This window comes from Dictyoglomus sp. GBS (genome assembly GCF_055179815.1).
Map to the genome: position 1 here is coordinate 689,596 of NZ_CM143687.1, position 115,343 is coordinate 804,938.

Here is a 115,343-nt window from a genome sequence, read left to right on the forward strand (position 1 = left end):
ACTAATAAAATCTCTTATCTAGAAAACCATTGTGCAAACATTTTTTATGGTATAATTTTTAAAAAAGATAGGGGAGTTAAATAATGAGTAGTGTTAAGCCATATGATATGTGTTGGTTGGATTACAGAACTTTAAAAATAAAAGATTTTGATTTATTTAGAACTATTTGTATTGTAGATAATGACAAATCTCTTGAGGTCCCTATCAAGGAACTTAAACACTTTATAAAATATTCCTTTAAAATTAATCCGAGAGTAATAAAAGGAAGCTTTGATTTTTCTAAGTATATTTTGATTGGCAAAATCGATCAAATGAAAGATATTATAAAAGAAGCTAAAATGTGGGAAAGAAAATTAAATAATGAGGGTTTTATACTTAAGAGGATAAAGGAAAATGATAAAGACATATTAATTATAACTGCTAAAAATGAAAGGGCTTTGGTTTATGCAGTTTTTAAATTAATAGAAAATCTCAGAATAGGTGAGAAATTAGATGATTTAAATCATGTAGATAATCCTGCATCTTATTTTAGGATAATTAATCATTGGGATAATTTGGATGGAACAGTAGAAAGAGGGTATGCAGGAAATTCCATTTTTTTTAAAGATAACAAAATCATTATAAATGAGAGGACAAGGGACTATGCTAGACTTTTATCCTCCATTGGTATAAATGGTGTTGTAATAAATAATGTAAATGTGAAGAAAAAAGAAGTAGAGCTTATAACCCATAAATATTTGAAGATTCTTTCAAGACTTGCCAATATATTCTGGGATTACGGAATAAAAATTTATCTTTCAATTAATTTTGCTTCTCCTATTTATCTTGGCGGTCTTTCTACTGCTGATCCTTTAGACAAAAGAGTTTCCATTTGGTGGAAGACAAAAGCAGAAGAAATTTATGATTATATACCTTATTTTGGAGGCTTTTTAGTGAAAGCTGATTCTGAATTTAACCCTGGTCCCCACATGTATGGGAGAACTCATGCAGATGGGGCGAATATGCTTGCAGAAGCCTTAGAACCATATGGGGGATATGTGATATGGAGAACCTTTGTATATAATTGTATGCAAGACTGGAGAGATTATAAAACAGATAGAGCTAGAGCAGCTTATGATAACTTTAAGCCCTTAGATGGAAATTTTTATGAAAATGTGGTACTTCAGATAAAATATGGACCTATGGATTTTCAAGTTAGGGAACCTGTATCACCGCTTTTTGGGGGGATGGAAAAAACTAATCAAATCTTAGAATTGCAAATAACACAAGAGTATACTGGGCAACAAATTCATCTATGTTATTTAGGTACATTGTGGAAGGAAATTTTAGAATTTGATACTTATGCCAAAGGTGAAGGCTCAAAAGTTAAAGAGATTTTGAAAGGAAAAATTTTTGAGACTAAATATAATGGTTTTGCAGGAGTATCAAATGTGGGAGATAGTTCAAATTGGACTGGACATGATCTTGCTCAGGCGAATCTTTATACTTTTGGAGTATTAGCATGGAATCCAGATAGAGATATAGCTAAGGTGGTAGATGATTGGATAAAATTGACATTTGGGGATGATAGCAAAGTAAGAGAAAATATTTCTTATATGTTGTTAAATTCTCATAGAATTTATGAAAAGTATACAACCCCTTTTGGACTTGGTTGGATGGTGAATCCTGGGTATCATTATGGACCCAATCCTGAAGGTTATGAGTATTCTCGTTGGGGTACATATCATAGGGCAAATTATGAGGCTATAGGAATTGATAGAACTTCAAAAGGAACAGGTTATACTCTTCAATATCATTCTCCTTGGAGAGAGATTTATGATGATATAAATAAATGTCCAGAAGACTTACTTCTTTTCTTCCACAGGGTTCCATATAAATTTATTTTGAAATCTGGAAAAACTCTTATACAGCAAATATATGACCTCCATTTTGAGGGGGTAGAAGAAGTAGAAGTTCTTAAGGAAAAATGGTATGAATTGAAAGAAAGAATTGATGATAAAATATTTGAAAGAGTTTCTAAAAGATTGGAAATGCAGTTGGAACATGCGAAGGAATGGAGAGATGTTATAAATACTTATTTCTTTAGAAAGACTGGAATTCCCGACGATAAGGGAAGGAAAATATATCCATAAGGGGGAGAATGAGATGAAAGAAAAAGATTGGGATATTTTATTAAAAGCGGTTCAGTTTAAGGAACAAGATGATATTCCTATAGCACTGATTGTGGATAGTCCATGGATTCCTGGATATTTGGGAATTTCTCATCTACAGTTTTATGTTGTTCCTGAGATTTGGATTGAGGCTTATAAGGAGATAAAAAAACAGTTTTCCGAAGTTATTTTTATACCCGATTTTTGGGTTGAATATGGTATGGCACAAGAGCCTTCAGGATTTGGATCAAAAATAATTTTCTATGAAAATTCTACACCAAGTATAGAACCAATTATATATTCTGCAGATGATCTTCCAGAATTTTTAAAGAGAGTAAAAAAACCAAATCCTAAAACTGATGGTCTAATGCCTCTTGTACTTGAATTATATAAATATGTAGAACCTAAAATAAATAGTATGGGTGAATCAATAAAAATTGTAGCTGCAAGAGGACCTTTTGCAGTAGCGTCTCATTTAATGGGGGTTACTGAGTTCTTAGTATCTATAAAATTATATCCAGAAGAGGCTAAAAAGCTAATTGATATTACAACAGAACTTGTAATTGATTTTCTTACTGCTCAGATAGAAATATTGCATGAGGTAGAGGGGATATTGGTGTTAGATGATATAGTGGGTTTCTTCTCTGAACGTGATTATTTAGAATTTGTACATCCATCTTTGAAAAAGATATTCTCTACTTTTGATTTCCCAGTTAAGATTTATCATAATGATACAAATAATAATGTTTTTTACAAGTATTTACCAGATTTAGGAATTAATATTTTTAATTTTACTCATCTTCAAAATATAAAAGATGTTTATGAAATGACTCAAGGGAAAATATGTCTTATGGGAAATGTTCCACCTCTTGATATCCTTGTTAAAGGAAAAGAAGAAGATGTAAAAAGAAGTGTTGAAAATATATTAAAAGATTATGGTCAAAAAAAGGGTATTATATTATCAGCTGGAGGAGGTGTGTCTCCAGGGACACCAGGAGAAAATATTAGAGCCTTAATAGAAGCAGTTAAGAAATTCAAATTTTAATTGTTTTTTGACTTTTAAAAATTTATCTTATATAATCCTTTTAAGGAAGATCAGGCCATAAAGCCGGGCCTTGTAATCTAAAGGCAGCAAGCTTTGTTAATATGCTTGCGGGACTTCCTGCGAAATGCAGGAATTTTTGTTTTTAGGAGGATAAACAATGAAGAAATTCAATGCCTGGCTTTTTGAAAAAATATTTTCTAAAAAAGAAGTTGATAGAAGGTATGTAGGATATTTAGAAGGTTGGATAAGTGTGGTAGGTAATTTGATTTTTTTTCTCTTTAAATACTTTTCTGGTGTATATTTAAGAAGTATTGCTCTTATAGCTGATGCTTTTCATTCTCTTTCTGATGTTTTAACTTCTATCATCGTTATCCTTGGCTTTAGATTAGGGAATAAACCTGCTGATAAGGAACATCCTTTTGGCCATGGTAGGATAGAAGAGATAGCCACTCTTGTAATAGCTATTCTTCTTATCATAGTAGCAATTGAGCTTGCTAAAGAATCTTTTGAAAGAATTTTACATTCTCAAAAAGTTAGTTTTAATCTTATGGTTTTTCTATTACTCATAATTTTTGCAATTTTTAAAGAATGGATGGCTAGATTTTCTATTTTTCTTGGAGAAAAGATTGATTCATCAACCCTAATTGCTGATGCATGGCATCACCGAAGTGATGCTATTGCTACTATTCTTGTGGCTCTTAGTCTTGTCTTTGCAATGTTTGAATGGTATATCTTAGATGGTATTTTAGGATTGATTGTTTCGTTATTAATTTTTTTAGTTGGTTTTGATTTGATTAAATCTTCTACTAATTTTCTTATAGGAGAAGCCCCTAAATTGGAGTTTATAAAGAAAATAGAAAGTATTGTATGTTCTATACCAGGTGTTTTAAACTATCACGATATATTAGTGCATGATTATAAAAATCAAAAGGTAATAACTATACATATCGAGGTAGAAAATAATCTTACCGCAAAAGAAGCTCATGAAATTGCTTTGAGGGTTCAAGATTCTATAAAGAAAAATATTGAAAATTCAGATGTTGTGGTTCATATTGACCCAAAAGGAGAAAGGGAGGATTAAATCCTCCCTATTTATACAAAGAAATGAATCTTCTTATAGATCTGTCATAAGTTCTTTCTACTTCGGGAGGAAAATAACATGCTGGAAGCTCTCCATGACTTCTGTGATATGCTAAACACTCACAACAAATACCTTTTCTTGGGCAAGGCTCGTAAGTACAATTACATTTATTTAAATTATTCTGTATTTTACATTCAGCCATCAGAAATCACCTCCTTTTATACATATTATATCAAAATATAGAGATTTATTTATGGGTAAAGAATTTTCTTTCCAATGGCATTTAACAGATCTTTGTAATCTTAGATGTAAGCATTGTTATCAAGATAGTTATGATAATAGAAAAGATAAGTCTTTTGATGATATTAAAAAGATCCTTTATAATTTGGTGAATTACTTTGAGAAGCAAAACTTTGAGACTGTTAGCATCAATTTAACGGGTGGTGAACCTTTTTTATTCCCCCATTTAATTCCTCTTTTAGAAGAAATTGAAAAGATTCAGGTAATTAAGGATGTTAATATAATAACTAATGGTGTAAATTTTAAGGATGAAAATCATCTTAAAAAGTTTAAAAGATTAAAATACTTAAAAGTTTCTTTGGAAGGAGCGACAGAAAAAACTAATGACCTTATAAGAGGAGAAGGGGTTTTTAAAAGAGTTATAAGTAATCTTGAAAATATCTCATATCCTTTTCTGTTAATGTTCACTCTAGCAAAATATAATTACAAAGAATTGGATCTGATGTACAGGCTTGCAGAAAAAGTAGGAGCAAAGGGCTTTATACTTGAAAGATTTATTCCGTTAGGCGAAGGAAATAAGATTAAAGAAATGGTTCTTTCTTATAAGGAATGGTATGATGTAGTAGAAAGAATTTCATTTTGGAGTGATGGTGAAGTTGAAGATCTCTTACCCTATAAAGCTTTTTATGTTGATTTTGAGAAAAATACTATCTGGGGAGCCTTGTGCAATTTAGGAGAGTCATGTGCTATTATGCCGAATGGAGACATTTACCCTTGTAGGAGATTACCTTTGATTTTGGGAAATGCTTTATATGATGATTTCAGTATAATTTATGAAAAGATTGTAAAATTTAGGGATAATTTTAGTAGAAATAAATTAAAGGGAAAGTGCCGTTTATGTTCTGAGGCTGATTGTATAGGTTGTAGGGCCTTGACTTATTCCTTTTTTGATGATATATATGCTGAGGATTTCCAGTGTTGGAAATTACAAATTTAATGGTAGTAATTTTTCCTTCAATATTTTAAGGTTTATCACATCTTCACGATTGTATTCTAATAATAATCTTAAAGCGTAGATGTCTCCATATTCTATATAATGATTCCATAAGATTACAGCCATCTTACTATCTATATTTTTTAATTTTCTTGTGATACCTAATTTTTCCTCAATTCTTTTTAAGCCTCCGTATAAACCCCTTTTCCAGCATGAATACATTAAATCCTGATGGTATATATGTTCTTCAAGATCAAGACCTAATTTTTCCTTTATGAAAGGTAAATCAAAACGAGATCCATTATAAGTATACAATGTATGAGCTTTTTCCAATAAAATTATGATATTATAAGCTGTTATTTCAGGACCTATTAGTTGGTGAAAATATTCTTCATAATCGTTTTCCAAAAGTATACCTACAACTGTAATATAAGATGATGCAGGATTTAGCCCTGTGGTTTCAATATCTAAATAAGCATTATATATTTTAATCATATTTTTTTAGGGGGAGCACATGATTCTCTTATTACTAATTTGGTGGGTAGTATAACCTCTTTTTTCTTTTTTCTGCCTCTTTTAAGCCTTTCAAATAAAAGTTTTACAGCTGTTTCACCAAGTTCATATGCTGGTTGATATACAGCTGTTAGGGGGGGTGAAAAATATGGGAACCATTCCATATCATCAAAAGATATTAATGATAGATCAGAAGGAATTTTTACTCCTATTTCAGTAATCCTTTTTAGTGATCCTAACACCATTAAGTTATTACTTGAGAAAATAGCTGTTGGTGGATTTTTTAAGTTTAAAAGATAGCTTGTTCCTTCATAACCTCCCTTTTCTTTAAAGTCTCCTTCATAAATTAAATTGTTATCTTTTTTAATATTATTATCTTCTAAAGCTTTAAGATATCCCTCCAATCTTTCATACCCTGTTGTAGTGTCTAATGGTCCTGTAATTATACCAATTCTCTTATGTCCTAAACTTATTAAATAATTTATAGCATCATAAGTACCTTTCACATTATCTACTAAAACCACATCTTCATCTAATCCTTCTATTTTCCTATCTACTAAAACAATTGGTATATTTTTTTCCCTAAATAAATCCAGATTTTCTCTTGTTTCACTACTTTTACTTGGAGTAATTATTAATCCATCTACTCTTCTACTAAATAGCACTTCTATATAGTTTTTTTCCTTTTCTACATCTTCATCAGAGTTACATAATATTAGATTATAGTTAAATTTTGTGAGATAATCCTCTACGCCCCTAACAACCTCTGGATAGAATAGGTTTGTAATATTAGATATTATTAATCCTATGGTATTAGTTATTTTTTTTCGTAAACTACTAGCTAAAATGTTAGGTCTATATCCTAAGGTTTTTATAGCTTCATATACTCTTTCTCTTGTTTCTTTTTCTACATATCTTGTTTTATTTATCACATGAGAAACAGTACTAATGGAAACTCCCGCTAATTTAGCCACATCTTTCATTGTTGGAGATTTTTTTTCTTGTCTTCTCATATGCTTCCTTCTCTCCTTTAAATTTTTTATTTTTTTGTAATCAGTTTGTTTTATTCTAAATTTTTTTAAGAATTCTTTCAAGAAGAAATATAAAACTGGAACCATTTATTAGTTTTTTTATGAAACCTTTCTTTAATATTGACATAAAATAAAATTTAATTTATATTATAAGCAAACGATTGCAAAGCGTTTTCTTATAAAGTGGATAATAATTTTTAGGGGACCAAAAAATTATCCTTGGAATAGATTAAAGGGGGGAAAAGAAGTGAAAGAATATATCATCAAAAGACTTCTATATATGATATTAACTTTGTTCTTTATATCTATAATTGTTTTTATAGTGATACAACTTCCTCCAGGGGATTTTCTTACTTCTTATATAGCTCAACTTGCTACAAGTGGTGAGTCTGTAAATCTTGAAACAATTGAAGCTTTAAAAAAACAATATGGTCTTGATAAACCCATATGGGAGCAATATTTATTATGGATATGGAATGTGTTACATGGGGATTTTGGTAGATCTCTTTTATATAATAGACCAGTAAGTGAACTCATAGGAGAAAGGCTTGCAATAACCTTCGTTATTTCTTTATTTACACTTATCTTTATATGGGTTGTAGGATTTTTAATTGGTACCTACTCTGCCACTCACCAATACTCTTTTGGAGATTATTTATTTACCTTTTTAGGATATATTGGTCTTTCTGTACCTGCTTTTATGGTTGCTTTAATATTGCTATGGGTAGCTTATGCTTATTTTGGACAAAATCTTACAGGACTTTTTTCTCCTGAATATTTAGAAGCTCCTTGGAGTTTAGCAAAATTTTTAGATATGTTGAAACATATATGGGTTCCAGTAGTGATTATTGGACTTGCAAACACAGCAGGAATGATAAGAACTCTAAGAGCTAATCTTTTAGATGAATTGAATAAGCCATATGTATTAACAGCAAGAGCAAAAGGACTTCAAGAATGGAAAGTAGTATTTAAATATCCTCTTAGAATAGCTTTAATTCCTTTTATAAGTACTGTTGGTTGGTCACTTCCGTTTTTGGTTTCAGGAGCTGAGATTACAGCTATCGTATTAAATTTACCTACATCAGGACCTTTGCTCTTAGAATCTTTAAGAAATCAGGATATGTATTTAGCTGGTGCATTCCTCCTTATGTTAAGTTGTTTAACCTTATTGGGTACATTGATCTCAGATATTCTTCTTGCATGGGTAGATCCAAGGGTAAGGTATGAATAGGAGGGATAATATGTCAAAGATGGAAAAGAGAGAAGAAATAATAGAAGAAAGTTATATAGAGAAGGAGGAAAAAATTTATGTGGCTTCTCAATGGAAACTTATGTGGTGGAGATTCAAAAGAAACAAATTGGCTATTTTAGGAGGTATAATATTAATAATCTTTTATATAATTGCAGTCTTTTGTGAATTTTTTGCTCCAAGTGATCCCTACAAATACGATGTTCGTTATGTACTTGCACCACCTCAAAAAATTCATTTTATTGATGAAACTGGCTTTCATTTGAGGCCTTTTGTATATGCATATAAAATGGAGGTTGATCCTAATACCTTAAAAAGGATCTATACAGAAGATAAATCCAAAAAGTATCCTATTAAATTTTTTGTTAGGGGCCATGAGTATAAAGTATTAGGTTTATTTAAAAGTAATATTCATCTATTTGGAGTAGAGGGAGATGGACACATATTTTTATTTGGTACTGATAGCTTAGGCAGAGATGTATTTTCTAGGGTAATATATGGTACGAGAATTTCTACCACTGTGGGTCTTGTAGGTATTTTTTTAAGTTTTATTTTTGGAATAGTGATTGGGGGTATTTCAGGATATTTTGGTGGTCCTTTTGACTTGCTTATTCAAAGAGTTATAGAAATTTTAAGAAGTATACCAACATTACCTCTATGGATGGCACTTTCCGCAGCTGTACCTGCTAATTGGTCTCCTGTAAAGGTTTATTTTGCAATATCCATAATACTTTCTTTTATTGGTTGGACGGGTCTTGCTCGTGAGGTAAGAAGTAAGTTTTTGTCTTTAAGAGAGGAAGATTTTGTTACAGCTGCAAAATTAGCTGGAGCCAGTGAAAGAAGAGTTATATTTAGACACTTATTACCATCTTTCTTAAGCCATATTATAGCTTCTTTAACCCTGTCAATACCTAGCATGATTATTGGAGAGACATCTCTTAGTTTCTTGGGCTTAGGTATAAGACCACCTGCTCTTAGTTGGGGGGTTTTAATACAGGATGCTCAAAACTTTAGAACTGTGGCATTGGCTCCTTGGTTACTCCTTCCTGTTTTGTTTGTAATATTAGTTGTTCTTTCTTTTAATTTTGTAGGAGATGGTTTGAGGGATGCGGCAGATCCTTATGCGAGATAAGGAGGAATAAATGATGGATAAATTATTGGAAGTAAAAGATTTAAGAACGTATTTTGTGTTAGAAGAGGGAGTGGTAAAGGCAGTTGATGGAATTAGCTTTGATATTAAGCAAGGAAAAACTCTTGGGATTGTTGGAGAATCGGGTTGTGGTAAAAGCGTTACCGCCCTTTCCATATTAAAGTTAACTGGTCCAAGAAGTAAAATTCAAGGAGAAATCTTTTTATATAGAGATGGAGAAATTATTGATCTGGTAAAGTTAGATCCTAAGGGGAACGAAATTAGAAGTATAAGAGGGAAAGAGATTGCTATGATATTCCAAGAACCTGGAGCCTCTTTTTCTCCTGTACATACTGTGGGGGAACAGATTATAGAGGCTATTATGTTACATCAAAAGCTTGACAAAAAGTCTGCGAGAGAAGCAGCAATTGAGTTAATGAGGATTGCAGGAATTCCAAGACCAGAATTGAGAATAGATGAATATCCTCATCAATTCAGTGGTGGAATGTTACAAAGGGCAATGATTGCTATGGCTTTATCTTGTAGACCAAGATTATTGATAGCGGATGAACCTACAACTAACTTAGATGTGACAATTCAAGCTCAAATATTAGAGCTTATGAAGGAATTACAGAAACAATTTGGCATGGCAGTTATGATGATAACCCATAACTTAGGAGTTATAGCAGAAATGGCAGAAGAGGTTATAGTAATGTATCTTGGAAAGATAGTGGAGAGTGGTTCGGTGGAAGATATATTCTATGACCCCTTACATCCTTACACGAAAGCCTTATTGGAATCTATTCCTAAAATAGGAAAGAAAGTTAGGGGAAGATTAAAAGCTATAAAAGGAATTGTTCCTGATCCTTACAATATGCCAACTGGTTGTACATTTCATCCAAGATGTCCACAATTTGTAAATGGTTTATGTAATGTAAGAGTTCCAGAATTAAAAGAAGTAAAACCAGGACATAAAGTGAGCTGTTTACTTTATGGAGAGGTAGAAAAGTCATGAATGGTATCCTTTTGGAAGTAAAAAATTTGAAGAAATATTTTCCTGTGACAAAAGGCTTCTTTAAAAAACAGATTGCAACGGTTAAAGCTGTAGATGATATTAGCTTTTTTGTAAGGGAGGGAGAAACCTTAGGGCTTGTTGGTGAGTCTGGTTGTGGAAAAACTACGACTGGTAAAGTAATATTGAGGGCATATGACCCAACAGGAGGAGATGTTATTCTTCATGTTGATGGAATATCTATTAATGTGGCTAAGCTACCCAATAATGAATTAAATAAAGTTAGAAAATATATGCAGATGGTCTTTCAGGATCCTTTTAGATCTTTGAACCCAAGAATGACTGTTAAAGAGATTATTGGAGAGCCGCTTCTTGTAAATGGGATTGCAAAGGGTAAGGAGTTAGAGGAACGGGTAGCAGATTTAATGAGGAAAGTTGGATTAAGACCTGAATATATGAGAAGATATCCTCATGCTTTTTCTGGTGGACAGAGACAAAGAATAAGTATTGCAAGGGCTTTGGCTCTTAATCCTAAATTAGTGGTTTGTGATGAACCAGTTTCTGCTCTTGATGTTTCAATTCAGGCCCAAGTGTTGAATCTTCTTAAAGATTTACAAGAAGAATTTCATTTAACCTATCTTTTTATATCTCATGATTTAGGAGTAGTAGAACATATTTGTGATAGGGTGGCTGTTATGTATGTAGGTAAGATTGTAGAATTGGCAAGGACAGAGGAAATCTTTGAAAAACCAAGACATCCATATACAGAAGCTTTACTTTCTGCTGTTCCGAAACCTGATCCGAAGATGCGAACTCGTAGAATTTTATTAAAGGGAGAAGTACCTGATGCTTCAAACCCTCCTTCTGGATGTTATTTTCATCCAAGGTGTAATTATGCTAAGGAAATATGTAAGGAGGTGATGCCAGATTTAATTGATATAGGTAATGAACATTACGTGGCTTGTCATTTTGCTAAAGAACTTGACTTGAAGGGTATTCCAATTGTATAGATGAGAGGGGGTTAAAAGATGAGATCCATAAAAATATTATCTCTCTTGTTAATATTCTTGTTAATCTTCGGAAATACTATTGTAGGACAAAAGAAATACAATGAATCACCTATGCTTTCGGCTCTTGTAAAAGAAGGAAAACTTCCACCAGTAGAGCAAAGATTACCAAAAAATCCAATTGTTGTAAAACCTCTTGAAGAAGTTGGTAGATATGGAGGTACTCTAAGAAGAGCTTGGACAGGACCTGGTGATAGATGGGGTATTGCTAAAATATGCTATGATGCTAACAATTTAATGAGATGGGCTTCTGATAGTAAGACGATTCTTCCATGGCTTGTAGAGAAATATACTATTTCTAAGGATGGTAGGATATTTACTTTTAAGTTAAGAGAAGGATTAAAATGGTCAGATGGCCATCCACTTACAACTGATGATGTAATTTTCTGGTATGAAGATGTAATAGGTAATGAGGAGCTTACTCCTACATTCCCATCTGCTTTTGTACAGGATGGGGTTAGAGCAAAATTTGTTAAGGTTGATGATTATACTTTTAGAATAGAATTTAAAAATCCAAATCCGATGTTTATTTATACCTTCCCAACCCAAGGATGGTTTATTGATAATTCAAAAGGATCTTTTAGCTTTTATGCACCAAAGCATTATCTCTCTCAATTTCATCCTAAATATACACCAAAAGACAAGTTGGAGGCTATGGCCAAACAAAAAGGTTTTAATAAATGGTATGAGCTATTCCAATTTATGATTGATTATATACAGAATCCAGATTTACCTACCATGTCACCTTGGAAGATTGTGAGCAAGAGTCCTAATGAGCCAGTATTCGTTATGGAAAGAAACCCTTATTATCCAGTAGTAGATACCGAAGGGAACCAATTACCATATATTGATAGAGTAGTACACTACCTTGTTAGTGATGCAGAAATGATAAATATGAAGGCTATAGCTGGAGAGATAGACTTTCAAGCAAGACATATGAGGCTTCCCAATTATACTTTATTCATGCAAAATAAAGATAAAGGAAATTACAGGGTACTTGTTTGGAGGACTGGTACAGGGGCAGATCCTGCTATATATCTAAATCAAAATATAAAAGATCCTGTAAAGAGAAAACTATTCCAAGATGTAAGATTTAGACAAGCTTTATCTCTTGCTATTAACAGAGAAGAAATTAATAAGATTCTTTACTTTGGTTTAGGAGTACCAATGCAAGCAGCTATTCCACCTGGAGCTGCATATTATGATGAGACTTGGGCAAAAGCTTATGCTCAATATGATCCTGGGAGAGCTAAAATATTGTTAGATGCAATGGGCTTAAAAGTTGGGAAAGATGGATTTAGATTAGGTCCAGATGGAAAACCAATTGAGCTAATAGTAAGTTTTACTACATATCCAGGAAGTGCTAATATGAGCACAATGGAGCTTATTAAGAGCTATTGGGAGGCTATAGGTATAAAAACTATAGTTAAACAGGTTGATAGAAGTTTATATACCACAAATTGTAATTCAGGTGATATAGAAATTGGTGTTTGGGTTATGGATCGTATGAGTAATGTGGCTATAAATGCAGGAAGATTACTTGGAACATGGACAGATGGTCCTTGGGCACCTCTTTATGCCAGATGGTATTGGACTAAAGGACAAGAAGGAGAAGAACCTTCTGGAGATATTAGAAAAATATATGATCTATGGGATGAATTTAATAGAACTGTGGATGCAAGAAAGAGAGATACAATAATAAAGCAAATCATAGCTTTACATAGAAAAAATATTTGGATTATTGGAACAGTGGGAGGATTGCCTCAGCTTGTAATAGTAAAGAACAATTTAAGAAATGTCCCATCTGGAATACTATGGGATGATCCTTATAGATCTGAACTTAACTCATTCCCAGAACAATTTTTCTTTAAACAATAGAATTTTGAGGGAGAAGGGAATTATATCCCTTCTCCCCCTTTTTATATTTTTCTAAAACGTTTATACAAACTTTTTTAAATAAAGGGGAGGTGCAAAGTAATGTTTAAAAAGTTATTGGTCCTTTGTTTATTATTCTGTATCTTTATTCTAATTGGGGGCTGTACTCCAAAGACATCATTAGAGGGACTACCTGAAGCACCTTCTAATTTAATTGCTGAATTAGTAGATCCCATATTAACTGAGGTAAGAGTTAAACTTGTATGGAAGGATAATTCTAATAATGAAGATGGGTTTATAGTAGAAAGAAAAACAAGTAGTGGTCAATATGAATCAATAGCGCAATTAGAACCTAACACGACCTCTTATATTGATGATAGTGTTTCCCGTAATAGTGTATATTCTTATAGAATAAAAGCTTATAATGATAAGGGTAATAGGATATCGAATGAGTTTCAAATTGAAGTTCCAATTGTTAGCACAAGTTTTGAGGACGAAACCATTCAATCTTGGCAACCAAGGGGATCAGGGGTATCTATAAATATAAATTCTGATGTGGCAAAATATGGAAATTATTCTTTATTCGTATCTGGTAGAAGCAGTAATTGGCATGGAGCTCAAATACCTTTACTTTCTCAAGATGGAGTACAGTATTTGCAACCTGGTAATACTTATAGTATAAAGGTATGGGTTTATCAAAATTCTGGATCAGAGCAAAAAATAACTTTGACTATGCAAAGAACGAATAATGATAGAAGTACAAACTATGATACTATTGTCTGGCAAAAGAATGTACCTAATGAGACATGGGTAGAGCTTTCAGGTTCTTATAATGTACCTACTGATGCAATAGAACTTTTACTTTATGTTGAATCGCCAGATCAATCTTTGTCCTATTACATAGATGGTTTAATGGTAAAGTAGGAGAGAGGAAAAACAATTTCCACCATTTCTAAAAATTTATAAACAAGGGAGGTACCGAGTATGAAAAGGGTCTTTAGTATCTGTTCTTTATTGATAGTATTGTTTTTTATTGCTGGCTGTGCTAAGGCTCCTATGTCTAACACAGAACAAAATCAAATTTTAGAAGAGATTAAGAAAGAGGTTGCTTCAGTACCAAATATTCCTAACGCTTTAATTATCACAACTTTTGAAAGTTCCAAAGAAGAAGGATGGACAGCAAGAGGGGATAATGTGAAGATCTTAGTAACCGATAAAGAGGCACATACAGGTAAGTATAGTTTATATGTCTCTGGAAGAAGTGCAGGATGGCATGGCGCTCAGATTCAGTTGAAGGATATATTAAAGCCAGGTAAGGTTTATAGCATATCTGTATGGGTAATGCAAAAATCTGGATCAAGTCAGTATTTAGGCCTTACTATGCAGAGAAAATATGATACCGATTCTAACACTCAATATGATTGGATAAAGCATGAAAATAACGTACCTAATGGAAAATGGGTAGAGCTTTCTGGTACTTACGAGATTCCTGCTAATGTTTCTATTCTTGATCTTAGCTTATATGTGGAGGCTCCATCAAATACTTCTCTCGATTTTTATATTGATGACCTTGTGATTGTAGAAGGGAAGAGTGCCTTTAGAATTACTCCTAAATTATTCGAATTGGTAGCAAAGGTTATTAAATAATTTATAAAAAGGGAAATTTTAAATTTATCTTAAAACTATGTTATAATATATAGGGGAAAGCTGAGAATGCTTTCCCCTTTAAAAAAATAAGGGAAGAGGAGAGGAATATGAGTTTAAATGGAGATTTGAAAAGCGTTTCATTATGGGAAGTTCTTGAGATTTTATCCTTTAGTAGAAAAACAGGAAGACTACAGTTAACGCATGGTACTAAAAAGACTGATGTCTATTTTGAAGAAGGTAGAATTAAGCATATTAAAGCAGATAACTGTGAAGATAATGATGCTATATTAGGACTTGCTTTATGGAAAGAAGGAAATTTTACTTTCTTTCAAGATGAAAAAGCTCCTAAAGCAAACTTAAGTTTAGATCCTCTCCATATACTTGTAGATGTGTCCAAGGATATTGATCTTATTGAATATTTAGGTGATCTTATCTTTCTACTTATTAATATTACTAACCTCAATGAAGAAGAAAAGTATGTAGGAATGTTATTTGATGGACTTAGACCTGCAAAGGAAATTATTTTGAACTCTCCTTATGGTGAAGCAAGGACTTTAAGAATTATTGAAAAGCTTAGAAAAAATAGAAATCTTTTAAGAATAGACGAAAACTTAAATCTGTTTTGGGTTTATACTTTCTGGAGATATTTTATTTATACTCTTGAAAAGGAAAATGAAAGAGATTTTCGTAAAAAATGGACAGATACATTAAATAGAATGCCATCTGCCTATAAACTTACTTTTGAAATTCTAACTCGTGATAGAAAAGTAGAATGGTTTAATATATTTCCTTTAATTAGGGATATTCCAAATTCTGAATTTTTTTCAGTAATAAAGGATGTTTTCCATTTTATAGAAAGTTATAGAAAGCTTGAGATTAACAATGTTATTGATACGGGAAAAATCTTGTTTCTTAGCCAAGAATTAGAACCTTATATGGAGAAGGTGTATGTACCTATAAAACATAGTGAAATTATTGAAGAAAATATTGTTCTTTGGTCTTTTGATGGTAAGAGAGTTTTAAGAGAAATGCTTGATATTTTACCTTTTGGTGAACTAAGAAAATTACAACTTGTAAAATCAGTAATTGATAAAAAATTAGTTCTACCTTTAGGAGATAATTTAAAACTTGATTTTTTGAATTATTTCTTTAATTTCTGGCAAGATATACTTATAAATTTAGAAAAGAAGGGAAAGGCTGAGGAATTTAAAAAAGATTGGGATAAGTTCATATATGAAAGTCTTTCAGATGTAAAGCATCTTTTCTCTCATCTAACTTTTGAAGCTAAGCCTAATTTCCCCTATTTTTATAAAAATGTAGCCAAATCGCAAGAAGATGAATTAAGAGCGTTTTTAAGAGAAGCTCTTAAGGTAGTGTATGATTTTGCAATTAAAGTACTTTCTAGGGAAGAAATAGAGGAGGTAATTAATAACGTGCTTAAGAACGTTGAGAGATTTTCTTCTCAACAGGTAAAACTTGCTGTTGCTAATTTATTAAATGAGACATATATAAAATAATTTTTTTTAACAGCAAGAAATGGTAAAATTACATTATTGTGAAAATAATAAATGTAGGTTTATTTATAAGGATTATTGCTCTTATTAGCTTGGGAGGTATTAGTTTTTCTTTTTTCCAAGCTTTTAGGAGTTTTTCATTAGTATTTTTTGTAAATAAATTTGTTTCATCAAAGACAGAGATTGGTATTTTGCTTTCTCTTGGAAGCTTTATAGGGATAGTTGTACCCCCATTAATTGGATATTTATCAGATAAACTTAGGAATTTTCTTAAAGGAAGAAAAATTTTAATAATATTTTTTCTAATTTTATTTCTTTTTTCTGTTTGTGGCCTTGAAAAAGTAAAAGACATATCCAGTTTGTATCTTTATATAACTTTCTCTTTTATGTTTTTTTATTCTGGTTTTTCCATTTATCAAGCTCTAATTCCTGATCTGATAGCTAAAGATACATATGCTCGTGCAACAGGTATAATAAATTTTACATCTCAATTTTTTCAAGGTTTATATATATTCATCGTGGTAATTGCCCATGCATCTAATTTAGTATTTAAACTCCTTAAATATGGGACGTTAGTTTCTGCATTTTTTCTATTATTTTTACCTGAAAAACCAGGTGATAGTAAAAAAGAAAATCTAAAATTAGATTTAGAATTCTTTAAAGGAAGATTATGGTTTTTATTATTTTTTCTTCAATTTTCAATTTGGTATGGTGTTTCGTCGGTTAGTTCATTTATTCTTTTATTCTTTCAAGATGCTCTTTCAGCTTCTATTAATGATTATATGGTAGTACTTGCTATTTTTGGAATTTTAACTGCCATTTCTACGTTTGTATCTGGTTTCCTTGCTGATAAGTATTCTAAAGAAAAACTTTCTGTTTTTTCTTTATTTCTTTTTGGATTGAGCAGTTTTATATTTTCTCAAACCTACAGGATTTTTCATGCTTTTATTGCATCTATAATTTATGGCATTAGTTTAGGGTCTTTAATGGTTATTCCTTATAGTCTTGTTCTTGAATATATACCTAAGGGAAAAGCAGGAAGTTTTGTGGGTGTTAATACTCTTATGATTTCTATGGCACAGGTTTTGGCATATTTTACTTCTGGAATGACTATTGATCTGGGTGGATATAGGATTAATTTCTTGCAGGGATTAATTTCTTCTATTCTTGGGCTTTTAATTCTAAAAGAGATTAAAAATAGTAGATTAAAAAATTTATCTTAAATTTCCTTTTGACAATATACTGAGCTCCTTTAAATATTCTTTGGAGTAAGGAGATAGTTTTCTGTAATTATGATCTAAAGTTTTTTCAGGTTTGAAGGTTTGTAAATAGTAAGGCACATCTTCAATAATATTTTTTATCTCTATAATATCTTCTTTTTCTACAATGTTTGGTACTACAGTGGTTCTAATCTCGAAGTTAATGTTACTTTCTTTTAATATTCTTAAAGATTCTTTTATCTTATTTAAATATTTTTGAACTAATTCTTCTGAAAGTCCTATTGCCATAGCATATTTTGAGGGTGATGTTTTAAAGTCCATAGCCACATAATCAACTAATTTGCCTTTGATTAGTTCTATAAGCATTTTAGGATTTGATCCATTTGTATCTAATTTTATGGAATATCTTTTTCTTTTTAATTTAAATAAAAAGGAGGGAAGATCCTCATTTAGTGTAGGCTCCCCTCCTGTTATTACAATCCCCTTTATTATTTTTTTTCTCCTATCAATTTCCTCTATTATAAAATCTTCAGAATAAATACCTTTTTTCCTTGTAGATATAAGCTCAGGATTGTGACAGAAGGGGCAACGAAAGTTACAACCCTGAGTAAATATAACAAAGCTTGGTTTACCAGGATAATCTACGAGACTAAATCCCAGGTAACCTGAGATTTTCATGTTTTCTCCTCTCCTTTAATGTCAACGTGAAGGTTTTTCTTAATTTAAACTCTTCTTGTTTTCCTTTATTCCAACTTTTAACAGGTCTGTAATATCCTACTACTCTTGAATAAATTTCTGTTTCTTTTCCACAAGTAGGGCATTTTTCGTAATTTCCTCTAAGATAACCATGTTCAGGACATATGCTAAAGGTGGGAGTTAATGTGAAATATGGCAATCTATAGTTATTTGTGATAAGTTTTACTGCCTCTTTTACCATTTCTATATCTTCCAATGCTTCACCTAAGAATATATGCAATACAGTACCACCTGTATAGAGACTTTGGAGCTCATCTTGATGTTCCAATACTTCAAAAGGATCTGCTGAATAATCAACAGGAAGTTGAGTAGAATTGGTATAGAAGGGTTCTTTATCTCCCGAGGTATAAATGTCTGGATATTTTGACTTATCTATTCTTGCTAATCTGTAGGATGTACCTTCTCCAGGAGTAGCTTCTAAGTTGTAAAGATTATTAGTTTCTTTTTGATATTCTAAAAGTTTCTCTCTCATAAATTTAAGAACTTTTATGGCAAATTCCCTTCCAGCTGATGTATCTATACCTTCTCCAAGTAAATTTACACATGCCTCATGCATACCTATAAGTCCAATGGTGGCAAAATGATTTCCCCAATATTGTCCTGTTAACTCATAAACTCCAGAAAGATAATATTTGGAATAAGGATATAAATTTTTATGTGTGAGATCTTCTATTACATTCCTTTTTATTTCAAGGCTTTCTTTTGCAAGATCCATTAGATAATATAGTCTTTCAAAAAATTCTTCTTCATTCTTAGATAAATAACCAAGTCTGGGCATATTTATTGTTACCACACCAATACTTCCTGTAAGAGGATTTGCTCCAAATAATCCGCCGCCTCTATGTTTCAACTCATCCACATTTTTATTATTTACATTTAAAGAAAAACTTAAAGCTCTTTGTCTTACCAGAGAATTGTCTAATCTTAATCTACAGCACATAGATCTTACATCTGAAGGATCCATTTCTGAGTTAACAAAGTTTGAGAAGTAAGGAGTACCATATTTAGCTGTCATTTCCCAAATTTTAGTTAAGTTTGACTTTTCCCATGGAAAATCTTTTGTTATGCTATAAGTTGGTATAGGGAAGGTAAAGATTCTTCCATTTGCGTCACCCTCTATCATTACTTCTGCAAAAGCTTCATTTAAAAGGTCCATTTCTCTTTGAAATTCTCCATATGTGGCTTCTTTTCTTTCTCCTCCTATTATTACTTTTTTATCTTTTAAATCATCTGGTACTACTAAATCAAAACTTAAATTAGTAAACGGAGTTTGAAATCCCGTTCGAGTAGGAATATTAAGATTGAAAACAAATTCTTGCATAGCTTGTTTTACTTCTTTATAAGTAAGATTATCGTAAGCTATAAATGGAGCCAGCAGTGTATCGAAATTTGAAAAGGCAATAGCTCCTGCTGCTTCACCTTGTAGTGTAAACATGAAATTTACAATTTGTCCTAAAGCGGTTCTGAAATGTTTGGCTGGTTTACTGGCAACTTTTCCTTCTACCCCTCCAAATCCTTTTAAAAGTAGATCTTCTAAATCCCAACCCACACAATATACTGAAAGAGATCCAAGGTCATGTATATGAAAATCTCCATTTTGATGAGCCCTTGCTATCTCTTGAGGATAGATTTCTTCTAACCAATATCTTGCTATAAGAGAAGAATAAAGATAATAGTTTAAGCCTTGGAGAGAATATCCCATATTTGAATTTTCGTTTACTCTCCAGTCTTCTCTGTTTAAGTATTCTTTTATAAGATCATTCAGATTACTAATCATTTTTCATACCTCCTTGCTTAGTTTATGCTTTTTTCATCTGAGAAAGAAGTTTTGCAAATTCTTCTAAGGAACTAAACTCTTGATATACAGAAGCAAATCTTACATATGCAACTGCATCTAAATCTTTTAATTTTTCTAATACCATTTTTCCTATTTCCTTTGAGGAAATTTCACTTACTCCTTGTTTCTTTATATCCCCTATAATTTCATCAATAATAGCTTCTAATTTTTCGCTATCAATATTTCTTTTAACTACTGCTCTTTGTAAACCTGCTAAAAGCTTATTTCTATCGAAAGGTTCTCTTCTACCATCTTTTTTGATTACCATAATAGGTTTTTCTTCTATTCTTTCGTAGGTGGTGAATCTTCCCTTACATCTTGGACATACTCTTCTTCTTCTTATTACTCTTTGATCTTCTATTTCTCTGGTATCAATAACAGAAGTATTTTCATAATTACAAAATGGACATCTCATTTCTATACCCCCACTAAATATTGTGGTTATATTTATATCACAACTCAATATATAGTTCAAAGGGGAAAAAACTGAGATATGAGGATTTTTTTACCAAAAAATTTTAAATTATGAGTTATTTTATAATTTTTTGACCATAAGTTAAAAAAGGTTAAAAAAGAGAGGGAGATATATTTCTCCCCCTCTTAATGAAGATCTTCTTATTTGTGGTTTTCTGCTAAGATTAACTCTAATTCTCCTCTGTGATTTTCTGGATCAAAATAGCACTCAATGATTCTTTCGTGAGGTAGTCTTTCAATTCTCTCATTCATAATGTTGAGGACTTTTGTATTGATTTCTATTGCTTTTTGTACAGACATTCTTTCAGGATTTATATCAATTCCAAAATATCCTTGATAACCTATCATCTTTAGTGTATAAAGTAATGCTTCTGTAGAATCCCAGTCAACTACTCCCACATTTAGGTCTTGGTCATAGTTTCCGAGAGGTTGGCTGTTCCAGTGAGTGTGGAATAGTCTACCTTCTCTTGCAACTCTGGCATAAGCATAAGGAAGATCCTCAAATCCCATTCTGACATGACCCACCTCTGGATTTAAGCCTACTAATGCATGTCCTTCATTTATTAGTTTGAGATTTTCGGGGTTTTTGAGTCTTGACTCTATGTCTCTCGCAGCTAATATTCCATCAGCAGTAGTTCTGTATATATTGTTTGGTGCTGGTTCATAAGGTTTTGGTTCAATAGCAACTTGTACTCCTGGTACTTCGTCCATAGCTTGGGCTACTAATTCTTCAAAGGTATCCCACATATGATAGTAAAGGTGTCCATAAGAATAAGTATATCCATCAATTCCAGGCCATATTATACAAATATCTGCGTTAGCTTCTTTTACCAATTTTAAACCGTTTACTAATCTTTCATAGGCTACCTTACGATATTTTTCATAAGGATTAGAAAGAGAGCCAAATTCAAATATTTTATCGTAAAAAAGGCTTAAAGGAACAGCAACAAGTCTTATTCCAGCTTCTTTTTCGAGTTTTTTATAAAGATGAAGATTCTCTTCATTGACTTCTGCAGGATAGTGAGCTTCTATTCCCTTCACTCCATATTTAGCCATTTCAGCAGCCATTTCTATTCTTTCTGGAATACTTTTTTGTTCTACGTAAGGTTCATGGAATCTGCCACCTCCAGGAGTGAAGTACCAGATACCCACTGAAAATTTAAGATCTAATTTGAAGGTTTGAAGATGTTTAAGAAGTTCCTCTTTATTCCTCCTAATCTTTTGAGAACGATGATCTACAAAGGGCATAATTTATACCTCCTTATTATTAGTTTTTAAAATATTTTACAATAAGAGATCTATTTAGGCAATCGTTTTAATGGTAATTAAAAAAATATGGCGGAGAGGGTGGGATTCGAACCCACGAGGCTTTGTCAGCCTACTCGCTTTCGAGGCGAGCGCCTTCGTCCACTCGGCCACCTCTCCTTCATGAATATTTTAGCAAAAACTTATGATATAATCTATTCAATATGGAAAAGGAGGTCAAGAAAAGATAAGTCTAAGAACCAAAATAACTTTGATTTTAGTGATTACTAATATTTTTATTTCCTTTGTTTTTATTCTCGGGGGTATACTCCTTGTAAAAAACGTTTTCAGAGAAAATATAAACAAAGAAGTTAGAAATACTCAAAGCTTATTTAGTAAATTATTGGAAAAAGAAAAGAGTATTTTAATTGTTAATCTATCAGATTATATTTATTGGATGGATTTGGGAGAAAAAGGAGTTAAGAGAAGAGACAAGGAGTTTTTAGAGGCAAATATTAATCCATGGGTTAAGAAAACCCTTAAATATGATGTGATTCTTTTTACAAAAGATGGAGAAATTATCACTTCTTCATTCCGTAATATCCCAAAAGATTTTCTAAAAGAGAAAATAAAAGAGGTAGAAGTTTTCTTCTATTCTTATAGAGAAAAGGTATTTCTATGTGCTGTAGGTCCAGTAATGAGCGATGATAAAAGATATTTTTATGATGCCTATTTGTTGTTTGCAAAACCTATAGATGAAGAGATAATTAGAGAATGGGAGAATTTTTTAGATGCTAAAATAACGATTTTAAATATAGGAGATGTTAGAGAAGAAAAGTTAAGAAATTATTATGAGTATCCATCCTATCATATTGAGATTCCTTTAAGTGAAAACATATTGGTTCATATAGAAAAAGAGAGCAAGATTATATATTTAATATATAGATCATCTTTAATAATGCTTATATCATTTACTCTTTTTATATTAATATCATCTCTTTTGATTTCCCAATTTCTAATTTCCTATATAATGAGACCTTTTGAGAAGTTAGTACTAATAGCAAGGGAAATAGAAAGAGGAAATTATGATGTGGATTTTGATATTCATAGAAAAGACGAAATTGGCGATTTTATGAGAGCTTTTAAAAATATGATAGATAAGATCAAGATAAGAGAAGAAAAGTTGTTAATAGAAAGAGATATTATGAAAGAGATAGCTTATTTGGATGTTTTAACTCAAACCTACAACAGAAGATATTTAGATGTTATTTTCAAAGAATTAGTGGATAAAAATATTTATTTTTCTCTTGTCTTTGTTGATATAGACAATTTTAAGGATGTTAATGATAAATTTGGTCATGATGTAGGGGATCAAATACTAAAAGAAGTAGTAGAATTTTTTAAAAAGAATTTTAGATCTGGGGATGTAATTATAAGGTTTGGAGGAGATGAGTTTTGTATTATTCTTATAAATACAACAAGAGAAATGGCAGAGAAAATAATGAAGAGAACCCTTTGTGATTTTAAAGAAAGATTTTCAAATATTGATGGCATTAGTTTAGGGTTTAGCTTTGGTATAGCCTCTTACCCTGAAGATAGCAAGTCCTTAGATGAATTAATAAAGATTGCTGATGAAAGAATGTATAAAGATAAAGAAAAGAAATAAAAATTATTTATTAAGGATTGTGGCTTTTTTGATTCTTGGTCCTTGGGGTGTATCCTCTATTATATAACCTCTTTGTTTTATTTCTTCCCTAATTTTGTCAGCTTTTTCCCAATTTTTTTCCTTTCTCGCTTTTTCTCTTTCTTCTAAAAGTTGCCAAATTTCTTCAGGTACTTCAATTTTAACTTCTGGAGGGTTATCTAAGGATAATCCGAATACTTTATCAAATTGAATAATTGTAGCTCTCTTAACCTCGGATGCTATTTTATCATCTTTCACAAGTTCCCATAAAATGGCAAGTGCTTTTGGCATATCTAAATCATCATTTATGGCTTGATGAAATCTTTCTTCATACTCTTTATCAAAATCAGCTTTTATCTTGGGATATCTTTTCATATTTTCATAAAGTCTATTTAAAGCTCTTTGTGCTCCTTCAATAGCTGACCATGTAAATCTTAATGGACTTCTATAATGAGCGGTAAGACAAAAATATCTATATGCTAATGAATGATAACTCTTTTCTTCCAGATCTGATAATGTAAGAAAATTTCCTTCGGATTTTGCCATTTTCTTTTCTCCCATAATGAGGAATTCTCCGTGCAACCAATATTTAGCCATCGGCTTTTCATATGCAGCTTCAGACTGGGCTATTTCATTTGTATGATGAATAGGAATATGATCCACACCACCACAGTGGATATCAAAGGGTTGTCCTAAATATTTTGTAGACATAACTGAGCATTCAATATGCCATCCAGGAAAACCTACTCCCCATGGAGAATCCCATTCCATCTGCCTTTTTACATCCTTAGGAGAGAATTTCCATAGAGCAAAATCAGTAGGATTTCTTTTTTCAGGGTTAAATTCCACCCTTGCTCCTGGTAGAAGCTCTTCTAAATCTTGTCCTGCTAATTTACCATAGTCAGGCACCTTTGAGGTATCAAAATATATTCCATCAGATGTCCTGTAGGTGTAGCCTTTTTGTTCAAGGATTTTTATAAGTTCTATAAAGTCAGGTATATGATCTGTTGCCTTACACCAGATAGTTGGTTCCAAAATATTTAATTTTTTCAAATCTCTTTTGAAAGCCTCGGTGTAAAACTCTGCAATTTCCCATGCACTTCTTCTTTCCTTTTTTGCTTCCTTTTCAATCTTATCTTCTCCCTCATCAGCATCAGAAGTAAGATGTCCCACATCAGTTATATTCATTACATGAGTAACTATATATCCATTATAAATTAATACTCTTTTTAAAATGTCCTCAAAAATATAGGTTCTTAAGTTTCCTATGTGGGCGTAGTTATAAACTGTAGGGCCACAAGTATACATTCCCACATAGGGTGGATTTATTGGTTCAAACTTTTCTTTTTTCTTTGTTAAAGTATTATAAAGGTATAAGTCCATAGTGGTAAGATTATATCATAAAATGATATTCTTTTTCAAAGGAGGTTTCTATGAAAATTTATGTTAGGTATCCATTAAAAAAAGAGTATATTAATAAAATCTTAGCTCTTAGTCAAAATGTTGAAATAACTGATAATATTGAAGAGGCGGATATATTTTTGGGTTGGGGATTAAACAAAGAAGAGTTCAAGAAAGCTAAAAGTTTAAAGTGGATACAATTAACATCTGCGGGTGTGGATCATATGCTTTATGATGATATTATTAACTCTGATGTAATCTTGACTTCTGCTAGTGGAGTTCATCCGAAATCTATTGCTGAACATGTTTTTGGTTTAATTCTTTCATGGACTCGTAGGATAAATGTGGCAATAAAAGGAAAAATAGAGAAAAGGTGGAATAAAGATGAGATAGAGTGGTGTGATGAACTTACTGGAAAAACTATGGGTATAATAGGTTACGGTAATATAGGACAAGAGATAGGAAGAATTGCTAAATGTTTTGATATAAGGGTTATAGGGCTTAAAAAGAAAAAAGAGAATATAAAAATACAACCTGATGAGTTATTGACTTTTCAAGATTTAGATAAGCTTTTGAACGATTCAGATATTATTGTGATAGTACTGCCTCTTACTAAGGAAACAGAAAATTTTATTTCTGAAGAAGAATTTAATAAAATGAAAAATAATGTTATTTTTGTTAATGTGGGAAGAGGTAGAACAGTAGATGAAAAGGCTTTAATAAAGGCTTTACAGGAAAATAAAATACAATGTGCACTACTTGATGTATTTTATAATGAACCTTTACCTAATGATAGCCCATTATGGGATATGGAGAATGTAATTATAACACCGCATATTGCAGGAATGACTCCTTATTATGATGAAAGGGTAGTGGAGATTTTTTTGAAGAATCTGAAAGAGTATCCTAATGTAGAAAGGATGATCAATGTGGTAGATAAAGAAGCTGGTTATTAGTAAAAAAAAGAGGGGGCATTAAGTCCCCCTCTTTTTAATATATTATTCTTTTTTCTCTCTTTTTTCCGAAAGTATAGTTTTTAATTCTGTATATCCAAAGATAAGCAAAATTATTCCTAAGAAAATTAAAAATATTGGTACCCCAGCCATTAAAGCCTTCAGAAAATAGGACCACCAAACTATGAGCCCCCATAGGCCTAATCCAATACAGATAATACCAAATAGAATGATTAATATCTTGCTTAACAAAATTGTCACCTCCCTTATTTTGTGAGAAAACAAATACAAAAATATTATAAAACAAAAGGCCTTATTTAGAAAGTAGAGGAAGAATCTCTAAAAGATCCTCCATTTTTCCTATAATGTCAGGAGTATACTTTGGTTTATCTCCGTTTAATATTTGTCCATCCTTGGTTAGAAAAGTAATAATACCTAAGGAGCTGGCAGAAAGATCTTCTTGTAAATCATTTCCAACCATTATGGTTTTTTCTGGCTTTTCTCCTATTTTTTCCAAGATTTCCTTATAGTATTCAGGAAATGGTTTGCAAGCATGCATAATTTCCATAGAGGTTATCAAGTCATAATTAAAATTATCTATTTCTGCCCATCTTAATCTCTCCCTTATGGCTATGAGTGGAAAAACTGCATTAGTGGCTATTACTACTTTGAGACCTAAATCAAATGCTTTCTCAATAACTTCTTTTGCGTATGGATTTGGTCTGGCTTTTACCGTATCTTTTAATTTTGGAAATTTTTCAATATAAAAGTTATAAAAGAAATCTTCCATAATATTTCTATCTATGCTTACTAATTTTTCGAATTCTTCCCAAAATACCTCGTTATTAGATTTAGGTCCTCTATTTTGCATCATTTTCGTTACCGCAATATTTAAACTTTTAAATAAAGAATCTGCATCTCCTATTTTCTTAAATTCTTCTCTTAACATAGAGAAATAATGTTTGGTAAATAATTCTAAATCACTATATAGTAAGGTGCCATCAAGATCAAAGAGTATTGCTTTAATCATATTTACTTTCCTCCCCTTTTTCATTTATAATCAGCGTTTGTCCTCTTTTCCATATCCACCTTCCCACTATATATACAATTGGTAGAATAAGGATGGAAAGATACCATATATTTGTCAAAATTAAAAAGTCGTAAAGTGCGTGCCAAAAAACTGGGTAGAATAATGCTTGTGTTAGATGTTTTTCAGGCTTAACACCAAACTTTGCAAGTCCAAATGCATATCCCATAAAAAGAGCCATAACAAAATGGGCAGGTACAGCCAAAAAAGCTCTTGTAAAACCTACCACATATCCTTCCGGTAGGACGTAGAATATGTTTTCTACTGTGGCAAATCCCATACCAACCATTACCGAATAAACAATACCATCAAAGGGTTCATCAAATTCTTCTTTGGGATAGATAAATTTATAAATGACGTAGTACTTTGCTCCTTCTTCTATAAGTGCAATTCCGAAAAATGTATATATAAAAAGGGAGGCTAAATCTCTGTGTGGTTTAAATAAATTAAGTAAATCTATAACAACTTCTAAAAATGCAGATGGAAAAGATACGAGGGCTCCTAATATAAATGCATAAATTATAGTTTTTGATGGTTCTTTATTCCATCTATCTTTATGATACACATACCAAGAGATGGCAATTCCTGGAGCTATAGATATTAGCAGTAAATTCATATTTTTATGGTAAAATTATAGCATAAAACATGATAAAATTAAGATTAATATGAAGTTAAAATTTTTTAGATGTCTTCTTACATTATTAATATTTTGTCTTATTGCACCCCCTATATCTTCTAATAATTCTATAAAAATTATTACAGATAAAGATTATCCTCCCTTTACATACATCGATGAGAAAGGAAATCTAGTAGGAATATCAGTAGAATTTTGGAAGATATGGAGTGAGAAGACAGGAATAAAAATAGAGCTTATTCCAGAAGAATGGAGTAAAGCCCAAAATATACTTTTTGAAGGAAAAGTTGATGCTATAGATACCATATTTAAAACGCCTGAAAGAGAAAAGTATTTAATTTTTTCTAAACCGATTTTTAAGGTTACATCAAGTATTTATTATCATAAAAGTATACCAAAAATAAATTATCCAAAGGATGTTACACCCTTTATTGTGGGGGCAAAAAGAGGCGATGCTTTAATAGAGATTTTTCTCTTACAGAATCCGCAGGTTAATTTTAAGTTTTATAGTAATTATTCTGATATAATACTTTCTGCTAAAAAGGATGAAATAAAAGTATTTATCATGGATGATCCACCTGCTTTCTATTATTTGACCAAATATGATTTGATTTATGAATTTTTTAAAGGGCCTGTAATATATACAAACTATCTTTATGTGGCTTCTCTTAAAAATAAAGCCCATATTGTATCTGTTATTAATGAGGGATTGTCTAAAATACCGCAAGAAGATATGGATAGATTATTAGAAAAATATTCATTTAAAGAAGAAGTTCCTTCAATTCTTCCTAAAATTGTTCTATATATTGTGATTATTGGACTTTCCATATTAATCATTGTTCTTTCGTATAATAGAATTCTCTCTATTAGAGTAAGAGAAGCTACAAAAGAATTGAAAAGAGTTCATGATAAACTCAGAGAACAAATTGACAAATTTGAATTCTTTATAAGAAATGTATCTTATATTTCAAGCATAGATTTGAAGGATTATGACTTTGTGAAGAGAGTATTACAGATTATTGTTAAAATCTTGGGTAAAGATACTTATGGTGTATTTTTTTATAGACATATGGATTCTTTAAGGATTTTAGCCATGAATGGATATGATAATAATTTGGAAGGATTATTAATTTCAAAAGAAGAAAGTAATAACATTTTGAATATACAAAATATTACATTAGTAAGAGAGCCAAGTTTTTTAAAGGATATAAATATGAAAGAGATGCTTTTATACCCTCTTAAATGGCAAGAAAAAATATATGGTTATTTGGCTTGTGTTATTCCAAAGGAAAGTATATATTCCTTTGATGAAAAGGATGTGGAAATACTTGAAAAGTTTGGAAATATTATTTCAGCATTTTATGGTATAAGAGTACATATTAGGGAAAGAGAAGTTTATTTAAGCAAAATGGTAACTCTTCTTATTAAGACTCTTGAATACTATGATAAGTATACTCAGGGGCATTCTGAAAGGGTTGCTAAATATGCTGTAAAGGTTGCAGAAAAGCTTGCTTTATCTCCGGAAAGAATTAAGAAGATATATTGGGCATCATTATTACATGATATAGGTAAAATTTATATTCCTCAAAGTATTTTAAATAAAAATGGAAGATTAACGCAGGAGGAATTTGAAATTGTAAAAATCCATCCTATTAAAAGTGAGGAGATATTAAAACAGGTAGATGAATTTAGAGATTTAGCAGAAATTGTTAGATATCATCATGAGAGGTGGGATGGGTTAGGATATCCTGATGGATTATCCTCATATGAAATTCCATTGGAGTCGAGAATTATTGCAACATCTGATGCTTTTGATGCTATGACCAGTGAAAGACCTTATAAAAGAGCGATGACTTTTGAGGAGGCTATTTTAGAGATAGAGAAAAATAAGGGAAAACAGTTTGATCCTCAAATAGCCGAAATTATGATAGAGGTTATAAAAGAGGAAATGATAGAGGAAAATTATTGACAGATTAAATCGTTATATTTTACACTATTTAAAAGGAAACATAAAATTTGGGGGTTGTAAAATATGAAGACAAAAGAGGAGATTCTTAAAAGTTTTCCCAAAAATCCGGATTATATTATTGAGATTCTCCATGCCCTTCAAGATAGCAACCCTTATAATTATTTAACTCCAGAAGATATAAAACTATGTGCAGAATATTTAGATCTTCCTGTGAGCTATGTGGAAGGTGTGGCATCTTTTTACTCCATGTTTAGTTTAAAACCAAGGGGAAGATATGTGATAAGATTGTGCGATTCACCTCCATGTCATTTAGTTGGATCTGAGTCCCTTTTAGAATATTTAGAAAGAAAATTGAAGATAAAGGTTGGAGAAACTACTCCTGATAGACTTTTTACTTTGGAACTTACAAGCTGTCTTGGGGTATGTGCGGTAGCTCCTGCTATGATGATTAATGATGATGTTTATGGAAATCTTACCTTTGAGAAGATTGATAAAATCTTGGAGGAAAAGAGGGGGAATTTATGAGTATAGTAAGAAGTCATGTTTTGATATCCATAGATGCAAACACTTTGTTGGCAGGAGCAAAAGCTGTAGAAGAAGCTTTGATAAATGAATTAAGAAAAAGGGGTATTGATAAGGAAGTAGGAGTAATTGAAACAGGTCCTCTTGGAATTATTGGGAAAGGTGTAGTAATGGTGGTTTATCCTGAAGGAGTTTATTATGGCAATGTAAAACCGGAAGATATTCCAGAATTGGTAGAGGAACATTTTGTAAAAGGAAGACCTTTAAAAAGACTTATGATAGAAGAAATTACTACCCCATCAGTAGTAGTAAAGGAAGAGGTTGGGTTAACCAAGAGACAAGTAAGGATTGTACTTAAAAATAGTGGAGTGATAAATCCCGAGAGTATAGAAGAATATATAGCTTCTGATGGATTTGATGGCCTAACTAAGGCTATTTTTGAAATGAAACCTGAAGATGTAATAAAAGTGGTTAAAGATTCAGGACTTAGAGGTAGAGGAGGAGCAGGTTTTCCCACAGGTTTGAAATGGGAATTTACTTATAAAATTCCTGCAGATGAAAAATATGTTATATGTAATGCTGATGAAGGAGAGCCGGGAACCTTCAAAGATAGATTAATTTTAGAAGGTGATCCTTATAGAATAGTTGAAGCCATGACTATTGCTGGTTATGCGGTAGGAGCTAAGAAGGGATATATTTATATTAGAGGGGAATATAAATTGTCCATAGATCGTATGCAGAAAGCTATCCAAACAGCAAAAGATTATGGACTTCTTGGAGATAATATTCTTGGTAGTAATTTTTCCTTTGATATAGAGGTGAGGAAGGGAGCAGGTGCTTATATCTGTGGAGAAGAAACAGCTTTAATAGAATCTTTGGAGGGTAAAAGAGGAGTACCAAGAATAAAGCCTCCTTATCCTGTTTCTCAGGGATTGAGAAATAAGCCAACTGTAGTGAACAATGTGGAAACATTGGCTAATATTCCTGATATTGTAAGAAATGGAGCTGAATGGTTTAGGCAATTTGGAACAGAAAAATGTCCAGGCACTAAGGTCTATACCATTTTAGGAGATGTGATAAATGCAGGCCTTATAGAAGTAGAGATGGGTACTCCTTTGAGAGAGATAATTTTCCAATATGGTGGCGGGATAAAGGATGGGAAAAAGTTTAAGTGTGCATTAGTAGGGGGAGCAGCTGGTGCCTTTTTAGGAGAGGAAATGCTTGATGTTAAGATGGATTTTGAAAACTTAAAAGAATATAAAGCAGTCCTTGGATCTGGGGCTATATTAGTTATGAATGAAACAGCATGTATTGTAGATATGTTGAAGAGTATTTTAAGATTTTTTGAGCATGAATCTTGTGGTAGGTGTACTCCTTGTAGAGTTGGTACTAAGAGATTGGTAGAAATAATAAATAGGTTTGCTAATTTAGAGGGTTCTAAAGAGGATATAGATGAAATGGTAAATATTAGTCTTGTAATGAAGGATACATCCTTCTGTCCATTAGGACAATCGGTACATCTTCCTGTGGTTTCTGCAATTAGATATTTTAAGGATGAATTTATAAACCATTTTAAGGAAAAATATTGTGTGGCAAATAGATGTGGGAGAAAAGTAGTGGTTTTATCTTAAGGGGAAGCTTATAGCTTCCCCTTCTTAATCTATATTGATTCCTAAAACCTTTTTGACAAAAACCCCTATTAAGAAACTTATAAAGGATACAGAAAAGATAATAATTGTCATTTCTAAAAATCTTTTATTAAACTCATAGTCCTTTGCAACTGATATATAAAAATTGAAGATTACAACTAAAATGACTGCAAAAAGAAGAGTTAAAATTAAAGCAAGGATATAATTTTGTGTTATTAAGTAGGGAAGGATTAGAATTAAAACTGTCATAATATATGTTATTCCAGTGGTTATTGCAGATTTCAAAGGATTTCTTTCAGAAGATTCTGCTTTCGAAGAGAGATACTCTGATCCTGCCATTGATAATGCAGCTGAGATTCCTGTTATTAATCCAGATATGGATATAAGCTTTGTATTTTGGAAGGCAAAGGTTAAACCTGCTAAGGTACCTGTAAGTTCCACTAAGGCATCTGACAATCCAAGAACCATTGATCCAATATAGTTTAATCTCTCTTCATCTAAGGTATTTAATAATTTCTGTTCATGTTCTTTTTCATCATCAAGGATTTCATTAATTTGTGGATACTTATTAATAATTTTTCTATAGCTTTCTATTGCTTTATCCTCTCCTTTTTCCATAAGTTTGAGTACAAAGGTAAAACCAAAAATCTTTGTAAGAAAGAGATACAAGTAAAGCTTAAATTTATTAGGATTTAAATCTTTTTGGGTTATTTTCCTTAGTACGTTGTAGTGGGCAAACTCATCTTGAGAAATTTTTAAAAGTATTTCCCTATTTTTTTTATCTTTTAACCCTTTTGAAAGAATTTTATATATATTGTGTTCGGTTATTTCGTTTCTCTGAAGTTTCAATAAAATCTTTTCTTCCATTTTTTACCTCCTTTCTTCCTTATATATTATCACAATGGATAATTTTTACGCTTAGGTTAAATAATACAGATGTAAAAAGATATTCTTTTATTATCCTCTTATAATTCTTGAATTGTATTTATTTTATTGACTTTAATTTATAAAAAATAATATAATTTTTTATGGTAAAAAAAATTTTTGATTGGAGGTCAATAGAAGTTGAAACCTGTAAATATAAAAAGTATGAGAATTGCTAATATATCTTTGGTACTTGATACCATAAGAAGAATGGGGCCTATATCTCGTTATGACATTTCTAAGATTACAAAATTAAGTCCTTCTGCAGTATCTAGTATTGTGGAAAATCTAATAAGTGTGGGGATAATAAAGGAAAGTCCTGCCCAGGTAACAAAAGTTGGCAGGCGTCCTATAGAACTTACTCTTAATGAGGTAGGTTATTATCCTATAGGAATAGAGATAGAGAAGGATAAGATTACAGGCATATTAATGGCTCTTTCTGGGAGAGTTTTGAGAAAAGAGAGTATTGTCTTATATAACAATGATGTAGATATGGTTTTGAATGGAGTAGTTAATATATATCGTTCTTTGATTGATGGAGTAAATAAGGAGGATATTATTGGAGTTGGGTTAGCTGTACCTGGTACAATAAATAGAAAGGAAGGAGTGTGTTTGTTTTCGCCGAATCTTGGATGGAGAAATGTAAAAATAAAGGAATATCTTTCTAAATACATAGAGGGAGTACCTATTTTTATTGAACATATAGTAAAAGCTGTCACTTATGGAGAGCTTTGGTATGGTGCTGGTATTGGTAAGGATAATCTCATATGTGTAAGGGTAGGAAGTGGTGTGAGTGCAGGCTTAGTGCTTGATGGTAAAATTTATAGGGGACCTGATGATAGAGCTGGGGAGTTTGGACATACAATTATAGAGAAAAATGGAAATAAATGTAAATGTGGAAGTTATGGATGTTTAGAGAGTTATGTTTCAACGCAGGTGCTCTATGAAAAAATATTAGAAGGTATTCGCAAGAATGCATATACGAAGGTGAATTTGGAAAATAAGAGTAGAGATGAGATTTTAGATGAGATTATTGAGGCTGGGAAATCTGGAGATAGATTTGTTCTTAATATTTTTGAAGAGCTTGGAACTTATTTAGGCATAGGTATTGCTAATCTTATAAATATACTAAATCCTGAAATTGTTATTATTGCTGGAGGACTTTCCAAAGCAGAGGAGCTTCTTTTGGATCCTGTAAAGAGAGTAGTAAATCTTCATGCCTTTCCTCCTATACCAGAGATTATTACTACTAAATTAGGTGGTTTAACAGGACCTATAGGAGCTGCAGCAGAGGTAATAGAAGAGACTTTGCTTAAAAAAATATTTGAGAAGGCGGAAGAAGAAACTTATAGGTAATTTTATTTTTTTGAAAAAAATAGGGAGATAAAGAAAACAAGAGTTCCAAGCATAACGATAGTGGAGCCAGAAGGTGTATCAAAGTGGTAGGAAATTATTAATCCCAATAAGATATTTAAAAAGGTAAATAATATGGTATAGATTGCTAATTTTTTTATGTCTTTTATAAAAGGTATTAAAGTAGCTACAGGAATAATAATTAAAGCTGAAGATAAGATGATGCCAACAAGTTTACTTATAAGTACAATGGCTATACCAGTGAGGATTAATATATAGGTTTCTAAACGGGATGTGTTTATTCCAGAGGCTTTGGCAGATTCTTCATCGAAGATAATAAATAAAATCTTCCAATAATTTTTATAAGAAAAGAACAAAAGAAAAATTGTAAATGTAATTGTTAGAAAAAGATCCTGGTCTCCTATAGAGAGAATACTTCCAAAAAGGAAACTAAAAAGATTAGTTGTGTAACCTTTATGAAAACTTAAAAGCAATGCTCCTAAAGCCATAGAGGAGGAAAAGTAAATACCTATTGGTACGTCTGCTTTTAATTTTGATTTTTTAGTTATATATGGCATACTTAATAATATTATTATAGTAAATATTATAGATGTTAAAGTCATGTTTATATTGAGTAGATAACCAAAAGCTAACCCCCCAAATACCGCATGACTTATTCCTGCCCCCATGAAGGTTATCCCTCTTAAGAGAATATAGATGCCTATAATACTTGAAATTATACTTATAAATATACCAGCTAAAATACTTTTTTGCATAAAAGAATATTGAAAAATATCCAAAATTAATCCTCCTTATGAGTTAAATATATAAATTCTTCACCATATATTTCTCTTAATGCCCCGTGTATTTTAATTTCTTCAGGGCATCCATGAATATACAACTTTCTATTTAGACATGCAAGTTTATCCACCTTATTAGTGATAGCTCCGATATCGTGGGTTACTAAAATAATAGAGATCTTTTGATTTTTTAGCTCTTCAAGAATTCTATAAAAGTTATATTGAGTTTTTATATCCACACCTACTGTTGGTTCATCTAAAAGGAGAATTTTGGGGTTTTGAACTAAGGCTCTTGCAATTAATACTCTTTGTTGTTGTCCACCCGAAAGTTCACTAAATATTTTATCTGCATATTCTTTGATCTCTAACTTTTCCATTATTTTATTAATTATTTCATGGTCTTCTTTGTTAAGTGCTTTCCAATCTCTAACGATTCTTCTTCCAAAGGCAACAATATCTTTTACTTTTAATGGTAGATACTTTTCCATATCAGGTTTTTGAGGTACATATCCAACAAATTTTTTTTCATAAGTGATATTATCTATTTCTTTTCCAAATAAAATTATTTTACCCTGTTGAGGTTTTAATATGCCAACTATTAGTTTTAAAAGGGTAGATTTTCCAGCCCCATTAGGGCCTATAATACCCAAAAATTCTCCTTCATCTACCTCTAAATTTATGTTGTCTAATATCTTATCATTATTGTAATAAAAAGTTAGATTCTTTATTTCAATGATTTTGTTCATAAAATATACTTCTCAAAATATTAGTATTTTCTTTTATTAAGGAAAAATAATCTTTATTGAAACCTATAGGATCCATGTCTACTACTTTTACTCCTGTTTCTTTTTGTATTGTTCTTATCACTGGTGGATTAATAAAAGGTTCTTTTACAATATATTTAATCTTATGTTTTTTAATAATATTTATGATCTCTTGAATCTTCTTCAAGGATGGCTCTTTTCCCTCTCCTTCCTCTATATAGCTCAATACTTTGATATCATATCTTTTATAAAAGTAATACCAAGAAGGATGATATGCTATGATCTCCCTTTTCTTATAGGGAGATAGACTTCTCCTTATATAATTATCAATTTCTTGGATATTCTTCTCCACAATTTTTAAATTATTTTGATAATAAGCTTGATTTTGGGGATCAATGCTTCTTAATTTTTCGTAAATGGCTTGTGCTATCTCTTTTACCATGAGAGGATCAAGCCAATAATGGGGGTTATCGTCTTTGTTTTTAATCCTATCCGCTATTATGAGAAGATCTTTTTGTTTAGTATTAATAAGTTTCATTGCCCATAGATCTACATCTCCCCCATTTATTATTATAAGTTTAGAGTTTTCTATGGCTTTCATGGTGTTTGGGGTTGGCTCAAAAAGATGAGGATTTGTATTTTGGGGTAAAAGTACTTCTATCCTCCATTTTTCACCTGCAATATATCTTAAGATGCTACCTATGGGAGGAATGGATACTGATATGGTTTGAATTCCATAAATGCTGTTTAAAAGAGTTATTATTGATAGTATGATAAAAATAACTATCTTTTTCATTTTAATTGACACCACCTTTTTGGTTTTTAGTAGGATATTATATCACAATTGGAAAAAAAATTTTTTATGTTAAAATTTTAATGAATTTAATATTAAGTTTAACAAAAAGGAGAGAAGTAGTATGAAGAAAGGGAGAACTCCTGAATATATAGGAACATATAACAAAAATCTTATTCTTGAAATATTAATGAGAACAGGACCAAGATCACGAGCTGAACTTGCTCGAATATCTAATCTTACAAAGACTGCTATTTCAGAGATAGTAGATGATCTTATTAAAAAGAAAATAATAATAGAAGTAGGAAAAGTGGAGACAGAGAGAGGAAGAAGGCCTACTAAGTTAATTATTAATCCAGATTTGAAGGTACTTTCAGTAGATCTTAGTGGTATGGAAGGAAGATCTGCTATTTTTAATGCAAAAGGAGAAATTGAGGAGAGTATATCATACAAGATAGATGCTAAAGAAGATTTATTAAAGCTTATAGATCCTCTTTATAGGAAATACAGTGAAAAAATAATTGCTATTTTTCTCTCAGTACCAGGAATAATTGATAGGGAAAATGGAAAGGTTATTCTTTCTGTAAGTTTAAATTGGGAAAATTTCGAGATTATATCATTTTTAGAAAAATATTATAAGAAACCTATATATATAGAAAAGGATACTAATGTGGGATTAATAGCTGAAAATTGGTATGGGGATGCTGGTAGATATAATACATTTTTTTATCTATTATTAGAGAAAGGTATTGGACTTGGAATATTTTATAAAGGAGAGATCTTGGAAGGTTTTCAGGGTATCGAAGGTGAAATTGGTCATACTACTATTAAAGAAAATGGTGAGAAGTGTTGGTGTGGTAATTCTGGTTGTTTGGAAATTTATGCCTCCCTTTCTAAAATAGTTAAGGATTTTGGTTATGAAAACGATTTTGAAAACGTTCTGAAGGAATTTTTGTATAAAAGGGAAAATGAAATTCTGGAGAGAACTTTTAATTATTTAGGGATTTCGTTAGCAAATGCTATACATCTTTTGGCTCCTGAAGCTGTATGTATTTCTGGTAATATGTTTATAAATCAAAATATTCTTGATATGATCACAAAAATTTTAAAAGAAAAAGTAGAAAAACATATATTTAATAATTTGAGGGGTAAGATTTTCTTTTATTCATCAAAATTAGGTAGAGATAGTCTGTTAATAGGAGCTGGTATATTAGGGTTTTTAGGGTATTTTAAAGAGGTTTAAAATAAGTTATAATAATTACAAAAAAGGGGTAGAGAAAAAATGGATTGTAAAATATTAATAGGGGGAGAGGCTGGCCAAGGAATACAAACCATATCTAATATCCTTTCTAAATTTTTTTACCGAATAGGCTATTTTATTTTTACTATTGAAAGTTATCAATCCCGCATAAGAGGTGGCCATAATTATAGCTTAATAAGAATTTCGGATAATCCTATTTATGCTATAGATAGTGAGAAAATAGATATTCTTGTTGCCTTAAATAGTGAAACTATTGAGCTTCATAAGGGACATGTTAAAAAAGGTGGACATATTATTTGTGATGAAAATATAAAAGGAGATTTTAGTTTTGATGGGATGTATAAAGTCCCAGTTAGAAAAATTGCCCAAGAGGTAGCTAAGACGAAGTTAGTAGAAAATACTGTTATTTGTGGGGTTCTTTTGGGATTAGTATCTGGTGACTTAGAAGAGATGAAAAAAGTGATTTCTGAATCCTTTAAAGATGAATACATAGATATGAACATTAAAGCATTAGAGGCAGGATATATTTATGCATTGAATATAAATAGAAGATGTGGAGAATTTCCAAAAAGAGAAAGAGAAGGAAGATTAATAATAAATGGAGGAGAGGCTGTAGGATTTGGTGCTATTGTAGCAGGTTGTAAATTCCTTGCTTCTTATCCTATGACTCCAGGTACTGCAGTAATGAATTTTTTAGCAGAACATGAAATTGATTTTGATATTGTAGTAGAACAAGCTGAAGATGAAATCGCTGCAATAAATATGGCAGTTGGAGGTTTTTTTGCAGGAGCAAGATCTATGGTAACCACCTCTGGAGGAGGATTTGCTTTAATGGTGGAGGGCTTGAGCTTGGCTGGTATGACAGAAACTCCTGTGGTTATTCATGTAGCTCAACGTCCTGGACCAGCTACAGGTCTTCCTACAAGAACAGAACAAGCTGATCTTAATTTTGTTATTCATGCGGGTCATGGAGAATTTCCCAAATATGTCACTGCACCAAGAGATCAGAAGGATGCTTATTATAAAACTATAAAGGCTTTTGAGATAGCTGAAAAATATCAGGTGCCATCTATTATTCTTACTGATCAGTATCTTATTGATTCTAAGGCTGTTATAGATGGTCTTCATGTTCCTGGGATTAAGAATTATAGGATATTGGGAGATAAAAACTATTTAAGGCATAAGATTACTGAGGATGGAATTTCTCCTTTGGCTATCCCAGGAGAATTTGAGGGTTTTGTGATTACTGATAGTGATGAACATGATGAAGAGGGACATATTACAGAAGATTTAAATATAAGAAAAAAGATGGTAGAAAAGAGGTTGAGAAAGAAATTAGCTATTATGAGAGATGTGGAAGAACCTGTTTATTTTGGTGTAGATAAGTCCAAGGTAGTTTTTATCGGTTGGGGATCAACATACGGGGTAATAAGAGAAGCTATTTCTAATTTGTTGAAGGAAGGATATGAGATAGGACATTTACATTTTTCTGATGTCTACCCTTTACCAACAAAAATTCTTAATGATTTTAAAGATAAAAAACTATATACCATAGAAGGAAATTATGAAGGACAATTAGCTGCTTTAATAAGAAAAGAATTATGCATAAAAGTAGATAGAGGTATTGTTAAATATAATGGTATGCCATTTTTTGTAGAAGAAATTATGGAGGGAGTGAGGGAGATAATGGGATGAGAATAGAGGACTTTGATAATAATCAAATACCTGCATGGTGTCCAGGATGTGGAAACTGGTCTATTTTGAATTGTATAAAAAGAGCATTGGCAGAACTTGAGATTCCACCTTATAGATTACTAATGGTTTCTGGTATTGGTCAAGCTGCAAAAGCGCCTCACTATTTTAAATGCAACCTCTTTAATGGACTTCATGGAAGAGATATACCAGTAGCCTGTGGAGCTAAGATAGCTAATAAAGAGCTTCTTGTGATATGTGAATCAGGAGATGGAAATACCTATGGAGAAGGAGGTAATCATTTGATTCATAATATGAGAAGAAATTTAAATATAAAAGTTTTTGTACATAATAACCAAATATACGGTCTAACAAAAGGTCAGGCATCACCCACAAGCGATATGGGAATGAAGACTAAGGTTCAGCCGTTGGGGGTACCTTATCCGTCCTTGAATCCCATATCCTTAGCTATTGCAAGTGGTGCATCTTTTGCAGCAAGGTCCTTTTCTGGAGATCCAGATCATCTTACAGAAATGATGAAACTTGCTATACTTCACAATGGGTTTGCTCTATTAGATATTCTTCAACCATGTGTAACTTTTAATAAGGTAAATACTTTTCAATGGTATAAAGAAAGAGTATATAAACTTGGTCCAGATTATGATCCTTCAGATATACACTTGGCTTTTGAGAAATCTCTTGAATGGAGTGAAAGGATACCTATAGGAGTTATTTATAAAAAAGAGAGACCAACCTTTGAAGAGGTTATTCCTCAATTACAAGGCGAACCTCTATATAAAAAGAAGAGAGATCCTAATGATATGTTTGATAAAATAGTAAAAAAATTTATGTAAAGAATGTAATAAAATAGTAAACATGGTTTACAAAACCATAAAGTATGTTATAATTAGAAGAAACAAAATAATTCTTGGAGGTATTCCAAAATGAAAGTAGTAGTTATTGGTGGAGGTAGTACATATGCTCCAGAATTAATTGAAGGGTTTTTAAATATTTGGCAAGAGGTTCATCCTTTAAAAATTGTTCTTATTGATATTAATACTGAAAGATTAAATATTGTATATGATTTTCTATTAAGGATGGCCAGAAAAGCTGGAGCTGAAATAGAATTTTTAAAAAGTACAAATTTGGAAGAAAATTTAGAGGGAGCTGATTTTATAATAAATCAAATAAGGGTTGGAGGTAATAAATCGCGACTCTTAGATGAAACTATTCCTTTAGAATTTAATCTTTTAGGACAAGAGACTACTGGGGCAGGCGGATTTGCAAATGCTCTTAGAACTATACCAGTGGTTTATGATATAGCAAAAAAGGTAGAAAGATATGCTCCTAATGCTTGGTTTATTAATTTTACTAATCCTTCCGGAATAATCACAGAAATGCTTCTCAGATATACTAAAGTAAAGGCTATAGGTTTATGTAATGTGCCTATAAATTTTCAAAAATTTTTTGCTGATTTATCAGGTGTAAGCTTAGAAGAGGTCTTTTTAGACTATTTTGGTCTTAATCATTTGAGTTTTGTAAGAAGAATATTTATAAAGGGAGAAGATAAAACTCAATATTTATTAGATAAGGCAAAAGAAAAATTGTCGGAAGAGGAAAAAAGAATTATAGACATTTTAGGTTTATTCCCCAATTATTATCTCAGATATTACTTTTTTAGAGAGGAAAAAGTTGAAGAGTTAAAACATAAACCAAAAAGAGCAGAAGAAGTGATGAAAGTAGAAGAAGAGTTATTAAAAATATATAGTGACCCTAAGGTAGATAATAAACCAGTGGAACTTTCCAAAAGAGGGGGAGCATATTATTCAATATCTGCTGTTAATCTGATTATGCATCTTTTAGGTATGAAAGATGGGTTTCAGATAATAAACGTTATGAATAATGGGGCTATAAGAGATCTTCCGGATGATTCAGTGGTGGAGATACCGGTTTACGTAAAACATGATATGTTTCAAAGGTATATTATAGGTAATTTACCTCTCGAAGTAAAAGGAATCATACAGGCTGTAAAAGTATATGAGAGATTGACAATAGAGTCTGCTATGGAAGGTTCGTATAAAAAGGCTGTTTTTGCTCTTGCACAACATCCATTAATCTCTTCATTTACTCTTGCGGAAAAAGTTCTTAATAGATTAATAGAGGAAAATAAAGAATATTTCCCAAAATTAAGTTAAGGAGTAATATATGAGATACTTTCTTGGTTTAGATGCTGGAGGTACAAAAACAGAGGCTATTATTTTAAATGAAAAAGGAGAAATTGTAGGCTTTGGTAGATCTGGCCCTGGAAATTATGAGGGTATAGGTATTGAAAGGGCAAAGAAAAATTGGATGTTAGCTATAGATAAGGCTAAAGAAAAAATAGGGGATATTATATTTGATTTTGCATGTTTTGGGCTTGCAGGTGCAGATTTCCCAGAGGATTTTGAGATGTTGGAGAAAGATGCAAGATCCTTAAACATAGCTAAGGATTTAGTTATTGAAAATGATGCCCCCATTGCTTTAAGGGCTGGGAATATGGAGTTCTGGGGTGTAATCATAATAATGGGTACTGGCAATAATGGATATGGAAGATCAAAGGATGGAAGATCATATAGATATTTTGGGGAAGGCTATGTTTTTGGAGATTGGGGAGGTGCTTCATCTGTAGTACAAGAGATGTTATTCTACGCTTTTAGATCTTATGATGGTAGAGGGGAGAAAACCCTCCTTGAAAGTGAAGTACTGAAGTATTTTTCTGCAAAGGACTATAATGAACTTGCCAAAAGATTATATTATAACTCTGAGGAATATCATAAGGTTTTAGGACTTGCTCCTTTACTTTTTGAGTGTGTGAGAAAGGGAGATAAAGTGGCAAGGAGAATTGTAGAGAAAATAGTAGATGAAACTGTAATTTCTGCTTATAATTTGATGCAAAAATTAGATTTATTAGAAGATGAAACACCAGTTGTTTTAGCCGGAAGTATATATAAGGGAGCAAGTTGGCTTCCTGAGTATATTCATTCCAAGATGAAAATGTTCGCAGAAAAAAGTAAGGTTGTACCTCTTAGAATACCTCCAGCGGTAGGAGCTGCCTTAATTGCTTATGAAAAAGCAGGTTATATGGTAGATAGTAAAATCTGGGAAAAATTATTGAACTTCGATTATGATACTGCTAAAGGGACCTAATATTATTTTATTATCTTTTATGTTAGTGTTTCTTGAATAGAGAATATTCTTAAAAGTAAAGTTTAGACTTATCATCTTTTCTACCCTATTAAGATTATGTATTACTAATATTTCTTCATTATCTATTTCTCTTAGGTATGCCAATAAACTTTTATCATTTAGATTAATTTTTTTCATTTCTCCCAAGGATAAAGCTTTATATTCTTTCCTTAGTTTAAGGAGTAGTTTATAATGGTTTAATATACTATTCTTATCCTCTTTTTCTGTAGTATAGGATATGCCATTGTTAGGAATATTATATTTAGGCTTTATCCAGTAGGTTTGTTCTTTGGAATTCATTTGATCTGTCCATTTAAAAGGTTCTCTTATGTATTCGTCTGGTTTTGCTCCTTCCATCCCTATTTCTTCACCATAATATATAAAGGGAGTTCCAGGAAGAGTTAGGTATATGGAACCTGCAAGTAGACTTTTATCAATACTCCCCCCAAAAGATGTTCTTACTCTAACCTGATCATGATTTCTTAAGAAGGTAGCATCAGTAAAATCGGAATAATTTTCTTTAAACATTTCTCTTTCCATATCTAAAAAATCGCATATTCCTAAATCTCTTTGATTTGCTACTGAACTCATAATTTTGTCTGAAAGGGGAAAGTTAAAAAGCGAAGGAAGTGACTTATAATATTCTGCTATTACATATTCGTTGTCCCAGACTTCTCCCACAAGATATACATCTGGTTTGATTTTTTTTAAATAATCATAAAACTCTTTCCACCATAATATGTTTTTATTATCGTCATCATATATATGCTTTACAGCGTCAAGTCTAAATCCATCTACACCTTTTTCGAGCCAATATTTAGCTATCTTTTTGATTTCTTCTCTAACCTTTGTATTATCAAAGTTTAGATCAGGCATTTCAGACCAAAAGAAGGCATAGTAATAACCCGTATTTTTATAATACCAAAAATTGGAGTTCTGAGTTGGTTTTGTATTGTTCCAAATATAATAATCTCTGTATAGGGAAGTATAAGAGTTTGATGCACTTATGAACCAAGGATGTCGGGATGAGGTGTGATTTACAACTAAATCAAGAATTATTTTTATCTTTTTTCTATGGGCTTCTTTAATTAATTCTTCAAAATCTTCCATATTTCCATATGCTGGATGAATGTCATAAAAGTCAGTTACATCGTATCCATGATAACTTACAGACATAAATATGGGCATTAACCATATGCCATCTATATTAAGTTCTTTTAGATAATCTAATTTATTAGTTAATCCTTTTAAATCTCCCACTTTATCACCATCACTATCTGCAAAAGATCTAACGAAAATCTCATAAAAAGTTGCATTTTTGTACCAAGGTAAATTATATCCATGGGCATAAAATAAAAATAAAAGGGTAATAAATAAAAAGATTATAATAAATTTCAATTTTTTATTCATGTTTTCCTCCTCATTAACATGTGTTAATAAAGATAAATTTTAGAAGCCCGGAGAGCGTATTGTTTACACTCGCCCGGGCTTTTTACCTACCCTACGCTTCTTGGGATAAAGATTATCACAAATTAATTTTCTATGTCAAATGGTCATGGTATTAGTTACATTATTGTTTTCTTAATATTTATTTAAGCTGAGATTTATAGTTCTTTTAAAAATTCATTTTTTAAAAATTGATTCCAATTTTTTGACAAATTTTTTTTAAGATTGTAAACTTTAAATACTCAAAAAATAAAATAATTTAAATCTTAAAAAGGGAGGTTGATATCTTCTTTACTGAAATAATTTGGATTTTAGATATTAAATGTAATTTGAATTGTCCACATTGTTATGTACATGCTAGAAATTGGGAGAAAAAAATATCAAAAGAAAGAGTATTAAAATTAATAGGAGAAGCAAAAAAATTAAATTTTACTCATATTGATTTTACAGGAGGAGAGACTCTCTTAATCCCCGAATTATTTGATTACATTGTTGAGGCTAAGAACTTAGATTTAAATGTCTCCATAAATACAAATCTCCTTCTTTTAGACTATGAAAAAGCGAAATTTATAAAAGAAAATGATGTCTATCTTTATGTGTCTGTTGATGGAAGTGATAAAGAAATTTATGAAAAATTGAGGGGAAAAGGAACCTTTGATATTTTATTAAAAAAATTAGAAATACTTAACAATTTGGATATACCTTATTCCGTAATTTTTTCGGTTTCCACATTTAATTATAAAGATTTACCTAACATGGTAGATTTTGCAAAGAAAAATCTTGCTAAGGAACTCTGTATTATTCCTGTTATCCCTTCAGGTGAGGCTAAGAAATCTCATATTTATCTTGATTCCTCAAGAATATTAGAGAGCATAAAGGAATTATCCGTTAAAGCAATGGAAGAAAACTATAAAATAAATATTTGGTGTGCCCCTTTTCTTAAACTTTTAGACCTTCCTCAAAATATTTATGTGGATAAATGTCATGCTTTTGATTTTATTGATCTTGCACCTACAGGAGATATATTAATTTGTGATGTTATTGATATTCCTATAGCAGAAATTAGGACAAAATCATTGAAAGAGGCAATCAATGATATATTAAAGAATCCTTTATATAAAGAACTTAAGGAGAGAACTAATTATTGTTACAATTGTGAGATATTGGATTTTTGTGGGGGTGGCTGTTATGCGAGATCTTGGATAATTAATGGGGATTTGAGAAAGCCTGATCCTTATTGTCCTAATGTTTTGACTGCAATGGGTAAATAGATGAGAATAATCTTAAAAAAAGATCAGTTAAAGTTTGTAATTAATCATGCTATTGATGAGTATCCAAAAGAAGCTTGTGGTATTTTTGGGGGAAATACAAAGGAGGAAAAATTTATCATTGAGAAGGTTTATAAAGTCAAGAATGCTTCTTTATCACCTTATAATAGCTATTTAATAGATCCCTTAGATGAGCTTTATGTATTTAGAGATATTGAGAAAAATGGCTTAAAAATGTTAGGAGTTTATCATTCCCATCCAGAGAAGGGGGTAGAGCCCTCTCTGGATGATATTAATCATATGTTGAAGGATATTTTTTATTTGATATTAGCTATTAAATTAAAGGATAACTTATCCTTAGATATAAAAGGCTATATTAGGAATAATAGTATACTTAATGAAATAACTATTGTTGTAATTTAATCCTTTTTATGGCATTTTTTATATCTAAGGAATTTAGGTGGGCTTTTTCCATTTGCTTACAGAATACACATATATCCTTAGTTGTAGGTTCTCCACAGATTTGACAATTTTTTAATTCTAATTTTTTTTCTTGGCTTTTGATATATTTAATACCCTTTTCTAAAAATCCATAATAAAAATGTTCTTTTGTCCCAGGAGATTTGTTTTCTAATATATTAAGGACTTCTTTAAACATAAGAGATCTTGCATCATAAGACATAGGGCATTCATCTATTATGTAATCTATCTTTTTTATTAAGCAGTACGAAGATGTTTCCATTTCTGTTAGTCTGTATAGAGGTTTTACTTTTCTTACAAAATATTTCTCCTCTTTATGAATAGGTTCTTGGACCTCTAAATAATCTATTTGCCAGTGTAGGATATTACCAAGAAGTGTAGCAGCCTCATCATCTAAATTATGGCCAGTGGTTATTACACTATAACCTAATTCTCTTGCAGTTAAATTCATTATATATCTTTTAATTACTCCACAAGTAGAGCAGGGGACTTTTTTATTTCTTTTGGCTATTTCTTCAATTCCGATCCCATAAATCTCTTTTAGAGAAATTATATGTAATTTTTGATCTTTGGTATTGGCGTATTTTTTAACCTTTTCTTTAGATTTTTCAGAATATTCGCCGATACCAAGATCTATATACATGCCATCTGCTTTATATCCTAAGGATATAAGAATATCCCATAAAGCTAAACTATCCTTTCCTCCTGAGACGGCAACTAAAATTTTTTCCTCTTGGGTAAACATTTTATATTGCTTTATTGCCTTTTCTGTTTGATGAAATACATATTCAATAAAATGATCTTTACAGAAGGCACTATTATGGCGCCTTATGTATATGTTTGCTTCATTTTTGCATTTTATGCATTTCATTATATACTTCCTCCAGATATAACGGGTATGATTTCTATTTCTTCATCATCTTTTATTAATTTGTCAGGTGTAACAATTTCATCTCCCTTTACTACAATGACGGTTTCTGGATTTATATTTAAAATTTTAAGTATTTCATTTACTTTGTAATTTCCTTTTATTTCTTTTATTTCATTTTCTCTTCTAAATATTACTTTCATATTAGGTTTATCCTCCTTTATTCTTTTGATTTTAGTATGAATGCAAAAGATTCAAAATCTTTCATTGGGGGTATATTAATTCCTATATTCATTAATTCATCACCATAAAATTCTCTATTGGTTCCCTCTATTTTATATATTTTGTTAGGATCAAGTCCGTCCAATTTGAGCTTTAAAAAGGGTGGATTAGGAAAAGCTAAGATATTTACATATATTACAAAGGCCTCTTTTTTATCCGGAGTAACAAACATCCAAGACGCAGCATTTTCTTCGAATGGGCTTATTAATCTATATAGATCTCCTTCAAAAACTATATGCCATATCTTTTTATAGAATTCTATTTGATCTTTTATTATTTCTTCCTCTTCCTTTGTTAATTTAGTAAGGTCCATTTCATATCCAAAAACACCTGACATTGCTACATATCCTCTTGTCTTAAGAGGTGTAATTCTCCCAACTTGGTGATTAGGTACCGCAGACACGTGGGCACCCATAGTGGATGCAGGATACACAATACTTGTTCCCCACTGAATCTTTAATCTTTCTATAGCATCAGTATTATCACTAGTCCATATTTGAGGCATATAATATAGGATTCCAGGATCAAATCTTCCTCCTCCACCTGAACAACCTTCAAAAAGAATATGTGGAAATTCTGCTGTTAACTCTTCCATCATTTCGTATAATGCTAAAACATATCTATGAAATACTTCTTTTTGTTTTTCTGGAGGAAGGGCAAGAGAGCCTACTTCTGTTAGAGGTCTATTCATATCCCATTTTATATATTCAATAGGGGTGTTTCTTATAATTTCCTTCATCATTTTAAGAATTTCCTTTCTTACTTCTTCTCGTGTTATGTCGAGAACATACTGATTTCTACATTGAGATAATGTCCTTCCTTGGACTTGTATGCACCAATCAGGATGTTTTTTATAAAGCTCACTGTTTGGTGAAACCATTTCTGGTTCAAACCATAGTCCAAATTTTAACCCCATTTCATTTAATTTTTTACTAAGACCATCAAGCCCGTTTGGTAATTTTCTTCTATCCACATACCAATCCCCAAGAGAGCTAGTGTCATCATCCCTTTTGCCAAACCATCCATCATCTAAGACAAAAAGTTCTATTCCTAACTCTTTTGCCTTTTGAGCAAGAGCTAAGAGTTTATCTTCATTAATATTGAAATAAACTGCTTCCCATGTATTCACAAGAATAGGTCTTCTTTTGTCTCTATATTCACCTCTACAAAGTCTTTTACGATATAGCCTATGATAGGTTCTTGACATTTCTCCCAAACCTTCAGAAGAATAGACCATTACTACTTCTGGTGTTTGAAAGGTCTCTCCTTTTTTTAATATCCAAGTAAATTCAAATGGATTTATCCCCATGGTTACTCTTGTAGTATTAAATTGATCTACTTCTATATTAGCTGAAAAGTTTCCACTATATACTAGACTAAAGCCATATACGTCTCCGTGTTTTTCATCTGCGTCTTTAGAAAGTAGAGCAATAAATGGATTATGTTGGTGAGAGCTTTCTCCTCGTGAACTTTCAATGGTCTTTATACCCTGCATTAAAGGAGTTCTTTCTATATATCTTTCTCTTGCCCATGATCCCCAAAGATGTAAAAGGTCAAACTTACAGTGATCAAAATCTACACAAGTACTTAAAGCTCTTAATATTTTTAATTTTTGATTCCCATCATTTATAAACTTAGCACTTCTTGTAATAACATTGTAGTCTCTAAATGCTGTATATAGGAGAATAACTCTTAGATTAATAAGATCATCTATGAGCTCTATTTCAAGGGTTTCTGCTTCATTTTCGTCTTCCACATAAGTTGCTGGTAGTCCTTGAAGCTTTGGTTTTCCTTTATAAATCTTGTAATCTTTAAATATAAGGTTTGTAATTCTTGATCCATCTTCTTGTTCTATTTGATATGCAGGATGTCTAAAATCTGAATTTCCATAGGCTGGATATTCTAATAGCATTCTATCTAAAGTGTAAGTTTTATCATTAGGATCAGGATTTGCTCCAAAGGGAGAAGTTATAAAAGCTTCAGAAAAGTCTGAATGATTTAATTTTTTTCCCCAATATAAGTGGACTAAATATTTGTTCTTAAAATTTTTCATTATATAACTGGAATTTCCAGAAATTAGATGAAAGATTTTGTTATTCTCATCGTATATTATAGGCATATTATCACCTCACGATTTTTTTAATAAATATAGCATAAAAAGGATATAAATGATACAAAACATTAGTTGAATTATCCCTAATGGTAGGGGAGGTAAATTCTTTTATGGAAAAAGAGAGTATATTTTAAAAACTGTAGTTCTTAATAAATCTACTAAAGGTATAACAGGAAAAGTTAACGCATGATGTTTATAAAATGAAGTACCAAAATGAAGTCTTATCAAATTGCCTATTCTTTACTATATCGATTTTTAATTTAAATTGAAAAATTATTAGACTGATGTTATAATGTTTTCTGAAAATAATTATATGGGAAGGGGATGAGAGAGGATATAAGAGGGTAGATAAAAATCTAATGTAGGGTAAACGTTTTCCTTTTGTATATTTTGTTCACAAAATATTATTAATAGGGGGTGCTTTATATGAAGAGGTTGTTGATGATTGTGTTTATTGTTTTTGTATTTCTTTTAATGGCTACAACGGCTCAAACTCCTAAAAAACTTGTTTTTGCATGGATTCCAAAGGCATTAAACAATCCGGTTTTTGAACTTGGAAGAGATGGTGCTTTCAAGAGAGCAGAGGAACTTTCAAAGAAGGGGCCATATAAGGTAGAAATTCTTTATGTGGCTTCTGTAGCATCTGATGCTACAGAACAAGCAAGAGTAGTGGAAGATGTTGTAGCAAGGAAAGTGGATGGAATAGCTATTTCTTGTAATGATCCCACAGCATTAATAGATGTCATTAATAAAGCGGTAGAAGCAGGTATACCTGTTATGACCTTTGATGCTGATTCGCCAGAGAGTAAGAGATTTACTTACCTTGGTGTAAACAATTATGAGGGTGGAAAATGGGCAGCAAAATTATTAGTTAAAGCTATGGGAACAAGTGGAGATGTGGCGATGCTTACTGGAGTACCTGGTGCTCTTAATTTGGAAGAGAGAATGAGAGGATTTAGAGATGAAATAAAGAAATATCCTAAGATTAAGATAGTAACTACTGTAGCATGTTATGATGACATTAATAGGGGAGTTCAAGTAGTAGAAGAGACTATGCAGAAATATCCTAAGTTAAAGGGATGGTTCTTTGTAGGACTTTGGCCTCTCTTTGCAGAGAGAGGATCTATGCCACTTTGGGAAAAAGCTGCAAAGGCAAAGAAAGTATTTACTGTTGCTTTTGACACATTACCAGTAGAGTTACAACTTTTGAAAGAGGGATATCTTGTAGGTCTTGTTGGTCAAAAATATTGGGGATGGGGTTATGATGCTATAGATATCCTTTATAGAAAAGTTGTAAATAACGAAAAATTCCCTGAATGGATAGATACTGGTTTTGATATTGTTACTAAAAAGAATGTAGATGCGATGATAAGAGCATGGCTATTGAAAGATTTCAAAACTCCACTTCCACCTGCATTTTAATAAAAAGTGAGTTAGTTTTTTAGATTAATAAAGAGTGGGGGTACAAAGATATTCTTTGTACCCCCTATTGGTTTAGAGGAGGTGACAAAATTTGGAACCAATACTTAGAATGGAAGGAATATCTAAAACATTTCCAGGAGTTCAAGCATTAGATAGGGTAGATTTTGAGGCTTATAGTGGTGAGGTTATGGCTCTTGTTGGGGAAAATGGTGCTGGAAAATCTACATTAATGAAAATCCTTAGTGGTGCTTATAGAAAGGATGCAGGAAGGATTTATGTAGATGGAAAAAGGGTAGAAATTCAGGATCCATATCATGCTCAACTTTTGGGTATCAGTACTATATATCAGGAATTAAATGTCACCCCGAATCAAACTGTAGCTCAGAATATCTTTTTGGGAAGAGAAATTAAAAGAAAAGGAATATTAGGGAAATTAGGTTTTGTAGATAAGAAGGAAATGGAAAAGAGAGCAAAAGAGATTCTTGATAGAGTAGGAGCTAATATTGATCCTAAGGAATTGGTAAAAAATCTTTCGGTGGCTCAAAGACAAATGGTAGAAATAGCTAAGGCTCTATCTCTTGATGCAAAGATAATCATTATGGACGAACCAACCTCTGCTTTAGGTCCTGAGGAAGTTGAAAAACTATTTGAAATTATTAGACAGCTGAAAGAGCACGGTATTGCTATTATATTTATCTCTCACAGGCTAGAAGAAATATTTAAAATAGCAGATAGAATAACAATCCTCAGAGATGGAAAAATGGTTGGATTAATGAGTAGGGATGAGGCTACTTTTGATAAAGTCATATATCTTATGGTAAACAGGCCCCTTGGAGATATGTTTAAAAAGGAAGAGGTTTCTAAAGGTAAACCTCTTCTTGACGTTAAGAACTTAAAAAGTGAGATAATAAAGGATGTAAGTTTTACTCTATATGAGGGTGAAATTCTTGGTATAGCAGGATTGGTGGGTTCTGGTAGAACGGAACTCGTAAGATTAATTTTTGGTGCAGATCCTAAGATTTCAGGTGAAATATACTTAAATGGAGAAAAAGTTGAGATTCAATCACCGGAAGACGCAGTAAAACATGGTATTGGCTTAGTTCCAGAAGATAGACAAAATCAAGGTTTGATATTAAAGATGTCTGTAAGAGAAAATATTGGAGTTACAATCATTAGGAAGATCTTGAAATTTTTGGGTTTTATAGATAAGAATAAACTTACCGAGATAGCAGAAAATTTCGTAAAGAGATTGAATATTAAAACTCCAAGTATTTTTGAAAAAGTTTTATATCTGTCAGGTGGAAATCAACAAAAAGTTGTTCTTGCAAAATGGCTCGCATCAAATCCTAAGGTATTGATATTAGATGAACCAACAAGGGGTATAGATGTAGGTGCAAAAGCTGAAATTCACGCAATAATGAGTCAGCTTGCTAAAACTGGAATAGGAATTATTATGATATCTTCAGAGATTCCAGAGATTCTTGCTATGAGTGATAGAATTCTTGTTATGAGTGAGGGAAAGATTGTAGCAGAGCTACCAAGAAGTGAAGCAACACAGGAAAAAATAATGGCTTATGCATCTGGTAGTTACTAATTTTCTATATCGGAGGGAGGTATTACAATGAAGGAAGCCTCTAAAGATAAAAGAGGGATATTAAAAACGATAAGAATGCAAGAGATTGGCATATTAATCATTCTTTTTGTTTTATGTCTTTTTTTAAGTTTAACTACTGAAACCTTCTTAACTTCAACAAATATTTTTAATATATTGCGTGCCTTTTCATGGATTGCGATAAGTGGTTTTGGAATTTTAATGGTTATTATAACTGGTGGTATTGATTTATCGGTTGGATCGGTTATGGCTATGTCTGGTTTAATAACTGCAATGATGCTAAAGGCTAATTTTGGTGTATTTCTATCGATTATAGGAGGTATATTGATAGGAGCATTTATTGGTTTTATTAATGGTCTCCTTATAAGTAAAACAAATTTGCCTCCATTTATAGCAACCCTGGGTACCATGAATATAGCAAGGGGATTCTGTTATGGGATTACTGGAGGATGGCCTGTTAGAGATTTACCAAGGAGTTTTAATATTTTAGGTCAGTATGATATACCCTTTTTAGGTGTTGGTATTCCTCTTCCTGTTGTTTTTATGATAATTTTAGGTATAATAACCTCAATTTTTCTTAATAGGACCTCATGGGGATACAGAATCTATGCAGTGGGTGGAAATGAGCAAGCAGCAAGGCTTTCTGGTATTAATACAGGAAGAGTGAAAATACTCGTTTATACTCTATGTGGAATTCTAACGGCAATTGGTGGAATATTAATGACTGCAAGGTTAGGTGTGGCAGCACCTACTGCAGCTAGTGGTTATGAGTTAGATGTTATTGCTGCAGCTGTTATAGGAGGAGCTTCTCTTACTGGAGGTGAGGGTACTGTTTTAGGAGTAATTATTGGTGCAGCAATAATGCAAGTTTTGAGAACTGGAATGGTACTTTTAGGTTTTCCAGCCTATTGGCAACCATCAGCTATTGGTGCAATTATAATTGCTGCTATTATATTTGATCAATATAGAAAGAAAAAAATGGGAATAATAAGATAAGAATGTTATAAAAATCTCTGGGAGGGGGGTAGAGGGAGAAAGAAAATTTTAGAAGGAGGGAAAATTTGTGGGACTTAAAGGTAATTTACAAAGTATTCCTTTATGGGAGATTCTACAGACTATATCTATAGGGAAAAAAACGGGTAAATTGGAAATAGATAATGGAATTAAAAAAGCAGAAATCTTTATAGAAAATGGAAAGATTGTAGATGTAAGATCAGGGTTTATTGAAGGATATGATGCCTTGTTAGGTATTGTATTATGGGATAAGGGGGATTTTGTTTTTCATCCTGAAGAAAAAATTTCCCAAAAGCTTTTAAATTTAGATCCTTTAGAAGTGCTTATTAATGTGTCAGTTTATATAGACTTAGTAAATTATCTTGGCGACTTTATGCTATTACCAGTAAGAGTAGATGGTTTAGCTTTAGAAGAAGAAGTGGTGGCTTCATCTTTTGATGGTATCTTAAATGTTAGAGAGGTGCTTTTGAATTCTCCCTTAGGAGAGTATAGGAGCTTAGAGATAATTAAAAAGCTTATAAAAGAGAAAAAGTTAATATATCCTGAAGAGGATAGTAGGGTCTTCCTTCTGTATACTTTTTGGAGACGTTGGAGATATCTCTTAGAAGAAGGAAACAAAATAGGGATAAATGAAAGGACTCTTAGAAAGGTTATTAAAGATTTTATTTCAGATATGCAAGAAGAGCTTGCTTTTATCGTAGAAGATATAACGTCTTCAGAGAAGATTTCTTGGCATTACTTTTTTAGAAATATTGTGAAGTTTCCTGAGAGTAAGATAGAGGTATTTTTTAGGGAGGCTTTTGAAGTTTTAAACAAGCAGATAAAGATGCCATCTGACAGGAAAAAATTGGAACAATTTTCCATTTTATTGGGTGAGAAAGGTGATAATATATATGTTCCTGCTAATAGAAAACTAAATTCTAATGAGTTGATAGTTTCATTATTTTTTAATGGGGAGAGATCCTTAAAACAAGTATTTCATTATTCTTTACTTGATAAAATAGAGACGCAATCTATAATTGTGGACTTAATCACAGATAAACATATAATTGACATATCAGAAGATAAAAAGTTAGATTTAATTCATTCCTTTTATATATTCTGGAGAAGGTTTTTAAGAGAAATGAAAGAGAAAGATTTAGATAATGAGTTAATAAAAATTTATAGGAACTACATTGATAGTTCTTTTTTGGATGTCAGATTTATGTTTTCCCATATAATTGAAGGGGATATACCAAACTTTGCTTATTTTAATAGAGAAAAGGAAAAATATTCAGAAGAAGAAATAGTAGGATTCATTAAGGACGGAATTGACCTAATTTTTGATGAAATGAGAAAGAAAATTGGAGAAATTGAATTAAAAGTATTATTGCAAAAAGTCTTAGATGAAATTAAACTATTAAATCCAAGAAATGTGGAAAAATTTGCTATGGTAGTTTAAGGGTTAAATAATTAGGAAAGTAAGGTTTTAGTATAGTTTTTCCCTTTAATTTTGCTATTATTGGAGATAAAGCTTGATTTTATATAATTTGGGGTTAGGATATTCTTGGGTAGAGTAGCGATAAGGAATATGAATACAGTAATTTTCTTCCCTTTTCATATGATATATATAATTTCTGAAATAGGTGCGGGAAGGTCTTGCGTTTCATGCAATTTATATGAAGATAACCTCACTTTATTTTAATGGAGGTAAAGGATTCAGGAATTAGAGAAGAAGTAATAAGGATGGAGTGGTAAAATCTATATATTAAATACCTTTTGTCCGTGACCTATTTGTATTATATTGTTTATGATCTTATCAAATGTATATTCAGTATTATAAAAGGCATCTTCTATATTTTTTTCTTTAGATAAATAATAAGCAAAGATTGAAGAGAAAACACAACCTGTACCATGTACATTTAGGTTTTGTCTAAGAATTTTGGGGTAAAAGATATATTTATCCTTTGTATAAAGAATGTCATATACCTTGTTATTTATGGGAAGATGTCCGCCTTTCAATACAATATTTTTTATATTAAATTGTTTATTTAAATTGAAAATGGTTGTTTTAATATCTTCTAAAGTCTCTATCTTGATGTTTAAAAGTGCCTCTGCTTCGGGAATATTTGGGGTTATTATAGTACATAAGGACATTAGTTGAACTAATTTTTGTAAACTATTTTTCTTTAGTAGTTTGGTACCTTTTGTTGGTTTAATTATTGGATCAAGAACAATATTAGTTAATCTATATTTTATTATAATATCTATCACAGTATTAATAATTTTCTCTGAGTACAAAGCTCCTATTTTTACTGCATCAATCTCTTTCACATCATTTATTAAGTACTCGAGAGATTTTATAAAATATTTGGAATCTATTTCGTAAACTTTATATACTCTTTGAGTATCTTGAATAGTAAGGCATGTGGGTACTCCTAAAGCATAACCATTAAGAAGATGAATAGTTTTTGTATCCAATAAAATACCTGCTCCACCTGTTGGATCATACCCAGATATTATGAGAATCTTCTTTTTATGAGCTATTCTTGATTGCACAAAGATCACCACACATAGTACATGTGGTTATTGATAAATCCTTTCTATATTCTTTTGCTTTATCAGGATCTATAGATGTATTTATGATTTTTTCCCAATCTAAATTTTTTCTTGCTAAAGCCATAGTATAATCCCTTTCTATACTCTTTTTAAATCCTTTCACCAAGTTAACACTATGAGCTGCTATTTTAAAGGCGATGATTCCTTCTTTCACGTCTTCTATATTTGGTAATCTTAGATGCTCTGCTGGTGTTACATAACATATAAAATCAGCTCCATTCAAACCTGCAATTAATGCTCCCATGCTTCCTGATATATGATCATATCCTGCTGCAATATCAGTGGTTAGAGGTCCAAGGACATACAAAGGAAAATCATGACATATCTTTTTTATGGTCTTTATGGTATAGGGTATTTCATCTGCTTTCATATGACCAGGACCCTCAATGATTACTTGTACACCATAATCATGGGCTATTTTGGCTAATTTACTTACTTCTAATATTTCCTCAAACTGTAAATTATTACCTGAATCAAAAATACATCCTGGCCTAAATGCGTCACCTATGCTTATGGTTACATCGTATTTTTTTAGTATCTTTAGTACTTCATCAAAGTATTCATAGTAAGGATTTTCAGATTGATTTTCTATCATCCATTTATATATCATAGAACCTCCGCGGGATACTATATTTAAAATTCTTTGTGATTTTTCTAATTCTTTTGCCAATCTTAAGTTTATTCCTGCATGTATAGTTACAAAATCTACTCCTGAGTCTGCATGTTCTTCTAAAACCTCAAGAAAATCTTTTGGCTTTGTTTTAATAAAATTCTTTGCACGGACTGCTATATCATAAACTGGTACACTCCCTACCAAAAAACTGAATTCTCTTACTAATTTTTCTCTAAAGGATTTTGCATATTTGCCACAAGAAAGATCCATTACCGATTCCACATTATATTTTTCACAAATTTCAGCCTTCTTTAATTCCAGATCAAAACTTGAAAAATCCGATGTTACCCCAATATTAGCGTTTATTTTTATGCTACAGCCATCTCCTATAGCATAATATTTATTTCTTTTTCTTTTTTTATTAGCTGGAACTACAATTTTCCCTTCTTTTGTTTTTCTAATAAACTCCTCTATAGATGGAAATTCTTCATTTTTATATGCTATTTCTATTTCTTGAGGGACTTGATTTATTCTTAGTTTTTCAAGAATTGTTTGTTCCATTTTTGTAAACCTCCATTATCTTCATGAGATTTTTTATTTTTTCTTTAATATCAGCTGAAGCTACAATCTCACTTACCATAGCTATACATTTTCCTCCATTTTCAAAAACTTGTTTTAAATTGTTTTCTTTAATACCTCCTATCGCTACTACTGGAATTTTTATATTTGCGGTAGCCCATTTTAGAATCTCTAATCCAATTGGAGGATGGGGGTTTTCTTTTGTAAAACTTTCAAAAATTGGTCCAAGACCAATATAATCAGCCCCCTCTTTTTCAGCTTTTTTGGCTTGTTCTTTATTATGGGTAGTAACTCCTATAATAAATTCTTCTCCTAATAATTCCCTTGCTACTTCTATAGGATAATCGTCTTGACCAATATGTACCCCATCTGCCCCAACAATTTTTGCAAGGTCCAAATGATCATTAACTATTAAAATGGCATTATATTGTAGAGTAAGTTCTCTTAAAATTAATGCTTCCTTATATTTTTCTTTTAATGTTTTTTTCTTTTCTCTGTATTGTATGATTTTTACACCTGAAGATAGCATTTCTTTTACTACTTCTATATTGTTTCTACCTAAAGATAAATTTTCGGCTGTAATGCAGTAAAGATTGTAATTCTTTAGTAGATCTAATTTCTTAGATTTCATATAGCACCATCCTTAAAATTTCATCACATTGCATACTTGAAATAGCAATTACTTTAGGAGCATAAGGTTGAAAGTTTTTATTATCACTTTGAAAATCTCCAATAAGGGTTATGTTTTTAAATTTTTTAATCTTTATTTTCTCAATGTCACCAAATCCACAAACTCCTATAGCTGAGACGATCTTTTTACCTAAACTAACAGCAGTGTTAATTAATAGGGCTTTTGTTTCTGCAGTGTCTACTGCTTCTAAAATGATGTCTCCTTGAGATAATAGATCTATTACATTCTCAGATGTGATCTTCACCTCAAAAGTGATAATGTTACAATGAGAATTTATAGAAAGAATATTTTCTTTAAGAGCAATAACTTTTGGTTTACCTATTTGATTGTAGAAATAGGCTTGCCTATTTAAATTTGATGTTTCTACTTTATCATGATCTATGAGAATAAAATTTTCAAAACCTGTTCTTGTGAGAGTTATAGCAGCATTTGAGCCTAATCCCCCACAACCTGCTATTACTATTTTTGTCTTACGAATTTTATTTAATTCTTCTTGAGTAAAATAATTTATAAGCATGTCTCTAAAGTCATTCATGCTATGCCTCCTTTAATCCAATTTGTAAATTCTGGCCTATATCCTTTGCTTTTAATTATCTCAATTATTTCTTTTATGCTTCTTTTATCTTCTACCTCAAATTGTGTTTCTGATTCTCTATCTTTTGCGTATCCACCGACGGATGTTTTAGAACCTGCCGACATTTTTGTAACGCCATAACCTATAATAAGATCTCTAAGTTTTGGAGATTCACGAGTTGAAATGGTGATTCCGATTGGAGGTAAATAAATTCGAGAGGTAAAAATGAGACGTAATAGGGTCTTTGAATTCACAATATATTGGGGAACAAAATTTGTTCCAGCAGGGCGATATCTTGGAAAAGAGATATTTATTTCTGCCTTAGGATATTTTTGCATGAGATATTTAGCATGAAGTAGCATTTTGAATGTATCTTCAATGGGATTATTTAGCCCAAGTAGAATACCTAAGGTAACTTCAAAAACTCCTGCTTTTATTGCTCTTTCTTGAGTTTTTATTCGGTACCAGAAATCTTTTTTAGGGCCATAAGGATGTAATTCTTCATATATTTTTAAGTTATATGTCTCTTGATATTGTGTTACTCCTGTTAGACCTCTATTAACAAGGATTTTATATTCTTCTTCATCCATTGGATATACCTCTATTATGATTTCAGAAAAGTAATTTTTTGCTTCTTCTACAGCAGAGAGTATATATTCAAAAGGTGTATTGATTCTATCACATCCTGTTAATAATAAAATACTATCAATTCCAAAATTTTTTATGTGTTTATATTCTTCGATTAATTCTTCTTTTTTTAATTTTATTCTTTTTATTTTGTTTTCTATAGAAAAACCACAATATTTACATGATGAAAGACAATAATTAGAAAGGTAAAGAGGGGTAAATAGAGTGATAACTTTTCCATAGTATCTTTCTGTAAGTTTTTTTGACTTTTCTGCCATAAGTACAAGATTATTGTCGTCTGTATCAGATAGTAGAATATAAAGTTCTTCTTCGTTTATTTCTTCCTTTTTTAAAATTTTCCTTATATCATACTTTTTCTTTTCTTTTCTAATTTGTTCTAAAAAATTATCAGCCCAATTTAGAACTTTTTCTAACATTGGCTCACCTATTAATCCAAACTTTTAATGAGATCATAAAGTGGAGAGCTTGCACTTGCGTAATCTTTTTCTTCTGGAAGTCCTATTTCATATGCCAATCTTCCAGCTTTTACAGCGTAATTAAAAGCCCTTGCCATATTTAAGGGATCTTTTGAAGTAGCTATGGCTGTATTTATAAGTACAGCATCAGCTCCTAACTCCATAGCTTTTGCGGCGTGAGAAGGTTTACCAATTCCTGCATCTATTATTACAGGAATAGAAATTTCATTAATTATTGCTTTAATTAGTATTTCTGAATCAATGCCCTTATTACTACCTATGAGAGATCCTAAAGGCATTACTGCTGAAACTCCCTTTTCTTCAAGTTTTTTGGCAATTATAAGATCAGGTGATATATATGGAAATACTTTGAAGCCTTCTTTTACTAAAATTTCTGATGCTTTAATTGTCTCTTCATTATCGGGCAGAAGATATTTCATTTCTCCTGTGATTTCGATCTTAATCCAGTTTGATCCTGTAATTTCTCTACCGATAAGAGCTATTTTTACAGCTTCTTTATGATTTCTTGCCCCAGAGGTATTTATCATGATGGTAGCATCTCTTGGGATAAAATCTAATATAGAGTTGCCTTTATTTATATCTGTATTTATTCTTCTCACTGCTACGACAAATACTTCTATTTTGAGTTCTTCATACATATTTTTGATAATGCTATAATCTGGTAATTTTCCAGTTCCCACAAATAACCTATTGTTTATTATTTTTCCACCAATTTCAAACTGCATATTCTTCTTAACCCCCTCCTACTAAGGATACTATTTCCACATAATCTTCATCTTTAAGATAATATTTTTCCCAATCTTCTTTTTTAATAATTTCTCCGTTAACAAGAACGGCTATTTTTTCTAAAGGGTATTTAAGTTTTAAAAGAAGTCCTTTAATGTTTCCCTTGTACTTTATTTCTATATCGTTTACTAACATATAAATTTCACCTCCATATAAAACTTAAAGGACCGCCCGGATATTACCAAGCGGTCCTTTAAATTCCAATAATTTTCACTCCCTCCGCCGGTATTACCCGGGTCAGGTTCTAAGGGTCGAGGTCGGGATTATAGACCTCCTCTCAGCCGAGCTTTTCCCCTCAGCTCCCCTGGAAACCCTATCTTCAATTTTTAGTAATTATACCACAAAATGAAGTTATTTTACTCGATAGTTAAATAATCAAGGTAAATAGCAGATCTTCCTGATGATCCACTGCCAGATAAAAATTGAACTCCTAATTCTCTTACGTCATTTAGTCCTGAAATTCCCGATAGATTTAAAGTTAATACAGTCCCTGATGTATTTGAGCTAATATTAACAGTGCCTCCATCATACCATTTCCAATTACTTCCCACCTTTATATATAATTTGGCTTGCATGCCTGTTCCTTGATCACCCCGGCTGCATGTCTTACTACTGCTTTAAGTTTTGATTTTCCAGAAAAATTATGATTTGAAATTATACAAAGGTAAAATTGCTTACCTGTACCTAAGTCTACATCAGCTTTTAAAGAATAACTTCCATTGTAGGCCCATTCATTTACGGACCATGGTCCTCCAACTACATTTGTACCTGTCCAATTTTGAGTACTACCTTCAAAATTATATAATACTGACGAATTTCCAGCATTTGGGTCTTTTTCGTACACTACCATTTTGCCCCAATAAGTTAGAGTCTTCCAATCTGAAGGGGAAGTCATATCAAGCCATGCATTTTCACTGTTATTGCCTGTCCATGACCATGCAATAAAGCCTATTCCAAGATTTCTACAGGTTTGCATTAGGTATAAAGCATCAACTTTACATCCAAGATTGTTGTTACCGTTATTGTAGTTATATCCAAATTCACCTACAATGATAGGAATACCACGGTTCTTACAAGTAGACAAAAAATTATAAATTTTGCTATTATCATTCCATTCTCCATACATGTGTATGCTAAAGACAATATTCTTTAATGGATCAGAATTTAGTACCTCTAAGGCATAGTTTAAAATATCTTGGTCATCTTGTCCCCATCCACCCGAGTCGATTACTAATACATTATTTATTCCAGCATTTCTCATTCTACTTACAGCGTTTTTGTAAGCATCTCTCCAAATAGTACTGTTTCTTGGTCCCCACTCATTTGCAATATTTATCCAGACATCACTGGCGATATATGATTTATTATTTATCCACCAAGATACCATTCTATCTAAGTCACTAGTAGATGTACTACCTGTAACATCATGCAATTCAGGAATGGGTTTAAGACCTAAGCTTTTACATCTATCAATTATCTGTTTCAATCTTGAGGCTGATCCATTTGTTTGCCAAACAATTCTAACTGTATTAAAACCATAGCTTTTTATGGTATCAAGGGCGGAATATGCTTGTGAATCAAACCAAATGTGGGGATTATTAACCCCCTTTATGCCAGATGTACTGGGTGCCTTATTTATATTTTCTTTAGTTATTATTACGGTATTATCTTCTGTTAATGTATTATTGTAAATATCAGTTGTTTTAGTACAGCCAGAAATTAGACTTATAAAGATTAAAAATAGAAGTAATGTGTTTAGGAGTTTTAGTTTTTTCATATATTTATGTACCCCCTTCGTTTTAACTTTCTTTAAAAAGTATATCAAATAGTAAAAAATTTGTAAATAATTACATATTTTTTGTAACAAATGCAAGAGAAAAACGTGTGAAATATTAGAATAATGCTTGAGTAAATTATTTACAATTTTTTTAAAATTTTGACTTTATTTTGCTATTTCAATTATTACCTTTAGATATTTTTCTTTCTCATTAATGATATCTTCAAAAGCTTTATTTACCTCCTCAAATGGGTAGATATGGGAGATTAATCTTTCGTAATCTACTTGATTTTTCCTTAGTAAATCTATAGCAATTAGGTAATCGTCTTTTGTATACATAAGAGAGCCTTTTAAGTTTAGTTCTCTGTCTTGGATATAAATAAGCTTAGCTAAAGATATCTCCTTAGGAACACCAATAAGGATTATATCTGTTCCTTTTTTTGCATTTTCAATAGCCATATTTATTGTTTGATCTATACCTACACATTCAAAGGTCACGTCAGGGCCTTCTTGGGTAAAGAGGGAATTTGTTAACTCATCTGGCTTTATAGGTATAATGTTGGGGCATAAATCTTTTACAAGTTTTAATCTTTTATCAATAGGATCTACAACTACTATCTTTTTAGGCAATGATAGATATAGAAATATGGTAGTAAGAAGACCGATAGGACCACTACCTATAACTAATACTTCATCTCCTGGTTTGAAACTCGATCTTCTAACCCCATGAACAGCTACTGCTAAAGGTTCTGTTAAGACAGCCCTTTTTAAAGGAATATCGTTTATTGAATATACCTTGTGAGAGGGAATTGATATGTATCTTTGGAATCCACCGTTAGTTTTTGTACATCCAATTACATCCAAATTTTTACAAATATTATATCTTCCATGAACACAATTGTAACAATTCCCACATGTTAGACTTGGTTCAATTACAACATAATCTCCTAAATTCATATTTTTAACTTTTTCTCCTTTATCAATTACTTTTCCAACAAATTCGTGGCCTAAAACAATGCCTGGTTTTACAAAGGGATGTTCTCCCAGGTAGGCATGAAGATCAGATCCACAAATTCCTGCATAGATTACTTCTAATAATACTTCATCATCCTTTATTGACGGATAAGGTGTTTCAATGAGTTCTAACCTTTTTATTTCTTTAAGAAGCCAACCTTGATTTTTCATAAGACTGTCCCCCTTAGTATTTATTAAGATTCTTCAAGATCTTCAGGATAAGGTTCTAAATAAGTTTGATTCATAATATATTGATCGTCAAATCTATAAGCCCAGGATTTGATTATTTCACGAAGTACCTTTATTTCTATCTTTCCCATTCTGTATTTTTCAATTAAAGAGAGAAAATGAGATTTTTCTCCTTCTTTTAATTTTTTAGAAAAATGTCCAAAAATATGGAGTAAGACATTGGCTTGATTTCCCCTCTTTAATGCTGAGGATAAGGCCTCTTTAAATAGATTAGAATACGTTTTTTTTATATCTTCCAACGGTTTTTCTTTATTAAAATTTCCTATTAAGTTTCCCATAATTTTCGAATGTTTTTGTGAAAAGGCCATTAATAGATATTTATATCTTTGATGAAAATCTATAAGTTGGGATATATTTTTTAGTTGATTTTCAAGATTTCTCAATTCAGATAGACTAAAAATTCTTATCAAATATTTTTCTCTTATTTCTCTATTTCTTAACCTTCCTTCATCTTCTATAGGTAGATTTGGTAATTTTTCTAATATTATTTGAGCAAATATTCCTTTCCCTTTGAAGTAAAATTCCTTACCATGTTTATCTGCATATACAAGTGTATTGGAAACTCCACAAGAAGGTGATTTACTTTTTAATAAAAAGCCATCAACTTGTGGAAGATTTGATAAAAGATTATATGTAAAACTTAACATATCTTGAGTTAAATCTAAATCTTTGCTGGGTTGATAAATACCGTAATTGTCTTTTTCTTTATAAACTATGATCTTGTCTCTTGGAACTCCGAGGCCAATGGATACTTCAGGACATACAGAAATTATCTCACAATATTCTCTAAGTTTTATAACAAAGGGATCTTTAATGATTTCTCCATTATACCTTACGGGTTCTAAATTTAGACATGAACTTAAAACTATTTTAGGCTTAATGAACTTTCTCATATTTAAATTATATCTTTTTAAAATTTTTAAATAAAGATCTAAAACTAATCTTCTGTTATACTAAACTAAGGGAGTAAATCTTTTAAGGAGGTAAATTTTTATGCTTATGACTGTAAAGGGTGCTATAGATGGGGAAAGTTTAGGGCTCACTTTAGTACATGAACACCTTCTTGTAGATTTTTCTTCTGCAGAAGATCAGATAGAGATAACAAATTCTATAAGGTCCGATATTATCAATACCATGTTGCCTTATTTATTAGAAATAAAGAATTTGGGTGTTAAAACTTTTTTTGAATGCACCCCTAAATATGTAGGAAGGGATGTTAAAACATTAAAAATTCTTTCTGAACTTTCAAGTTTAAATATTGTTACAAATACGGGATTTTATGGGGCAGGTAATGGAAAACATGTTCCAAAAAAATATTATGGGGAAACTGCAGAAAAAATAGCAGAAATGTTTATTAAAGAGTGGAAAGAAGGTATTGAAGATACGGATATAAAACCAGGATTTATTAAGACTGCAGTAAATCCTGGACCTCTCAGCGATTTAGATAAAAAACTTATAATAGCTACTGCTATAACACATCTTGAAACAGGACTTACTATAGCATGTCATACTGGAGAAGCTGTTTGTGCCATTGAAGTTACAGATATTATTAAGAAAGTGGGTATAGATCTCTCTTCTCTTATAATAGTACATGCTGATAATATAGAGGATTTTGATGTACATTTAATGTTATTAAAAAGAGGAATATGGCTTGAGTACGATTCAATTGGGGCAAGACCTATTGATTACCATGTTAGGCTGATAGAAAGGGTTATAAAAGAAGGATTTGAAGATAGGATACTTCTCTCTCATGATGCAGGTTGGTATGCTGTAGGAGAAAAGAATGGGGGAAGACAAAAAATAAGAGGTTATACTGATATTTTTTACAAACTGATACCTGAGTTAATCAAGAGAAATATTTCTCAGGAGATAATAAACGAGTTTCTAATAGAAAATCCAAAAAGAGCTTTTGAGATCAGAATAAGAAAAAAATAGTTAAAGTAAGTTTTGAGAATTAGAAAAAAATTGTTATAATTATAAATAAAGAAATAGATAAAGGGGGTTAAAAATATGAGAAAGATGACCGAAAAATTTCTTCATGAGGCTTTTGCAGGAGAAAGTATGGCTCATATGAAGTATATGATTTTTGCTGAAGAGGCTGAGAAGAATGGTTTAGTTAAGCTTGCAAATCTTTTTAAAGCAATAGCCTATGCAGAGTATATCCATGCAAGAAACCATTATAGAGAACTTGGGCTTATAAGTGGACAGATGGCAGAAAATGTTATGCAATGTATAGAAGGGGAAACTTTTGAAATAGAAGAAATGTACCCAGTGTATAACAATACAGCTTTGTTCCAAAACGAAAAAGGGGCAGAAAGAAGCACCAGATTTGCTTGGGAAGCAGAAAAGATACATGCTGAAATGTATAAAAAGGCAAAGGAATTAGTGGAGAAAAATGAAGATTATACAGCAGAAAAAATTTATATATGCCCAGTCTGTGGACATACTGTAGAAGGTGAGCCACCAGAGAAATGTCCTGTTTGTGGGGCTCCTAAAAGCTCATATAAAGAGTTTTCTGTGTAAAAAAATGATGGGGAGAGGAGTTTTTCCTCCCCCTCTTTATTTTTTAATCAAACTCATTTTTTACTCCATAATTCCATTAATTGAGATAAAATTATTCTGATGATATAATATTTAAAGATTTTGCGTTTAGCTGGAGGTTAGTATAGAAAATGAATTTAGGTAACATATATTTAAACGTTTTCTTTTCCATATTAATATTATTTATAACATTCTTTGGACATAGATTTATCATGAAAGGCATATATAGGGCTGTTTCAAGGACAGGAAAAGAGATAAAGGCCCCTAAAACAGTTTCCATGATTATTGGTTTCCTTTTATATGGTTTTGGGTTAGCAATTGTTTTGTCTATATGGAATATTAATTTAACTCCGTATCTTGCCGGTCTTGGTATATCAGGTGTTGTTTTAGGACTCGCCTTTCAAGAACCTCTTACTAATTTCCTTTCTGGAATACTTGTTCTAGTTACAAGAAAAGTATTTGAAGGAGAGGCAGTAGAAATTGATGGAATAAGTGGAATGGTAGATATTGTGGAGATGAATCATACCAGATTAAAAACCTTTGATGGAAAGATGGTTTACATACCTAATAGAAAAGTATGGTCTGGAATGGTTACTAAATATTGGCCAGGCCCTTATCGCAGAATAAATTTTGATGTAACTGTTGATTATTCTTCGGATCTTAATAAAGTTATTGGGTTAATAAAAGAAGCCTTAGAGGAGGAACCATTAGTAGTAAAAGATCCTTCTGTAACAAATATTGTTGCATTTAAAGAATATGGTAGTTCTGGTGTTACATATACAATATATTTTTGGGTAGATAGAGATAATTATTTCAACGCTGCAAACTCATTAAGTATTAGAATAAAGAAAAAGTTTGATGATAATGGAATTGCTATTCCATTTATGGTGGTTGATTTAAGAATTAATCAAAAAGTATAAGAGGGGGTAATTTATTGTGAAAAAGGGGGTTAGAGGATTTGCCTTATCCTTAATAGTTTTAATGATGGTTTTTCTAAATGCTGATCAGTTGGTGATGTCTCCTTTTATGGATCAGATTATGAAAGAGTTTAATGTAAATTTTAACCATCTTGGAGAATTAGGTCTTGTTTTTACTATTTTTGGAGCTTTCATATCACTTTTTTGGGGATATTTTGGAGACAAAATAAATAGAAAGATACTTTTTGTGACTGGGATTCTCATAGGAGAAATACCATGTTTTTTAACTGCTTTTGCCCAAAATTGGACTCAATTTTTTATATTAAGAGTTCTCACGGGTATAGGTGTAGGTGTGGTTTTTCCACTTGCTTTCTCTATTGTTAGCGATTTGTATAAAGAGGAAGAAAGAGGTAAAGCAACCTCTATTGTTGCTTCTTCGCTATCATTGGGAGTTCTTATTGGGGTAATTCTTTCAAGCCTTGTATATGAATATACAGGAAATTTCAGATTACCTTTTATAGTTGTATCAGTACCAAACTGGATTCTTGCTTTACTTTATTTATTTTTCATTCCTAATGTAGAAAGAGGATATTCTGAAAAGGGTATAGAAGATTTAATTAAGGCAGGTTATGTTTATCCAAGGACGATAAATATTAGAGACTACGCAAATCTTGTTAAAATAAAAACCAATCTTCTTCTTTTTTTGCAGGGTATAGCAGGTACTATACCATGGGGAGCTATTCCTTATTTTCTTATAGCTTTCCTCGTAGGAAAAAGAGATTTATCGCAGGGGCAGGCTACCTTTATATACTTCTTATTTGGTTTAGGAAATCTTTTAGGAATTCTTTTGGGAGGTTTTATAGGTGGAGCTCTTTATAAAAAGAGACCTAAGTATACTCCTTTATTTTGTAGTGTAAGTACTATCCTTGGAGCAACTCTTGCATATATTGTCTTTGCTTATATACCCTCAAAAGCTTTTTTGAATTTTGCCCTTTTGGGGACCTTGGCAAGTTTCTTTTCTTCTTTAACAGGACCTAATGTAAAGATGATGCTTATGAATGTTAATGTACCAGAAAATAGAACTTCAATTTTTTCCATTTTTAATCTGACAGATTCGGTAGGTACTGGAATTGGAAGATATATAGGAGGAGTCTTAGCCAATGTAAGTATAAATGTTCCTCCTGAAAGAGCTATAGATCTTATTAAATTTTCGAAACTTGATTTTTCTTTATCAATTTCTTCTATTTTCTGGTATCCATGTGGTATTTTGCTTTTTCTCTTGGTATTCTTCTTTGAGAAAGAATTGAAAGATCTATATTTAAAGCTTGAAAATATAAAAAATTCAATGAAAAAACAGAAAGGAGGTTAATTCTTATGAGGTTCAGTTTAAAAATTTTTGTTTTGTTTCTTTTAGTACTTTCTATAATGACCCCTTTAAGGGAGGTGAAAGCTATGGAGATACCATCGCTTAAGGAAGTTTATAAAGATTATTTTTTAATTGGTGCTGCTGTAAGTAATTTAAATATTTATAATTATGAAGAACTTCTTAAAAAGCATTTCGACAGTTTGACTCCTGAAAACCAGATGAAATGGGAAGTTATTCATCCTAGACCTTATGTTTATAATTTTGATCCTGCTGATGAAATTGTAGAATTTGCCATGAAAAATGGTATGAAAGTAAGGGGACATACTTTGGTTTGGCACAATCAGACTCCACCATGGGTTTTTGCTGGAAAAGAGGGAGGAACAGGTACTAAAGAGGAAATATTAGAAAGATTAAAGGAACATATAAGGGAAGTAGTAGGCCATTATAAGGGAAAGGTTTATGCTTGGGATGTGGTAAATGAAGCATTATCAGATAATCCGTATGAATTTTTAAGGAAAGCCCCATGGTACGATATTTGTGGAGAAGAAGTTATAGAAAAAGCTTTTATATGGGCACATGAGGTAGATCCGAATGCAAAGTTGTTCTATAACGATTACAATTTGGAGGATCCGGTAAAGAGAGAGAAAGCATATCAATTGGTGAAAAGATTGAAAGAAAAAGGGGTTCCAATTCATGGTATTGGTATTCAAGGACATTGGACTTTGAGTTGGCCGACTCCTAAGATGCTTGAAGATTCAATAAAGAGATTTTTAGAGCTTGGTGTAGAAGTGCAGATTACAGAATTCGATATATCGATTTATTATGATAGAAATGAAAATAATAACTTTAAAGTTCCACCTGAGGATAGACTTGAAAGACAAGCTCAACTTTATAAAGAAGCTTTTGCAATATTAAGAAAATACAAAGGAAAAGTTACAGGAGTTACTTTTTGGGGAGTCGCTGATGATTATACATGGCTTTTCTTTTGGCCTGTAAGAGGGAGAGAAGATTATCCACTTCTTTTTGATAAGAATCACAATCCTAAGAAGGCTTTTTGGGAAATTGTAAATTTTTAAAAATGGGGGGAATTTAAGCTAATGTTTTATAAAAGAATTTTTAGATTTTTAATAGTCTCTTTAGTTTTGCTTACTATTAACATCAATCTTATTTTAGCAGATACAGAAAGGTATATAAATGAAAAATATGGATTTTCAATAATTCCACCTATAGATTGGGAATTTAAGGATGGTGCTCCTTATAATTTGGCTGCTATTTTTGTTGGTCCTGCTGATTTGGGTTTTAGAGTTAACTTTAATATTAACATACTAAATATTCCAGAAGATGAGGAAGCTGTTATAAACGATGAGTTAATATCATCAATCAAAAAAGAATTAAGCTATGTTTCAGAGGAATTAGGGGAAATAGAATTCCAAAGTGAGGGTAAAAGGGATGTGGCGGGATTTGAAGGATATGAATTAGTTTATCTAATTAAGGTGGTAGGAGATATAGCTATAAAACAAAAGCAAGTTTACTTTATTAAAGATCATAAATTCTATGTTTTTACCTTCTCTGCTCTTAAGGATACTTTTGATAAATACTTGCCTCTTTTTGAAAATAGCTTAAAAACATTTCAAATATTGTAAAAAAAGGGAGGGACTAATTTAAGTCCCTCCCACAAAGTATAATTCATAAATCTACCACGTCATAAGATTTCCATTATAATCCATATAGATGTTTTTATCATTAATGTCCCATTCTTTCATAGATAAATTATAAATTCCTTCTGCTGCTTCTTCTGGGGGAATATCAGCATTAGGACCACCCATATCGGTTCTCATCCATCCAGGATGAATTGCAAGCACTTTTATACCTTTGTTTCTGCTATAATTTTGTAATATAGCAGAAAGCATATTTAAGGCTGATTTTGACATACAATAGGCATATTCTCTATCTCTCCAACAATTTGATATGCTACCCGCTTCAGAAGATACATTAATTATTAATTTCTTGTTCCCTCTTTCAACTAAAGAGAAGAAGTATTTTAATACTCTTAAGGGGCCTATAGAGTTTATATTCAGTGTTTGTATGGCTTTTTCTATATCTACATTTTCGATTGTTTTTGTTTTGTCTTCCAAATAGACTGCTGCATTGTTAATTAATATATCAATATGGGGAACTTTGCCTTTTATAAATTCAAAAGCATCTTTTACAGAATTTTCATCTGCTACATCCATTTTGTATAATAGGAGATTAGGGTTATCTTTGATCTTCTCTAAGTTTTCTAAATTCTTTCGATAGGTAGCAATTACATAATCACCCTTTGAAAGATAAAGCTCAGATAACGAATAACCTAAACCTTTTGACGCTCCTGTTATTAATACAATATAGGACATACAATTTCCTCCTTTAAGTATATATTTTGCAAATTATTTTATCCTATTTTTTAGAGATGTTAAATTACTGCATATTGCATTATAGTTTCTTGAGATATATTTTCCTTAGGTAATTCTGCTGTTATTCTCCCCTTTGAGATTATCAATACTCTGTCAGATAAGGCTAAAATCTCTGGAAGTTCTGAAGAAATAAGTATAATTCCGATACCTTGTTTTGCTAATTCACCTATTAGAGAGTGTATTTCTGCTTTTGCTCCTACATCTATACCTCTTGTTGGTTCGTCCAATATTAAGACCTTAGGATTTAAGGCAAGCCACTTTGATAAAACAACCTTTTGTTGGTTTCCTCCTGATAGATTTAATACCTTTTGAAAAATACTTGGGGTTCTAATCTTTAACTTTTCTACAAAGTGATTTGCTAATTTATATTCTTTTTCTGCCTTTATAATATAGTTTGGGAATAAAAAGGGTAAGGAAGCAAGAGATATATTCTCATGTATAGCCATATTTAAAATAAGTCCTTGTAACTTTCTATCCTCTGGCACTAATCCTATACCCAATTTTACCGCATCTTTAGGAGTCCTAATATCTACTTTTTTACCTTCTAAATATATCTCCCCTTTGGTTTTTGGATCTGCTCCAAAAATTGCTCTGACAATCTCTGTTCTTCCTGCTCCTACAAGTCCAGCAATACCTAAAACTTCACCCTTTTTTAAATAAAAAGATATATTGTGGATTTTATTTGATGAAAGGTTCTTTACCTCTAATACTATATCTCCTTTTTCAGTTTCAGGTTTTGGAATAACTCTTAGGTCTCTTCCTACCATTAATCTTATAACTTCATTATATCTTTCTTTGTCTGCAGGCAATTCTCCTACCTTTTTCCCATCTCTTAAAACAATTATTCTTTCAGCAATTTGGAAGACTTCTTCTAAACGATGGGTTATAAATATGATGGAAACTCCTTGATTCTTAAGATTCCTTGCAATTTCAAATAGTTTTTCTACTTCTTTTCCTGCTAATGCTGATGTAGGTTCATCCATAATTATTATCTCTGATTTTGATGCAAGAGCTTTAGCGATTTCTACAATTTGTTGTTGGGCAACTGTAAGATTCCTTACTAATGTATCAGAAGGTAAATCTAAACCTATTATTTCTAATAATTTTTGGGATTCATAGAATGCTTTTTTATAATCAAAAATTTTTATTAATTTCCCCTTTTTGGGTTCTTTTCCCAAAAAGATGTTGGTTGCAATATCTAAATTGGGTGCTAAATTAAATTCTTGATGTATCATAGATATTCCAAGACTTTGGGCTTCGTGAGGTGTTTGAGGATTAATTTCTTTACCTTTAAATATTATTTTACCACTATCCTTTTGATATATACCAGCAAGAATCTTCATTAGGGTAGACTTTCCTGCTCCATTTTCACCTACAATTGCTAAAATTTCTCCTTTATATACTGTTATGTTGACATCTGACAGGGCTTGAACTCCTGGAAAACTTTTATATATATTTCTCATCTCTATCAATATCTCTTGGTTCATTTTATAATCTACACCTCCATTTTATTTTAAAGGAGAGGGGTAATAAAACCCCTCTCCTTTAATAAATTTACCAGCCTTGTACAGGAATTCCTAACTCTTGGAGCTTCTTTCTATATTGTTCTACTGTAAGAGCTTGTACGCTCTTTATGCTCTTTACATATTTATCTCCTGCTACCACATCAACTCCAGTGTCAATAATTCTATTAGCAGGTAATTCTTTAAGGGTTGCATCTACACCCTTTTGAGCCATCTTAGTAAGTACCTCTACACTCTTATAACCCATCATATATGGTCTCTGTCCTACGGTTGCAGCAATAACTCCTTCTTTTATAAGTTGCATATGCTCAGCTGTGGTATCAAAACATACTATGATTACTTGGCCTACTTTTCCAGCTGATTTTACAGCTTTTGCTGCAGCTGGCCCATTAAATGCATATACCCCGAAGAAACCTCTCAGATCTGGGTAGGTAAGTAAGGCTTGTTCAGCAAGAGTTACTGCTCTTCCTGTATCCTCAAAGTCACAGAGTGCAGGTTTTGTAACTACTGTGATTCTTTTGTTATTAGCTATACCATCCATGAATCCTCTCATTCTTTCTAAGGAATTCATAGCAGTAAGTGATCCTGTACCTATTGCTACTTTTCCGCCACGTACTCCTAAAAGATCAGACATTACCAAACCAGCAATTTTTCCAGCTGAGTAGTTATCAGTTCCAATGTATATTAGTCTCTTGCTTTGAGGAGCATCAGTATCTAAGGTTATTACTGGAATACCTTTTGCCATAGCCTTTTCAATAGTAGGGGCAATGGCTGTAGGATCGGATGGTGCTATAGCTATACCACTTACTCCCATAGCAATGAAAGATTCCATTTGAGAAATCTGTGCTGGAATATCTTCTTTTTGAGGTACAAAGAATGTGGCTTTAACTCCTAAATCTTGGGCAGCTTTCTTTACCCCTAATTCTACTTCTGCCCAATAGGGATGTACAGATTTTCCTATAACCGCTACATGTATATCTTTTGAAAATCCAGTAGAGAATATGAAAGGAAATACTAAAATCAATAAGATAACAAGTAATTTACGCATTTTTTTATTCCCCCCTGTTAATTTTTTTAATTTAAGGTTCAGAAATTTTGTTTAGATTAACAAATTAAGAAAAATTTTCACCTCCTTTCCAACTTATGGCTTTTTCTTTTTCCTCCAGATATCTAAGGTTACTGCTGTAACAATGACAAGTCCCATTACCACATCATGCCAATAAGAAGATATCTCCAATAGAATTAGTCCATTGTAAATAACTGACATTATGGTGGCACCTATAATCGTACCAAGAATAGTACCTTCACCGCCTGATAAGGATGTTCCACCTATAACAGCTGCAGCAATAGCACTTAGTTCATATCCTCCACCTACTCCTGCCTGTCCCTGACTTAGTCTTGATGCAATTATTATTCCTGTTACTCCTGCAAGAAAGGATCCAAAGATGTAAGTATATATTCTAATTTTATCCACATCTATTCCAGAAAGTCTTGCCGCTTCAATATTTCCGCCAATGGCATATAAATTTCTTCCGAGAACAGTATATTTAGTGATGAAAAAGGAAAGAAGAGTGAAAAAAATAAGAATTATTAATGGAAAGGGTATTCCTAAAATTTCACCTTGACCTATAAAAAAGAACTTTTCTGGAAGGCCTATTATAGGCCAACCCTTTGTTATTACTGAAGCAAGTCCTCTTGCAGCTGTTAATGTTCCCAGAGTTATTATGAAAGGTGGTACATTAAGCTTAGTAACAAAAAATCCATGCCATAAACCTATTGTAGAGGAAAATAGAAGAACTAATAATATGGAAATGTACATATCAATTCCATTTTTCATGAAAAGAGCTACTAAAACTCCAGTTAAAGCTACCAAAGACCCTACAGAAAGATCAATACCTCCTCCAATAATAATAAGAGTTTCACCTATAGCTAAAAGACCATATATTGCTACTTGTCTTGCTATTACTTGTAAGTTAAAGGGAGTTATGAATTTTGGGTTGAGAATGGTTATAAATACACAAAGTACAATAAGGGCAATAAGAATGTTAAATTCCTTGAAGAATCCTCTTTTTCTTTGTTTTTCTGGTTTAATGCTTTATCACCCCTTTTTAAAAAGATTACGTTAACGTTTTTATTATATCATTAAAAAATTTTTAATCAAAACTTTTCTCAAGATTACAATAGATATTGACCTAATAAGATTTTATCTTATAGAATTTATAAAAATTTATAGATTTAAAAGAGGTTAGTTATGGAAAAATTAAATGAATTAAGGGGATTGATAGATGAGATTGACAAAAAGATTTTGAATCTTTTAAATGAGAGAGCAAAGATAGTGTTAGAAATTAAAAACTGGAAAAAAGAAAAAGACTATCCTGTTTTTGACCCTAAAAGGGAAAAGGAAATATTGGAAAGACTTATAAAGGAAAATGAGGGGCCTCTACCTCCAGAGGCGGTTTATGGAATTTTTAAAAGTATAATGAGTTATTTGAGGAGTCTTGAAAAAGATTTAACTGTAGTCTATCTTGGCCCTGAAGGAAGTTTTACACATCAGGCTGCTGTTAAATTTTTTGGGGAAGGAGTTAGATTTGTTCCTTTACCTTCTGTGGAAGATATTTTTAAGGTTTTAGAGGAAGGATCAGATTTTGGAGTAGTACCTATTGAGAATTCTTTAGAAGGAACAGTAGGGGTTACTATGGATTTTTTAGCAATTACTACAAATAAGGTAATAGGTGAGGTATATTTGGACATTAGACATTCCTTATTATCCACAGAGAAGGATATTAAAAAGATTAAAAAAGTTTATTCTCATCCTCAAGCATTAGCCCAATGTAGGAGATGGATGAGGCAAAATTTACCTGATGTAGAAGAAATACCAACTTCTAGTACTAGTTATGCTGCCATGTTAGTGTTAAAAGAAAAAAATAGTGCAGCAATAGCAAGTAATTTTGCAGCTGAAATTTTTGGCTTAAATATAATGGCTGAAAATATACAAGATGCATGGAATAATAAGACGAGATTCTTAGTGCTTGGTAAAAATATTCCAAAACCGACAGGTAAGGATAAAACCTCCATAATTTTTTCAGTGAAACATCAAGCGGGAGCTCTTTATAGGGCTTTACGGCCTCTTCATGATTTTGGATTAAATATGACTTTAATTCAATCAAGACCAGTACCTTCTAAACCTTTTGAGTATAGATTTTTTGTTGATTTTCAGGGACATGTTGAAGATGATAAAGTAAAGGGAGCATTGGATAAGATAAAGGAAGAATGTTTAGATTTTAAAATACTTGGTTCTTATCCAGAAGCTAATGATTTCTGAGGTAGATGTTTAATTATAAATTCTTTACTATAGATTAGATCTTCTATCTTATCGTTAAATACAGTCTCTACTGTTAGGATACTGTCATAGTTTATCTCAAAAAGTTTTTCGAAGAGTTTTTTGAAGTTTATAAAGCCTTCACCAAGTTTTAGGTATCTTCTATTTCCTTCTTCGTCAAAACTTTTTCCATCATAATCTCTTATATGAATATTCTTCAGATATTTGGAGAGAAGGTCTTTAGGGTATTTGTCTAAGGAATAGGGAGTGGAATAAAGATATTCTATATCAATGGTTATTCCAAAACCATCCTTATATTTTTCACAAATGTTTTTAAAAAACTCTGGAGGATCTAAAAGGTATGGTACATTTTCTATTGTAAGTGTAACATTGTTTCTTTTAGCAAAAAGTAAAATATTGTCCAAAATGTAGAATATTGTTCTTATTAAGGATTTGAAGTTTTTTTGGAATGGTGGATGTAAAACTATATAATTTACCTCTAATTCTGATGCCTTTTTGATTAATTTAGTTAAAGGAGTAAAAATTTCTTTTAAGGGTCGATGAAGAGTATTTTTAGGGGCATGAATCGTAAGTATTTTTCCTTTTATTTTTGAAGCTTCTTGGAATAGGATTTCTTTTTGTTCATCAGAGAATACATTTGGTATAAAAAGTTCTATACCATCATAGCCATGTTTAACTATATTGTTGATAGCTTCTATAGAATCTTTTAATTTTTGTTCTGTAGATGAGGATGGATCAATAAAAGCTGCTGTAGAACACGATATTTTCATTTTTCTGTATATTTATTTATAAATACAAATTTTTCTATAGGAAGCCTTTCTGGTCTTTTTAATTCTCTTTCTTTTTGTTCATCAGATAATAAAGTACTTAGCTTTTCAGCTTTTTTCCCAAATATAATAAGGGCTATTACTTGCATATCCTCAGGTATGTTTAAAATCTTTTTAACCTTTTCTTCATCATAACCTGCTATTGGATGAGCTATCATTCCGAGCTCAGTTGCCCTTAATAACATAAAGCCTACTGCTATTCCAGTATCAAATAGAGCATAATCTCTCCCTTTTATTTGGCAATCTAATTCATATTTTGTAAATATAGTTACTATTAATGATGATACAAAAGCCCAATTATTTCTTGGTGTTAGAGCAGTATATAGTTCTTTTAAGAGTTCTTTGTCATATGTAAATATAAATCTCCATGGTTGATTATTAAAACATGAAGGTGCAAGGGATGCAGATTCAGCAAGATCTAAAATTAATTCTTCGGTAACTTCAAAAGGTTCTAATGATCTTAAAGATCTTCTTTCTTGAATTGCTTTTTTAACATCCATTTTATAAAATTTCCTTCCTTTTTCTTAGATTATATCACAAGATTTTAAACAAAATTAAAAATTTTTATGGTATAATTTTCTTGGACATCGGGGAGGTGTCCGAATTGGCTAAGGGGCCGGTCTTGAAAACCGGTAAGGCCTTCGCGGCCATGTGGGTTCGAGTCCCACCCTCCCCGCCAATTTTTTATTATATATTTTAAAAATGTTTCTCTAACGTTGGAGGAACGAATGTTAAAAATTGGAGTAATTTCTGATACACATCTTCCTTCTCGTTTTCCGTATCTTCCTAAAATTATTTTAGAAAAATTAGTAGGAGTTGATCTTATATTGCATGCTGGTGATTGGGAAGAGCTTTTCTTTCTTCCTGAACTTAAAAAAATAGCTGATGTTATTGGTGTACATGGAAATATGGATTCATGGGAAGTGAAAAAAGTTTTACCTTCTAAAAGGATTATTACTCTTGAAAGAGTAAAGGTTGGAATCACTCATGGTAGCGGTGCTCCATGGGGAATTAAAGACAGGGTCAAGAAGGTTTTTGAAGAAGATTTAGAGAATATTAATGTTATTGTCTTTGGGCATACTCATCATGCTCTTATGGAATGGGATGATAAAATTTTCTTTTTCAATCCAGGATCTCCAACAGATAGATTTTTTACTGATAAAAATACTATAGGTTATCTTTATATAGATGGAGATAAGGTCTGGGGAGAAATAATTACTATAGACCTGAATCTTGGAGGTATAGAGTGAAGAAGATTTTTGATCTTGTATCAGAATTGGGACTTTCCGAAAAAGATATCTTGCCTTATGGATGGTATATAGGAAAAGTTAATTGGAGGGTTTTAAGTAGACTTAAAGATAAAGAAAAGGGGAAATTGATTCTTGTAAGTGCTATGAATCCTACCCCTTTAGGTGAGGGAAAAACCACAACAACTATAGGACTTGGTGATGCTTTAAATTTTTTATCTTATAAAACCATTATATGTATAAGAGAGCCTTCTATGGGTCCTATTTTTGGAGTTAAGGGGGGAGCTGTTGGGGGTGGTAAGGCCAAGGTTATTCCAGAGGAAAATATAAATTTACATTTCACAGGTGATATTCATGCAGTAACTTCTGCTAATAATTTGTTGTCTGCTATGTTAGATAATCACATATATCAAGGAAATGGACTTGGAATAGACATTAATCAAATTTTCTGGAAAAGATGTTTAGATATGAATGATCGCCAACTAAGATTTATAGTAAGTGGACTTGGAGGAAAAGGCAATGGCATACCAAGGGAAGATGGATTTGATATAACTGCTGCTTCTGAGGTTATGGCTATTCTTTCTCTTTCAAGAGATATTCAGGAACTAAAGGAGAGACTTAGCAATATTGTTGTTGGTATAAACAAAAAAGGAGATCCTGTTTTTAGTAGGGATTTAGAAGCTCATAAATCTATGGCAGTACTTTTAAAAGATGCCTTATCTCCCAATTTGGTACAAACCTTAGAAGGATCTCCTGCCTTTGTACATGGGGGTCCTTTTGCTAATATTGCTCATGGTTGTAATTCTCTTATATCTACGGAGATGGCCTTGAGGCTTGCTGATTTTGTGGTTACTGAGGCTGGTTTTGGGGCGGATCTGGGAGCTGAAAAGTTTTTTAATATAAAATGTAGAATAGGTGATATAAAACCCAATGTGGTAGTTTTAGTTGCAACAATAAGAGCTTTGAAGTATCATGGTGGATTAAAAAAAGATTGGGATAAGGAAAATATAGATGCTTTAGAAAAAGGACTTCCTAATCTTCTCCACCATGTTTATATTGTCAAGGAAGTATTTGGTTTGCCAGTTGTTGTAGCGATAAACAGGTTTCCTACAGATACAGAAAAAGAGATAAATTTTGTAATGAAGATGTTAAAGGAAAAAGGTATAAGGGTTGCTGTTTCTGAAGTATATGAAAAGGGTGGAAAAGGTGGATTAGAATTAGCAAAAGAAGTTCTTTTTGCTATTGAAAATGATCCAAATAACTTTGCTTTTCTTTATGATCTTGATGAACCTTATGAGGATAAAATCCGTAAGATTGCAGTAAATGTCTATGGAGCAAAAGATGTTGTGTTTTTAGACGAGGCAAAAGAAGATCTTAAAAAAATAGAAAAATGGGGATTTAAAAGATTACCTGTTTGTATGGCAAAAACCCAATTTTCTCTCTCAGATAATCCTAAGCTTATTGGAAAGCCAGAGAATTTTGTAATAAATGTGCAAAGAATAAAGATTTCTGGAGGGGCAGGATTTATAGTTGTATATACTGGAAATATAATGACAATGCCAGGATTACCTAAGATACCATCAGCTTGTAAAATGGATATTGATGATAATGGGGATATTAAGGGAGTGATTTAGGAGGGTAAAATGGCGAAGATTTTATATGGAAAGAGTGTGGCAGAAAATTTGGAAGGAAAAATTATAGAAAAGGTAAGAAAATATATAGAAAAGGGAATTACTCCAACTCTTTGTGTAGTTAGAGTGGGTAATAATCCTGAAGCAGAGGCTTATGCAAATAGTATAGAAAAGATCTTTAAAAAATTTGGAATAAAAATAAATAATATAAATCTTGATGAAAATATCTCTATAGATAATTTTATTAACGAAATAAATTTGCTTGGTATAAATAAAGATATTCATGGGATTTTGCTTCTCAGACCTCTTTCTCAAAATTTAGAAAAATTGAAGGCTTTCCAGTATATTCCGCCTTCAAAAGATGTGGAAGGAATAACTTATGAGAACTTAGGTAAATTGATGGCTGGTGAAGATACATTTTTTCCTTGTACACCACAGGCGGTTATCGAACTTCTTGACTTTTATAATATTCCTATAGAGGGTAAAAATGTAGTAGTTGTAGGTAGAAGTATTTCTGTGGGAAGACCTTTATCCCTTCTTCTTTTGCAAAGAAATGCAACTGTAACAATATGTCACTCAAAAACAATAGATCTAAAGTTTTATACTAAGATGGCAGATATCTTGATGGTAGCTGTAGGTAAACCTGGTATAATTACAGATGATATGGTAAAAGAGAATGAGATTGTAATTGATATAGGAACTAATGTGTTAGATGGAAAATTAGTAGGTGATGTTGATTTTGAGAGCGTGAAGAATAAGGTTGAAGCTATAACTCCTGTTCCAGGTGGAGTAGGGGTAATAACCACGAGAATATTGGCGTTAAATTTATTAAAGGCTATAGAAAAGAATGAAGATCGAAATTAAAAAGATAGAAGAAATAAAAAATTTAGTATCAGGAGAAAAAATATTTATTTTCTCTTGTGATAATTGTGGTTTTGAAAGTATTGAGAAAAAGAATAAAGAGATATTTTCTTATTTGTCTGAGTTAGAAATAGATATAGTGAGAGTTTATGATCTTACTAAGGATAAGTGTAATGTGGGTAGTTTAAAGAGGATAATAGATGAGATTGGGATTGATATAAGTAGAGCTGATAATATTTTGACATTTACTTGTGGGGGATTACCTCAAATATTACCAAATTATATTAAGAAACCTGTTATCCCAGCTACTAATACCCTGAAGATCGAACCTGGTAGATCATTGGGTAGTTTTGCAAGATTATGTTCTGCTTGTGGAGAATGTTGGATTTATTATACAGGGAATCTTTGTATGGAAAAGTTATGTCCTAAAAAGATGAGAAATGGACCTTGTGGTGGAGCAGAAGATGGGATATGTGAGGTTTACGAGAGATTATGTCCTTGGGTAATTTTGTTTAGAACAAATAGAATATCTGAAGAAGATTTCCTCAAGATTGTTCCACCAAAAGATTTTAGTAAAATACTTTTACAAGAATGAATTTTGAGGAAAAATTAAAATCGGGAAAATTCATAATTACAGCAGAAGTCAGTCCTCCGAGAGGAGTGGATGTTTCTTCTTTTGTTAGCAAGACTTTAATGTTAAAAGATAGAGTAGATGCAGTAAATGTTACTGATTTCCAAAATGTAGGTGTTAGAATCACCTCTTTAGTAGGAAGCTATTTGTTGTTAAAAGAGGGAATAGAGCCTATCTTTCAAATTACAGCCAGGGATAGGAATAGGGTTGCCATTTCGGGTGAGCTATTAAGTGCGTATACCCTTGGTATAAAAAATGTTTTAGTTTTAACAGGGGATTATACAACCACTGGTATATCTAAAAGTGCTAAACCTGTGTTTGATTTAGACGCAGTAAATATATTAAAGATAGCAAAGATGTTAGAATCAGGGGAAGATTTTGCAGGAAAAAAATTAAATAAAAGTCCTAATTTTTTCTTGGGAGCAGTCTTTAATCCTAATCTTACTCCTTTAGATATTGAGATTTTAAAGATGAAAAAGAAAATTTTAGCAGGAGCTGAGTTTTTTCAAACCCAATTGGTATTTGATCTATCAATAATGGAAAGGGTAAGAGAAAAGGTAGGTAGTGGGGTAAAGATAATCGTTGGAGTTACTATTTTTAAATCCTTGGAGATGATTGACTATATGATAAATAATGTGCCAGGCATAAAAATACCAAGGTATATTTTAGAAAAATTTGAGAGAAAAGATAACATAAAAAATATTGGTATTGAACTTTGTGTAGATTTATGTAGTAAAATTAAAGAAAGTAAGTTGGTTAATGGTGTTCATTTTCTTGCGTCTAAGCCATCAGATATTATAGAAGTTATGAATATATTAAGATGGTAAAGGAGGATATGTCTATGTGGGCACCAGAAGATTTTTTTGAAATTGATGGAATAGAGGAAAATCTCTTTAAAAATGTTGAATATGTTTGGGAAGCCTTAAAAAATCTAAAAACTTTTCTTGAAAAGTATATAAAGCCAGATATAGAGGGTATTATTCAGGGAGGAGTTTTCATAGAGGGTCCAGTATATATAGGTGAAGGTACAGTCGTGGAACCATTTGTATATATAAAGGGTCCTGCCTATATAGGAAAAAATTGTGAGATAAGACAAGGTGCATATATACGAGGAAATGTTTATATAGGGGATAATTGTGTAGTGGGGCATTGTACAGAGGTTAAAAATAGCATATTACTAAATGGTGCAAAAGCCCCTCATTTCAATTATGTTGGTGATAGTATTTTAGGTCATAAGGTTAATTTAGGGGCTGGGACAAAAATATCTAATTTAAAGATGGGACCTTCCTCTACAGTAAAAATAAGCGTAAATGGTGAAGTTTATGATACCGGATTAAGGAAATTGGGAGCAATTGTAGGAGATGAGAGTGAGACAGGTTGTAATTCTGTTTTAAATCCTGGCACCATATTAGGTAAAAAAGTACTAGTTTATCCTAATGCTTCTGTAAGAGGGTATTTCCCTTCTAATTCAATAGTAAAATTTAAACCTGATTTAGATATAGTTAGCTTAAAATAGGATTTACCAAGCTTTTTTGAGAATTTCTAAGATTACTTCATAGTTTAGGGCTCGAGGATTCGTTTTGTAAGAGCCTGTCTTTGGAGCTTCTTTAGCAATAATTGATAGCTGTTCCTTTGATATTCCGTAATTTCTGAGCCCTAATTTTATATCTAAAGTTTTTAAAAATTCTTCTATTTTTTTCAAAATTTTCTCCTTTGCAGATCTCAAAGAATAGACCCCTACAGCTCTGCCAAGGGTTGAGATTTTCTCTCTTGGTAAAATATCCAAATTATATTCTAGCATTGGAAGGGCAACGAGAGCACATGCAAGACCATGAGGTATATTAGCATATACTCCTATAGGATGGGCTAAGGCATGAATGCCTCCAAGTCCTGTTTGAGAGAAAGCCACTCCACTAATAGTGCTTGCATAAAGTAATTTTTCCCTTAAGTCTATTCTTTCTAAATTTTCAATTACTCTTGGCAAATATTTATAAACAATTTTAAGAGAATTAATGGAAATGGGATCAGTTAAAATGTTGCTATTTAGTGATAAAAAAGATTCTAATGAATGAATAAAGGCATCTAAGCCACTATAGATAGTATTTTCTCTTGGCATGGATAAAGTAAGTAAAGGATCCACAATAGCAATTTTTCCATATAAACTATCATGCCTTATACTTAGTTTTTCTTTAGTGTCTGGGTTAATAAGTACTGATACCTTAGTTACTTCGCTTGCTGTACCCGCTGTAGTAGGGACTAATATACATGGTATACTTTGTGTAGAGATTTTTTCACTTTTTTCACCTATATAGTCCCATATAGAACCTGGAAGATTTATCTTTAAAGCTATAGCTTTTGCAACATCTAAGACACTTCCACCTCCTATTCCTACAATTAAATCTACTTCTTTTGATTTTGCAATCTCAGCACCATTATCTACTACATAATATGGTGGTTCTGGAGGTACATCATCAAAAACGATTACTTCTACTTGATAATTATTAAAAAGATGAAGTAATTTATCTAAAATTCCTGTATTTTTTAGATGCTTTCTACCAGTTACTAAGAGTATCTTTTTGGCTCCCAAAGCATAGGACTCTTCGGGAATTCTTTCCCAGAGTCCTATACCGAATTTAATCTTTACAGGTAGATAAAAAGAAAAATTCTGCATTTATATTTTAAAATCTCCCTCTTTTTTAAGGTACTCTACTAATCCTCCTGCTTGTAATATTTTTACCATGATATCTGGAAATGTACTCTTAGATAATATGGTTATGTTTTTAGTCTTATTATAAATTTTTCCCTGAAATAAATCTACCTCTAGTTCATCTCCATTATCTATTTCATCAGTATTAGCTTCTATGAGGGGAAGACCAATATTAATTGAATTCCTGTAAAATATTCTTGCAAAACTTTTGGCAATTACTAAACTTATTCCTGCATATTTTATAACTAAAGGGGCTTGTTCTCTTGAGGAGCCACATCCGAAATTCTTTCCAGCCACTATTATATCCCCTGGGTTTATCTTTTTATAAAATTCTGGATCTAAATCTTCAAAGAGATGTTTTGACATCTCATTAAAGTCTAAGGATTTAAATTTGTATTTTCCAGATATAATATAATCAGTATTTATATCGTCTCCGAATTTATGAGCTTTACCTTTTAATATCATTTTTATTCTTTCCTCCTAATTTAAAAATTCACGAGGATCAGTAATTTCTCCCTTTATCGCTGAGGCAGCTACTGTTAAAGGAGATGCAAGGTAAATTAAGGCTTTATTGTTTCCCATTCTTCCTTTAAAATTTCTATTTGCAGTAGATATAACATTCTCTCCATCAGCTGGTACTCCTTGATGTGTTCCTACACATGGACCACAACCAGGATTTGTAACTATAGCTCCTGCATTTAAAAATATTTCAATAAGTCCTTCTTTTAAGGCTTGCGTATATATTCGCTTAGATGCTGGAGTGATTATAAGTTTAACATTTTTATCTACCTTTTTCCCCTTTAATATCTGAGCTGCATATCTTAAATCTTCCAATCTACCATTAGTACATGTTCCTATAAAAGCTTCATGAATTTTTATTTTCTCTATTTGAGATATGGGATATACATTGTCCACAGTATGGGGTAAGGCTACTTGTGGCTCTAAATTAGAAATATCAAAATTATAAACAGCCTCATATTCTGCGTCTTTGTCTGCTTCAATACCACTATTTATATCCATTCCTATGTTTTTAAAAAATTCCCTTGTTTTTTCATCAAATGGCATAATACCAGCTTTTGCACCCATTTCTACGACCATATTAGTTATTGTAGCTCTTCCATCTATAGAAAGGTCTCTAATAGTTTCTCCATCAAATTCAATTGCTTTGTATGTTAATCCATCAGCTTTAAAGTATCCTACTAAGTATAATATGATATCCTTTGAAACAACCCACTTAGGAAGTTTGCCATTGAGATTGATTTTAACAGTATTTGGAACTTTAAACCACAATTTACCCGTATACATTGCTGCTGCAAGCTCACTGGATCCTACCCCAGTGGAAAAGCAGTTTAATGCCCCATAAGTGCATGTATGGGAGTCCGCCCCAATTACCAGACTTCCTGGAATAGCTAAACCTCTTTCCATAAAAACTTGGTGACATACCCCTTCTCCAAATTCCGTAATCTGAGTTCCATATTTTTCTGCAAATTCTCTCATTAACTTGTGAAGGTTAGCCACTCCTTCGTTAGGGGGAGGAACAGAGTGGTCCATAACAATAAGTACTTTTTCTGCATTTACAACTCTTGTTCCTCCTAATTCCTCAAAGACTTTTATTGCTAATGGGGATGTGCCATCTTGTCCCATTAAAGCATCTAATTTAGCAATAACAATATCTCCTGCTCTAACATCTTTACCAGCATGCTTAGAAAAAATTTTTTCTACTATGGTTTTTCCCATCTTTACACTCCTTCTTTTTCTAATTTTTCTTTTAGATAGTCATTATAAAGATACATTAATTCTTTATCAAATAAAGGTCTTTTAAGTTCTACAGCAAGAGCTCTTACCTTTTTAAGTAATTCTTGGGCATCCTCTTCAGATAAAGTGATTCCATATTCTTGGAATTTTCTTATAAGAGCATGAGTACCTGAATGTTTACCAATTACTATCTGTCTTTCTCCTCCTACCTCTTCTGGAGAGAATACTTCATATGTTTTAGGATATTTAATTACACCATCTGCATGTATGCCAGATTCATGAGCAAATATATTTTTACCTACTATAGCTTTATTTACAGGTAATTCTCTTGCAGAAGCTTTTGCTACATACTCACATAATTCTTTCAATTTATAAGTTTTAATTCCTACATCTATGTTATAAATATACTTCAAGGCCATGACCACTTCTTCCAATGCTGCATTTCCAGCTCTTTCACCAAGTCCATTTACAGTTACGCCTACATAGGTTGCCCCAGCTCTTACTCCTGCTAAAGCATTGGCAGTAGCCATACCAAAATCATTATGGGTATGCATTTCTACAGGAATTCCTACCTTTTCTATAATGGTCTTAACAATCTCGTATATTGTGAAAGGTTCCATTATTCCAACAGTATCACAAAATCGCAATCTGTCTGCGCCTGCTTCTTTGGCTGCTTTTGCAAACTGGAGTAGGAATTCTAAGTCTGTTCTTGAGGCATCTTCTGCGTTTACCGATATATATACTCCATGTTTCTTGGCAAATTCTGTAGCTTTAACCATATTTTCCAAAACCCATTCTCTTGTCTTTTTAAGTTTATATTTTATATGGATATCGGAAGTAGAAATAGAAATAGCTACTGCATCCACACCACATCTCAATGATGCCTCAATATCACTTATAACAGCTCTATTCCATCCCATAATACTGGCTTTGAGGCCAGCCTTTACTATAGCCTTTATTGCTTCCTCCTCATCTCCTCCCATGACAGGGATACCAGCCTCGATCTGATGTACTCCTATTTCGTCAAGCATTCTTGCTATTTGGAGTTTTTCAGCTTTTGAGAATACTACTCCAGCTGTTTGTTCTCCATCTCTCAATGTTGTATCTACTATCTTTATTTCTGTATCCTTCATATTTTATACGCCTCCTTGTTTAAATATTTATCTTTCACTAAAAACTAAAAAAGGTGCTTTGGCCCCTTTCGTCCAAAGCACCTTTGCGATTTTTATCAGCTTTTCCATTTAATTTTAGCACAAAATTGTAATTAAAAAAAGTTGCTTAAATAATCTTTAATGTATAGAATAATTAGAGGTTTGTTAAACTTTTTGGGGAGGAATGATATGTTTAGAAAATTTTCACTTTCTGAAGGGAATTTGGAAGATTATAAAAAAGGTAATTTTATGGTTAGGTTTTTAAACTTTTCTCCAACTTTTATAAGTGATACAGAGGTTCATAAAAGAGTCAATGATATGTATATCGTATTTAAAGGGAGAGGGAAAGTATTATTAAGTGAAAAATATAGTGGGGGTACAGAGATTGAGGAAGGAGAAATAAGAAAATGTGAAATTATAGAACCAGAGGAGATAAATATAAAAGATGGTGATGTCTTAATAATTCCCGCTGGGATTTGTCATCAGCTTAGAGTAGAAAATGAGAGTTTAACTTTAGTTATAGTTAAAATTCCTGAAAATTAGAGGAGGAACTCAAAGATGAGTATTAAGAAAGCTGTTTTTCCTGCTGCTGGTCTTGGTACCAGATTTTTACCTGCTACAAAGGCTCAGCCTAAAGAGATGCTTCCAGTAGTTGATAAACCTATAATACAATATGCTGTAGAAGAGGCTGTAAATTCAGGAATTGAAGAAATCATAATAGTAACTGGTAGGAATAAAAGGGCTATTGAGGATCATTTTGATATATCTTTTGAGTTGGAATATTTTCTTCAAAAGAAAGGTGATTTAGATCTTTTAAGACAAGTTAGGGAAATATCAGAGCTTGGTACAGTTTATTATATAAGACAGAAGGAACCTTTGGGTCTTGGTCATGCTGTGCTTGTAACAAAGGCATTAGTGAAAGATGAACCTTTTGCTGTTATTTTGAGTGATGATTTAATAGTCAGTAATATTCCATGTATAAAGCAAATGATAGAGATTTACGAGAGATATAAGTGTTCTATTGTTGCAGTGGAAAGGGTGCCAAGGAATGAGGTTAAAAACTATGGTATTATTTCTGGAAGAGAGATTGAAGAAGGGATTTATCAAGTAACAGATCTGGTAGAGAAACCCTCCGTGGAAGAAGCTCCTTCTAATTTAGCTATTGTTGGGAGATACATATTAACTCCTGAAATCTTTAATATGCTTGAGAAGGTAAGGCCAGGAAGGGGGGGAGAGATACAACTTACTGATGGACTTAAATTATTATTAGAGAAGGAAGCTATATATGCTTATGAATTTAAGGGAAAGAGATATGATACTGGAAGTAAACTTGGTTTTTTAAAGGCTTCAGTAGAACTTGCTCTTCAGAGAGAAGATTTAGGAGAACAATTTAAGAATTATCTTCGTAATCTAAAGATTGAGTAGTGTTTTCCTGTACTTTTGTTATTTTACCATTTTCTACATAGTAGATTTCATCAAAAATAGATTCATCGATAGGAACATGTGTTATAAGAAAGATTTGATCAAAATGCTCTGCTACTTCTCCTTCAGTGAGAAGGTATAATAAGCCTTTTGCTCTGTCCTCATCAAAAGATCCAAGAGGTTCATCTAAGAATATAAATTTGGGCTGTATACCCTTATCTTGAGGTAACGTGGCCATAGCAAAAGCAAGTCTTAAAGCTAAGGAAAGTTGATCTTGTGTTCCTCCGCTAAAAATGTTTTTTTCTAAGGGTTCCTTTTTGAAACTTGTGTAAACTTTTAATTTGTAATCGTCCCCAATCTCTACATAATGATATCTATCTGAGGTTAAAATGGGTAATATTTTTTGCATGAAGGATTCTGTTCTTGGTCTAATTGCTTTTAATATAGTTTCTCTTGTGGTATCTGCAATCTTCATTGCATAGTTCATTTTAATAATTTCTTTTTCTAATTTAATATATTCTTGATTTATCCTTTCTGGGTCTAAATCTTCTCTTTTACTTCCTGTTTTTAGCTCATATTCTTTTAGTATTCCTTCTTTTTCACCTTTTTGTTGAAGGAGTTCTTTTTCTTTTATTATTAATTTCTCTTTTAAATTTTCATCAAATACTTCATTTATGTAGTTTCTCCAATCCTCTACAAATCTTTTGGAAAATTCAGTTATTAGATCCTGATAATTTTTCTCTATAGAGTTTTTTTCGCCCTTTTTCTTGTTTAGTTCTTGAGCAATTTTTTCATATTCTTCTTTTACTCTATCATTTTCCAGCTGTCTTATTAATTCTTCTATTTCTGACATATACTTATCATCACTTCTTCTTAATTCGTTTATCTTTGCTTCTAAATTTGCCTGTTCTTTTGATATTTCGTTTTCAATATTTTTGTGGTCTCTTTTTTTCCTTTCTAATTCCTCTTTTAATCTCCTTATATTTTCAAGCTCGTTTTCTATAGAGCCTTTTTGAGAAATGAGATAAGATAGTTCCTTTTCAGGCATAGTATCCTTTTCTCTTAAGGAGATTAATTCTTCTTCCTTCTTTTTAAGGGTGTCTGATAACTTTTTTAACTTCTCTTCTATTTTGTCCAAGTTACTTTCTTTTAATTTTTCTTGGAATTCTAAGGATAATTTATGGATTTCATTTTTGTAAGAATCAATATTTTTAAGTTCACTTTCTATGTGAGCTTTCTTTTGTACTATTTCTGTAATTAAATTATTAGTTTGATTAAGTTTCATTTTAAGTTTTTCTTCTAATCTTTCTATTTGTTCCTTTTTATATGTTTTTTTCTCTTTAATTTTATTTAATATTAAGGCTAACTCTTCTTGATTCTTTTCTTTGAGTTCGAGAGGAATGTCTTTCTCAATATATTCTTGAAGATTTTTTTCTTTGGTAAACTCTTTATTGATCTTTGCATAATTCTGATAAAAGTAGATGGATAAAATGGTTAATATTCCTGTAGTGATAAAAAATATTTTTGATAAAAGGATAGCTAATGTTAAAGATAGTAGTGTAATGAATGATGAGGTAACAAAGTATTTTTTAGTTTTTTGTACTTTATAAATTAATTCATAAACCTTATTCTTTTGTTGATGATATTCTAAAGCCCTTTTATATGTATCTTCTATTTGAGGTATTTCTTGTATTTTTCCTAATATATCTCTTAGTTTCTTAATTCTTAATTCTAACAGATTTTTCTTAAGAAGTGAGTTTCTCTCTTCTTTTTGGAGCTTATCTTTCTCCTCCTGTAATTCTTTTTCTTTTGATGTTTTGTTTTCTAATTCCTTATATTTTGTGAATTTTTCTTGAAGGTTTGATATTAAATTATTTCCATCACTTAATACTTTTTCTAATTTTTCAATTTCTTGCTTTATCTTAATAACATTATTAAGCCCTTCAAGTTGAGTTGAAAGTTCCTTTTCTTTAGTTATTCTTTCTTCTAAATTAGTTATTTCTTTTTGAAGCTTTTCTCTCTGATTTTCTAATATTTGAAGTTTTTCTTTAATGCTTGTTATTTCTTCTATTTTTCTTTTTTCTTCTCTTAAGAATTCTAAGGTTTCTACTTTATTTTTTAGGTTTTCAAGATTTTGTTCCAAGCCTCTAATTTCTTCTTTAAGATTATTTAAAGTTAATTCCAAATTGTATATATTTTTAGATTTTTCGATTTTTTCAATCCTTCCTATTTCTATATGGATTTTATCTAATTCCTCTTCAATTTCTGGTAAAACTCTTTTAGCCTCAGCTGCTTTCTTCAAAAGTTCATATTGGGGTTTTTGTTTCTCAAGTTCATTTTTGATCTGTTTTGCCTTCTCAGAAATATTCAAAAGATAATCCAAGTTAAATAATTTGGATATTATTTCTCTTCTGTCTCCAGCCTTTAAAGTTTCTAAGGCATCTAATTTTTTTTGTGCTACAAGACATGTGTTTAATAATATATCTCCATCAAGACCTATCTCTTTAACTATTCTACTGTTTACAATTCTTGGTCCTTTTACTATTTCTTGTTTTGTAGTTTGCTCATTTATATTTTTTATAACCAAAGAGGCGTCTTGGTTTTTATTAAGAGGAAGGACTCTTCTTATGGTTATTAATTTATCATTAGTTTTTACAGTAAGCTCTACTGTTGTTTCGTTAGTTCCAAATCTTATAAGATCACTATTATTGTGCTCGAGTCCTTCCCCAAAAAGTGCAAAATAAATTGCCTCAAATATACTACTTTTTCCTGCCTCATTCCTCCCTTTTATAAGTATTCTTCCCTGATCTGGAAAATTTAGAGATGCTATTTCATATTGTTTAAAATTTCTAAGTTTTAAGCTCACAAGTTTTATCATAAGAACTCTCCTCTAATTTTTAACTCTTCTCTTATCCATTTAACTGCTTCTATTATAGCTTCTTGATCTTCTTTGTTTTCTTCCAAGTATTTTTCTGTTATTTTAGACAGATTCTTTTCAAAACTGAAATCTTCTGATGGTATTATTGATATCTCTTTCCCTTTTATTCTCAAATTTTGCGTATCTAAGTCAAATAAGAAATTAGCTTTAAGTCCTTCGTCTAGTATCTTGCTAAAATTTATGGAACTATATATAGATATAGGAATTTCTCCTACAATTTTGCATTTTAACATAAGATCTTTTTGAGATTCTCTTAATATTTTTTCAATAATAGCATTGGTATAATCTTTTTCTGTAATTTCTGAAAGTTTTATTTCCATGATTTTCATAGGTTGTGGTTCTATTTTTTCGTGAATTATGTCAATCTTTTTTCCTTCTATTTTTAATAGGTAAAAACCTGGAGTAAGATCTATTTCTCCAAAATCAAATCTTTCAGTACTTCCTGGTATTATTAGTATTTTATCTCCAAATTTATAAATATTCTTCTCATGGAGGTGTCCCAATATATAAATATTAAAGGGGAGGCTATATAAAGTATGTAGTGATACTTGAGGCTCAGAAGATTTTGGATGAGCATATTTTTCAAAGGAGTAATGGAGAATTAGGATTTTCCATATATTATTATCTTGAGGTATAGAATCTGATAATTTTATATTTTCTAAGGGATCAATTCTTCCCTTTTTTCTTGGATCATGGGATAAACCAGATATAATTAATTTCTGATCCTTCTCAAATATATCTACGTTAATATTAGATTGAGATAAAAAAGATTTTATTAAACCTACTTCTTCATAAATTTTCATGGGAAAGGCATCACTATCTATCATATTTGGAGCATCGTGGTTTCCACCAATAGTATAAATTTGAATATAGTTTCTTTTTAATCTTGAAAACTCTCGAGCAACAAAGGCCAAATCTTGATTCCTGGGATTTGTAGAATCAAATAAATCTCCAGCTTGTATAAATATATCTACCTTTTCTTCAATGGCATAATCTACTGTTTTTTTAAATGCTTCTCTTATCTTTCTTCTTCTTTCGTTTAGTCTTTCTGGTACTAACTTTTTGTAGTATTTACCTAAATGGTTATCAGCAGTTATAAGAATTTTTATCATGTTTAGATTTCACTCCCAATGTCAGGGAGATCGGTTATAATATCTTCGAATATATCTCTATTTTGAGCATCTTTTAGAGCTTTTTCAAATTCTTCATCTATGTCTATATCAAAACCTCCTTCTGCAGTTTCTCTTTCCCCAATCTTTACCATTACAGGAATACGGGTTAATCTTCCTAAGATAATAGCTTCTCCAATGTTTAATCCAGGAAGATCATTAAATAAGTTTTCTGAAAGAGCTTCTGATGCTTCTTTTACTGCGTTTTGATCTGTAGGATTGGTTAATCTCATTATTATCTGGCTTCCACATTGGGATAAAGTATTACTGCTTATTTTATAGGGCCTTTGTGTGACCACAATAAGAAATACTTTAAATTTTCGTCCTTCCGCTGCAATTGAATTTATTATCTTAGCACTTCTTAATTTCTCTGCTTTCTCTTTTGGCACTAAATTATGGGCTTCTTCTAATACAATAAATAAGGGATATGTAAGTCCTTCTGATTTTGCTTTAGTCCATATATCATTTAACAATTTACTTACTACTAAATCTTGTAGGTTCTTCTCTATACCTGCCAAATCTATGACAGATATCTGAGCAGGTTTTAGAATTTCCTCAATCTTTATATCTTTAAATCCCCATATTGGATAATCTTTTATCCATTTTACATATTTTAATGCTTTTCTTGCTCCAATCATTGTTTCTTCAGAGTATTTTTTATTCTTTTTCTCTATTTTTTTTACATATTTTTTTTCATAGTCGTCAAAATCTAATATTTCTTCTTTTTCCTCTTCCTCGTCTATACCTGCCATAGATTGTAATTTTTCATAAAGTTCCTTTGGGGTAAAATCAACACCTTCTTTTCTAAGTTCCTCTATAGCTGTTTCAACTGCATCTCTTATGTTACTATATTCTGAGATTCCTAATATTTCTGCTATTTGTTCGTTTTCTAACTCACTAAATCTGATTGAATAGGGTATTACACCCCCAATGATATCATCCGTAAATCTCCCTTTTACTTGAGGTATTCTATAAATGTTAACTTGTTGGGCAATAGATGAAAATTCTTTTAAATTATTTCTTTTCCTTCTTAGTAAGACATAGTCACTATTAGGATCAAATACTAAAATAGTAGCACCAAGTTTTACAAGTTTCTCTAAAAGTAATCCTGTAAGATAAGATTTACCTGCTCCTGTTTGAGCAATTATGGCCAGATGTCTCCTAAGTCCATTGGGATCAAGAGTTACTTTGACATTAGGCCTATAAAGTAAGGTTCCAATTTCTATAGCGGTGGCCTTTTTATGAGTGAAGAATCTTCTAAGAAGATCATCAGGAGCTAAAAAAACCGGAGAACCTGGTAAAGAAACTGATCTTGGAAGCTGAATGTTATCATCAATATCTAAATAGCCTAAAACTCTGGCTGTAGCAATGAGCTTTAGTGGTATTTTGTAATTTAATTCTAAAAGTCTTGTGGTTGCATCATATTCCTGATCTTCTGTTAATATATCTGAAAAAGCTTTTAGACTTTCTACTTGAGCTAATACGTCTACCTCTTCATCCGATGCAGCAGTTCCTTTAATTATGACATATTCCAATCTTTTAGGGGCTAATTCTTCATTAGTAATAAATTGAAAACTATCGCAAAAACTTTCACCCACCAAGTATCCTACACATTTTAAGTCCATGATTATTTAGAAAAACCTCCTTTGAGATCTATCTAATTCTAAGATGTCAGGAAATTCTTTTTTAAGAATCATTATATACCTTTCTAAATCGGGGGTTTTTTTAATTCTGACAATGTTATCTACTAAATACAAAGGAGTTTGATATATTTGAGAGTTTATACAATTTTCTCTAAGTATAGCAAGGATATTATCTATATTTACATCTTTTTCCCAATGAAAGTTTACTTCTAAAAGTGTGGTTGAATCCTCTATTAAGTAGTTTGGTATATCAATTCTTAAAATTTGGTCTCTTGGAATGAGTCTTACATAGAAAGTAATAAAAGCTGGTATATCTTTTAGCAAGGTTTGAAGATTAGGATCTTTCTCTATGAGCTCTATTTGATTATGACCAAGTCCCATTTCTGCTCCTATTAGTAGGGGAGTACTATATCCTGGCTCCCAGGAAAGGATATTTAAAAATTCTGCGTCAATAGGGGTGTAGGGAAGTTCTTCTTTTAATTCAGGATGGTCTATTGATAAAATTTGAAAGAAAAAGGTGTTTCTACTTGATTTTGATATAGATATTAATTCTATATTTTTATTTTTGGATTTTAGAATGAGTTCTATGGTGGTATTTAAAACATTAAGAGCCAAGTCTTTGTAAGGCTCTTCCTCTATAAGATTTATATATCTTAATAGATATGAAAGTCGTGAGATGATAGAGCCATCAATAAATAAGATGAAGGGGGGTTTAATTTCTTCTATAATTTTAAGGGCAAGTTCAGTTTCTATTTTTTGCATTATTAAATCCCGTATCCATGCCAATTGATTTTCAGAAATTGATGCGGGTATTGGATCTAATGAGATGGTAGCTTTCTCATAACCTTCAGTACCTATAGCTAAACCTTGAGTTAAAAGAAGATACGGACCAAGAGAAAAGGATAGGGTTCTTTGTGAGGCATCAATAGCAAAGATTTTATGACCATTACTTTGTAAATTTTCTGGTATTTTATGCCATAGAGTTTCTACAAAGTTTACAAAAAAAGACCTATCTTTTATATCTTTTTTGAAAAAAAGATTATTTATTTTTTCTTTTTTTCTGTTTAACTCTTCTATAAAAAGAGAAATAAATTCAGGCATTTTTAAATATTATATTCTTTGATAAGGTTGTTATACAAGTCAAGGAGTTTTTTATTAATCTTTTGAACACTGAAATTTTGGGCACTACTTATGGCATTTTCTGATAATTTTTTATATAAGTTATAGTTTTCTAATAATTCTATAACTTTATTTGAAAATAAGATAATACTTTCCTCTATGTTAGAAGTTTTGAAGGGTATTAGAAAACCATTTGTTTCATCTTTTACAAAATCTGCAATAGCCTCATCTTCTAAAGCAATTACAGGAAGCCCAGCTGTAAGAGCTTCTAACACTACTAAACCTTGGGTCTCGGACAAAGACGAGAAGACAAATATATCTGAAGAATAGTAGGCCTCTATTACTTTATCGTAATCAAGATAGCCAGTAAATATTACCCTATCTTCAATATTAAGGTTTTTAGCTTCTTCTTTTAGATTATTTATTACTCTCTTGTCAGGGTTATCTCCTACAATGAGAAGGTAGATTTTGGGATAATTTTTTAATTTATTCATAACTTTCAATAAAAATTCTATGTTCTTTTCTTTTCCTAACCTTCCCACAAATAGTAAAATATATGCATCAGTAGGAAGATGTAATCTATCTCTTGCTACTTTTTTATCAATGGGATGAAAATTCCTCAAATCTAAACCATTAGGAATTATTTCTATAGGTTTCTTAACTCCAAAATCAATAAGTAGTTTTTTAATCTTTGTGGAAGGGGCGATTACAGTATCACAGAGGTTGCAATAAGATCTACTAATCCATATTGCTATATCTTTTGCTCTTTCCTCAGTTATTATATGTTTTTTGACCATATCTGGAAAATGATCCCATATGTAGTAGGCGTATTCAGTAAGCAAGGTGTGGTAGGTATGTATAAGAGGGATTTTTCTTTTTTTAGCTTCATAAGCTCCAAAAATTCCTAAGGAAAAAGGAGTATGGGTATGAATTACATCCAATTTAAGATTGTTAAGATATAGATCATAATTTGCAGAAAAAGGAGTTGCTATTCTATGTTCTTTTTGAAATGGAAAAGTAATAGAAAAAAGCTGATAGACATGTTTTTCTGGTAAGATTTTAGGTATATAAGGAATAAATAGATGTACTTCATGACCTTCTTCTTCTAAGGTTTTCTTCTGAAAAAATAGGGCGGTAGCTACACCGTTCTTTTGAGGTTTATAGGTATCACTAAAGAAGCCTATTTTCATCTATGAAATATCCCGTAATATAGAAGATGTCCTAAGATTAAACCGATTATTCCTCCGACTATAGCTTCTATAGGGGTATGTCCAATAGATTCTTTTAGATTTATCTCTTTTAATTCTGGATCTTTTAACTCCCTTTGAATTATCTTATTTATTACTTTTGCTTGCTCTTCTGTAGCAAGTCTTACTCCAATTGCATCTGCAATTACTATTCCAGCTAAGAACATAGATAATATAAAAATGGTAGAATTAAAACCTTCCTTTATACCTATTATTAATGATAAAGATACAACAAGGGCTGAGTGAGAACTTGGCATTCCTCCCCACTCAAAGAAGGCTATCCATAAAAACTTTTTTTCTTGAATAATTTTTATAATACCCTTCAGCCCTTGAGTAATTATTACTACGAGGAAAGGAATAATGAAAATTGGATTGTTAATTAGATCAATAACTATTTTTATCATATCTACCGTGTTATGGTCACCTTTCTTATATTTCTTGGATTATCCGGATCTCTACCTTTTAATTCAGCTAAATAATAAGCAAAGAATTGAGCTGGATATATTAACAATATAGGAGACACATCTTCAGGAATATCACAGTCAATAAAGAAGCCTTGGTAATCTTTATGAAGATTAGGTTCGTTACTGAATAAATATATGTCGGTACCCTTTTCTTTTAATATAGATAGTATTTCTAAGGAATGGTTTAAGCTCTCCCCTTTTGGGGCAAAGAAGAATACAGGAAAACCTTCAGTGGCGAGAGCTAAGGGGCCGTGCATAAAATCAGCGGAAGAATATGGTTGGGCTATAATATAGGAAGTCTCCTTGAATTTTAATGCTGTTTCTAATGCTGTGGAAAGGTTAAAACCTCTTCCTAACACAGCGCAATGTTCCATATATTTAAAGGGTTTTACCTCTTCTTTTATTTTCTCTTCCATACCCAAAATTGTATTCATAGCCTTTAATATTTTATCAAATTCATCCATATAAATTCTACCCTTTATAGAATTTATAAGAAAATACAGAGAAACAAGTTGAGATAGATATGTTTTTGTGGCTGCCACACTTTTTTCTTGTCCAGCATTGGTAAATATATTGATTTTGGCAAGTTTTGCTAATTTGCCTTCTGGATTATTTGTTATTCCAATAGTTAATGTACCTTGTTCATTAGCGGTTCTTATTACTTCACATATATCATCACTTTCTCCCGATTGAGATATGGCTATAACTAAGGAATTTTTTAGGTTTGGGGGTCTTTTGTAGATGGTGAAGAGGGAAGGGGCACATAATGAAACAGGTATTCCTATATGAGACTCTATATAATATTTTCCCCATATAGCAGCGTTATCAGATGAACCTCTTGCTACGAAGACCACATGATTAAAATTATACTTCTTGAGTTCGTCGGATATATTTTTAAATTCTTCTACCCTTTCCTTGTATCCCTTAATAATTTGAAAACTTTCTCTAATCTCTTTAATCATAAATTTATTCATTATTATTCACCCTCCTAATACTCTTTTTGGATAAGTCTAACACATCTTAGCTTATTTTATCAACTATGTTTACTAAATCTTTCCAATAGGCAGTAAATATAGAGGAAACTCATTTTTAGGAAGATGTATTATTCTTTTTACATCTTCATCATTAAAGGCTCCTACTGCTACAGTTCCCAAGTTCAGAGATACACATTGTAAATAAATATTTTGGGCACAATGTCCTGCTTCCATAAATACATATCTTATTCCTCTTTCCCCATATCTTGCAGTGGTTTTATAGTAATTAGCTGATATTATGATAATAACTGGGGCTCTCCTAATCCATTCTTGTCTTAAACATGCGATAAAAAGATCTTCTCTCTTATCACCTTTTAAATGGAGATTTAATTCATGGCTCTCAGGAATATACTTGTAAATTCCTATATCTAAATCATGAACTTTATAAGCAAAGACATATATTTCTAATGGAAAAGTAGCACCTGCAGAAGGACATGTCCTAAATTTGTAATTCTTTTCTGTTATTCCTTGGGCAGACCATAATATTTGAGATAAATCTTGTAAATTAATGGGGTTCTCTTTATATGTTCTTACCGACCTTCTTAAAAGTAATGCTTCTTCTATGGATAAATGACCTTTACAAATAGGTGTTGGTAGCTTGATATTTTTATTCTGAAAATTATTTAGCTTTACCATGATTATAAATTATATCAAAGAAATAAAATTTCTGAAGTACTCTTTGTGATATGATGATGTGGTATAATTTTTATGATGAATATGAAAAAAGCAAATTTGTTAATTTTTATTCTTTTAATTTCTTCTATTATAAGTATTATATATTTATTTCTACCGAAAGGCGAAACCAAATTTTTAGTTATACAAGTAGAAAATAGAGAAGTATTAAGAATACCCCTAACAAAACTTAAAAGTGGTGATAAATATAAAGTAAAAGGCCCCTTAGGAGATAGTATTTTTGAATATATAGAAGGAAAAGGAGTACATATGATCTCATCCCCTTGCCCTGATAAAATATGCATAAAACAAGGATTTATAAATAAAACGGGAGAAAGCATTGTTTGCTTACCTAATAGAGTTATAATAACTCTTGAGAGGTAGAATATGAAAATTGTAAATTCTGAAGATATAAGAAATTTGGAGAAAATTTTAGAAGAGCAATATAAGATTCCAACTCTTATGTTGATGGAGAATGCCTCGATCTTTCTTTTTAATTTCTTAAAAGATAATATCCCAGATTTAAAAAGCAAGAATGTGGCTATTCTTTGTGGTCCTGGGAATAATGGGGGAGATGGTGTTGCTTTAGTTAGGCACCTTCTAAATTATGGTGTGAAAAATGTATACGTGTTTTCTTATTTTTGGGATAAAAAAATATCAGATCTTTTAAAAATTCAACTGAGCCTTATAAATGATGTTCTTATATTAGATTTAAAGGCTAATTATAAAGATCTAAGCTTGTTTGATATTATTGTAGATGGAATATTTGGAATTGGGTTAAAAAGAGATATCGAAGATAATCTTAAAAATATTTTCGAATATATAAATGAATTAAAAAAATTTGTAATTTCTATAGATGTCCCTTCTGGAATTGACTCTGATACTGGTGAAATTAGGGGTTCTGCTATAAAGTCCTCATATACTTTAACTATGTTTTATCCTAAAAAGGGATTTTTTGAATATCCTGCTATAGAGTATATTGGAAATTTAGTAGTAGGTAGACTTAACTTTGGGGATATGTTTTTGGATTCTATAGTAAAAAGTAATATGGAGCTTGTGGATGAAAATATGGTACAAAAGTTAATTCCTGTTCATACTAAGATGGTTTATAAAGGAAAAAAAGGAAAAGTATTAATTATTGGGGGATCTTTGAAATATACAGGAGCACCGATTCTTTCTGCTTTATCCGCTTTAAGAAGTGGGGCAGGTATGGTCTATCTTTCTGTACCAGAAAGTATTCATATGATTTACAGGGCTTTATATCCCGAAATAATATATATTCCTCTTAAAGAAATTGATGGTTATATTTCTTCGGAAAATTTAGATTATATTATTGAGTTTATAAATAGCTATGAAATTGATGCTATAGGTTTAGGACCTGGTATCGGATTATATTCAGACACTAGTTTTTTTGTCAAAGGACTTATTACGAAAGTAGATATTCCTATAGTGGTAGATGCTGATGCTTTAGTATATATCAAGGATATTTTGGAAGAGATAAAAGGAAAAAAGATAATTATTACACCTCATTATGGAGAGATGTCGAAAATTTTAAATCTTCCCGTTGGTTATATACAGAAAAATAGATTCTTGATTGGTGAAGACTTTGTAAGAAAATACAAAATAAACTTAATACTTAAAGGTCCTTATTCTTTAACCTTTACCAAAGAAGGACAAATTTATGTAAATCCTTTTGCAGATTCTTTACTTGCTACTGCAGGATCTGGTGATGTTCTTACTGGTATTTTAGCAAGTCTTTTAGCCCAAGGCCTTAGTGAGAATAATGCATGTATTTTAGGGAACTATATTCATGGATTTTCTGTTAATTTTTGGAAGAGAAATAGAGGAAATTACGGTATGATTTCGTCAGATATTATAGATTTTCTTCCAGATATTTTTATGGAAACCTTTAAAGGAAAAAGTATTTAAAAATCTCTATTAGACCTAAAACATCTTCTTCTTTTGCCACATAATTTGCTATTTCTTTTAATTGTGGATGTCCATTATATGGTGTTGCTTTATATTTTAATTTACTTAAAAAGGAGAGATCTCCTAAACTATCTCCTATACCTAATACCTCATCATAGTCTAATCCTTTTATTTCCAAAAGGAGATCCATTCCTGCTCCTTTATCTATTCCTTTAGGAGTAATATCTACTGCAATAGAGGAATAAACTAATTGAAAGTTTGGAAAATTTGTTTCGATTAATTCTTGAGACATTTTTGCTAATTCTGGTACAGGAATATCTTTTTCTGGAAATATGGATACACAAACTTCTTTACCTGGCTCTATATGTCCATAGCCTTTTAATTTCTCTTTTAAAAATTTTTTGAGTTCTTCTCTCTGCCTTAAAAATTCTTCTTTTATTTTGGGATGCAAAATTATATCATCTTTATCAATTAGATATATAATGCATCCATTTTCTCCTATAGAATCCTCAAATTGGCCTATTGCTTGAAGCATTGCTTCTATATATGGTTTTGATCTTCCTGTGTTTAAAGATATAGGAGGAAGAAGTTTAAGATGGTCTCTAATCCATTTTAGCCCATCTAAGTCTAAGGGATATCCTTTATCTTTGGTTATACATCCTTCTATATCTGTTAATATCAATTTTATGTCCATGGTATGAAAGTTTATCGAAAATTATGATTCTTGTCAAACTTTATAAAATATTGTAGAATGCCATTGAAAACACTAATATTCAAGTCTTTAAACTAAGGAGGCGAAGATTATGTCAGGACATTCTAAGTGGGCAAATATTAAACACAGAAAAGCTGCAGCAGATGCTAAAAAAGGAAAACTTTTTTCAGCTTTAAGTAAGGAGATTATTATTGCAGCTAAACAAGGCGGAGGAAATCCAGAAACTAACCCCCGTTTAAGAGCTGCAATTGAGAGAGCAAGAGAAGCTAATATGCCAAAGGAGAATATTGAAAGGGCTATAAAGAGAGGTACAGGAGAGATTCCTGGTGTAACATATGAAGAGGTTACCTATGAAGGATATGGACCAGGCGGTGTAGCTGTAATGGTAGAAGTAGTTACAGACAATAAAAATAGAACTGCTTCGGAAATAAGAAGAATATTTACGAAACACGGTGGAAGTTTAGGAGAGGCAGGATGTGTGGCATGGATATTTGAAGATAAAGGTAGCATTTTTATTGATAAGGAATGTGTTAAGGATGAGGATCAATTAATTAGTGATGCTTTAGAAGCTGGCGCAGAAGATGTTCAAATAAGTAGTGATAGTGTTGAAATAATAACAGACCCCCAAAACTTTTCTGAAGTTAAAGCTAAATTACAAGAAAAAGGATATGTAATAACTCAAGCTGAAGTAACAAAAGTTCCGAAGAATTTAGTTCCAGTAGAAGGTCCAGATGCAGAAAAACTTCTTAAGCTTATGGAAGAGCTTGAGGATCATGATGATGTACAAAAGACTTATGCTAATTTTGATATACCTGACGAGATCTTACAAGCTCTATCTTAGATGAAAGTTTTAGGACTTGATCCTGGAACAGCTATAACTGGTTTTGGCATTTTAAATAAGGAAGAAGACTATATTAATGTTATAGATTATGGGGCTCTAATAACTCCTTCTAATTGGAGTTTAGGAAGGAGATTAAATTATTTATATGATCAAATCTCAGCTCTATTAGAGAGTTATGATCCTGACATTGTTGTGATGGAGAATATATTTTTTAATAAAAATGTAAAAACTGCTATAAGTATTGGGCAATCCCAAGGTATAATTTTGCTTGCTGCTTACCAACACCAAAAAGAGATATTTATGTTTAGTCCTTTAGAGGTTAAATTATCAATAGTTGGATATGGAAGGGCATCCAAAAGCCAAATCCAATATATGGTCAAAGAAGTCTTAAATTTGAAAGATATTCCTAAACCAGATGATACTGCTGATGCTTTAGCTATTGCATTAGCATATATTTATAGCAGAGGGGAGAATATTTAATTGTCATTTTTTCATTCAATAGAAGGGAAATTAGATAAGATATATGATAATTTTGTGGTAGTGAGTTTGGATTTTTTTAGTTTTAGGATTATTTTGGGAGAAAAGGACCTGATCCTTTTGGGTAATAATATAGGTCAAAAAGTAAAGATTTATATCTCTGAAAGTATCGATAAGGAAGAGATTAAGATCTTTGGTTTTTTGGATGAGAATAAAAGAGATCTTTTTGAAGATCTTAAACGTATAAAAGGGGTAGGGGAGAAAATAGCATTAAGGATTGTAAATTATTTCTCTCCAGAGGAATTTAATGAAATCTTAGAAAATGAAGATATAAATGCTCTACTAAGAGTTCCAGGAATTGGCAAAAAAGTGGCTCAAAAAATATTCTTGGAAAAGAATGGGTTATTGCCCAAGGAGAAAAAGGAGGAAAGTACTATAAGGAAAGCTTTATATAACTTAGGTTATAATAAAGAAGAGGTTAATGAGGTTATGAAAGAGATTAGAAAAAAATTTAAAGATTTTGAGAATATAGAAGAGATTATTAAATTTGCTCTACAAAGATTATCTAAGGAATTATGAAAATGAGAAAGATTCCAGCCTCTTCTTTAACTCAGAGGGAACCTCTCTTAGATAATATTTTAAGACCTAAAAATCTTTCTGAGTTTATTGGACAAAAAAAGATAAAAGAAAGACTTAGTTTGATAATAAACGGTGCTAAAAAAAGAAAAGAACCTATAGATCATATACTATTTGTAGGTCCTCCTGGTGTTGGTAAAACTACTCTTGCTTTTATTTTAGCAGAAGAGCAAAAGGTTTCAATAAAAGCTATTTCGGCTCCTTCTTTACAAAAAATAGGGGATCTTGTAGCTCTTTTGACAAATGCTCCAGAAAATGGAATTGTTTTTATAGATGAAATCCATAGATTATCTTCATCTTTGGAAGAGATATTGTATTCTGCCATGGAAGATAGAAGTATAAGTTTTATTGCTGGCAAGGGACCTGGAGCAAGAGTACTTAATTTTAAGCTTCCTCCTTTTACCTTAGTAGGTGCTACTACAAGACCTGCGCTTCTTAGTAATCCTTTGAGGGATCGCTTTGGTTTTATTGCCTCTCTTGATTATTATTCTCATGATGAGATGGTAGAAATTATTAAGAGGTCTCAAAAATTACTTGGTATAGAGCTTTCTGAGGAAGGCGTACATGAGGTTGCTAAAAGATCAAGAGGAGTACCAAGAATTGCAAATCGTCTTTTAAAAAGAATAAGAGATTATATAGAAGTGGAGGAAATGGGAATTATAGATAAAGAAGAAGTGAAAAAAATTCTTGACCTTATGGGGATAGATGATAAGGGTTTAGATGATTTAGATAGAAAGATCCTTTTTACCCTTAGAGATAAGTTTTCTGGTGGACCTGTAGGTATAAAAACCTTAGCTGCTGTTCTTAATGAGTCTCCTGAAACTATTGAGGTAGTTTATGAGCCATATCTTTTAAGAATAGGTTTTATTCAAAGGACACCAAGAGGAAGAATAATAACTCCCCTTGGACTTTCTCATTTAATGAGGTGCTCTGATGGAGGATAAAAGAATATTTCTTCATATATGTTGTGCTCCTTGTCTTACTTATCCTTTGAAAGTTCTTAGAGAGGAAGGTTATGAAATTACTGGTTTTTGGTATAATCCCAATATTCATCCTTATACCGAATATTCTCTCAGACTTTCTACTCTTAAATCCTTTGCAGAAAGTCAGAATTTACAAGTAGTGTATGAGGATGATTACGCTTTAGAGGAATTTATAAGACAAGTAGTTTATAGAGAAGATAATAGATGCCCTGTTTGTTATTACATGAGGCTTAAAAGGACAGCCCAAAAAGCAAAAGAACTTGGATATAAGCTCTTTTCTACCACTTTATTGGTAAGCCCTTATCAAAAACATGATTTAATAAAAGATATAGGCTATCTTTTAGCAAAGGACTTTGGTTTAGAATTTTATTATAAAGATTTTAGAGTGGGATATAGTGAGGGAGTCAAGCTTTCTAAGGAGTATGGTCTTTATAGACAGAAATATTGCGGATGTATATATAGTGAAAAAGACAGATATTGGAGGGAAGGAAAAAAATGAAATATCATATTTTGTTTAATCCTACTTCTAATAGAGGAAAGGCTGAAAAAATATATCCAAGACTTATAGATATTTTAGATAGAGAGGGATTAGATTATTCAATAGAATATACTATTGGTGGTAAAAAAACTTTTGAACAGGTGGAGAAGGCATTGGATAAAGGAGTAGATGTGGTAGTTGCAGCTGGGGGTGATGGTACTATAAATGAGGTGGTTAATGGGCTTAAGGGTAGAGGAATTTTAGGAATAATCCCTCTTGGAAGAGGTAATGATATAGCTATATCCTATGGTATCCCAAGAAATATAGAAAAATCTATAAAACTTTTAAAATCCCAGAATATAAGAGAAGTGGATATTGGAGTATTAGATGGAAGATATTTTGTGGGTATAGCAGGAACTGGTTTTGTAGGAGATGTAAATTATAATTCGAATAAGCTGAATTTGACAGGATTTAAAGGGTATGTTATTTCTGTTTTTACCACATTAAAGGGGTTCAAATATCCAGAGTGCGAGATTTTTTTTGACTCTATAACTTGGAAAGGTAGAATTACGTTGGTGGCTTTGGGAAATACGATGTATTATGGTGGTGGTATGAAATTACTTCCTAATTCTAAGGTGGATGATGGTTTTCTTGATATAGCTATTGCTCAAAAGATTCATACTGCGGAGTTGATTGCTACTTTTCCTCTTGTATATATAGGAAAACATACCATTAATCCTCATGTAAAATTTTATAGGAGTAAAGAAGTAACAATAAAATCAGATAGTGAACTTATAATTAGTTATGATGGTGAGCTTATAACAAGAAACGAGATTACCTTTAAAACAATGCATAAATTTCAAAAGATTATAGGGGGTATGTAACTATGGACTTTATGGGTAAAGTACTTATTTTTTTGGGAATTTTACTTATAATTTTAGGATTAGTTTTTCTCTTTGTAGATAAAATTCCTTTATTAGGTAAACTTCCTGGAGATATTAGAATAGAGAGGAAGAATTTTGTTTTTTATTTTCCATTGACTACCTCTATTCTTTTGAGTCTTTTCCTTACCATAATCATAAATATCATATTGAGACTCAAAAAGTAAAGTTATGTTAAAATGAGGATACTTTTACTATTGTTTATTCTTTTTTCTTTATCCCTTTTTAGTTTATCCTATTCTCAAGAGGTTCCAACTTTAAGAATTGGTATTGAAAAGATTGATGGTGAGGTTTTCTTCTCAAATATAGGTGAGATTATTACAGACTATCTTAACATTAAGGTTGAAGGTAAGGGGATTATAAAGATTATAGTTAAGGATGGTAGTGCTATTATAGAAGCAGAAAATGGTATACTTACAACTACTTTGCCAATTAAAATCTACCCGGATGGGTATTATTTAAATTATAATAACGATTTTTATCGTGGATATATGGAGATATCAAAAAGTGGATGGTTAATAAATGTGATAAATACGGAAGATTATTTGTTGTCAGTAGTACCATCAGAGATGCCTGCTTACTATCCCTTGGAAGCTTTAAAAGCACAAGCAGTTGCTTCACGAACTTATGCTTTAGCTAATATAGGTAGACATGGAGAATTTGATCTTTGCAATACTACTCATTGTCAAGTCTATAAAGGGATGAAAAAAGAGAATGAGAAATCTACAAAAGCAGTAATGGACACCAAGGGAGAGGTAATTGTATATAATGGTACTCCTATAAAAGCTTTTTTCCATTCATCTTCAGGTGGTTGTACCGAAGCTTGTAAATATGTTTGGGGACAAGATTTACCATATTTGCAAAGTGTTAAAGACGTGGATGAACTTTTATTAGACGCATGGACAAGAGAGGTAACTTTAGGAGATCTTTTGGTCAAAATAAGATCTTTAGGAATTTCTTTGAGTAATGAATTTTCTATAGAAGTAGAGAAAACGCCATCAAATAGAGTATATAATATAATTTTTAAGGATGACTACGGAGTATATTATGTTAAAGGTACGACTTTTAGATATTTATTTAATCTACCAAGTACTTTATTTAATTTTTCCTTGAATAGTTGCGGTCAAATCTTAATTGTGGGTAGAGGGAATGGACATGGGGTAGGTCTTTCTCAGAAAGGCGCAAAATTTTTGGCAGAAAAAGGTTATAATTATAGAGAGATTTTAAAATACTATTATCAAGGAGTGGATGTTGTTAAATGGTATTGAAATTGTCAGATTATGATTATTATCTTCCTGAAGAACTTATTGCTCAAGAGCCGGCTGAACCAAGGGATTCTTCTAAACTTATGGTGGTAGATAGGAGTACAGGAGATATCTCTATCCATATTTTTAGAGATATAAAGAATTTTTTAAAAAAAGGAGATGTATTAGTACTTAATAATACAAAAGTCGTTCCTGCAAGGATATATGGAAAAAAGGAAACTGGTGCTAAGATTGAAATACTCCTTTTAAAGAAAACAGCTGATAAGGAATATGAGGCATTAATAAAGCCTGGAAAAAGAGCCAAAATTGGTTCAAAGATATTTTTTGAAAAGGATATTTATGCTGAGGTAATTGAAAGAAATATGGAAGGAATCTTTGTTTTACGCTTTTCACAGGATAATATAGAAAGCATTCTTCCAGAGATCGGAGAAGTACCTTTACCTCCATACATTAAAAAGCCAATAAAAGATCCAAATCGTTATCAGACTGTTTATGCTGAAAAAGAGGGTGCTGTTGCTGCTCCAACAGCTGGATTACATTTTACACCTGAACTTTTGGAAAATTTGAAAAACATGGGAGTAGAGATATTATATGTCACTCTTCATGTAGGGCTTGGTACCTTTAAACCCGTAGTGGTTGAAGATATTACCCAACATAAATTAGAACCTGAATATTTTGAGTTATCAGAGGATGTAGCCTATAGGATAAACAAAGCAAAGGAAGAAGGAAGAAGAGTTATCGCTGTTGGTACTACAGTAACGAGGGTTCTTGAAGCTCAAGGAAGATCTGGGAGAGTAGAATCTGGAAAGGGTTTGGTTTCCTTGTTTATATATCCTGGTTTTGAATTTAGAATTCTTGAGGGCCTTATAACCAATTTTCATCTTCCAAAATCTACTCTTCTTATGCTTGTTGCAGCATTTATGGGGTATGATCTTATGAAAAAGGCATATCAGAAAGCTATAGATGAAAGATTAAGATTTTATAGTTTTGGGGATGCCATGTTTATATATTAGGAGATATAAATATGATTTTTGAGAAAATATTAGATGATAACATAACAAAAGCAAGATTAGGAAAATTAAGAACCTACCATGGAGAGATTAATACTCCTGTTTTTATGCCTGTTGGTACGCAAGGTGCTATAAAAACTGTTACTCCAGAAGAAGTAAAAGAGTTAGGAGCTGAAATAATTCTTTCTAATACTTATCATTTGTTTTTGAGACCTGGTCACGAATTGATAGAAAAAGCTGGGGGGCTTCATGTTTTTATGGGATGGGATAGGCCAATATTAACTGATAGTGGGGGTTATCAAGTTTTTAGCCTTGCCAGATTAAGGAAAATAGACGAAGAAGGTGTTTACTTTAATTCTCATATTGATGGTACTCAATATTTTTTTACTCCAGAACTTGTTATGGATATACAGAAAGCTTTAGGTTCAGATATTATAATGCCTCTTGATATATGTTTAGGATATGGTGCTTCATACTGGGAAACTAAAGATGCATTAAAAACTACTATTTCCTGGCTAAAAAGAACTATAGACTATAAAGAAAAGATAGGGAATTCTAATCAGATTCTTTTTGGTATTGTACAAGGTGGTTTTTACAAAGAACTTAGAAAAGAGGCTGTTGAAAAGCTTTTAGAATTTGATTTAAAAGGTATAGCTATCGGGGGTATAAGTGTAGGTGAGCCTAAGGAAGCCATGTATGAGATAATGGGGTATACCTTAGATTTACTTCCCAAAGATAAACCAAGATACCTTATGGGAGTTGGGGCTCCAGAGGATTTGATAATTGGAGTTTCCATGGGAGTAGATATGTTTGATTGTGTTTTACCTACGAGGCTTGCAAGACATGGTGTTTTTTATACAAAAGAGGGAAGAAAAAATGTTAAAAATGCAAAATATAAAGAGGATTTTACACCTTTGGAGGAAGATTGTGATTGTTATTCATGTAAAAAATTTACCAAGGCTTATATAAGACATTTATTTTTACAGCATGAGACCCTTTCTTATAGACTTCTCACAATTCATAATTTAAGATTTCTATTTAGACTTATGGAAGAAATAAGAAAAAGTATACAGGAAGGGAGGTTTGGTGAGTTCAAAAGAGAATTTCTTTATAAGTATTTGATCTCTGATAAAGAAAATAGATTGGAGAAGGAGGATATATGGAACAAGCTGTTAATTTATTAGGTTTAATAGTTGTTTGGGGAGTTTTCTTAGCTATTTTTTACTTTATCCTTGTAATTCCCCAAAAAAAAGAAGCTAAAAAGAGAGAAGAAATGTTAAATTCTCTAAAAGTAGGGGATAAAATAGTAACAAAAGGGGGATTGATAGGGCAGATAGTAGCTATAAACAAACAGAAAAGGACAATACAAGTTTCTTTTGCAAAAGGTATAGTTTTTGAGATGCTGCTTGATGGAGTTGCTTATCCTTTAAAAGATTAGCAGAGAAAGGGGAGATATGAAATAATGAATATAAGGACAGAATATAAAACAGCTTTTATTGTACTTCTTTTGGGTGTAGCCATCTGGATTCTCCTTACTTTTCCATTTAGATTTGGATTAGATATTAGGGGCGGTATTAGGGTTACATTACAATGTCAAAAGGCAGAAGGAGTTGAGATTACAGATGATGCTGTGAGAAGAACTATCGAGGTCATTAGAAATCGTATAGATCAATTAGGAGTTACAGAACCTTCTATCTATAAAGAGGGTACAGATAAGATTGTAGTAGAGCTTCCTGGTATAAAAGATCCAGAAAGAGCACTGGAAATTATTGGTCAGACTGCTTTACTTGAATTCAAAGATGAAAAAGGAAATACTATACTGACTGGTTCTGCGTTAAAGAGTGCAAAAGTGGAATTTGATCAAGTTGGACAACCTATGGTCAGGGTAGAGATGAACCCTGAGGGTGCTAAGATATTCGCAGATTTTACTGCTAAAAATGTAGGAAAGCAGGTTTTTATTGTACTTGATGGTAAGGTAATATCCAATCCTGTAATAAAAGAGCCTATAACTGAAGGAGTGGGAGTGATAACAGGAAGATTTACTTTTGATGAGGCACAAAAACTTGCAATACTTCTTAGGGCTGGAGCTTTACCTGTACCTGTAAAGGTTATTGAAAATAGAACTATCGATCCAACCTTAGGAAAGGATACTATGGAGTCTGCTTATAGGAATGGAATTATAGGTGGAATCCTTGTTATCTTGTTTATGATTCTTGTTTTTAGAATGATGGGACTTGTAGCAGATATTGCTCTTTTAGTCTATATAGTATTAGATCTTGCTGCTCTTAAGCTTTTAAATGCCACTTTAACTTTACCAGGTATTGCAGGTATTATTCTCTCTATAGGTATGGCTGTAGATGCTAATTGTTTAATTTTTGCAAGAATGAGAGAAGAATATGCAAAGGGTAAAACTCCTATAGCAGCTTTAGATTCTGGCTTTAGGAATGCCTTAAGGGCTATTATTGATAGTAATGTTACCACTATCCTTGCAGCATTAATACTTTTCTATTTTGGGACAGGACCTATAAGAGGATTTGCAGTAACATTGTCATTAGGTGTGGCTCTTAGTATGTTTACATCTATTGTAGTGACAAGAACTCTTCTTGAGAATTTGTTATCGCTTCCTATATTTAAAAAAGCATCAAAGTTACTTGGATTTTAGGGAAGGGAGGAAAAATCGTGAAAAGGGAAATAAATTTTTTGGGGAAAAATGTGAGAAGATTTTTTCTTATCATGTCTCTCATTTTTATAATAGTTGGAATGGTGTTCTTTTTTACAAAGGGGTTGAATTATAGTATTGATTTTCAAAGCGGAAGTGTTATTTATTATAAATTGTCTTCTCCTCTATCTTCTGATCAGATTTCAAAGATAAGAAATATAGCGAAAAGCCTTTATGACAAAGCCACAGTACAGACAGGATCGGAGGGTAAAGAGATTTGGATAAGAACGAAATTTTTAAATGAAGAAGATGTTAAAAAACTTTCTTCAGAGATTGAGAAAGTTTTGGGGAAATATGAGGGTAGAGAACTAACTACTATTGAGCCAACTATAAGCAAAGAACTCAGAGAAAAGGCTATTCTTGCATCTATTTTAGCAATAATCATAATGCTTGTGTATATAACTATAAGATTTAGATTTGATTTTGCAATTTCTGCTATTGTAAGTGAAGCTTTTGTTCTTTTGGCTACTATCTCTCTATTTTCTATTTTCCAATGGGAAGTTAGTCCATCCTTTATAGCAGCTATATTAACTCTTTTAGGTTATGCTATTAATGATAATATAATAATATTCGATAGAATAAGGGAGAATATGAAACAGAATCCAAAAGAAAATTTTACAACTCTTGCTAACAAAAGTATTAATCAAACCCTGGCAAGAACTATATATACAGTTTTAACTACTTTATTAGCAATAACACCTTTTCTTATATGGGGTGGATCAGTTTTAAGATCTTTTATAATTGCTTTGTATTTTGGAATAATAATAGGTACTTATAGTACTATATACATAGCTACATCTTTACTTTGTGAGTGGAAAGATATACATAGTTCATAGATGATGAGAAAATGGATTCTTCTTTTTGAAGAAAATAAAGGGCAGGAAGAGGATCTTGCAAGAAAACTTGGAGTTTCATCTCTTCTTGCCCGTCTTCTTATAAATAGAGGAATTAATGAGGTAAACAAAGCAAAAAAGTTTCTTTACCCCAAAATGGAAGACTTATATGATCCTTCTTTCTTTTTTTCAGATTTTGAAAAGGCTATTAAATATTTATTAAAGCTTCGGGAAATAAATGGCAAAATTCTTATCTTTGGAGATTATGATGTTGATGGTATTACAGCTACAACTATTCTTTATAGTGTATTATCCAATTGGGGTTTTAATGTTTCTTATTATATTCCTCATAGATTAGAAGAGGGATATGGACTTAAAGAAAAAAGTATTAAGAGAGCTTTAACTCAAAATGAATTTGTAAGGCTTATATTGACTGCAGATTGTGGTATTAAGAATAAAAAAGAAATAGATTATTTAAGAAAGAATGGTATTGAGGTAATTGTGACGGATCACCATATTCCAGATGAAACATGTATTCCAGATGCTTTATTGGTTTTTGATCCTTATTTAAATAATTATCCATACCCATATATGGCGGGTGTAGGAGTAGCATTTAAGTTTTTAAAGGTTTTAGGGGATGCTATAGGTAAAAATATTTATAATGAAAAAGGTGTATTAGAACTTGTAACCTTAGGCACCCTGGGAGATATGATGGAATTAAAGGATGAAAACAGAATACTTGTGAAATATGGATTAGAAAAGATCTTAAATTCGGATATTTTAGGTTTGAGAGCTCTAATTAGGAAGGCTGGCTTGGATCGCAATACCCTGATAAGTACTAAAGATATAATCTTTAGCATTACTCCCAGAATAAATGCAGTAGGAAGATTTAAGGAAGTAGAGGAAGCAGTAAGACTTTTTCTAACCGAAGATGCAGATGAAGCAGAGTCTTTGGCAGATAAGCTTGATGAATTTAATAGGAAACGAAAAGAGGAAGTAGAAAGAGTCTATGAGATGGCAAAAGAATTAGTAAAGTATGAGGATTTAGAGAAAAATCGTGTAGTTTTTTTGTATAGTGAAAATTGGGGAAAAGAGGTAGGAGGAGTTATAGGGGTTGTTGCCTCAATGTTAAGTGAGGAATATAACCTTCCATTCTTTCTTGGAAGAAAAGAGGGTGAAATGATTGTCTTCTCAGGTAGAGGAGTGGAAGAGGTAGATTTGTTTGATTATATATCTAGGCTATCCTCATACTTAATAAATTATGGTGGGCATAAAGGTGCGGTTGGGTTCTCTATTCTAAATAAAGATTATGTAGATTTTAAATTAGAGGCAATAAATACTGCAAACAATCTTTGGAAAGACTTGGATTTTACACCTAAAGTAAAAATAGATGCTGAAATATCTTTAGATAAGGTCAGCAAAGAATTTTTATCCAAATTTCTTTCTGAGCTTGATTTATTACCGCCTTTTGGCCCTGGTAATGAGGAGCCAAGATTTAAGATAAATTCTACAACTTTTACAAATTTTGAAAAGATGGGTAATGGTGCAAGATATAAAATAAAGATAGGAGATATAACAGGAAGAGTTTTTTCGGCTCCCATCTTTTCCCTCAGTATAGGAGAAGAGACTTTTAAGGATATTCCTAAGACAGTAGATATTGTTTTAAAAATAGAGAAAGAAGGGTATCAAGGGAGAGAATATTTTAATTTCTATCTTGAGGAGTGGAAAGAATCTGAAGAATCCTTAAAGAGTATTAAAAGAGACAAAATTAAGTATATATTATATTTTGTTGATAATATATTTGAAGTGTTAAATCTTATAGATGAGATAAAGAAAAGAGAAAGAGATTATATCATAGTATCTCCTAATTGGAATGAAAATTTTGGGGAATTAAATTTGTGTTCTCCATGGAGTTTAGAATCAATTCAAATTAACAAAGATACAATTTTATTATGGGATGATTCAGAGTTATTTTTGAAGGAACAAGTTTTTCAAAAATTTTTAGAAACTGTTAAGAATTTAAAAAATCCTATTATTTTTATTTCTTACCTTAAAAATGAGGAAAAAAGATTAATGCTTTCAGATCTTTTAGGAATAAAAAATCTTCGTTTACCTAATAAGGTATATACGCCTTCTTTTACAGATGCAAGGTTTTCTAAAACAAGAGATAAAGATATTAGATCTTTTGAAGGAAGAGATGTATATTTTTATCCTAACAAGATACCAAACAAAATATATAAATGTTTGGTATTTTTAAAACCTCCTCTCACAGACTTAGAGTTTATCAAGTGGTCAAGGTTTGGTCGACATATTATTTTGCTTTTCGGAAAAGATGAGTTTATTGAAGGTTATAAGAGGATGCAAGAAAAATTACCATATTTAGAAAAAGAAGAAAGGGAAATATTTACCAATTTGGTTCAAAATTTTCTTCAGTTTCTACAGAAGGCAAAGCCTTCTGAAATATATTCTCTTCTTTTATAAGTACTTTCCTTGCTATAGTTAGAAAAGCAGTATGTGCTACCATTCTATGATAAGGTCTTACAGATAGACTCTCTATCTGCCATGGTCTAAGAAGGGTTTCTATTGTTTCAATAAGGGTGAAAGATTTAAAGCTTTCTAAGCATTCTACTGTTTTTTGAACTTGTAATATGGTAGGTGTATAAATTACAAGTATTCCACCTGGTCTTAAAACTTTATCAATATGTTTAATAGCTCTCCATGGTTCTGGGAGATCAAGAATAACTCTATCTATATCTTTATCTTCTTCGTCTATTTCTTGATATATATCCTTTAATCTTAATATATGATTATCTCTTCTTCCTAAGAAATTTTCTATATTTATAAGTGCTCTCTTTGCAAAATCCTCTCTTATCTCGTAGGATATAACTACTCCTGTTTCTCCTACTGCTTGTAAAAGTGCTATGGTAAGAGCTCCAGATCCTATACCAGCCTCTAATACTCTTGCTCCAGGATAGATGTCTCCCCATACTAATATAGTGCCTATATCCTTAGGATATATAATTTGGGCACCTCTTGGCATTTCAAGGATATAGTCTGCATAGGTTGGTCTTAAAACTAATAGATTTCCACCATGGGATGATTTTATGATACTTCCTTCTTCGAGTCCTATTATGTCATTATGTCGTACATAACCCTTGTGGTAATGGAAGGTCTTGTCTTTTTCTAATTGAATAAGATACCGTCTTTTACTTTCCCAAAGGATAACCCATTCGCCTTCGGAGAGTTTTCCTTTTCTTCTTATTTTCATCTTTTCTCTTTATATCTTTTAAGTTTAAGTTTTGCTTCTTCCCAAGGATATGTATTTATAACATCTTCTTTTTTAAGCCAAGCCCTTCTTGCTACATAGATTCCATAATTTATAAGTGAATAACTACGAATATCATGACTATCTGTTCCTATAGATAAATAAATGCCATATTTCTCACGAGCTATCCTAGCATCTATATCGCATAAATCAAGTCTATCGGGTTGAGCATTTATTTCTAGTACGGTACCTGTTTCTTTAGCCCAATAAAGAATAGCAGGAAAATCCACTTCATAGGCTGGTCTCTTATTTATTAATCTTCCTGTAGGATGGCTTATTATATCTACCCATGGATTTTTGATAGCAGAAATCAATCTCTCAGTTATTTTCTCTTTTGGCTGTTTAAAGCCAGAATGTAATCCTGCAATGACAAGATCAAAGTTCTTTAAAACTTCCTCTGGTAAATCTATGCTACCATCGCTTAATATGTTAGCTTCGATACTATGTAAAATTTTAAAATCCTTATATTTTCTATTTAATTCATTGATTCTTTGTCTCTGCTTTTCAATTTGTTCTGGAGTTAAGCCACCTGCAACTCCAAGTGCTTGACTATGATCTGATATTACTACATATTTGTATCCTAATCTATATGCTGTCTCTACCATTTCTTCCAAGGTATTTGCTCCATCACTCCAGTCTGTATGTACATGCATATCTCCTAAAATATCTTTTTCCTCAATTAACTCTGGTAGTTTACCTTCCATTGCTGATTCTATCTCGCCTTGATCTTCTCTGAGTTCAGGGGGTATAAACTGTAGACCTAATAACTCGTAAATTTCCTCTTCTTTTTCTCCACATAACTTTTTGTTATCGCTAATTCTAAAAACTCCATATTCATTGATTTTTAATCCCTTCTTTATAGCTATTTCTCTTAGTTTTATATTATGAGCTTTAGATCCTGTGAAATATTGGAGGGCAGATCCAAAGGAGCCTTTGTCTACAACTCTAAAATCTACTTGGATTCCGGGTTCTACAATGATACTTGTTTTAGTTGTTCCGGCTGCAAGTATGTTTCTTAATATAGGTAAACTTTTTAAAACTTGGTTTACTTTTTCCATATCATTAGTGGTTATAAGAATATCAATGTCTCCTATGGTTTCTTTTCTTCTTCTTATACTTCCTGCTGGTACTATGTCTGTTACAAAGGGATATTGAGATAGGTAATTTACGATTTCTTCCACTAAGGGTAAGGCTACTCCTAAAGGTATTCTTTCTGATACTTGTTGTTTCTCTTTG

Annotated in this window: 111 protein-coding genes, 2 tRNA genes, 1 pseudogene and 1 riboswitch (1 of these 115 running past the window's edge); of the genes and pseudogenes, 63 read left to right on the forward strand and 51 right to left on the reverse strand. The window is 31.6% G+C overall.

What is annotated here, in order from left to right:
- Positions 1 to 83 precede the first annotated feature (83 nt).
- From ACY3IT_RS03195 to ACY3IT_RS03205, 3 genes are all read left to right on the forward strand, one after another.
- Positions 84 to 2,132, forward strand: coding sequence for an alpha-glucuronidase family glycosyl hydrolase (locus ACY3IT_RS03195; RefSeq protein WP_463083348.1), 2,049 nt, complete (start codon positions 84 to 86; stop codon positions 2,130 to 2,132).
- Between the two features lie 13 nt (positions 2,133 to 2,145).
- Positions 2,146 to 3,195, forward strand: coding sequence for a uroporphyrinogen decarboxylase family protein (locus ACY3IT_RS03200; RefSeq protein WP_463083349.1), 1,050 nt, complete (start codon positions 2,146 to 2,148; stop codon positions 3,193 to 3,195).
- A gap of 157 nt (positions 3,196 to 3,352) precedes the next feature.
- On the forward strand, positions 3,353 to 4,276 hold the full coding sequence (locus ACY3IT_RS03205) for a cation diffusion facilitator family transporter (RefSeq protein WP_463083350.1): 924 nt from the start codon (positions 3,353 to 3,355) through the stop codon (positions 4,274 to 4,276).
- A 7-nt stretch (positions 4,277 to 4,283) separates the two neighbouring features.
- Here ACY3IT_RS03205 and ACY3IT_RS03210 read toward each other — a convergent pair whose 3' ends face one another.
- Entirely contained in the window at positions 4,284 to 4,478 is a 195-nt protein-coding gene (locus tag ACY3IT_RS03210; protein ID WP_463083351.1) for a DUF6485 family protein, read from the reverse strand.
- 51 nt (positions 4,479 to 4,529) lie between these two features.
- On the opposite strand from ACY3IT_RS03210, the gene ACY3IT_RS03215 reads away from it, so the two are divergent.
- Complete coding sequence (locus ACY3IT_RS03215; RefSeq protein ID WP_463083352.1) at positions 4,530 to 5,513, forward strand: radical SAM protein; 984 nt, start codon at positions 4,530 to 4,532, stop codon at positions 5,511 to 5,513.
- Here the strand turns inward: ACY3IT_RS03215 and ACY3IT_RS03220 are convergent.
- On the reverse strand, positions 5,502 to 6,005 hold the full coding sequence (locus ACY3IT_RS03220) for a ribonuclease H-like domain-containing protein (protein WP_463083353.1): 504 nt from the start codon (positions 6,003 to 6,005) through the stop codon (positions 5,502 to 5,504). The two genes, ACY3IT_RS03215 and ACY3IT_RS03220, sit on opposite strands and share 12 nt — an antisense overlap.
- On the reverse strand, positions 6,002 to 7,036 hold the full coding sequence (locus ACY3IT_RS03225) for a LacI family DNA-binding transcriptional regulator (protein WP_463083354.1): 1,035 nt from the start codon (positions 7,034 to 7,036) through the stop codon (positions 6,002 to 6,004). Before ACY3IT_RS03225 ends, ACY3IT_RS03220 begins: the two co-directional genes overlap by 4 nt.
- Positions 7,037 to 7,301: 265 nt before the next feature.
- Between ACY3IT_RS03225 and ACY3IT_RS03230 the strand changes: the two genes are divergently transcribed.
- The 9 genes from ACY3IT_RS03230 (at position 7,302) to ACY3IT_RS03270 (ending at position 17,770) form a co-directional block, all read left to right on the forward strand.
- On the forward strand, positions 7,302 to 8,285 hold the full coding sequence (locus ACY3IT_RS03230; RefSeq protein WP_463083355.1) for an ABC transporter permease: 984 nt from the start codon (positions 7,302 to 7,304) through the stop codon (positions 8,283 to 8,285).
- Positions 8,286 to 8,295: 10 nt separating this feature from the next.
- Positions 8,296 to 9,435, forward strand: coding sequence for an ABC transporter permease (locus ACY3IT_RS03235; protein ID WP_463083356.1), 1,140 nt, complete (start codon positions 8,296 to 8,298; stop codon positions 9,433 to 9,435).
- Positions 9,436 to 9,448: 13 nt separating this feature from the next.
- Entirely contained in the window at positions 9,449 to 10,447 is a 999-nt protein-coding gene (locus ACY3IT_RS03240; protein WP_463083614.1) for an ABC transporter ATP-binding protein, read from the forward strand.
- Positions 10,444 to 11,454: an ABC transporter ATP-binding protein gene (locus ACY3IT_RS03245; protein WP_463083357.1), complete on the forward strand. Its 1,011-nt coding sequence runs from the start codon at positions 10,444 to 10,446 to the stop codon at positions 11,452 to 11,454. The genes ACY3IT_RS03240 and ACY3IT_RS03245 overlap by 4 nt, the downstream gene beginning before the upstream one ends.
- Before the next feature lie 18 nt (positions 11,455 to 11,472).
- Entirely contained in the window at positions 11,473 to 13,389 is a 1,917-nt protein-coding gene (locus tag ACY3IT_RS03250; RefSeq protein ID WP_463083358.1) for an ABC transporter substrate-binding protein, read from the forward strand.
- 99 nt (positions 13,390 to 13,488) lie between these two features.
- Positions 13,489 to 14,310, forward strand: coding sequence for a carbohydrate binding domain-containing protein (locus tag ACY3IT_RS03255; RefSeq protein ID WP_463083359.1), 822 nt, complete (start codon positions 13,489 to 13,491; stop codon positions 14,308 to 14,310).
- Between the two features lie 60 nt (positions 14,311 to 14,370).
- Positions 14,371 to 15,033, forward strand: coding sequence for a carbohydrate binding domain-containing protein (locus ACY3IT_RS03260; protein ID WP_463083360.1), 663 nt, complete (start codon positions 14,371 to 14,373; stop codon positions 15,031 to 15,033).
- 107 nt (positions 15,034 to 15,140) lie between these two features.
- Entirely contained in the window at positions 15,141 to 16,550 is a 1,410-nt protein-coding gene (locus tag ACY3IT_RS03265) for a DUF4388 domain-containing protein (RefSeq protein WP_463083361.1), read from the forward strand.
- A gap of 38 nt (positions 16,551 to 16,588) precedes the next feature.
- Entirely contained in the window at positions 16,589 to 17,770 is a 1,182-nt protein-coding gene (locus tag ACY3IT_RS03270) for an MFS transporter (protein ID WP_463083362.1), read from the forward strand.
- On the opposite strand, the gene ACY3IT_RS03275 is transcribed toward ACY3IT_RS03270, so the two are convergent.
- The 5 genes from ACY3IT_RS03275 to ACY3IT_RS03295 form a co-directional block, all read right to left on the reverse strand.
- A complete protein-coding gene (locus tag ACY3IT_RS03275) occupies positions 17,762 to 18,445 on the reverse strand; it encodes an anaerobic ribonucleoside-triphosphate reductase activating protein (protein WP_463083363.1) in 684 nt (227 codons plus the stop codon). The two genes, ACY3IT_RS03270 and ACY3IT_RS03275, sit on opposite strands and share 9 nt — an antisense overlap.
- On the reverse strand, positions 18,417 to 20,300 hold the full coding sequence (locus ACY3IT_RS03280) for a ribonucleoside triphosphate reductase (RefSeq protein WP_463083364.1): 1,884 nt from the start codon (positions 20,298 to 20,300) through the stop codon (positions 18,417 to 18,419). The genes ACY3IT_RS03275 and ACY3IT_RS03280 overlap by 29 nt, the downstream gene beginning before the upstream one ends.
- 22 nt (positions 20,301 to 20,322) lie before the next feature.
- Positions 20,323 to 20,775 (reverse strand): transcriptional regulator NrdR, encoded by a 453-nt coding sequence (nrdR, locus tag ACY3IT_RS03285; protein WP_463083615.1) that lies wholly within the window; start codon positions 20,773 to 20,775, stop codon positions 20,323 to 20,325.
- Between the two features lie 200 nt (positions 20,776 to 20,975).
- Positions 20,976 to 22,082, reverse strand: a complete 1,107-nt coding sequence (locus ACY3IT_RS03290) for a TIM barrel protein (RefSeq protein ID WP_463083365.1) — start codon at positions 22,080 to 22,082, stop codon at positions 20,976 to 20,978.
- Between the two features lie 88 nt (positions 22,083 to 22,170).
- A tRNA-Ser gene (locus ACY3IT_RS03295) sits at positions 22,171 to 22,259 on the reverse strand.
- A gap of 100 nt (positions 22,260 to 22,359) precedes the next feature.
- Between ACY3IT_RS03295 and ACY3IT_RS03300 the strand changes: the two genes are divergently transcribed.
- A complete protein-coding gene (locus ACY3IT_RS03300) occupies positions 22,360 to 23,745 on the forward strand; it encodes a sensor domain-containing diguanylate cyclase (RefSeq protein WP_463083616.1) in 1,386 nt (461 codons plus the stop codon).
- A 3-nt stretch (positions 23,746 to 23,748) separates the two neighbouring features.
- Here ACY3IT_RS03300 and cysS read toward each other — a convergent pair whose 3' ends face one another.
- Positions 23,749 to 25,146 (reverse strand): cysteine--tRNA ligase, encoded by a 1,398-nt coding sequence (cysS, locus tag ACY3IT_RS03305; RefSeq protein WP_463083366.1) that lies wholly within the window; start codon positions 25,144 to 25,146, stop codon positions 23,749 to 23,751.
- Positions 25,147 to 25,196: 50 nt separating this feature from the next.
- Here cysS and ACY3IT_RS03310 point away from each other — a divergent pair, with 50 nt between their 5' ends.
- Complete coding sequence (locus tag ACY3IT_RS03310; RefSeq protein WP_463083367.1) at positions 25,197 to 26,120, forward strand: D-2-hydroxyacid dehydrogenase; 924 nt, start codon at positions 25,197 to 25,199, stop codon at positions 26,118 to 26,120.
- A gap of 42 nt (positions 26,121 to 26,162) precedes the next feature.
- On the opposite strand, the gene ACY3IT_RS03315 is transcribed toward ACY3IT_RS03310, so the two are convergent.
- From ACY3IT_RS03315 to ACY3IT_RS03325, 3 genes are all read right to left on the reverse strand, one after another.
- Positions 26,163 to 26,369 (reverse strand): hypothetical protein, encoded by a 207-nt coding sequence (locus tag ACY3IT_RS03315; protein WP_463083368.1) that lies wholly within the window; start codon positions 26,367 to 26,369, stop codon positions 26,163 to 26,165.
- Between the two features lie 61 nt (positions 26,370 to 26,430).
- Positions 26,431 to 27,147, reverse strand: coding sequence for an HAD family hydrolase (locus ACY3IT_RS03320; RefSeq protein WP_463083369.1), 717 nt, complete (start codon positions 27,145 to 27,147; stop codon positions 26,431 to 26,433).
- Entirely contained in the window at positions 27,140 to 27,820 is a 681-nt protein-coding gene (locus tag ACY3IT_RS03325; RefSeq protein ID WP_463083370.1) for a PrsW family glutamic-type intramembrane protease, read from the reverse strand. Before ACY3IT_RS03325 ends, ACY3IT_RS03320 begins: the two co-directional genes overlap by 8 nt.
- 49 nt (positions 27,821 to 27,869) lie before the next feature.
- Here ACY3IT_RS03325 and ACY3IT_RS03330 point away from each other — a divergent pair, with 49 nt between their 5' ends.
- From ACY3IT_RS03330 to nuoF, 3 genes are all read left to right on the forward strand, one after another.
- On the forward strand, positions 27,870 to 29,807 hold the full coding sequence (locus ACY3IT_RS03330) for an HD domain-containing phosphohydrolase (protein WP_463083371.1): 1,938 nt from the start codon (positions 27,870 to 27,872) through the stop codon (positions 29,805 to 29,807).
- A 63-nt stretch (positions 29,808 to 29,870) separates the two neighbouring features.
- Positions 29,871 to 30,332 carry an NADH-quinone oxidoreductase subunit NuoE gene (gene nuoE / locus ACY3IT_RS03335; RefSeq protein WP_463083372.1) on the forward strand — a complete coding sequence of 154 codons (462 nt, stop codon included), beginning with the start codon at positions 29,871 to 29,873 and terminating at the stop codon, positions 30,330 to 30,332.
- Positions 30,329 to 31,960: an NADH-quinone oxidoreductase subunit NuoF gene (gene nuoF, locus ACY3IT_RS03340; protein WP_463083373.1), complete on the forward strand. Its 1,632-nt coding sequence runs from the start codon at positions 30,329 to 30,331 to the stop codon at positions 31,958 to 31,960. The genes nuoE and nuoF overlap by 4 nt, the downstream gene beginning before the upstream one ends.
- A gap of 24 nt (positions 31,961 to 31,984) precedes the next feature.
- On the opposite strand, the gene ACY3IT_RS03345 is transcribed toward nuoF, so the two are convergent.
- Complete coding sequence (locus ACY3IT_RS03345) at positions 31,985 to 32,845, reverse strand: VIT1/CCC1 transporter family protein (RefSeq protein WP_463083374.1); 861 nt, start codon at positions 32,843 to 32,845, stop codon at positions 31,985 to 31,987.
- A gap of 198 nt (positions 32,846 to 33,043) precedes the next feature.
- Between ACY3IT_RS03345 and ACY3IT_RS03350 the strand changes: the two genes are divergently transcribed.
- Positions 33,044 to 34,258, forward strand: a complete 1,215-nt coding sequence (locus ACY3IT_RS03350; protein WP_463083375.1) for an ROK family protein — start codon at positions 33,044 to 33,046, stop codon at positions 34,256 to 34,258.
- Positions 34,259 to 34,260: 2 nt separating this feature from the next.
- On the opposite strand, the gene ACY3IT_RS03355 is transcribed toward ACY3IT_RS03350, so the two are convergent.
- Genes ACY3IT_RS03355 through ACY3IT_RS03365 form a run of 3 tightly spaced genes read right to left on the reverse strand, consistent with a single transcriptional unit; the run spans position 34,261 to position 36,615 of the window.
- Positions 34,261 to 35,055 (reverse strand): metal ABC transporter permease, encoded by a 795-nt coding sequence (locus ACY3IT_RS03355; RefSeq protein ID WP_463083376.1) that lies wholly within the window; start codon positions 35,053 to 35,055, stop codon positions 34,261 to 34,263.
- A 2-nt stretch (positions 35,056 to 35,057) separates the two neighbouring features.
- Positions 35,058 to 35,801 (reverse strand): metal ABC transporter ATP-binding protein, encoded by a 744-nt coding sequence (locus ACY3IT_RS03360; protein WP_463083377.1) that lies wholly within the window; start codon positions 35,799 to 35,801, stop codon positions 35,058 to 35,060.
- Positions 35,785 to 36,615, reverse strand: a complete 831-nt coding sequence (locus ACY3IT_RS03365) for a metal ABC transporter substrate-binding protein (protein WP_463083378.1) — start codon at positions 36,613 to 36,615, stop codon at positions 35,785 to 35,787. Before ACY3IT_RS03365 ends, ACY3IT_RS03360 begins: the two co-directional genes overlap by 17 nt.
- Before the next feature lie 121 nt (positions 36,616 to 36,736).
- On the opposite strand from ACY3IT_RS03365, the gene ACY3IT_RS03370 reads away from it, so the two are divergent.
- From ACY3IT_RS03370 to ACY3IT_RS03390, 5 genes are all read left to right on the forward strand, one after another.
- On the forward strand, positions 36,737 to 37,855 hold the full coding sequence (locus tag ACY3IT_RS03370; RefSeq protein WP_463083379.1) for an ROK family protein: 1,119 nt from the start codon (positions 36,737 to 36,739) through the stop codon (positions 37,853 to 37,855).
- A gap of 39 nt (positions 37,856 to 37,894) precedes the next feature.
- On the forward strand, positions 37,895 to 39,568 hold the full coding sequence (locus ACY3IT_RS03375; RefSeq protein ID WP_463083380.1) for a 2-oxoacid:acceptor oxidoreductase subunit alpha: 1,674 nt from the start codon (positions 37,895 to 37,897) through the stop codon (positions 39,566 to 39,568).
- The gene (locus ACY3IT_RS03380; RefSeq protein ID WP_463083381.1) at positions 39,565 to 40,419 is read left to right on the forward strand and encodes a 2-oxoacid:ferredoxin oxidoreductase subunit beta; all 855 of its coding nucleotides are present in this window, start codon (positions 39,565 to 39,567) and stop codon (positions 40,417 to 40,419) included. The genes ACY3IT_RS03375 and ACY3IT_RS03380 overlap by 4 nt, the downstream gene beginning before the upstream one ends.
- A gap of 90 nt (positions 40,420 to 40,509) precedes the next feature.
- On the forward strand, positions 40,510 to 41,760 hold the full coding sequence (locus tag ACY3IT_RS03385) for a 6-phospho-beta-glucosidase (RefSeq protein WP_463083382.1): 1,251 nt from the start codon (positions 40,510 to 40,512) through the stop codon (positions 41,758 to 41,760).
- 10 nt (positions 41,761 to 41,770) lie between these two features.
- Complete coding sequence (locus tag ACY3IT_RS03390; RefSeq protein WP_463083383.1) at positions 41,771 to 42,751, forward strand: N-acetylglucosamine kinase; 981 nt, start codon at positions 41,771 to 41,773, stop codon at positions 42,749 to 42,751.
- Here the strand turns inward: ACY3IT_RS03390 and ACY3IT_RS03395 are convergent.
- Entirely contained in the window at positions 42,713 to 44,200 is a 1,488-nt protein-coding gene (locus ACY3IT_RS03395; RefSeq protein ID WP_463083384.1) for an alpha-amylase family glycosyl hydrolase, read from the reverse strand. The genes ACY3IT_RS03390 and ACY3IT_RS03395 overlap by 39 nt on opposite strands.
- Positions 44,201 to 44,565: 365 nt before the next feature.
- Between ACY3IT_RS03395 and ACY3IT_RS03400 the strand changes: the two genes are divergently transcribed.
- On the forward strand, positions 44,566 to 45,507 hold the full coding sequence (locus ACY3IT_RS03400) for a radical SAM protein (protein WP_463083385.1): 942 nt from the start codon (positions 44,566 to 44,568) through the stop codon (positions 45,505 to 45,507).
- Positions 45,508 to 45,927 (forward strand): M67 family metallopeptidase, encoded by a 420-nt coding sequence (locus ACY3IT_RS03405; protein WP_463083386.1) that lies wholly within the window; start codon positions 45,508 to 45,510, stop codon positions 45,925 to 45,927.
- Here ACY3IT_RS03405 and ACY3IT_RS03410 read toward each other — a convergent pair.
- The 3 genes from ACY3IT_RS03410 to ACY3IT_RS03420 are packed head-to-tail and all read right to left on the reverse strand — an operon-like array spanning position 45,911 to position 49,253.
- Positions 45,911 to 46,855, reverse strand: coding sequence for a PP-loop family protein (locus ACY3IT_RS03410; protein ID WP_463083387.1), 945 nt, complete (start codon positions 46,853 to 46,855; stop codon positions 45,911 to 45,913). The genes ACY3IT_RS03405 and ACY3IT_RS03410 overlap by 17 nt on opposite strands.
- Positions 46,855 to 47,055 (reverse strand): MoaD/ThiS family protein, encoded by a 201-nt coding sequence (locus ACY3IT_RS03415; protein WP_463083388.1) that lies wholly within the window; start codon positions 47,053 to 47,055, stop codon positions 46,855 to 46,857. Before ACY3IT_RS03415 ends, ACY3IT_RS03410 begins: the two co-directional genes overlap by 1 nt.
- 17 nt (positions 47,056 to 47,072) lie before the next feature.
- Complete coding sequence (locus ACY3IT_RS03420) at positions 47,073 to 49,253, reverse strand: alpha-galactosidase (protein ID WP_463083389.1); 2,181 nt, start codon at positions 49,251 to 49,253, stop codon at positions 47,073 to 47,075.
- 420 nt (positions 49,254 to 49,673) lie between these two features.
- On the opposite strand from ACY3IT_RS03420, the gene ACY3IT_RS03425 reads away from it, so the two are divergent.
- The 4 genes from ACY3IT_RS03425 (at position 49,674) to ACY3IT_RS03440 (ending at position 54,736) form a co-directional block, all read left to right on the forward strand.
- Positions 49,674 to 50,669: a sugar-binding protein gene (locus ACY3IT_RS03425; RefSeq protein ID WP_463083390.1), complete on the forward strand. Its 996-nt coding sequence runs from the start codon at positions 49,674 to 49,676 to the stop codon at positions 50,667 to 50,669.
- Positions 50,670 to 50,778: 109 nt separating this feature from the next.
- On the forward strand, positions 50,779 to 52,263 hold the full coding sequence (locus tag ACY3IT_RS03430) for a sugar ABC transporter ATP-binding protein (RefSeq protein WP_463083617.1): 1,485 nt from the start codon (positions 50,779 to 50,781) through the stop codon (positions 52,261 to 52,263).
- Positions 52,264 to 52,290: 27 nt separating this feature from the next.
- Positions 52,291 to 53,277 (forward strand): ABC transporter permease, encoded by a 987-nt coding sequence (locus tag ACY3IT_RS03435; RefSeq protein WP_463083391.1) that lies wholly within the window; start codon positions 52,291 to 52,293, stop codon positions 53,275 to 53,277.
- A 67-nt stretch (positions 53,278 to 53,344) separates the two neighbouring features.
- Positions 53,345 to 54,736, forward strand: coding sequence for a DUF4388 domain-containing protein (locus tag ACY3IT_RS03440; protein ID WP_463083392.1), 1,392 nt, complete (start codon positions 53,345 to 53,347; stop codon positions 54,734 to 54,736).
- A gap of 299 nt (positions 54,737 to 55,035) precedes the next feature.
- On the opposite strand, the gene thiD is transcribed toward ACY3IT_RS03440, so the two are convergent.
- The 10 genes and pseudogenes from thiD to ACY3IT_RS03490 all read right to left on the reverse strand — a co-directional run bounded on the left by thiD (position 55,036) and on the right by ACY3IT_RS03490 (position 64,193).
- Positions 55,036 to 55,833 (reverse strand): bifunctional hydroxymethylpyrimidine kinase/phosphomethylpyrimidine kinase, encoded by a 798-nt coding sequence (gene thiD / locus ACY3IT_RS03445; protein ID WP_463083393.1) that lies wholly within the window; start codon positions 55,831 to 55,833, stop codon positions 55,036 to 55,038.
- Positions 55,811 to 57,067, reverse strand: a complete 1,257-nt coding sequence (gene thiC, locus ACY3IT_RS03450) for a phosphomethylpyrimidine synthase ThiC (protein WP_463083394.1) — start codon at positions 57,065 to 57,067, stop codon at positions 55,811 to 55,813. Before thiC ends, thiD begins: the two co-directional genes overlap by 23 nt.
- Positions 57,048 to 57,716, reverse strand: a complete 669-nt coding sequence (thiE, locus tag ACY3IT_RS03455; RefSeq protein WP_463083395.1) for a thiamine phosphate synthase — start codon at positions 57,714 to 57,716, stop codon at positions 57,048 to 57,050. Before thiE ends, thiC begins: the two co-directional genes overlap by 20 nt.
- Complete coding sequence (thiF, locus tag ACY3IT_RS03460; RefSeq protein ID WP_463083396.1) at positions 57,706 to 58,311, reverse strand: sulfur carrier protein ThiS adenylyltransferase ThiF; 606 nt, start codon at positions 58,309 to 58,311, stop codon at positions 57,706 to 57,708. The genes thiE and thiF overlap by 11 nt, the downstream gene beginning before the upstream one ends.
- The gene (gene thiH, locus ACY3IT_RS03465; RefSeq protein ID WP_463083397.1) at positions 58,308 to 59,414 is read right to left on the reverse strand and encodes a 2-iminoacetate synthase ThiH; all 1,107 of its coding nucleotides are present in this window, start codon (positions 59,412 to 59,414) and stop codon (positions 58,308 to 58,310) included. The genes thiF and thiH overlap by 4 nt, the downstream gene beginning before the upstream one ends.
- Before the next feature lie 11 nt (positions 59,415 to 59,425).
- Positions 59,426 to 60,199, reverse strand: coding sequence for a HisA/HisF-related TIM barrel protein (locus ACY3IT_RS03470; protein ID WP_463083398.1), 774 nt, complete (start codon positions 60,197 to 60,199; stop codon positions 59,426 to 59,428).
- Between the two features lie 7 nt (positions 60,200 to 60,206).
- On the reverse strand, positions 60,207 to 60,401 hold the full coding sequence (thiS, locus tag ACY3IT_RS03475) for a sulfur carrier protein ThiS (RefSeq protein ID WP_463083618.1): 195 nt from the start codon (positions 60,399 to 60,401) through the stop codon (positions 60,207 to 60,209).
- A 55-nt stretch (positions 60,402 to 60,456) separates the two neighbouring features.
- A riboswitch (TPP riboswitch) is annotated at positions 60,457 to 60,576 on the reverse strand.
- A gap of 40 nt (positions 60,577 to 60,616) precedes the next feature.
- Positions 60,617 to 62,037 (reverse strand): annotated as a pseudogene (locus ACY3IT_RS03480) (cellulase family glycosylhydrolase).
- A gap of 165 nt (positions 62,038 to 62,202) precedes the next feature.
- Positions 62,203 to 63,222: a zinc-dependent alcohol dehydrogenase gene (locus tag ACY3IT_RS03485; protein ID WP_463083399.1), complete on the reverse strand. Its 1,020-nt coding sequence runs from the start codon at positions 63,220 to 63,222 to the stop codon at positions 62,203 to 62,205.
- A 23-nt stretch (positions 63,223 to 63,245) separates the two neighbouring features.
- On the reverse strand, positions 63,246 to 64,193 hold the full coding sequence (locus tag ACY3IT_RS03490) for a YbgA family protein (RefSeq protein ID WP_463083400.1): 948 nt from the start codon (positions 64,191 to 64,193) through the stop codon (positions 63,246 to 63,248).
- A gap of 100 nt (positions 64,194 to 64,293) precedes the next feature.
- Between ACY3IT_RS03490 and ACY3IT_RS03495 the strand changes: the two genes are divergently transcribed.
- The 6 genes from ACY3IT_RS03495 (at position 64,294) to ACY3IT_RS03520 (ending at position 69,767) form a co-directional block, all read left to right on the forward strand.
- Positions 64,294 to 65,235, forward strand: a complete 942-nt coding sequence (locus tag ACY3IT_RS03495) for a phosphotriesterase family protein (RefSeq protein ID WP_463083401.1) — start codon at positions 64,294 to 64,296, stop codon at positions 65,233 to 65,235.
- Positions 65,236 to 65,310: 75 nt separating this feature from the next.
- Positions 65,311 to 65,823, forward strand: a complete 513-nt coding sequence (locus tag ACY3IT_RS03500) for a rubrerythrin family protein (protein ID WP_463083402.1) — start codon at positions 65,311 to 65,313, stop codon at positions 65,821 to 65,823.
- A gap of 149 nt (positions 65,824 to 65,972) precedes the next feature.
- A complete protein-coding gene (locus tag ACY3IT_RS03505; RefSeq protein ID WP_463083403.1) occupies positions 65,973 to 66,761 on the forward strand; it encodes a mechanosensitive ion channel family protein in 789 nt (262 codons plus the stop codon).
- A 16-nt stretch (positions 66,762 to 66,777) separates the two neighbouring features.
- Entirely contained in the window at positions 66,778 to 68,127 is a 1,350-nt protein-coding gene (locus ACY3IT_RS03510; protein ID WP_463083404.1) for an MFS transporter, read from the forward strand.
- A 5-nt stretch (positions 68,128 to 68,132) separates the two neighbouring features.
- Positions 68,133 to 69,200: an endo-1,4-beta-xylanase gene (locus ACY3IT_RS03515; RefSeq protein ID WP_463083405.1), complete on the forward strand. Its 1,068-nt coding sequence runs from the start codon at positions 68,133 to 68,135 to the stop codon at positions 69,198 to 69,200.
- A gap of 21 nt (positions 69,201 to 69,221) precedes the next feature.
- Positions 69,222 to 69,767: a PsbP-related protein gene (locus ACY3IT_RS03520; RefSeq protein WP_463083406.1), complete on the forward strand. Its 546-nt coding sequence runs from the start codon at positions 69,222 to 69,224 to the stop codon at positions 69,765 to 69,767.
- A gap of 51 nt (positions 69,768 to 69,818) precedes the next feature.
- Here ACY3IT_RS03520 and ACY3IT_RS03525 read toward each other — a convergent pair whose 3' ends face one another.
- The 4 genes from ACY3IT_RS03525 to ACY3IT_RS03540 form a co-directional block, all read right to left on the reverse strand.
- Positions 69,819 to 70,517: an SDR family oxidoreductase gene (locus ACY3IT_RS03525; RefSeq protein ID WP_463083407.1), complete on the reverse strand. Its 699-nt coding sequence runs from the start codon at positions 70,515 to 70,517 to the stop codon at positions 69,819 to 69,821.
- 59 nt (positions 70,518 to 70,576) lie between these two features.
- A complete protein-coding gene (locus ACY3IT_RS03530; RefSeq protein ID WP_463083408.1) occupies positions 70,577 to 72,064 on the reverse strand; it encodes a sugar ABC transporter ATP-binding protein in 1,488 nt (495 codons plus the stop codon).
- Positions 72,065 to 72,131: 67 nt separating this feature from the next.
- The gene (locus ACY3IT_RS03535; protein WP_463083409.1) at positions 72,132 to 73,148 is read right to left on the reverse strand and encodes a sugar-binding protein; all 1,017 of its coding nucleotides are present in this window, start codon (positions 73,146 to 73,148) and stop codon (positions 72,132 to 72,134) included.
- 93 nt (positions 73,149 to 73,241) lie between these two features.
- On the reverse strand, positions 73,242 to 74,045 hold the full coding sequence (locus tag ACY3IT_RS03540) for an ABC transporter permease (protein WP_463083619.1): 804 nt from the start codon (positions 74,043 to 74,045) through the stop codon (positions 73,242 to 73,244).
- On the opposite strand from ACY3IT_RS03540, the gene ACY3IT_RS03545 reads away from it, so the two are divergent.
- Entirely contained in the window at positions 73,936 to 74,226 is a 291-nt protein-coding gene (locus ACY3IT_RS03545) for a hypothetical protein (RefSeq protein WP_463083410.1), read from the forward strand. The genes ACY3IT_RS03540 and ACY3IT_RS03545 overlap by 110 nt on opposite strands.
- A 125-nt stretch (positions 74,227 to 74,351) precedes the next feature.
- Complete coding sequence (gene pheA, locus ACY3IT_RS03550; RefSeq protein WP_463083411.1) at positions 74,352 to 75,422, forward strand: prephenate dehydratase; 1,071 nt, start codon at positions 74,352 to 74,354, stop codon at positions 75,420 to 75,422.
- Here pheA and ACY3IT_RS03555 read toward each other — a convergent pair.
- The gene (locus ACY3IT_RS03555; RefSeq protein WP_463083412.1) at positions 75,398 to 76,210 is read right to left on the reverse strand and encodes a sugar phosphate isomerase/epimerase family protein; all 813 of its coding nucleotides are present in this window, start codon (positions 76,208 to 76,210) and stop codon (positions 75,398 to 75,400) included. The two genes, pheA and ACY3IT_RS03555, sit on opposite strands and share 25 nt — an antisense overlap.
- Entirely contained in the window at positions 76,207 to 76,767 is a 561-nt protein-coding gene (locus ACY3IT_RS03560; RefSeq protein ID WP_463083413.1) for a nitroreductase family protein, read from the reverse strand. The genes ACY3IT_RS03555 and ACY3IT_RS03560 overlap by 4 nt, the downstream gene beginning before the upstream one ends.
- A gap of 89 nt (positions 76,768 to 76,856) precedes the next feature.
- Between ACY3IT_RS03560 and ACY3IT_RS03565 the strand changes: the two genes are divergently transcribed.
- The 7 genes from ACY3IT_RS03565 to ACY3IT_RS03595 all read left to right on the forward strand — a co-directional run bounded on the left by ACY3IT_RS03565 (position 76,857) and on the right by ACY3IT_RS03595 (position 82,153).
- A tRNA-Ser gene (locus tag ACY3IT_RS03565) sits at positions 76,857 to 76,946 on the forward strand.
- A gap of 49 nt (positions 76,947 to 76,995) precedes the next feature.
- Entirely contained in the window at positions 76,996 to 77,517 is a 522-nt protein-coding gene (locus ACY3IT_RS03570; RefSeq protein ID WP_463083414.1) for a metallophosphoesterase family protein, read from the forward strand.
- Complete coding sequence (locus ACY3IT_RS03575; protein WP_463083415.1) at positions 77,514 to 79,148, forward strand: formate--tetrahydrofolate ligase; 1,635 nt, start codon at positions 77,514 to 77,516, stop codon at positions 79,146 to 79,148. The genes ACY3IT_RS03570 and ACY3IT_RS03575 overlap by 4 nt, the downstream gene beginning before the upstream one ends.
- A gap of 9 nt (positions 79,149 to 79,157) precedes the next feature.
- A complete protein-coding gene (locus ACY3IT_RS03580; RefSeq protein ID WP_463083416.1) occupies positions 79,158 to 80,009 on the forward strand; it encodes a bifunctional 5,10-methylenetetrahydrofolate dehydrogenase/5,10-methenyltetrahydrofolate cyclohydrolase in 852 nt (283 codons plus the stop codon).
- Complete coding sequence (locus ACY3IT_RS03585) at positions 79,993 to 80,601, forward strand: methylenetetrahydrofolate reductase C-terminal domain-containing protein (RefSeq protein ID WP_463083417.1); 609 nt, start codon at positions 79,993 to 79,995, stop codon at positions 80,599 to 80,601. Before ACY3IT_RS03580 ends, ACY3IT_RS03585 begins: the two co-directional genes overlap by 17 nt.
- Positions 80,598 to 81,464, forward strand: coding sequence for a methylenetetrahydrofolate reductase (locus tag ACY3IT_RS03590; protein WP_463083418.1), 867 nt, complete (start codon positions 80,598 to 80,600; stop codon positions 81,462 to 81,464). Before ACY3IT_RS03585 ends, ACY3IT_RS03590 begins: the two co-directional genes overlap by 4 nt.
- A gap of 14 nt (positions 81,465 to 81,478) precedes the next feature.
- The gene (locus tag ACY3IT_RS03595; RefSeq protein ID WP_463083419.1) at positions 81,479 to 82,153 is read left to right on the forward strand and encodes an acyltransferase; all 675 of its coding nucleotides are present in this window, start codon (positions 81,479 to 81,481) and stop codon (positions 82,151 to 82,153) included.
- 3 nt (positions 82,154 to 82,156) lie between these two features.
- On the opposite strand, the gene ACY3IT_RS03600 is transcribed toward ACY3IT_RS03595, so the two are convergent.
- The 4 genes from ACY3IT_RS03600 to nifV are packed head-to-tail and all read right to left on the reverse strand — an operon-like array spanning position 82,157 to position 86,232.
- On the reverse strand, positions 82,157 to 83,308 hold the full coding sequence (locus ACY3IT_RS03600) for an iron-containing alcohol dehydrogenase family protein (protein ID WP_463083420.1): 1,152 nt from the start codon (positions 83,306 to 83,308) through the stop codon (positions 82,157 to 82,159).
- Positions 83,309 to 83,809: a 3-isopropylmalate dehydratase small subunit gene (locus ACY3IT_RS03605; protein ID WP_463083421.1), complete on the reverse strand. Its 501-nt coding sequence runs from the start codon at positions 83,807 to 83,809 to the stop codon at positions 83,309 to 83,311.
- Between the two features lie 15 nt (positions 83,810 to 83,824).
- A complete protein-coding gene (locus tag ACY3IT_RS03610) occupies positions 83,825 to 85,081 on the reverse strand; it encodes a 3-isopropylmalate dehydratase large subunit (protein ID WP_463083422.1) in 1,257 nt (418 codons plus the stop codon).
- A gap of 2 nt (positions 85,082 to 85,083) precedes the next feature.
- The gene (gene nifV, locus ACY3IT_RS03615) at positions 85,084 to 86,232 is read right to left on the reverse strand and encodes a homocitrate synthase (RefSeq protein ID WP_463083423.1); all 1,149 of its coding nucleotides are present in this window, start codon (positions 86,230 to 86,232) and stop codon (positions 85,084 to 85,086) included.
- 207 nt (positions 86,233 to 86,439) lie between these two features.
- On the opposite strand from nifV, the gene ACY3IT_RS03620 reads away from it, so the two are divergent.
- Positions 86,440 to 86,793: a hypothetical protein gene (locus tag ACY3IT_RS03620; RefSeq protein ID WP_463083424.1), complete on the forward strand. Its 354-nt coding sequence runs from the start codon at positions 86,440 to 86,442 to the stop codon at positions 86,791 to 86,793.
- A gap of 15 nt (positions 86,794 to 86,808) precedes the next feature.
- Positions 86,809 to 87,675 carry a UTP--glucose-1-phosphate uridylyltransferase GalU gene (galU, locus tag ACY3IT_RS03625; protein ID WP_463083425.1) on the forward strand — a complete coding sequence of 289 codons (867 nt, stop codon included), beginning with the start codon at positions 86,809 to 86,811 and terminating at the stop codon, positions 87,673 to 87,675.
- On the opposite strand, the gene ACY3IT_RS03630 is transcribed toward galU, so the two are convergent.
- The 8 genes from ACY3IT_RS03630 to ACY3IT_RS03665 form a co-directional block, all read right to left on the reverse strand.
- Entirely contained in the window at positions 87,641 to 90,550 is a 2,910-nt protein-coding gene (locus ACY3IT_RS03630) for an AAA family ATPase (RefSeq protein ID WP_463083426.1), read from the reverse strand. The two genes, galU and ACY3IT_RS03630, sit on opposite strands and share 35 nt — an antisense overlap.
- Entirely contained in the window at positions 90,547 to 91,722 is a 1,176-nt protein-coding gene (locus tag ACY3IT_RS03635) for a metallophosphoesterase family protein (RefSeq protein ID WP_463083427.1), read from the reverse strand. The genes ACY3IT_RS03630 and ACY3IT_RS03635 overlap by 4 nt, the downstream gene beginning before the upstream one ends.
- Positions 91,723 to 91,724: 2 nt before the next feature.
- Positions 91,725 to 93,404 carry a helicase HerA domain-containing protein gene (locus ACY3IT_RS03640; protein ID WP_463083428.1) on the reverse strand — a complete coding sequence of 560 codons (1,680 nt, stop codon included), beginning with the start codon at positions 93,402 to 93,404 and terminating at the stop codon, positions 91,725 to 91,727.
- 6 nt (positions 93,405 to 93,410) lie between these two features.
- Positions 93,411 to 94,523, reverse strand: a complete 1,113-nt coding sequence (locus ACY3IT_RS03645) for a DNA double-strand break repair nuclease NurA (protein ID WP_463083429.1) — start codon at positions 94,521 to 94,523, stop codon at positions 93,411 to 93,413.
- A 2-nt stretch (positions 94,524 to 94,525) separates the two neighbouring features.
- Positions 94,526 to 95,731, reverse strand: coding sequence for a glycosyltransferase family 4 protein (locus tag ACY3IT_RS03650; protein ID WP_463083430.1), 1,206 nt, complete (start codon positions 95,729 to 95,731; stop codon positions 94,526 to 94,528).
- Positions 95,728 to 96,192, reverse strand: a complete 465-nt coding sequence (locus ACY3IT_RS03655; protein ID WP_463083431.1) for a divergent PAP2 family protein — start codon at positions 96,190 to 96,192, stop codon at positions 95,728 to 95,730. Before ACY3IT_RS03655 ends, ACY3IT_RS03650 begins: the two co-directional genes overlap by 4 nt.
- A gap of 2 nt (positions 96,193 to 96,194) precedes the next feature.
- Entirely contained in the window at positions 96,195 to 97,226 is a 1,032-nt protein-coding gene (locus tag ACY3IT_RS03660; protein ID WP_463083432.1) for an SIS domain-containing protein, read from the reverse strand.
- Between the two features lie 72 nt (positions 97,227 to 97,298).
- Positions 97,299 to 97,922 (reverse strand): SagB/ThcOx family dehydrogenase, encoded by a 624-nt coding sequence (locus tag ACY3IT_RS03665; RefSeq protein ID WP_463083433.1) that lies wholly within the window; start codon positions 97,920 to 97,922, stop codon positions 97,299 to 97,301.
- 81 nt (positions 97,923 to 98,003) lie between these two features.
- On the opposite strand from ACY3IT_RS03665, the gene ACY3IT_RS03670 reads away from it, so the two are divergent.
- Both ACY3IT_RS03670 and ACY3IT_RS03675 read left to right on the forward strand, forming a co-directional pair.
- Positions 98,004 to 98,342 (forward strand): NusG domain II-containing protein, encoded by a 339-nt coding sequence (locus ACY3IT_RS03670; RefSeq protein ID WP_463083434.1) that lies wholly within the window; start codon positions 98,004 to 98,006, stop codon positions 98,340 to 98,342.
- Positions 98,343 to 98,345: 3 nt separating this feature from the next.
- Positions 98,346 to 99,887 (forward strand): NAD(P)H-hydrate dehydratase, encoded by a 1,542-nt coding sequence (locus tag ACY3IT_RS03675; protein ID WP_463083435.1) that lies wholly within the window; start codon positions 98,346 to 98,348, stop codon positions 99,885 to 99,887.
- Here ACY3IT_RS03675 and ACY3IT_RS03680 read toward each other — a convergent pair.
- A complete protein-coding gene (locus ACY3IT_RS03680; protein WP_463083436.1) occupies positions 99,868 to 100,581 on the reverse strand; it encodes an HAD-IIB family hydrolase in 714 nt (237 codons plus the stop codon). The two genes, ACY3IT_RS03675 and ACY3IT_RS03680, sit on opposite strands and share 20 nt — an antisense overlap.
- 109 nt (positions 100,582 to 100,690) lie before the next feature.
- On the opposite strand from ACY3IT_RS03680, the gene ACY3IT_RS03685 reads away from it, so the two are divergent.
- From ACY3IT_RS03685 to recJ, 14 genes are read left to right on the forward strand one after another with little or no spacing between them, the layout of a single operon-like run.
- Positions 100,691 to 101,440 (forward strand): YebC/PmpR family DNA-binding transcriptional regulator, encoded by a 750-nt coding sequence (locus ACY3IT_RS03685; RefSeq protein ID WP_463083437.1) that lies wholly within the window; start codon positions 100,691 to 100,693, stop codon positions 101,438 to 101,440.
- Positions 101,441 to 101,920 carry a crossover junction endodeoxyribonuclease RuvC gene (gene ruvC / locus ACY3IT_RS03690; RefSeq protein ID WP_463083438.1) on the forward strand — a complete coding sequence of 160 codons (480 nt, stop codon included), beginning with the start codon at positions 101,441 to 101,443 and terminating at the stop codon, positions 101,918 to 101,920. It abuts the gene before it with no gap.
- Positions 101,921 to 102,496, forward strand: a complete 576-nt coding sequence (gene ruvA / locus ACY3IT_RS03695; protein WP_463083439.1) for a Holliday junction branch migration protein RuvA — start codon at positions 101,921 to 101,923, stop codon at positions 102,494 to 102,496.
- Between the two features lie 2 nt (positions 102,497 to 102,498).
- Positions 102,499 to 103,497 carry a Holliday junction branch migration DNA helicase RuvB gene (gene ruvB, locus ACY3IT_RS03700; protein ID WP_463083440.1) on the forward strand — a complete coding sequence of 333 codons (999 nt, stop codon included), beginning with the start codon at positions 102,499 to 102,501 and terminating at the stop codon, positions 103,495 to 103,497.
- Complete coding sequence (locus tag ACY3IT_RS03705) at positions 103,487 to 104,035, forward strand: epoxyqueuosine reductase QueH (RefSeq protein ID WP_463083441.1); 549 nt, start codon at positions 103,487 to 103,489, stop codon at positions 104,033 to 104,035. Before ruvB ends, ACY3IT_RS03705 begins: the two co-directional genes overlap by 11 nt.
- Positions 104,032 to 104,898 carry a diacylglycerol/lipid kinase family protein gene (locus tag ACY3IT_RS03710; protein ID WP_463083442.1) on the forward strand — a complete coding sequence of 289 codons (867 nt, stop codon included), beginning with the start codon at positions 104,032 to 104,034 and terminating at the stop codon, positions 104,896 to 104,898. The genes ACY3IT_RS03705 and ACY3IT_RS03710 overlap by 4 nt, the downstream gene beginning before the upstream one ends.
- Positions 104,899 to 104,900: 2 nt before the next feature.
- Positions 104,901 to 105,122, forward strand: a complete 222-nt coding sequence (locus ACY3IT_RS03715) for a DUF2905 domain-containing protein (protein WP_463083443.1) — start codon at positions 104,901 to 104,903, stop codon at positions 105,120 to 105,122.
- Between the two features lie 12 nt (positions 105,123 to 105,134).
- Positions 105,135 to 106,223: a SpoIID/LytB domain-containing protein gene (locus tag ACY3IT_RS03720; RefSeq protein ID WP_463083444.1), complete on the forward strand. Its 1,089-nt coding sequence runs from the start codon at positions 105,135 to 105,137 to the stop codon at positions 106,221 to 106,223.
- Entirely contained in the window at positions 106,214 to 107,233 is a 1,020-nt protein-coding gene (gene queA / locus ACY3IT_RS03725; protein WP_463083445.1) for a tRNA preQ1(34) S-adenosylmethionine ribosyltransferase-isomerase QueA, read from the forward strand. Before ACY3IT_RS03720 ends, queA begins: the two co-directional genes overlap by 10 nt.
- Positions 107,234 to 107,244: 11 nt before the next feature.
- Positions 107,245 to 108,414: a tRNA guanosine(34) transglycosylase Tgt gene (tgt, locus tag ACY3IT_RS03730; protein WP_463083446.1), complete on the forward strand. Its 1,170-nt coding sequence runs from the start codon at positions 107,245 to 107,247 to the stop codon at positions 108,412 to 108,414.
- On the forward strand, positions 108,390 to 108,668 hold the full coding sequence (gene yajC / locus ACY3IT_RS03735; RefSeq protein WP_463083447.1) for a preprotein translocase subunit YajC: 279 nt from the start codon (positions 108,390 to 108,392) through the stop codon (positions 108,666 to 108,668). The genes tgt and yajC overlap by 25 nt, the downstream gene beginning before the upstream one ends.
- A 24-nt stretch (positions 108,669 to 108,692) precedes the next feature.
- The gene (gene secD / locus ACY3IT_RS03740) at positions 108,693 to 109,892 is read left to right on the forward strand and encodes a protein translocase subunit SecD (RefSeq protein ID WP_463083448.1); all 1,200 of its coding nucleotides are present in this window, start codon (positions 108,693 to 108,695) and stop codon (positions 109,890 to 109,892) included.
- 17 nt (positions 109,893 to 109,909) lie between these two features.
- Positions 109,910 to 110,785 (forward strand): protein translocase subunit SecF, encoded by an 876-nt coding sequence (gene secF, locus ACY3IT_RS03745; RefSeq protein ID WP_463083449.1) that lies wholly within the window; start codon positions 109,910 to 109,912, stop codon positions 110,783 to 110,785.
- The gene (gene recJ, locus ACY3IT_RS03750) at positions 110,786 to 113,263 is read left to right on the forward strand and encodes a single-stranded-DNA-specific exonuclease RecJ (RefSeq protein ID WP_463083450.1); all 2,478 of its coding nucleotides are present in this window, start codon (positions 110,786 to 110,788) and stop codon (positions 113,261 to 113,263) included.
- On the opposite strand, the gene ACY3IT_RS03755 is transcribed toward recJ, so the two are convergent.
- Complete coding sequence (locus ACY3IT_RS03755; RefSeq protein WP_463083451.1) at positions 113,187 to 114,050, reverse strand: tRNA (adenine-N1)-methyltransferase; 864 nt, start codon at positions 114,048 to 114,050, stop codon at positions 113,187 to 113,189. The genes recJ and ACY3IT_RS03755 overlap by 77 nt on opposite strands.
- Positions 114,047 to 115,343 carry the 3' portion of a DNA polymerase/3'-5' exonuclease PolX gene (polX, locus tag ACY3IT_RS03760; RefSeq protein WP_463083452.1) on the reverse strand. Its footprint extends 446 nt past the window's final position, so 1,297 of the gene's 1,743 nt are visible here — the last part of the coding sequence; its start codon lies beyond the right edge, outside the window; the stop codon is at positions 114,047 to 114,049. The genes ACY3IT_RS03755 and polX overlap by 4 nt, the downstream gene beginning before the upstream one ends.

What these genes read in the sequence shown, in the direction of transcription:
- ACY3IT_RS03195 (WP_463083348.1), top strand. Translation starts at nt 84, where the DNA reads ATGAGTAGTGTTAAGCCATATGATATGTGTTGGTTGGATTACAGAACT.
- ACY3IT_RS03200 (WP_463083349.1), top strand. Translation starts at nt 2,146, where the DNA reads ATGAAAGAAAAAGATTGGGATATTTTATTAAAAGCGGTTCAGTTTAAG.
- ACY3IT_RS03205 (WP_463083350.1), top strand. Translation starts at nt 3,353, where the DNA reads ATGAAGAAATTCAATGCCTGGCTTTTTGAAAAAATATTTTCTAAAAAA.
- ACY3IT_RS03210 (WP_463083351.1), bottom strand. Translation starts at nt 4,478, where the DNA reads ATGGCTGAATGTAAAATACAGAATAATTTAAATAAATGTAATTGTACT.
- ACY3IT_RS03215 (WP_463083352.1), top strand. Translation starts at nt 4,530, where the DNA reads ATGGGTAAAGAATTTTCTTTCCAATGGCATTTAACAGATCTTTGTAAT.
- ACY3IT_RS03220 (WP_463083353.1), bottom strand. Translation starts at nt 6,005, where the DNA reads ATGATTAAAATATATAATGCTTATTTAGATATTGAAACCACAGGGCTA.
- ACY3IT_RS03225 (WP_463083354.1), bottom strand. Translation starts at nt 7,036, where the DNA reads ATGAGAAGACAAGAAAAAAAATCTCCAACAATGAAAGATGTGGCTAAA.
- ACY3IT_RS03235 (WP_463083356.1), top strand. Translation starts at nt 8,296, where the DNA reads ATGTCAAAGATGGAAAAGAGAGAAGAAATAATAGAAGAAAGTTATATA.
- ACY3IT_RS03240 (WP_463083614.1), top strand. Translation starts at nt 9,449, where the DNA reads ATGGATAAATTATTGGAAGTAAAAGATTTAAGAACGTATTTTGTGTTA.
- ACY3IT_RS03245 (WP_463083357.1), top strand. Translation starts at nt 10,444, where the DNA reads ATGAATGGTATCCTTTTGGAAGTAAAAAATTTGAAGAAATATTTTCCT.
- ACY3IT_RS03250 (WP_463083358.1), top strand. Translation starts at nt 11,473, where the DNA reads ATGAGATCCATAAAAATATTATCTCTCTTGTTAATATTCTTGTTAATC.
- ACY3IT_RS03255 (WP_463083359.1), top strand. Translation starts at nt 13,489, where the DNA reads ATGTTTAAAAAGTTATTGGTCCTTTGTTTATTATTCTGTATCTTTATT.
- ACY3IT_RS03260 (WP_463083360.1), top strand. Translation starts at nt 14,371, where the DNA reads ATGAAAAGGGTCTTTAGTATCTGTTCTTTATTGATAGTATTGTTTTTT.
- ACY3IT_RS03265 (WP_463083361.1), top strand. Translation starts at nt 15,141, where the DNA reads ATGAGTTTAAATGGAGATTTGAAAAGCGTTTCATTATGGGAAGTTCTT.
- ACY3IT_RS03275 (WP_463083363.1), bottom strand. Translation starts at nt 18,445, where the DNA reads ATGAAAATCTCAGGTTACCTGGGATTTAGTCTCGTAGATTATCCTGGT.
- ACY3IT_RS03280 (WP_463083364.1), bottom strand. Translation starts at nt 20,300, where the DNA reads ATGATTAGTAATCTGAATGATCTTATAAAAGAATACTTAAACAGAGAA.
- nrdR (WP_463083615.1), bottom strand. Translation starts at nt 20,775, where the DNA reads ATGAGATGTCCATTTTGTAATTATGAAAATACTTCTGTTATTGATACC.
- ACY3IT_RS03290 (WP_463083365.1), bottom strand. Translation starts at nt 22,082, where the DNA reads ATGCCCTTTGTAGATCATCGTTCTCAAAAGATTAGGAGGAATAAAGAG.
- cysS (WP_463083366.1), bottom strand. Translation starts at nt 25,146, where the DNA reads ATGGACTTATACCTTTATAATACTTTAACAAAGAAAAAAGAAAAGTTT.
- ACY3IT_RS03310 (WP_463083367.1), top strand. Translation starts at nt 25,197, where the DNA reads ATGAAAATTTATGTTAGGTATCCATTAAAAAAAGAGTATATTAATAAA.
- ACY3IT_RS03320 (WP_463083369.1), bottom strand. Translation starts at nt 27,147, where the DNA reads ATGATTAAAGCAATACTCTTTGATCTTGATGGCACCTTACTATATAGT.
- ACY3IT_RS03325 (WP_463083370.1), bottom strand. Translation starts at nt 27,820, where the DNA reads ATGAATTTACTGCTAATATCTATAGCTCCAGGAATTGCCATCTCTTGG.
- ACY3IT_RS03330 (WP_463083371.1), top strand. Translation starts at nt 27,870, where the DNA reads ATGAAGTTAAAATTTTTTAGATGTCTTCTTACATTATTAATATTTTGT.
- nuoE (WP_463083372.1), top strand. Translation starts at nt 29,871, where the DNA reads ATGAAGACAAAAGAGGAGATTCTTAAAAGTTTTCCCAAAAATCCGGAT.
- nuoF (WP_463083373.1), top strand. Translation starts at nt 30,329, where the DNA reads ATGAGTATAGTAAGAAGTCATGTTTTGATATCCATAGATGCAAACACT.
- ACY3IT_RS03345 (WP_463083374.1), bottom strand. Translation starts at nt 32,845, where the DNA reads ATGGAAGAAAAGATTTTATTGAAACTTCAGAGAAACGAAATAACCGAA.
- ACY3IT_RS03360 (WP_463083377.1), bottom strand. Translation starts at nt 35,801, where the DNA reads ATGAACAAAATCATTGAAATAAAGAATCTAACTTTTTATTACAATAAT.
- ACY3IT_RS03365 (WP_463083378.1), bottom strand. Translation starts at nt 36,615, where the DNA reads ATGAAAAAGATAGTTATTTTTATCATACTATCAATAATAACTCTTTTA.
- ACY3IT_RS03370 (WP_463083379.1), top strand. Translation starts at nt 36,737, where the DNA reads ATGAAGAAAGGGAGAACTCCTGAATATATAGGAACATATAACAAAAAT.
- ACY3IT_RS03375 (WP_463083380.1), top strand. Translation starts at nt 37,895, where the DNA reads ATGGATTGTAAAATATTAATAGGGGGAGAGGCTGGCCAAGGAATACAA.
- ACY3IT_RS03380 (WP_463083381.1), top strand. Translation starts at nt 39,565, where the DNA reads ATGAGAATAGAGGACTTTGATAATAATCAAATACCTGCATGGTGTCCA.
- ACY3IT_RS03385 (WP_463083382.1), top strand. Translation starts at nt 40,510, where the DNA reads ATGAAAGTAGTAGTTATTGGTGGAGGTAGTACATATGCTCCAGAATTA.
- ACY3IT_RS03390 (WP_463083383.1), top strand. Translation starts at nt 41,771, where the DNA reads ATGAGATACTTTCTTGGTTTAGATGCTGGAGGTACAAAAACAGAGGCT.
- ACY3IT_RS03395 (WP_463083384.1), bottom strand. Translation starts at nt 44,200, where the DNA reads ATGAATAAAAAATTGAAATTTATTATAATCTTTTTATTTATTACCCTT.
- ACY3IT_RS03405 (WP_463083386.1), top strand. Translation starts at nt 45,508, where the DNA reads ATGAGAATAATCTTAAAAAAAGATCAGTTAAAGTTTGTAATTAATCAT.
- ACY3IT_RS03410 (WP_463083387.1), bottom strand. Translation starts at nt 46,855, where the DNA reads ATGAAATGCATAAAATGCAAAAATGAAGCAAACATATACATAAGGCGC.
- ACY3IT_RS03415 (WP_463083388.1), bottom strand. Translation starts at nt 47,055, where the DNA reads ATGAAAGTAATATTTAGAAGAGAAAATGAAATAAAAGAAATAAAAGGA.
- ACY3IT_RS03420 (WP_463083389.1), bottom strand. Translation starts at nt 49,253, where the DNA reads ATGCCTATAATATACGATGAGAATAACAAAATCTTTCATCTAATTTCT.
- ACY3IT_RS03425 (WP_463083390.1), top strand. Translation starts at nt 49,674, where the DNA reads ATGAAGAGGTTGTTGATGATTGTGTTTATTGTTTTTGTATTTCTTTTA.
- ACY3IT_RS03430 (WP_463083617.1), top strand. Translation starts at nt 50,779, where the DNA reads ATGGAAGGAATATCTAAAACATTTCCAGGAGTTCAAGCATTAGATAGG.
- ACY3IT_RS03435 (WP_463083391.1), top strand. Translation starts at nt 52,291, where the DNA reads ATGAAGGAAGCCTCTAAAGATAAAAGAGGGATATTAAAAACGATAAGA.
- thiC (WP_463083394.1), bottom strand. Translation starts at nt 57,067, where the DNA reads ATGGAACAAACAATTCTTGAAAAACTAAGAATAAATCAAGTCCCTCAA.
- thiE (WP_463083395.1), bottom strand. Translation starts at nt 57,716, where the DNA reads ATGAAATCTAAGAAATTAGATCTACTAAAGAATTACAATCTTTACTGC.
- thiF (WP_463083396.1), bottom strand. Translation starts at nt 58,311, where the DNA reads ATGAATGACTTTAGAGACATGCTTATAAATTATTTTACTCAAGAAGAA.
- thiH (WP_463083397.1), bottom strand. Translation starts at nt 59,414, where the DNA reads ATGTTAGAAAAAGTTCTAAATTGGGCTGATAATTTTTTAGAACAAATT.
- ACY3IT_RS03470 (WP_463083398.1), bottom strand. Translation starts at nt 60,199, where the DNA reads ATGCAGTTTGAAATTGGTGGAAAAATAATAAACAATAGGTTATTTGTG.
- ACY3IT_RS03485 (WP_463083399.1), bottom strand. Translation starts at nt 63,222, where the DNA reads ATGAAAAATCAAGGTTGGCTTCTTAAAGAAATAAAAAGGTTAGAACTC.
- ACY3IT_RS03490 (WP_463083400.1), bottom strand. Translation starts at nt 64,193, where the DNA reads ATGAGAAAGTTCATTAAGCCTAAAATAGTTTTAAGTTCATGTCTAAAT.
- ACY3IT_RS03495 (WP_463083401.1), top strand. Translation starts at nt 64,294, where the DNA reads ATGCTTATGACTGTAAAGGGTGCTATAGATGGGGAAAGTTTAGGGCTC.
- ACY3IT_RS03500 (WP_463083402.1), top strand. Translation starts at nt 65,311, where the DNA reads ATGAGAAAGATGACCGAAAAATTTCTTCATGAGGCTTTTGCAGGAGAA.
- ACY3IT_RS03505 (WP_463083403.1), top strand. Translation starts at nt 65,973, where the DNA reads ATGAATTTAGGTAACATATATTTAAACGTTTTCTTTTCCATATTAATA.
- ACY3IT_RS03515 (WP_463083405.1), top strand. Translation starts at nt 68,133, where the DNA reads ATGAGGTTCAGTTTAAAAATTTTTGTTTTGTTTCTTTTAGTACTTTCT.
- ACY3IT_RS03520 (WP_463083406.1), top strand. Translation starts at nt 69,222, where the DNA reads ATGTTTTATAAAAGAATTTTTAGATTTTTAATAGTCTCTTTAGTTTTG.
- ACY3IT_RS03525 (WP_463083407.1), bottom strand. Translation starts at nt 70,517, where the DNA reads ATGTCCTATATTGTATTAATAACAGGAGCGTCAAAAGGTTTAGGTTAT.
- ACY3IT_RS03530 (WP_463083408.1), bottom strand. Translation starts at nt 72,064, where the DNA reads ATGAACCAAGAGATATTGATAGAGATGAGAAATATATATAAAAGTTTT.
- ACY3IT_RS03535 (WP_463083409.1), bottom strand. Translation starts at nt 73,148, where the DNA reads ATGCGTAAATTACTTGTTATCTTATTGATTTTAGTATTTCCTTTCATA.
- ACY3IT_RS03545 (WP_463083410.1), top strand. Translation starts at nt 73,936, where the DNA reads ATGAAAAGAGCTACTAAAACTCCAGTTAAAGCTACCAAAGACCCTACA.
- pheA (WP_463083411.1), top strand. Translation starts at nt 74,352, where the DNA reads ATGGAAAAATTAAATGAATTAAGGGGATTGATAGATGAGATTGACAAA.
- ACY3IT_RS03555 (WP_463083412.1), bottom strand. Translation starts at nt 76,210, where the DNA reads ATGAAAATATCGTGTTCTACAGCAGCTTTTATTGATCCATCCTCATCT.
- ACY3IT_RS03560 (WP_463083413.1), bottom strand. Translation starts at nt 76,767, where the DNA reads ATGGATGTTAAAAAAGCAATTCAAGAAAGAAGATCTTTAAGATCATTA.
- ACY3IT_RS03570 (WP_463083414.1), top strand. Translation starts at nt 76,996, where the DNA reads ATGTTAAAAATTGGAGTAATTTCTGATACACATCTTCCTTCTCGTTTT.
- ACY3IT_RS03580 (WP_463083416.1), top strand. Translation starts at nt 79,158, where the DNA reads ATGGCGAAGATTTTATATGGAAAGAGTGTGGCAGAAAATTTGGAAGGA.
- ACY3IT_RS03585 (WP_463083417.1), top strand. Translation starts at nt 79,993, where the DNA reads ATGAAGATCGAAATTAAAAAGATAGAAGAAATAAAAAATTTAGTATCA.
- ACY3IT_RS03590 (WP_463083418.1), top strand. Translation starts at nt 80,598, where the DNA reads ATGAATTTTGAGGAAAAATTAAAATCGGGAAAATTCATAATTACAGCA.
- ACY3IT_RS03595 (WP_463083419.1), top strand. Translation starts at nt 81,479, where the DNA reads ATGTGGGCACCAGAAGATTTTTTTGAAATTGATGGAATAGAGGAAAAT.
- ACY3IT_RS03600 (WP_463083420.1), bottom strand. Translation starts at nt 83,308, where the DNA reads ATGCAGAATTTTTCTTTTTATCTACCTGTAAAGATTAAATTCGGTATA.
- ACY3IT_RS03605 (WP_463083421.1), bottom strand. Translation starts at nt 83,809, where the DNA reads ATGATATTAAAAGGTAAAGCTCATAAATTCGGAGACGATATAAATACT.
- ACY3IT_RS03610 (WP_463083422.1), bottom strand. Translation starts at nt 85,081, where the DNA reads ATGGGAAAAACCATAGTAGAAAAAATTTTTTCTAAGCATGCTGGTAAA.
- nifV (WP_463083423.1), bottom strand. Translation starts at nt 86,232, where the DNA reads ATGAAGGATACAGAAATAAAGATAGTAGATACAACATTGAGAGATGGA.
- ACY3IT_RS03620 (WP_463083424.1), top strand. Translation starts at nt 86,440, where the DNA reads ATGTTTAGAAAATTTTCACTTTCTGAAGGGAATTTGGAAGATTATAAA.
- galU (WP_463083425.1), top strand. Translation starts at nt 86,809, where the DNA reads ATGAGTATTAAGAAAGCTGTTTTTCCTGCTGCTGGTCTTGGTACCAGA.
- ACY3IT_RS03630 (WP_463083426.1), bottom strand. Translation starts at nt 90,550, where the DNA reads ATGATAAAACTTGTGAGCTTAAAACTTAGAAATTTTAAACAATATGAA.
- ACY3IT_RS03635 (WP_463083427.1), bottom strand. Translation starts at nt 91,722, where the DNA reads ATGATAAAAATTCTTATAACTGCTGATAACCATTTAGGTAAATACTAC.
- ACY3IT_RS03640 (WP_463083428.1), bottom strand. Translation starts at nt 93,404, where the DNA reads ATGGACTTAAAATGTGTAGGATACTTGGTGGGTGAAAGTTTTTGCGAT.
- ACY3IT_RS03645 (WP_463083429.1), bottom strand. Translation starts at nt 94,523, where the DNA reads ATGCCTGAATTTATTTCTCTTTTTATAGAAGAGTTAAACAGAAAAAAA.
- ACY3IT_RS03650 (WP_463083430.1), bottom strand. Translation starts at nt 95,731, where the DNA reads ATGAAAATAGGCTTCTTTAGTGATACCTATAAACCTCAAAAGAACGGT.
- ACY3IT_RS03655 (WP_463083431.1), bottom strand. Translation starts at nt 96,192, where the DNA reads ATGATAAAAATAGTTATTGATCTAATTAACAATCCAATTTTCATTATT.
- ACY3IT_RS03660 (WP_463083432.1), bottom strand. Translation starts at nt 97,226, where the DNA reads ATGAATAAATTTATGATTAAAGAGATTAGAGAAAGTTTTCAAATTATT.
- ACY3IT_RS03665 (WP_463083433.1), bottom strand. Translation starts at nt 97,922, where the DNA reads ATGGTAAAGCTAAATAATTTTCAGAATAAAAATATCAAGCTACCAACA.
- ACY3IT_RS03670 (WP_463083434.1), top strand. Translation starts at nt 98,004, where the DNA reads ATGAAAAAAGCAAATTTGTTAATTTTTATTCTTTTAATTTCTTCTATT.
- ACY3IT_RS03675 (WP_463083435.1), top strand. Translation starts at nt 98,346, where the DNA reads ATGAAAATTGTAAATTCTGAAGATATAAGAAATTTGGAGAAAATTTTA.
- ACY3IT_RS03680 (WP_463083436.1), bottom strand. Translation starts at nt 100,581, where the DNA reads ATGGACATAAAATTGATATTAACAGATATAGAAGGATGTATAACCAAA.
- ACY3IT_RS03685 (WP_463083437.1), top strand. Translation starts at nt 100,691, where the DNA reads ATGTCAGGACATTCTAAGTGGGCAAATATTAAACACAGAAAAGCTGCA.
- ruvC (WP_463083438.1), top strand. Translation starts at nt 101,441, where the DNA reads ATGAAAGTTTTAGGACTTGATCCTGGAACAGCTATAACTGGTTTTGGC.
- ruvB (WP_463083440.1), top strand. Translation starts at nt 102,499, where the DNA reads ATGAGAAAGATTCCAGCCTCTTCTTTAACTCAGAGGGAACCTCTCTTA.
- ACY3IT_RS03705 (WP_463083441.1), top strand. Translation starts at nt 103,487, where the DNA reads ATGGAGGATAAAAGAATATTTCTTCATATATGTTGTGCTCCTTGTCTT.
- ACY3IT_RS03710 (WP_463083442.1), top strand. Translation starts at nt 104,032, where the DNA reads ATGAAATATCATATTTTGTTTAATCCTACTTCTAATAGAGGAAAGGCT.
- ACY3IT_RS03715 (WP_463083443.1), top strand. Translation starts at nt 104,901, where the DNA reads ATGGACTTTATGGGTAAAGTACTTATTTTTTTGGGAATTTTACTTATA.
- ACY3IT_RS03720 (WP_463083444.1), top strand. Translation starts at nt 105,135, where the DNA reads ATGAGGATACTTTTACTATTGTTTATTCTTTTTTCTTTATCCCTTTTT.
- queA (WP_463083445.1), top strand. Translation starts at nt 106,214, where the DNA reads ATGGTATTGAAATTGTCAGATTATGATTATTATCTTCCTGAAGAACTT.
- tgt (WP_463083446.1), top strand. Translation starts at nt 107,245, where the DNA reads ATGATTTTTGAGAAAATATTAGATGATAACATAACAAAAGCAAGATTA.
- yajC (WP_463083447.1), top strand. Translation starts at nt 108,390, where the DNA reads ATGGAACAAGCTGTTAATTTATTAGGTTTAATAGTTGTTTGGGGAGTT.
- secD (WP_463083448.1), top strand. Translation starts at nt 108,693, where the DNA reads ATGAATATAAGGACAGAATATAAAACAGCTTTTATTGTACTTCTTTTG.
- recJ (WP_463083450.1), top strand. Translation starts at nt 110,786, where the DNA reads ATGATGAGAAAATGGATTCTTCTTTTTGAAGAAAATAAAGGGCAGGAA.
- ACY3IT_RS03755 (WP_463083451.1), bottom strand. Translation starts at nt 114,050, where the DNA reads ATGAAAATAAGAAGAAAAGGAAAACTCTCCGAAGGCGAATGGGTTATC.